A 112,316-nucleotide genomic window follows, 5' to 3' on the forward strand; every position below is an offset into this window, starting at 1 on the left:
AAGATGCACAAGAAATTCATCACTCTGATCATTGGGATTGCCATGGCTGTAACGGGGGTTTCCGCCTCACAAGCGCGCGCAGCGGACACGCGTGACATACTGGGCGGGCTGGCTGCGATCGCGATCATTGGCGCGGCGGTCAATCACTATAACAAGGAAAAACGCAAAGATCGTGAACGTGCTTCGCGGCAATATACCCATGTGGACCCAAAACCGCGCCATGTGAAACCACTGCCCAGACGGGTGGCGCGTTATGATCTGCCTCAACGCTGTCTGCGAACTTTCAATGCCTATGGGGACCGTCCGCTGTTGGGGACCGGTTGCCTCAACAAGCATTACAAACACGCCAATAGCCTGCCACAAGAGTGCAAGGTCGGTTTCTGGAATGGCAAAAAGGTCAAACGGGCCTACGAGCCCGCATGCCTGCGCCAACAAGGTTACCGCGTGGTTTATCAGTAATCAGTCACGAGCAGGAGCGGTGCCGCAGAAGCACCGCGCAAGAGAGGGGGCGGCGCAAGCGGCCCTCTCTTTTTTCTTGCGGTCGGTGATGAAACACGGTTTTCCAAAGGGATGATGGTTCCGAATTTTGAGCTAGAGCAGGCCCTGTTGGACGGCGGGCGTCTTCGCATCGCGGGTGTGGATGAGGTTGGGCGCGGCCCATTGGCTGGGCCGGTGGTTGCGGCCGCCGTGATCCTGAACCCGCTGGACATTCCCGAAGGGTTGAATGATTCCAAGAAGCTGACCGCGAAACGCCGCGCCGCTTTGGATGCGGCGTTGCGGGACCGGGCAGAGTTTGCAGTGGCCGAAGCATCCGTGGCCGAGATTGATGAGATCAACATCCTGCGCGCCTCGCATTTGGCAATGGAGCGGGCGGTGGCGGCCCTGGACCTGGCGCCTGATTATCTGCTGATCGATGGCAATATGATCCCGCGCGGCCTGAAGATCCCCGCCCAAGCCGTGGTCAAAGGAGACGCCCGATCAGTGTCGATTGCGGCGGCCTCGATCCTTGCCAAAAACTGGCGTGATCAACTGATGGTGGATTTGGCGCAACAGCATCCGGGATATGGATGGGAGACAAATGCCGGTTATCCGTCAAAACAGCACCGTGACGCGCTGCAAAATCTTGGTGTGACCCCACACCATAGACGTTCATTCAAACCGGTCCACAATATCTTGTATCAAGAGTAAATTGTAAGTCACTGATTCAAAAAAGAATTTGACGGCGAATCATCTTTGACTCATCCTTGTCTCAACCAAATGAGCGCAAAAGCGCCGTGGAACTGAGGCAGTGATATGACCACCATTAAGACAAAGGGCGCAGCCGCGCTCCCTTTAAACACGATTCTTTCCGGAGACTGCATCGACGTGATGAACAGTCTGCCCGAGGCGTCGGTTGACCTGATTTTCGCGGATCCACCGTATAATCTGCAACTGAAAGGTCAGTTGCATCGCCCCGATAACTCTCAGGTGGATGCGGTCGATGATCACTGGGATCAGTTTAGCAGTTTCGGTGCCTATGATCAGTTCACGCGGGAATGGTTAAAGGCGGCACATCGCCTGCTGAAACCCAATGGTGCGATCTGGGTGATCGGCTCGTACCACAATATCTTCCGTGTGGGTTCAGCCCTGCAGGATGCGGGCTATTGGATTCTGAATGACGTCGTGTGGCGCAAATCGAACCCGATGCCGAATTTCCGTGGCAAGCGTTTCACCAACGCGCATGAGACGATGATCTGGGCCTCGAAACAGGAAGGCGCGAAATACACGTTCAACTATGAGGCGCTGAAAGCCCTGAACGAAGGCGTGCAGATGCGCAGCGATTGGGTACTACCGATCTGTACCGGGCATGAGCGCCTCAAGGATGAAAACGGCGATAAGGCACATCCCACGCAGAAACCGGAATCGCTGCTGCATCGCGTTCTGATCGGGTCGACCAATCCGGGTGACGTGGTGTTGGACCCGTTCTTTGGTACTGGCACCACGGGTGCCGTCGCGAAAATGCTTGGTCGTGAGTTCATCGGCATTGAGCGCGAAGAAAGCTATCGCAAGGTCGCCGAAAAGCGCATCGCAAAAGTGCGCAAGTTTGACCGCGAGGCGCTGGAGGTCAGCGCCAGCAAACGCGCCGAGCCGCGCGTGCCCTTCGGCCAGTTGGTCGAACGCGGTATGCTGCGTCCGGGTGAGGAACTGTATTCCATGAACCAGCGTCACAAAGCCAAGGTTCGGGCAGATGGCACCCTCGTGGGCGACAATGTCAAAGGCTCGATCCATCAGGTTGGCGCGCATCTGGAAAACGCCCCCTCCTGCAATGGCTGGACATATTGGTGCTTCAAACGCGATGGCAAGACAGTGCCCATCGACGTGTTGCGTCAGCAGATCCGGTCTGAGATGCACAACTGATTTCAAGAATACCGCCGGTGCCTGTGGCCTGACACAAGGCACTTAGCCTTGCCCCGCCGATCCTACGGCGGGGTCTTTTGTTTTTGGCCAAGGAATGATTGCATAAGCCAAACTCGTCAGACCGTATAGGAGCGCTGACCTTTGACCGACATTGCACCCAGCCCGTCCCGCTTGAGCCGTTTCTTTATAACTCAGCCGGACGATTTTGATCTGGACCACAAATACGCCGAAGAGGCGCTGGAACGGCACAAGCGCGAAGGGCTGGAGCTGGCTGTCAGAGCCCGCTGGGTTGCGATGGGTTTGACCGGGATTTTGCTGATCTACCTGAACCCAAACTGGGAAGTTCTGTACTATCACTTCATCCTATTGCTGATTTGCGCAAACGGCTGGTTGATCCAGCGTGCGGGGCGCGTCGGGCAATCCAGGGTTGAGCTGCTTTTGATCTTTGCCGATCTGTTGATCATGACGCTTGGTATGATCGTCCCGAACCCGTTCAGCGATGATGTACGGCCCCTGGCGACACAATTTCGGTTCGACAATTTCCAGTACTTTTTCATTATTCTTGCTGCGGGAACGCTGGCCTATTCATGGCGCACTGTTGTTGCGATCGGATCCTGGACGGCTATGGTTTGGACCGTTGGCTGGGTCATCGCCTGGTGGGTTGCAACGCCATTCCCTGAATTGGGTGACAGGGTCTTTGTCGCGCTGCAAGGGTATCCCGATCTGCAGGGATTGCTTGATCCTAACAACTTCCTCGTGTCTCTGCGGGTTCAGGAAGTCATCGTATTTGTGATGGTTGCTGTGACCTTGGGCATTTCGATGCGACGGCTCAATCGCCTTCTGCTCAGCAATGCAGGACTGGAGAGGGAACGCGCAAACCTGTCACGGTATTTCTCGCCGAATGTGGTTGAATCATTGAGCCATAACGATGAGCCACTGAAACAGGTTCGCAAAGAGAACATAGCGGTTTTGTTTATCGACATTGTTGGGTTCACCCGGTTTGCAGCGGGTCGTGATCCTTATGAGGTGATCGAGGTTCTGCGCGGATTTCATGGGCGGATGGAGACCGAGGTATTTCGGCATAACGGTACGTTGGACAAGTATCTTGGCGATGGCCTGATGGCCACGTTTGGAACGCCGGTCACAACGCCGTTGGATGCGACCAACGCGCTTGGCTGCGCGCGGGCCATGGCCGAGGTTATCGAGAGATGGAACCTTGAACGCCGGCGCGCGGGTGAGGTCGAGATTCACGTCGGGATCGGGGTCCACTATGGCTCGGTCGTTTTGGGAGATATCGGTGCCAACCGGCTGGAGTTTGCGGTGATCGGCGATGCGGTGAACGTTGCGGCTAAGCTTGAGGCGATGACCCGTGAATTTAAAGCGGATATTGTAGTCAGCGATGCGCTGCGGGACCAAGTGTTGAAAGAAAGCCCGACGAGCCAGCCATTGCTGGAAGGGTTCGCCCCAAAAGCCAGCCAACCAGTGCGCGGCGTTGAAGACCCTATGGATATCTGGATCAACTAAGGGGCTCCCGCCCGGAGGGGCCGCATCAAAGATGCAACCCCACCCGTTGGGCCGGGCAGCGCGCTGGGCGCGCTGCGGTCAGGTATTTGGCTGCGGGTTCTGCGCTTTGTTGTAAGGGTGCCAATCCGTGATTTCGGGGTAGTATTGCCGCCGCCAGGCCCGGACCCGAGGGTTCATGACGCGCCGCCACAGGGGCGGGATCATCGCGGCAACGGTCATCACGGGGTAGCCATAGGGCAGTTGCGGCGCGTCCTCTTGTGCATGGTTTTGCAACAAGGGGAAGCGCCGGTTTGGTTTGTAATGGTGGTCGGAGTGACGCTGAAGGTTGATCAGCAGCCAGTTCGAGGCTTTTTGCGCGGCATTCCAAGAATGGCGGGGCAGGACATGTTCGTATTTGCCGCCGCCCATGTGTTTCCGCGTCAGCCCGTAATGTTCGACATAGTTGACCAATTCCAGTTGCCAGATAGCAACGCCCGCCTGCAACAAGAACAATCCCAGCCCGGCCCATCCTCCGATCAGCCCGGCCAGCAGAAGCATCCCGCCTTGTAGCGTCCAATAGCGCCAGAACGGGTTTGCACGGTCTGTCCAAGGGCGATCTTTGCGGGCAAGCTTGTCCTTCTCGGCCTGAAAGGCTGAGACCAGACATTGCAATAAAACGCGTGGATAGAAGCGATGGAACCCCTCATTATAGCGCGCGGTAACCGGGTCTCGTGGCGTTCCGACATAGCGGTGATGCACCAGCAGATGTTCGGATCGGAAATGTGAATAGAGGACCATTGCCAGCAGGATATCCCCCAGCCAGCGTTCCAGCCGAGACCGCTGGTGCATCAGTTCATGGCTGTAATTGATACCCACCGTGCCCGACAGGATGCCCATACCGAAGAACAGGCCAATCTTAGACCAGGTCGTCAGATGGTCGGTATGGGTTGCATACCAGATCAGGCCAAACAGGGTGACGAACTGAGCAGGGACCCAAAGCTTGGTCAGCAATATATACCAATGCAGGATATTGTCAGGCGTTTCCGGGTCTGCATTGTCAAGATTGAGCCCGGTGAGCCGATCCAGCGCAGCAAAGGCCCACCAGGTGGACAAGGGGATCAGCAGGACCCACCATCCGCCTGCTATTGCTGTGGCCCAGATCAAGGGGATCAACAGGAACGACACCCAAAAGGGTATCGCGGTCTGCCAGCGGGTCAGGGTTTGAGTTGCGATCATCTAGTGCTCCGAACCTTCGAACGCAGCCTAGCCCGAGCAATCGCGCTTGGACAGCGGGCTTATTGCCCCCTCCACAAATCGTGAGCCTTGCGCATCACAGTAGGCAGGTCGTTGGGTTTGAACTCATGCTTGGTCAGAAGTGTCAGCCCATCTGGTATGGTGTTGGCTGGCAGCACGGCTGTCCAGATTTTCAGCACCAGATGGAAATGTGTAAAAGTATGGCGCACTTCGCCCGGCAGGGTGCGCCAATCCGCTGGGAAAGGGGGCGCTTCGGCAGCAGTTTCAGACCAGTCAGACCCGGGCCAGCCGAGCATACCGCCCAATAGACCCTTGTCAGGACGGCGTTCCAACAGCAGCGCCCCGTCCACACGTTGGGCGATGTAGATATGACCGAAGCGGGTGGGTTTGGGCTTTTTCGGTGTTTTCTTTGGCAGCTCTGCCTGTGTTCCGGCGATCCGGGCCAGACAGGGATCGCGCAGCGGGCAGATGCCGCAGGCCGGGGATTTGGGTGTGCAGATGGTTGCGCCCAGATCCATGACAGCCTGCGCATAATCCCCGGGGCGCTGATTGGGCGTCAGCGCGGCGGCTTTGTCCTTCAGGACGGGTTTCGAACCGGGCAGTGGATCGTGAATGTCATAAAGCCGCGCCACGACCCGTTCGACATTGCCGTCCAGCACAGTCTCTGGATGGTCAAAGGCAATGGCCGAGATCGCAGCGGCGGTGTAGGGGCCAATTCCGGGCAATTGCAGAAGCGCACCGTAAGTGTCCGGAAACCGCCCATTGTGATCCTCCGCCACGACCCGCGCGCACTTCAACAGGTTGCGGGCGCGGGCATAGTAGCCAAGTCCGGCCCATTCACCCATGACCTGATCATCCGGTGCGGCGGCCAACGCTTGAACCGTGGGCCAGCGCGTGGTGAAGCGCATGAAGTAATCGCGCACGGCGGCCACGGTTGTTTGCTGCAACATCACCTCGGATAGCCAGGCGCGGTATGGGTCAGGCTGTACACCAGCCGCACGATCCGCCGGGCCCACGCGCCATGGCATTTCGCGGGCGTGGCGGTCGTACCAGTCCAAAAGCGCGGTGCTCACGCTGAATTCAGTGATGTCACGCAAGTTTTATCTAACTCCCCGTCAGGTTTCGCTGGCACCTGCCATCCTGCCCATTACAATAGCGGCGCAGGAGTTGGAAACCAGATGCAACGCAGACGTTCCTCGACCCGCGGGTTCAAACGCACCGCCAGTTTGCTGAATGATCAGATTCGGCGCGCCGGGGAAAGCCGGGGATTTGCCGTGTCGCGCCTGCTGACCCACTGGGCCGAGATTGTGGGGCAAGATACGGCCTCGATCGCGCGTCCGGTGAATGTGGGATATGGCAAAGGCGGGATTGGTGCCACATTGACGCTGCTGACCACCGGGCCACAGGCTCCGATGCTGGAAATGCAGAAGGAGCAGCTGCGCGGCAAGGTGAATGCCGTTTACGGTTACAACGCGATCAGCCGTATCCGGATCACTCAGACCGCTCCGACCGGATTTGCCGAGGGACAGGCCAGTTTCGATCACAAGCCGAAGCCGCCAAAACCCGAAATCGAACCTGAAATCGCAGCCGAGGCAGACAAAGTGTCGCGTGACGTTCACGATGGTGATTTGCGCGCTGCCCTTGAACGTCTGGGCCGCAACATTTTATCTAAGCACAAACGCTGAGAAAGGGCTGAGAATGAGCCGTATTGCAACAGGAATCTGTGCGGCTGTCGCCATTGCCGCTGGTGGGTATTGGCTGACAACCACAAGTTCGACCCGCGCCAACCCGCTGGTCGGAAGTGCCATCGCACAAGAGGCAGAGCTGGATACATCAACCATTGTTGAAATGGTTCAAGGGGCCGAAGATGCCCCGGTCGAGATCATCGAGTACGCATCCTACACCTGCCCCCATTGTGCCACCTTTCATAAAGGGGCCTACAAGCAGTTGAAGAAGGATTTCATCGACACTGGCAAGGTCAAGTTTACCTATCGTGAGGTCTATTTTGACCGCTATGGCCTGTGGGCGTCGATGATAGCGCGCTGCGCGGGTCCCGATAAGTTCTTTGGCATCACCGATCTGCTTTACGAGGGTCAGTCCGAATGGACCCGCGCCGGTGGCCCGACTGAGATCGTGGATGAGCTGCGCAAGATCGGTCGCCTCGCAGGGATCGACAACGATCAGCTTGAAGCTTGCTTGCAAGATGGAACCCGCGCCCAGACATTGGTTGCTTGGTATCAGGAAAACGCCGAGCGTGACGGGATTGAGGCGACACCGTCTTTCATCGTCAACGGCAAGAAAGTGTCCAACCAGTCCTACGCCGATTTCAAGCAGCTAATCGAATCTGAACTGGGCAGCTAAGCTGTTATCCGGTCGGCCCGAACAGGGCCGACGCTAGGGTGAGGGCGCGACCTTTGCCAACATCTCTTTGACGGCGTCTGCATCCGAGATGTGAAGACGAACCGGCAGGGTCACGACCTTTCGCCGGAAGGCTTCGGGCAGGCGGACAGCGTCTTTCTCGGTTGTCACCATTTGCGCGCCCAATAGGCGCGCTTCGTTCTCAAGGCGGGTCATCAGGGCTGTGGTCAGTGGCTGGTGGTCATCCAGCGCTTCGGCGCGCGCAAGCTCTGCCCCCTGTTGGCGGAGGGTTTGAAAGAACTTCTCAGGGTGGCCGATCCCGGCGAAGGCCAACACTTTGGAGCCTGTCCAGTCCATACCGGTCTGCAAGGGCTCGACCACTCCGGTTGCAAGCGGCACGGTGATCGCGTCAGCCCACTGCTCGGCAAATCTAGCCTGTGCGGAGGTATCCCCAAGCGAAAGAACCAGATCGGCGCGTTTCAGGCCAACATCGACCGGTTCGCGCAACGGACCTGCGGGCAGGCACAGTCCGTTCCCGAACCCGCGCTGGGCGTCCACCACGATGATCGAGAAATCCTTGGCGACCGAGGGGTTTTGAAACCCATCGTCTAAAACGATGACCGTTGCCCCATCCTCCGCCGCCGCGCGTGCCCCGGCGGCCCGGTCTTTTGCAACCCAGACATCGGCGAACATGGCCAGCAGCAACGGTTCATCCCCGACTTGCGCTGCCGAATGCTTGCCGGGGTCGACCCGCACCGGGCCTTCCAGCGTGCCGCCGTGCCCACGGGTGACGATATGTGGCGTGTGCCAGCTGTCGCGCAATTGCTCGACCATCCAGATTGCCGTGGGTGTCTTGCCCGTACCGCCTGCGTTCAGATTGCCGATGCAAATAACCGGCACGCCCGGTTTGACACCGGCCTCCTGTGCAACACGGCGGGCCGTTGCCGACGCATAGATACGACCCAGGGGGGCCAATATGCGCGCCCTTAGATCCAGTTGATCCGGGGGTGTGTTCCAAAATTCAGGTGCTCGCATTGTCCGAACTCCGTTGGTCCAGCGCGTCCTGCACCATCTCGATCAACCTGTCGGCCTGAGGCGCGCCTTCGGTGATCATTTGCCACCCGGCCAGTGCCATCCCCGCTGCCTGATCTGGCGCCAATAGTTCGGCCACTGCGTCACCCAACTCGGTTGCGGATTTGATCATGCGGGCTGCTTTGATCTGTTCCAACTGATCGTAAAGCCCCTGGTATCGATGCACAAACGGACCGTGCACAATGGCCGAGCCAAGGGCAATCGTTTCCAGCGGGTCGCACCCGCCTGCGCCGCGCTCAAGCGAGCTGCCCATGAAGGTCACTGGGCAGACCCGTTGCCACAGGCCCAGATCCTCGGGCTCTGAGGTCAGGATGACCTGTGTCGCGTCTTCGATCTGTTCACCCTCGTCCCAGTTGCTACAGCGTAGATCCATCGACGCCAGCCGCCGCTGCAGAGGCTGCGCTTCGCCCATGTCGGCAACATGCAAAACCAGCACCAGCCGGGGCATCAAGCGCAAGGCCTGACGGTGGGCGCTGAGGACCGAGATAAATTCTTTATCCTGAGTTCGTGCCGCCAGCCAGACGGGCCGGCTGGACAGGATATGGGTGACCTCGATCAGTTCGTCTTCGGGCCATGGCCTTGGGTTCGGACTGATCTGGAGGGGTGGGGATTCCTCGACTTTTGATGTTGGAATGCCCAGCCGCCGAATCTGGCGCGCGATCTCTTCTGATGGCGTCAGAATATGATCAAAGCAATTGAAGGTATACCGGCTGATATCCGGCAGCCAGCGCGCAAGTCTGGCGCTTGAAACCTCGGGTGTTGCTTCGATCAGAACCAGAGGGATTTTCTGCTCTGCGGCGCGGGTGATGATGCTTGGCATCAACCCACCACCGACCCACAGACCCATGTTCGGGCGCCAATGATCCAAAAAACTTCGGGCTGCGCCAGTATGCTCCAATGGGAGTGTGATCAGGGGAAAGCTGGTTTCTGCCCAACGCGAAAGATCAGCGTCCGGAGGGGCGGTTAGCAGCACGGACAATCCCGGCCGGACCTGTTTCAATCGCTCGCACAGATCGACGATCACGCGCAGGCGGTCCGGATCGGCGATATGCACCCACAAAACCTCGCCTGTTGGGCGCGGTAGATCGGTTCGGCCATCGTTTTTCGGCATACGCCACGACAGAATCCGATAGGCCATAAGGCTAAGCGATTGGGGTTGGCTCATGCCGGGATCCCCGGACCATCCTCATCGAGTTGCGCCGCCAGAATGGTGTGCAGTCCTTCACCGGCGGCGACCACCCCGTTCAATCGGGGATGTTCGTTGTTAAAGCGCAGCGGCTGGCCTTGGCGGTCCGTACATATTCCGCCCGCTTCGCGCACGATCAGATCGCCTGCTGCGATATCCCATTCCCAGCTGGGGCGCAGCGTCAACATTCCGTCGAACCGGCCCTCGGCGACCAGAGCCATGCGATAGGCCAGCGATGGGCGGTAGGCCCGTTTGAAGGGTGGTACCTGACCCGCGCGCCAATGATGCGCAGCCAAGTTCGGTTTGGCCGCCAGAAGCTCGGACTGGTCCAGAACCTGGGCTTGTGTTGCGTGGATCGGCGCGCCATTCAGCATGGCCCCCTGGCCCTTGCTGGCAGCATAAAGCAGATCGCGCATCGGCAGGTAGATCACGGCAGCAGTGACTTCGCCTTTGTCGGTAACGGCCAGCGAATGGGCCCATGTTCGGGACCCTTCGGCAAAGCTGCGGGTGCCATCGATCGGGTCGATGATAAAGGCGCGGTCTCGATCAAGGCGCGCGGCGGTGTCTTCGGTCTCTTCGCTGAGCCAGCCATAGCCCGGGCGGGCCGCTGGTAGGCGTTGTTCGAGCATCGCATTCACGGCCAGATCGGCTTCGGTCACGGGTCCGGCACCGTCGGGTTTATCCCAGCGCTGCGCCTGCGGTCCCGAATAGCGGGACGCGATCTTGCCAGCCTCAAGGGCCGCGTCGATCAGAAGTGGCAGATCAGTTGCCGGCAAGCGTCATTCCTTCGATCAGTACCGAGGGCACGACCCGCGACAAATAGGGCCGCGCGTCATTAGCCGGGATCATCCGCATAAGCATATCGCGCAGGTTGCCCGCGATGGTGCATTCGTTGACCGGATAGGTGATCTCGCCATTTTCGACCCAAAACCCTGATGCCCCGCGTGAGTAGTCACCAGTATTGGGGTTGATCGTTGAGCCAATCATCGAAGTAACCAACAACCCGGTTCCCATATCACGCAGCAAATCGGCGCGGCTTTGCGTGCCTTGGGTCAGACTCAGGTTCCAATTGCTGGGCGAGGGCGGACCTGAAACGCCACGGGCGGCATTTCCGGTCGACGCCATGCCCAGCTTGCGTGCGCTGGACAGATCCATCGTCCAGCCGGTCAGGATACCGTTTTTAACAATTGCGCGACGATGGGTTGGCAGGCCTTCGGCATCAAAAGGGCGAGAGCCCGAGATGCGCGGGCGATGCGGGTCTTCGATCAGGGACAGATGCGCGGGTAAAACCTGTTCCCCCAGACTGTCTTTCAGCCAGGATGCCCCGCGTGCAATTGCAGCGCCGTTGCTGGCTGCCAGCAAGTGTCCGATCAAAGAGGTCGATATGCGCTCGTCAAACAAAACCGGAAAGCTGCCGGTCTTCGGTTTGCGCCCGCCCACCAACGACACGGCCCGTTCGCCTGCCGAGCGGCCAATATCCTGCGGCGTGCGCAGGTCCGATTGGAAGGTGCGGGCGTCGCCGTCATAGTCACGCTCCATCCCCGTGCCTTCGCCCGAGATCGCCACGCAGGAGGTTGACCGATAGCTGCGCGCGTACTCCCCGGAAAACCCGTTGGTCGCCGCCAGACTAACCATATGGGTGCCGTAGCTGGCCGCTGCATCTGACACTTGCGATACGCCGGACACGGCCATTGCCGCCGCTTCGGCGACAATTGCATCCTGCATCAAGGCATCTGCTGCAGGTTCCGGCGCAGGATCGAACAGCTCCAACGCGTCGATATCCCAATCGGTGGCTAGTTGAGCGCTGTCAGCCATGCCCGTAAATGGGTCCTCCGGCGCCTCCTTGGCCATGGCCACGGCGCGTTCCGCCATTTTGGTCAGCGTATCGGGCCGCGCGTCAGAACTGGAGACAATCGCTTGCTGTTTGCCCACAAACACGCGCAGCCCAAATTCCGTTTCTTCCGAGCGTTCGGCATGCTCTAACGCTCCGTGCCGGACCTCGACAGAGACCGACGAGCCATCGATTACGATGGCATCCGCTGCCTCGGCCCCGGCTTTGCGCGCGGCATCCAACAGGTTCTGGGTCAACTCTTGTGGCGTGCGGGTCATGGCGTCTCCGGTTTCTTTGCACAGGACCTAGCCTTGCACAGCCCGTCTCGCAAGACCTGCAGCCGGATGCAATCGTGGTGTTTGCATCCAAGGTCATGAACAAGGGCGCATCGGGGCGCCCTTGTTCGATCACATTTACTTAATGCGTTGACCATTGGCCAGAATTTGGCCGTCTTCTTTGAACTCGATGGTCGATGTCAGCGTATCGGGTTCATCACCCGGCACGGCCATCATGCCCATCATCATACGCGCACCCAGCGCGTCATTCTCGGACATCAGCCCCATGCCAATCAGTTTGTCGATCAGTGCATTTGCGCCCACCAACTCAAGATTGGCGACACCCGATGGGGCGGGCATGCCGAATTCCTGGGTGTTTTCGTTGTCGAAGGCAAAGTCGCCGTCACCTGACAGGCGCGCGCCAACCAGCGAGACCAGCAGCTCGTTGATCGTTAACGAATGCAACTCGGCAGGCAATTCGTCGGAGCTTTCCAGAGCTGCCGCCTGTTCCGGGTCGAAGATGTTCATCAGCACCTTGGCCGTTCCGCTTGTATCCAGTGCAATTGTTGCCGGATCGCGGGGCAAGGTGCCTGCGGGGTCAAACATGCTCCACAAAACGTCAGACATGGTGAAATCGGTCAGGTTCATCGCAAACCCAAACGGTTTGACCTCATCCGAGGGCTGCACCGGGATATCAAGCTTCAGACCAGCCTTTTCCATCGCCAGTTCGAGCGGGAAAGGCAGGTCGGCTGTGGTCACTGCCATCTGGGTTTTGTTCTGTTCAAGATCATAAGCCAAGCTCTCGGCGTCCATACTGGCCGCGAAACGCCCACCTTCGGAGGAGCTTGCCATGGTGAACTCGCTACCTTCTGCGACCCCGCTGATATTTGTCTCGCCCGAGCCGTAAGTGAATTCACCATCAAATTCGAAACCGGAGGTATAAAACGCGCTGGGATCGCTCAGGTCTAGCCCGCTTGGCAGAACATTGTCGCCTTCGAATGTCAGATCATTCAACTGTCCGACGAACAGGCCCGAATCCCCAAGTTCAGGGTCTTCAAACGCGACGTTGTAAGACAGCTCCGCGGCCTCTAAGGTCTGAGCGATGGTGCGATCTTCACCGATGAGCATGCGCGAGCTGCCAGTCACATCGACCATATCGAACTGGACGTCAAATGCATCAGCGGGCAGCGCTTCATCGCCTGCCTCCAGCTCTTCAATCGCCACGCTCAGCTGGGATGCCGAATAATCATAGGTCATGTCCTCAGGTGTGCCTGAGACAACCATGTCCAGATCGGTCTGAGAATAGATCAGGTCGACAGAAAACACCTCATCCTCGGCGGTGCCGGACAGTGTCAATGGAAAGCTTTCTGGGAAGCCGATGCTGATCGTGCCATCGCCGTTTTCTGTCAGCGTAACTTCAGGCATCATCATGCTGAACTCGGCCTCATCCTCGGGCAGATCCATCAGCACAGTCATGTTCGTGATAGTCGTCACGTCCCCGGCACTGCTTTCATCACCGGTAATGGTATAGCCCATCGACTGAAAGTAAGACTGCCAGTCCGCCCAGATATCATTGGCGGTCAGGTCGGCCCAGGCGCCTTGGGTGGCAATTGTATAAGCCAGAGCTGCGCCGCAGCTGCGGCGGAGGAAAACAGACATAAGGTAACCCTTCTTGATCAATTTGATGCGCATGGTCGGGGTTGTGGCGGGCATCGTCAAGGGGGCAAGGGCTGGACCCTTTCCCCGTTTCCGCGCTACGCCTGTAGCCAAATTCCAACTCAGTACGTCAGGAGCGGCAAATGCAGGGAAAAACAGTACTTATAACCGGGGCCAGCCGGGGCATAGGCGCTGAAGCTGGGCGCGTTTTTGCCGCAGCCGGGGCCAATGTCGCGCTGGTTGCACGCAGTCGTGATCAGATTGATGCACTGGCGGCTGCGCTGGGGGATAACGCGATTGCGCTGGCCTGCGATGTCAGCGATTTCGTGCAGGTTGAGCAGGCGGTGGCCGATTGCGTCGCTCGCTTCGGCAGTTTGGACGTGCTGATCGGGAATGCCGGGGTGATCGAGCCGATCTTTCATCTGGCCAATGCAGATGTCGCGTCCTGGAGCCAGGCCATCGACATCAACCTCAAAGGTGTCTTCTACGGGATGCGCGCCGCCCTACCGATCATGCGCGCAGCGGGCGGAGGGACGATACTGACCGTTTCTTCGGGCGCGGCTTCGAACCCGGTTGAGGCGTGGAGCCACTATTGCTCCTCGAAAGCGGGGGCAAAGATGCTGACCGAATGCCTACATCTGGAAGAGGCGCATAATGGTATCCGCGCCATGGGTCTGTCGCCGGGTACGGTGGCCACAGATATGCAGCGCGTTATTAAGGCCAGCGGCATCAACCCGGTCAGCCAGTTGGACTGGGATGTTCACATCCCGGCGGACTGGCCCGCGCGGGCGCTGATGTGGATGTGCTCATCCGATGCGGATGAGTTTCTGGGATCCGAGATTTCCCTGCGCCAGGATGACATCCGCCAAAGGATCGGTTTGACGTGATTGAATTGACGCAGGACGACGGTCTTTGGATCGTCACGATCAATAACCCGGGTAAGGCAAATGCTTTGACACGGGCGATGCTGACCGAACTGGCCGAGATTGCAGAGGCGGCGACTGAGGCCAGCGCCCTAATCCTGACAGGCGCCGGCAAAGTGTTTAGTGCTGGCGCCGATCTGGACGAGGCGCGCGCCGGGCTCGCCACCTCGGACGTATGGGAGCGCCTGTCGGGCGCGATTGCCGCCTTGCCCTGCCTGACGGTGGCCGCATTGAATGGCACGCTGGCCGGTGGAGCGAACGGGATGGTGTTGGCCTGTGATCTGCGCATCGCGGTGCCGTCGGCCAAGTTCTTTTATCCGGTGATGAAGCTGGGTTTCCTGCCGCAACCGTCTGATCCCAAACGCATGGCGGCTTTGATTGGCCCTGCGCGGACCAAACTGATCCTGATGGCGGGGCAGAAGATCACAGCAGAAGAGGCCTATGCCTTCGGTCTTGTGGACCGCATCGTCGCGCCCGAAGACCTGATGCCCACTGCGCAAGAGCTGGTGGCGGACAGTGTGGCTGCAAAACCCGACATCGCCGCTGGCATCGCCGAGCTGTGCCGATGAGGTTGTCCGCGCTGCGATTGCGCGTCGCCGACCCGGATCGCCTAGCCGGTTTCTATCGGGAGGCGCTGGGTATGTCGGTGCAGGTCGAGGGGCAGAACCGCCGTGTTGGCTATAACGGGCAGGATGCGGATCTGTTGCTGATGCCGGGTGGCGGCGGGTACGCCCATGATCAGGGGCAACGATACTGGAAGATCGGGATTACCCTGCCCAATGTGGACGTGGCGGTTGAGGCGTTGGGCAAACAGGGCCATGCTGTCAGTGTCCCGCGTCAGTTTCTGGATATCGGCTACATGGCCCATCTCAGCGACCCCGAGGGCTTTGTGATCGAACTGCTTCAGCATGATTTCGAAGGCAACCGGCCCGAAACCGCAGCCGACCCGGCGCGACCCTTTGCGAAGGCACGGGTTGGCCAGATCACCCTGCGTACAGGTGATATAGCCGCCGAGGACGCATTCTGCCGCGCTCAGGGCATGAAACTGCTGTCAACGCAGGACGTCGCCCCATGCGGGTTCGATCTGCATTTCTATGCGTTCACGCATGACGTACCGCCTGATCCCGATCTTTGGGCGGTGTCGAACCGCGAATGGCTTTGGAAACGCCCTTACACAATGCTGGAATTCCAGCACGTTCAGGGCGCGCAATTCGCGCCTGTGCCGGACTACCAGGGGCTGGAGGTCGAAAGTTTGGCAGAGCCTATTCAGGATGCGTTTGGCGACCCAGTTCTGCCAGGCTGATCATCGCCCTCTGCGCTTGCCCGGCACTTTCGATTGAAAGCCGGGTGGGCGTCTGCGGACCCAGTTCAGGAATTTCTCAAGCCGTGGATGGGCGCGCAGGGCCTCGACCGTGCTGAAACTGCGCGCCAATTCGGCTTCGGACAGCGTGGCGTGGATTTCCTTGTGGCAAATCTTGTGCAGCAGCACGGTGGGTCCGCCCTTGCCTCCTTTGAGTTTTGGGATCAGATGATGCAGGCTGCCGCCGCCCTCGGGGATCGGGCGGTCGCAAAGCGGGCAGATTTGATCGCTGTTCGTCATGATATGGAATGATGCGCCTGTGGGCGATGAAGGCAAGAGGACTGCGATGGCGCAGGCAGTGGTGATCGGGGCAGGGCCCGCCGGATTGATGGCCGCAGAACAGCTGGCCCAAGCTGGTCACAGGGTTCTGGTGGTCGAGGCCAAGCCTTCAGTCGCGCGCAAGTTTCTGATGGCGGGAAAGTCGGGCTTGAACCTGACCAAGGATGAACCTTTCGAGACGCTGCTCCAATCGTATGACGAAGCCGCTGACTGGCTCCGCCCGATGCTAGCGGAATTCGACGCGCAGGATGTGAAAAACTGGGCCCGAGAGCTGGGGCAGGAACTATTCACCGGTTCTACCGGGCGTGTGTTCCCGTCGGTTATGAAAGCCTCGCCGTTGCTGCGCGCGTGGTTGGCGCGCCTGTCTGAAATTGGCGTTGAGATTAAAACCCGCTGGCGCTGGACCGGATGGCAGGACGACGCGCTCAGCTTTGACACGCCAGACGGGGCGCAGGCGGTGAAAGCCGATGTGACGATCCTTGCAATGGGTGGAGCCAGTTGGGCGCGTTTGGGCTCAGATGGGGCTTGGGCGAATGACCTTGTCCAAAGAGGTGTCGAGGTCGCCCCCTTTGCCCCCGCAAATGCGGGTCTGCTTGTCGATTGGTCCGATCACATGTCAAAGCACTTCGGCGCGCCGATCAAAGGCGTGGCACTTCAGGCCGGATCGCTGCGCACGCGAGGCGAAGCCGTGATCTCTGCTCGTGGTCTGGAAGGCGGCGGCATCTACACCATCTGCAAGGCCGTGCGGGATGGAGCGCCGCTGATCCTTGATCTGATGCCTGATCTGACGTTGGACCACGTGGCGCAACGCCTGAGCAGACCCCGCGGCAAGGCCAGCCTATCCAACCACATCCGCAAGTCGCTCAAGCTGGGTCCGACCCGAACCGCTTTGCTGACCGAGTTTGGTCGCCCCCTTCCCACCGAGCCCGAGGCGTTGGCCAAGGTGATCAAGGCGTTGCCCATCTGTCATTCTGGATTGCGCGCGATAGACGAAGCAATCTCGACCGCGGGGGGCGTTTCACGCGATGCGGTGAGTGACGGCCTGATGCTGACCAACCTTCCGGGTGTGTTCTGCGCGGGCGAGATGCTGGATTGGGAAGCCCCGACGGGCGGCTATCTGCTCACGGCGTGTTTCGCCACCGGGCGCTGGGCTGGTCGATCAGCCGCGGACTGGCTGCGAACTAGCTAAGCTCGGCCAGTTTCTTATAGGCAGGCCGGTTCCGCATTTCTTTGCCATAGGTTTTCAGTACATCTGAATTCAAAGGGAATCCGGCGCCTTTGGCCCAGCTCATGCAATGGACCAAAAGGATATCGGCAATCGTCATTTGATCACCCAGCAGGAATGGACCTTGAAACCGGCGTTCTAGCCGCTGGAAATTATTGTCGAATTCCCATTTGGCCGCCTCACTGATGCCGGGTGCGCGTTTGTCTTCGGGCAAAATGAAGCCATGTCGTGCGGCGACCCATAGAACGGCGTCCAACTCGTCAAGAATTGCATGAAAAAGCGAATCCTGAATGGCGCGGTCATAGCTGCCTGCCGGATAGGTAAAAGCGGCATGTTTATCAGCCAGATAGGTCATGATCGCGGAGCTGTCCGAGATCAACTGGCCACCATCCTCCAGTACAGGGATCTTACCAGTGTGGTTCAACGCAACGACCTGGGGATCGCGTGGTCCGACTTTTATCAGCTCATATGGCTGACCCAACTCCTCAAGCAGCCAGATGACACGCGCTGCGCGGCTTCGAACGCTCCCATAGACTTTGTACATGCTATCCTCCTGCCAAATGTCTGCCCGAATGTGACCCAGATCGCGCGTACGTCAAGACATACGCGGGGTCAGCGTGACCGCGCCAGCATCGCCAATCGGATCATTGCGCGTTCGACCAATGCCATCGCGGGGGCGGTTTGGCCGGCAGATCGCAGGGACAGGTCGGTATCTGTGAGTACCGTCAGTGCCGTTTGTAGTTTTGGCGCGCCCCATCCCTGCGCCTGACGCAGAATGCGGTCGCGCCGTTTGCCATAGACCGGAGGCCGCAGCTTGCCGATGCCTTGTGCTGCACCACCGGGATCTGAGGCGCAGGCATAAAGTGTGCGAAAATGCCGGGTCGCACCAATGCAAAGCGTTACCCCGTTGGTGCCTTGTGCCTGCAAGCGTCGGATGAGCGGCCCGATTTCTCCGGCGCGTCCTTCGGCAACAACGTTCAGGACATCGTCCAGCGCCGCCTCGGTCGAGCGGGGCGCGCAGGCTTCTATGTCATCCATGCTCAGCTCGGTATCATCGCCGCGTTTGTAAAGTGACAGCTTTTCAATTGTTTGGGCGAAGTCACCTGGGCTGAGGCTGACGGCCAGTTCGCTGAGTGCTGACATCTGATCGCGCGGGATGTTGCGTAGTCCGGCTTGGTTCAGAACCCGCTCGACCTCGGCTCGTGAAGGGGGATCATCGTAGATGCCAACCGCGTAGGCCTGCGGATGCGCCTCAAAGGTCTTGCGGATTTTCGAGCTGGGTTTCAGCTGACCCGCGGTGACGATGATCTGCGCATCACCGGGCGCCCAATCCTCGAGCGCCGCCAAAATCGACGGCGCGGCAGTATCGGTCGCCTCTTCCACAAAAACCGCGCGCGGACCCGGGAAAAAGCCAACCGCCTTGACCGCATCCAGCAATAGGGCCGGATCGCCGCGCAAGTCGCTGCCCGGTATCCGTGTCAGGCGCATTTCCTCTTCGGCGTTCTCTCCAAGCAGAGCGGCCAGAACCTGTTGACGTTTCAAAGCAACCCGCATGGCATCGGCACCGTAGATCAGCAGCCCAGTTTTATCCGCATCCGGCTTGGCGAAATAGCCATCCGCCTCACGCGGGCTCAGCTTCATGCGGTCAGGTCCGGCGTGGCATAAAGGCGATTGACGATCTGATCCGACAGAATCGACATCAGTCGCCGTTTCGCATCCCGCTCATCTGCCAGTGTGGAAACGGTCGAACCTGCAGCCGAATAGCCCACAAAATCGGTAACCGTACCCGACGCCATGATCTGACCTGTTTCGTTGGATCGAAGCGAAAACTCTGCCCGGCCGTTGATGGTATAGCGGTTGGTTTCGTTGGTTGTCGTGATCGCGGCGGCTTGAATGTTGGTCGCAACCTGAACGTTCAGCTTGTAATCCTTGCCGGATGTGGCGCTGCGGCCCAGTTTTTGTTCAAGGTTTTCAACCAGAAGAAAACTATCAACCGTGTTCGGAGCCGATAGCTCGACCCGGCCAAACAGTTCGGAACCAGACCCACCTGGGGCGTAAACAGGTTCAAATCCGCAGGCAGACCCGGCAAGGCAGGCTGCCAGTGGCATCAGTAGAACTCTTCTGCGATCAAACGACGACATTCACGATCCGACCCGGAACAACGATGACTTTCTTCGGTGCAGCACCATCCAGCGCCTTTTCGACAGCTTCGGTGCTAAGCGCGATTTTTTCAACCTCGTCCTTGGGTATATCCTTCGGAACGCTGATTTCTGCGCGGCGCTTGCCGTTGATTTGAATGGGCAGGGTGACGGTATCATCCACCAGCATCGCCTCATCCGCCTCTGGCCAGGGTGTTGTCGCGACCAACCCTTCGCCACCCAACAGTTGCCAGAGCTCCTCGGACAGGTGCGGCGTCATCGGCGACATCAACTGTGCCAATATCTTCGCTGCCTGGCGTTTGGCATCTGACCCTGCTTTGGATTTGGCAAGCGTATTGGTGAACGCATAAAGCTTAGCGATAGAAGCGTTGAAGCCAAAGGATTCGACCCCGCCAGATACATCATGGATCGCTTTGTGCATCTCGCGCAGAAGGGTCTCATCCTCGTCATTGGCCGGGATATCCAACTCGGCGATCTCAGACGCAATGCGGTGCACGCGGCTGAGGTGCTTAAAGGCGGCCTCGGCCCCGGATGCGGTCCATTCCACGTCCCGTTCAGGCGGAGAATCGGACAGAACAAACCAGCGCGCAGTGTCGGCGCCAAAGGCTGAAATAATGCTGACCGGGTCGACCACATTTTTCTTGGATTTCGACATTTTGGCCGAGGGGATGATCTCGACCTCGGTGCCGTCGGCCAGTTTACCGTCGGTCACGTCCTCGGGCAGGTGGTAGACCGGGCGGCCCTTGGCGTCGCGGGTCTGGTAAATTTCGTGCGTCACCATGCCTTGGGTGAACAGCGCATCGAACGGCTCGATAGCCTTTTTCGGCAGATGACCGGTGATCTGCATCGCCCGCGCAAAGAAACGGGAATAGAGCAGATGCAGAATCGCATGCTCAATCCCGCCAATATACTGGTCGACATTCATCCAGTACTCGGCCTCGGCCAAATCTGTGGGTGTTTCGGCATGCGGGGCTGTGAAACGGGCATAGTACCAGGACGAATCGACAAACGTGTCCATCGTGTCGGTTTCGCGCTTGGCTGGAGCGCCGCAGGCAGGGCAAGGGGTATCGCGCCAGTTGGGGTGGCGATCCAGCGGGTTGCCGGGGATAGAAAAGTCGATGGGTTTGCCGTTGCCATCATCATAAGGCAGTTCGATCGGCAGGTTCTCTTTCTTCTCGGGAACTGTGCCGCATTTCTCGCAATGAACCACGGGAATCGGGCAGCCCCAATAGCGTTGACGGCTGAGGCCCCAGTCGCGCAGACGGAATTTGACCTGCGCTTTGCCCAAATTCCGCTTTTCGAACCAGTCGATTGTTTTGTCGATCCCGTCCTGGCTGGTGGATTCGCCCAGACCGGCAAAGTGGTCGATATAAACGACTTTCTCGGATTTCTGGGGCACCAGCGCCTCGGTTTCGATCTCGGATTCATCACCTGGCATATGGAACGCAGGCACAACGGGAAGCTGGTACTTGCGGGCAAAATCCAAGTCACGCTGGTCGTGCGCTGGACAGGCGTAAACCGCGCCCGTGCCATAGTCCATCATGACAAAGTTGCCGATCCAAACCGGAAGTTCCTGATCCGGCCAGACGGGATGACGCACGGAGATACCGGTATCGATGCCCTTTTTCTCGGCCTTTTCCATGGCCGCTTCGGTGGTGTCCATCTTGCGACATTCGGCGATGAACTCAGCAGCTTCGGGGCTGTTTTCTGCCAGTTGGCGCGACAAAGGATGTTCCGGCGAGACTGCAATGAAACTTGCACCCCGCAGCGTATCCGGGCGGGTCGAGTAGCAGATGATGGGCTCACCGCCATCTGTGCGCTCAAACGGGATTTCGATGCCGCGCGACTTGCCGATCCAGTTTTCCTGCATAAGGCGGACCTTGGCGGGCCAGTTGTCGAGGGTATCCAGCGCCTCAAGCAATTCTTCGGAATAGTCACTGATCTTAAAGAACCACTGGGTCAGCTCTCGCCGTTCCACCAATGCGCCCGAACGCCAGCCGCGCCCGTTTTCCACCTGCTCATTGGCCAAAACGGTCATGTCGACCGGGTCCCAGTTCACCACTGCGTTCTTGCGATAGACCAGCCCGGCCTCAAGCATATCCAGGAACAAGGCCTGCTGCTGACCGTAGTATTCGGGGTCACAGGTGGCGAATTCTCGGGACCAGTCGATGGACAGGCCCAGAGGTTTCATCTGTCCGCGCATGTCGGCGATGTTGCTGTATGTCCAATCTTTCGGGTGACCGCCGATTGCCATTGCCGCGTTTTCTGCGGGCATTCCGAATGCGTCCCAACCCATTGGATGCAATACGTTATGGCCGGTTGCCAGCTTGTGCCGCGCGATCACGTCGCCCATCGTATAGTTACGCACATGACCCATGTGAATGCGCCCGGACGGATAAGGAAACATCTCAAGCACATAGTATTTCGGCTTGTCTGCCTTGCTGCTTGCCGTGAAGATCCCGGCCTTGTCCCAGGCCTCTTGCCATTTTGCTTCGATTTCGTTGGCCGAATAGCGCGACATCATGCGGTCCTTCGTGAATGAAAACGCCGGGTCAGAACCCGGCGTGGTATTAGAGTGTATTTCGTCGGGTTGCTAGAACTTACTGTCTGCAATGCGCAGCTGACGGGCGCGGGACAGGATCGCATCCTCAACCGCGCGCGCGGTCGCATCGCTAACAGGCGCGCCGCCGCTGCTTTGCAAGGCGACCGATAAAGACCGCGCAGCAAGGGCCGGGTCACTGATATGCACAGTCGCCCGATAGGAGCGTCCGCCGCCCGGAGGGGTGCCATACCCCGTTACGATCACGCCTGTGAAAGGATCGACCTCCTGAACTGGAAGAAAGCTAAGAACATCCAGCGAGGCGGACCAAAGATAACGATTCACATTGGTTGTCTGCTCGGCATTGCCGCGATCAAACACATCCCAGATTGACGTGCGTTCAGGGTCGTTCAATTCGCGCTCAGAAGACCGGCTGCTATCGGTGTTGCTATAAACGGGGTTTGGCGCGGCGCTTCGATTCGGGCCACAGGCCGAAACGGCGGCTATTGTTGCAATCAAACCCAAAATCGTAGGCACACGCATCGTAAGCAGGTCCTGTTTTCACTCGCTGTCATCGTCAGGGGATACTCCTAACTAAGGTCCCTGTGCGCAACAACCCTATTCTTTGGTATTTATTGAGTGTGCAGTTGGGCAGCAGGACGAGAAGATGACTGTGGCATCCTTGCACCAATATTTTGTCAATGACAGCGCGTTGTTTAGGCCAAGCTTGCGCAAAGGGGGCAAAAAGAGCGAAACGATGTCCGTGCTGAGACATGTGCTAGGCATGTGTCGAGTAGATAAATCTTTGAAACCGAGGGAAACAAGATGAAAAAAGTTCTCTTTGCAACGACGGCGCTGATCGCGACCGCAGGCGTTGCAGCAGCTGAAGTTAAGTTCGGCGGCTACGGTCGTTTCGGTATTGGATACCTGGAAGACCGTTCCACCGACGCCAACGTGAGTGACACCATCCTGGTCTCGCGCTTCCGTCTGAACATCGACGGCATCGTTGAAACCGACGGTGGCGTACGCTTCGAAGGTCGTGTTCGTGTGCAGGCTGACGAAGACTCCGACAACGGTGAAGCAAACGCAGCTGGCCTGAACGGCGCGCGCTTCTCGGTCATCTTCGGTGGTCTGCGTGTTGACGCGGGCAACGTTGCTGGCTCGTTCGACAACCTGGCAAACTACTACGGTAACGAGCCTGGTCTGGAAACATTCATCGGCCAGTACTCGGGCGTTGACTATGACTTCCTGGCCTACTCGTCGACTGGCGCGGGCGCAAACGCTGTGTTCTTCCAGTACGCAGTTGGTGACTTCGCGTTTGGCGCGTCGTACGACCAGAACGTTGGCAACGTTGGTGGCGACACCACCCTGAGCGGCATTGACCGTTGGGACCTGAGCGCGACCTACACCTTCAACAACATCACCGCAGCACTGGCCTACGGTCAGACCGATGCTCCGGCTGGTGGTGAGAAGAGCACCCTGACCGTTCTGACCCTGGGCGCAGAATTTGGTGACTTCTCGGGTACTCTGTTCGTCGCAGACGATGACGTTGCAAACGATGCTGAAAACGGCACTGCATGGGGCTTCTCGGCCGCATACAATGTTGGTGCGGCTCTGACCCTGACCGCCGCTTACGGTGACGGTTCGGCTGACGACGATACCCGCAACATCGGTATCGGCGCTATCTATGACCTGGGTGGCGGTGCATCGCTGCGCGGTGGTATCGGCGACATCAAAACTGGTGACGCGGACGGTCAGCTGCGTGCTGACTTCGGTGCCCAGTTCAACTTCTAAGTTGATCTGAACCACAAAGTTCTCAGGGCGGGTTTTCGGACCCGCCCTTTTCTTTTGCCGTCACATGGTGTTCTGTCGCCTCAGAAGGCAGATTCAAGGAACATCATGTCGCTGCAAGACATCACCACCCGCATCGCCAGTGCCGAAGCCAAAGCTGGGCGCGATCCGGGGTCGGTCAAGCTTATCGCTGTTTCCAAGGTGCAGCCGAATGAGCGGGTGCAGGCTGTACTGGAGCAGGGTCATCGTTGCTTCGGTGAGAACCGGGTGCAGGAGGCGGCGGGCAAGTGGCCGATGTTCAAGGAACACTTCGAAGGAATTGATCTGCACCTCGTCGGCCCGCTGCAAACCAACAAGGCGCGTCAGGCGATGGAATTATGCAACGCCATCCATTCGGTTGATCGCCCGAAACTGGCCAAGACCTTGGCTCGACTGGCGCAGGAGGTCGGAAGCTGCCCCGCGCTTTTCATTCAAGTCAATACAGGTGAAGAAGAGCAAAAGGCAGGGATTTTGCCGTTGGAGGCGGATGGTTTTATCGCCGAATGCCGTGCTCTTGATCTACCTATCCAAGGCCTGATGTGTATTCCGCCAGTCGAAGAAGAACCCGCATTGCATTTTGCTTTGCTGGCCAAAATCGCAAAGCGAAATGGTTTGACGGGCCTGTCGATGGGGATGAGCGGTGATTTTGAACAGGCCATCGCACTAGGTGCCACCCACATACGCGTTGGTTCGGCCATCTTCGGCGAGCGTGTCAAACCTCAGGGATGATCAAACGCGTGCCGGGTATGATATGGCGGGCAATCCAGTGCAGGTGATCACGCCGAAAGGCAATGCACCCTTCAGTCGGATACCCGGGCCTGCGCCATTGATGAATAAAAATGGCTGACCCGGAACCCGGCACCGCATTGGGCCAGTTCCAGTTGGTGATCAAAACCAGATCATACAGCGGATCCGCGCGGCGCAGTCTCTCATGACTACACTCATAAGGTGCTGTGACCAAAGAGTTATATTTATCATCCGACATATCATCTGACCACAGATCCCAAGGGCCAATGGGCTGGGCCCATCCGGCAGGCGGTGAGATGCGATCAGGGCGATAGAGCATTCCTACGATTCGATGGGTTCCGGTCGGCGTCGCGCCGTCGCCTTCGCGCTTTGCGTTGCTGAGCCCTCCTTTCCCTATGGAACAGGGAAACACGCGCCCCATGAACCGGGCCCCGCGCGGGGTTAGGACCAGATCACCAGGTGTCAAAGCAGATGCCCGGACTTCGCGGCCTTGGTGGCCAGATAGCCTCGGTTATGTGCAGTTTCACCGACCTTCAGCGGTACTCGCTCGGTTACAGCGATGCCGGTTTTTTCCATCATAGCGATCTTGGCAGGGTTGTTCGTCAACAGTCGAACCGAGCTGAAACCCAGCGATTTCAGGATGTCCGAGCCAAGACGGAAATCGCGCTCGTCATCCTCAAAGCCCAATCGATGATTGGCTTCAACCGTGTCAAACCCTTGATCCTGAAGGAAATACGCGCGCATCTTGTTGGCCAGTCCAATCCCGCGACCTTCCTGATTCAGGTAGAGCAATACGCCCGCGCCTTCATCCCCCATCTGCGCCAGAGCCCCACGCAGTTGAGGTCCGCAATCACATTTAAGGCTGCCCATCAGGTCACCGGTGAAACAGGCTGAATGCAGACGGGCGAGGACCGGCTTGCTGCGATCCGGGCGTCCAATTTCGACGGCGTAATGTTCTTCGCCCCCGTCTTCAGGACGGAAAACATGCAACCGCCCGGCTTCGGACACCTCCATAGGCAGGCGCGCGGCAACGATTTCGTGCAACGCACTGCGTTCCGCCAAATGCGGCGCGGCGCGCGCGTGATCGATGCAAGTCAGCCCGCGCTCAGCCGCGAAGGATCGGCCGTTTTCGACGGAAACAACCACCGCAGCGGGCAACAGGCGTGCCGATTTGGCCAGAGCGATGGCAATGCGATGCAGATTGGCGCTGCCCTGCCGCTCGGTCATCAGCGGGCCTTTCATCGGCGCGTTCAAATCGTCCGAGGGGTCAGCAACGGCTTGCACCCAGCTGATATCTGCGTCCGCAGGAACAAGGACCCGCGCCAGATCGCCGTCATAGGCCCGCGCCTTCAGCGTCTCGGCACGCCGCCCGGTGATCGCCACCACGGGCGTGCCGCCAAGCTTGCGCAGATCGGCCAGCCGTTGAGGGCTGAGCGTCTCGGTCGATGCGGCCAAAACGCAAAACCCGCTATCATCGGTCAGTGCCACCGGCACGCCCATGCGCAAATCGGCCCGTGCGCGGGCCAGCAATTCGGTCGTGTCAGGGCTGAGACTCATCGATGATACCTTACAACATCCGGCGAATTACTACCGGTTTCACCCGGAAAAGTGAAACATTTCCGCTGCGTCCGACACGAAGGCGTGAGACGATTGCAGCAAAGCTTGCTGATTGCATATTCCAAACGCAAGTGATGGAAAAGGCTTAGGAGGACCGCAGATGGCTCAGCTCAAGAAAATCCTGCTGGTGGATGACGACGAAGACCTGCGCGAAGCGCTTAGTGAGCAGTTGGTGATGACCGAGGACTTTGACGTCTTCGAAGCCTCCGACGGTGCATCAGCAATGGAGCGGGCCCGCGAAGCTATCTACGATCTGGTCATTCTGGATGTTGGTCTACCTGATACCGATGGGCGAGAACTGTGCCGCCTGATGCGCAAACAGGGCGTCAAAAGCCCGATCCTGATGCTGACCGGCCATGACAGTGACGCCGACACCATCCTGGGCCTGGATGCCGGTGCCAATGACTATGTCTCGAAACCATTCAAGTTCCCGGTTCTGCTGGCGCGTATACGCGCACAGCTGAGACAGCATGAGCAATCTGAGGACGCGGTGTTTGTGCTGGGGCCCTATACGTTCAAACCGGCCATGAAAATGTTGATCACCGAGGAAGACCGGAAAATCCGTCTGACCGAGAAAGAGACGAACATCCTCAAGTTCCTGTACCGTTCGACCGATGGGGTTGTTGCCCGCGATGTGCTGTTGCATGAGGTTTGGGGCTACAACGCGGGTGTCACGACTCACACGCTGGAAACGCACATCTACCGCCTGCGTCAGAAAATCGAGCCCGATCCGTCCAATGCGCGCCTTTTGGTCACAGAATCGGGCGGATATCGATTAGTGTCTTGATCGCCTATGGATTGACTTGGATCAAAGTGATACTCTGCACTCATAATTAGGTTACTCCCATCCCGCGCATGTCCGGGTTATGACATGTACCTCCCTGTTGGACTGCCGGGCCTGATGGCCCGGCTTTTTTTGTGGAAGCTGCAGCACGAAACGACGAGAATTAGGCGAAAACTTCGCCAACCTCTGCGGGAGCGGGTCTTTGACGCGTCAGCGCAAGAGCGATGCTCGTCAGCCCAAAAACAATAAACGGCAGCATCAGTAGATTTTCCAGCGTTGGATAACTTGCATCAATTGCTGATCTGGAATCAAACAGATGCGTGTGAAAAGCAAAGGCGCGCGTAGTGATTTTTATGAGAAGTACCGCTGTAAATGCGACACAGAACTGGAATGCGAGATTCCAAAGTCCGACAGGTTTCTCAAATTTCGCTACGCTCAGCCGCGATGAGCCAAGGATAGCAGCTACGCACCACAGGACAATCGTGCATCTATATGTCGTTGGCGTTGTTGGACTGTTGAAGATCAAGGTTGATGCCAAAATGACCCCGCTGAAAGCATATGCGACGGCGGCGGCGGATGCGCGGGACCAATAGTGAACGCTACGCACCGTACTCTCATCTTCGAACAAACGGTGTTCCACCGACGGCCAGACTGCACGAAGGCTGCCCACAAAGCCTAGACAAACATACAAAACTCCACATCCCAAAGCGAGAAATGGCGCGATGTAGACAGGAGACAGCCACAATGCCAAGGGTGCATGGAACGCAATCAGTCCGGCCCATATGATCACGACTGCGCCGAATAGGCATACACCGATCTGAATGAGTATGTGCCTCGCCTCATGGGGCGCGACGACCAAGCTATTCAGTCTGGGTACAATCAAAAACGCAAGGGTCACTACAAGGCCAGCAACAGGAAGATACGGTGCGAAGCCCAGATTGATTCTGGTTCTTCCATCAAGTTGTTGCACAAGGAACGACACTGACAATGCAATTGTGAGCGTCGTGATGACGATGACAGTTCTTATCAGTGAGTGATGAGCTTTTAAAATAAACCAATTCATAAGTGGGGCGTATTAGGCAAACTTGACAAAACTAAGACCGCCTCGCTTGAGAAATCATCATTAACGAGAATTGAGTTTCGCACATCCGATGCGGGCGATTTCCTCTTCCACGCTAACACTGAGAAACCCAACTCTAGCGGTAATCTTTTCTCATGGCACCTTGCGCTTGGCCGCGCTAACCTCCGCTCAACTGCGACAGAGGAATCCCAACCCATGCCCTTCACTCTTGCCACCTGGAACATCAACTCCGTCCGTTTACGTGAGCCTATCGTGCTGAAACTTCTGGAAGAAGAGGCTCCGGATGTGCTGTGTTTGCAGGAATGCAAGTCTCCGGTCGAAAAGATCCCGACCGAAGGCTTTGCGGAACTGGGGTATACCCACATGGTGGCGCGAGGGCAGAAGGGCTACAATGGCGTTGCCATCCTGTCGCGCATCCCGATGGAGGAAGTGGGCGACAAGGATTTTGCCGGTCTCGGCCATGCCCGCCACATCGCGGGGCGGTTGGAGAACGGAGTGACGATCCACAACTTCTATGTCCCGGCGGGCGGGGATGTGCCGGATCGTGAGGTGAATGAGAAGTTCGGGCAAAAGCTCGATTACCTCACCGACATGCGCGATTGGTTCCATGCGAAAAAGCCTGAAAAATCCATCTTGGTTGGCGATCTGAACATTGCCCCGCGCGAAGATGATGTCTGGTCGCACAAGCAACTGCTTAAGGTTGTCTCTCATACCCCGATCGAGGTCGAGCAACTGGCCGAGACGCAGGATGCAGGCGGTTGGATTGATATCACGCGGCAGGATATCCCCGAAGGGCAGCTTTACAGCTGGTGGTCTTACCGCGCGCGGGATTGGGATGCGGCAGATAAAGGGCGACGGCTGGATCACGTCTGGGCCACGCCGGATATTTCGAACGCTGGCCATTCCAGCCGCATTCTGCGCGACGCGCGCGGGTGGGAGAAACCCAGCGATCACGCCCCGGTCTTTGCCAGTTTCGATCTGTAATTGCGCAACTCGGCCCTTGGTTTCTGCGCCAAGCGGTTGCATATAGGGCGCAAGTTTGAACGAAAGAGTATTTGCCATGGACCTTCTGAACAGCTCAGACAGCACCGCCGCCACCGATCTGATCAAGGATGGATCTGAGGCTACGTTTATGGCCGATGTGGTCGAGGCGTCGCAGGAAACCCCTGTGATCGTGGACTTCTGGGCGCCGTGGTGTGGTCCGTGCAAGACGCTGGGACCGCTGCTGGAAGAGGCCGTGACCGCCGCCAAGGGCGCGGTGAAGATGGTCAAGATCAACGTGGATGAGGCGCAGATGATCGCGTCGCAAATGCGTATTCAGTCGATCCCAACCGTTTACGCGTTCTTTAAAGGTCAGCCTGTTGACGGGTTTCAAGGGGCTGTGCCGGGGTCCGAGATCAAGGCCTTTGTGGATAGGGTTATCGAAGCGGCAGGTGGCGAAAGCCCAGGTGGGCAATTAGAGGATGCCGCTCAGGCCGCCGAAGAGATGCTGGCCGAAGGCGCGGCTGTTGATGCGGCGCAGACTTTCGCGGCCATTCTGGGTGAAGACCCCAACCATGCTGCGGCCTATGGCGGCTTGGTGCGGGCGCATATCGCATCCGACGATCTGGAACAGGCCGAGGCGATCCTGAACGGTGCCCCTGCAGAAATCTCCAGCGCGCCCGAGTTGGAAGCGGCCTATGCGCAGCTGGAACTGGCGAAACAAGCCGCAGATGCGGGTCCCGTAGCCGAACTGACCGCAACGGTCGAGGCTGAGCCCGACAACCATCAGGCGCGTTTCGATCTGGCGCAGGCTCTGCATGCGAATGGGGATGTCGAAGACGCCGTCGCACAATTGCTGGAACTGTTCCGTCGAGACCGTGAGTGGAATGACGGTGCCGCCAAGACGCAACTGTTCACGATCTTCGATGCGCTCAAGCCCAATGATCCAATTGTTCTGAACGGGCGGCGTAAGCTCAGCTCGATGATATTTGCCTAATTCCGGATCAGAGCTACACTCGGATACATGATGCATCCCGCTGACCTTCCGGAAACGGTATCCGTTTTTCCATTGCCCGGGGCGCTGTTGCTGCCCCGATCTCGCTTGCCGCTGCATATCTTTGAGCCACGTTACCTGCAGATGCTGGACGATGCGCTGAAGACCAAGGAACGGCTGATCGCAATGGTTCAACCGAACCCGTCTCTGAATGACGAGAAAAAGCTGCATCGGATCGGATGTGCGGGGCGAGTTACTCAGTTTTCCGAAACAGAAGACGGGCGCTATCTGATCACCCTGACCGGGGTGTCCCGGTTCCGCATCAAATCAGAGCTTGATGGATTCACGCCCTATCGACGCTGTGAAGTGTCTTGGGAGGGGTTTGACCGCGATCTTGGGAAATCCGAGAAGGATGACAGGTTCGACCGAACCCGGTTCCTGAACTTGCTGGAACGGTTCTTTGACTCCCGTCAGTTGTCGACCGATTGGGATTCGCTCAAGGATGCGGATGATGAGCTTTTGGTGAATTCCCTATCGATGCTGATGGATTTTGAACCGGAAGATAAACAAGCCCTGCTTGAGGCCCCGTGCCTGCGGACCCGACGCGAAACATTGGTGACACTGATTGAATTCGCCATGCGCGGCGGATCAAATGAGGAAACTTTGCAATGAGCGATACCGCGAACGCCTTTGACCGCCATATGCTTGAAGCGCTTGTTTGCCCTCAGACACAGACCACCTTGCACTATGATGCCGAAAAACAGGAACTCGTATCCAAAGCTGCCGGGATGGCCTTTCCGATCCGAAATGGCATTCCTGTGATGTTAGTCGATGAGGCGCGTCAGCTGGACTAAATCGCGCGACCCTGCAGAAGCTTCGGCAGATCTCCGGTCAGCCCAGCGGCTTCGCGTACGAAGCCGCGGCGTAATCCGGGCAACGAGCCAACGATCCCCATCCCGATATCCCGTCCAAGCCGAAGCAGCGAATTGTCGTTCGAAAACAGCCTGTTGAACACATCCGTCGCCATGGCGAGTGAGGCTGTATCGAACCGCCGCCATTCCTGATAACGCTGCAGCACCAGGGGCGAGCCGATCTCCTCACCCCGCCGTCCGGCCAGTGTCAGCACTTCGGCCAATGCACCCACGTCACGTAGACCGGCGTTCAGACCCTGCCCGGCAATCGGGTGCATCCCATGTGCGGCGTCTCCAACCAAAGCCAGATGATCGGCGATGAAAGAATTGGCGATGGTCAGGTTCAGCGGATAGGTGAATCGGTCGCCCTGCAGGCGGATATCGCCGAGGAAGTCGCCGAACCTTGGACGCAGCGCTTGTAGATACTCAGCCTCAGGTAAGGCATTGATTTGATGCGCGGTCTCTGTCCGTTCGCTCCAGACAATCGAACTGCGGTTGCCGGTTAGCGGTAGAATGGCCAGGGGGCCAGGCGGCATGAAGAACTGATGCGCGATGCCGTGATGCGGCAGCTCATGTTCAATTGCGCAAACCAATGCGGTTTGGCCATAGTCCCATCCGGTGCGCTTGATCCCGGCCCGCGCCGCCGTACCGCTGCGGCGACCGTCACAGCCGACCAGCAACTGCCCTTCGATCGTGGCGCCATCATTCAGTGTTAGAACGGCCCCGCCCACACCCGTTTCCTGCGCTACAACAGTCTTGCCGTTGATCGGGGTGATGCGCTCGTCCTCGGCCATTGCGTCCAGAAACGCGCGGCGCAGGTGGCGATCCTCGACCATGTAGCCCATCGGGCCCTCTTCGATTTCGGCATGGTCGAAATGCATGAAAAAGGGCGACGGGCCTGCACCCGCATGCCCATCGGTGACCTTGATTTCAAGCATTGGCTGAGCGTGTTCGGCGATACGATCCCATATCCCGATTGCGTCCAGCAACCGCTGAGACGCCAGCGCCAATGCATAAGACCGCCCGTCAAAAGCCGCATTCTTACGTGTCTTTTCGGCCAGTGCATCAATCACCGTAATCGAATGACCGGTCTGAGCCAGTGCCAGGGCCAAGGCGGGGCCATTTAGCCCTCCGCCAACGATCAGAATGTTCGAGCCTCGTGTCATGCCCTGCACTATGCGCGCCCTTTCGGGATTGTCCATGTGCGGTCCTGTCGCTACCGTCCGGTTCAGCCAAAAAGAAGGAGCGCGGTGATGCAGGAATGGTTGACGATGACAGCCTGTGATCTGGGTCGAGGTATTGGCATGGGGCAGATCGACCCGGTCGAGCTGACCGAAACCTACATAGCCGCCATTGACGCCCATCCGCATCGTGATCGTATCTATGCGCGCGTCACCCATGATCGCGCACGGGCCGAGGCGAAGGCTGCAAAGGACCGCGCCGCTTTGGGTTTGCGCCGGTCGCTGCTGGATGGCGTTCCGATCAGTTGGAAGGACCTGTTCGATACCGCCGGTATCGGGACCGAGGCGGGATCCGCCCTGTTGCAAGGCCGTGTGCCCGAAGCAGACGCCGTGGTTGTGCGCAACGCCACCGCGATGGGTACGGTTTGTCTGGGCAAAACCCATATGAGTGAGCTTGCCTTTTCCGGGCTTGGTCTGAACCCGATCACTGGCACTCCGCCTTGCGTTGATGATGAAGAGGCTGTGCCGGGCGGCTCATCTTCGGGTGCAGCGGCCTCGGTGGCCTGGGGGTTGGCGGCCTGCGGGATCGGATCGGATACGGGCGGGTCTGTTCGCATTCCGTCGGCGTGGAACAATCTGGTGGGGCTGAAAACCACTGCGGGGCGGGTCAGTCTGGAAGGGACTGTGCCGCTCTGTTTGCGCTTCGATACTGTCGGTCCACTGGCGCGGTCGGTCGAGGATGCCGCGCACATGTTGGCCTTGCTTGAGGGCGGCACGCCCGCCGATCTGCGCGGTGCGTCACTGGTTGGACGCCGCTTTGCTGATCTTCAAAACGTGGCCAAAGATGACCTGCGGGATGAACCGCGTAAAGCTTATGAGGGGGCGTTACAACGACTGACGGATGCCGGGGCCGAGATTGTTCCGCTTGAGGTCCCCGAGTTGAACGAGGCGATGGGCCTGTCGGGTGTGCTCTATACCACCGAAGCCTACGGCCTGTGGAAAGACGTGATCGAAGCCAACCCCGATGCGATGTATCCCGAAATCCTCGAACGATTCCGCATGGGACAGGCCCATTCTGGGCCGGATTACGTTGCAGCATGGTCCAAGCTGAAAGCCTGTCGGGCTGCATGGGATGCGGCCACTGCCGAATTCGATGCGGTCTTAGCCCCCACAGCGCCCATCCTGCCGCCCAATCTGGACCGGTTGATGAGCGACCACGACTACTACGTAACCGAGAATCTGCTGGCCCTTCGTAACACCCGCATCGGCAACCTGATGGGTCTGGCCGCCCTGACCCTGCCCACCGGAACACCGGGTTGCGGGGTGATGATGCTGGGCTACCCGGGGTCCGAAGAGGCCCTGCTGCGGCTGGGATCAGCCGCCGAATCTGCATTGGCCTGAATGCCACAATCCCCTGATTCGACGTCTCTTTGTCTGGACGGGGTGGGGTGTGATCTGTAATCTGTCAAAAAACGGGGCGAAAACGATCCCGATCTTGAGGCAGTAGTTATGAATTTTCCCGAGCGGTTTTCGAACCTACCGGAATATGCATTCCCGCGTCTGCGCACCCTGTTGGATCATCACCAGCCGGGCGGAGATGTCATTCATATGACCATCGGCGCGCCCATGCATGATTTTCCCGCCTGGGTGACAAATGTCATTACTGAGAACGCGGCAGGATTTCAGGGTTATCCGCCCAATGAAGGCTCGCCCGAGCTGCGCGGCGCGATCACCGACTGGATCAAGCGCCGCTACGATGTCGCGATGAACCCCGACACCAATGTGATGGCCCTGAACGGCACGCGTGAGGGGTTGTATAATGCGGCCATGGCCCTGTGCCCCGAGCAGAAGAATGGGCAAAAGCCCGTGGTTCTGTGCCCGAACCCGTTTTATCAGGTCTACATGGTCGCCTCGATTTCGGTTGCGGCAGAGCCTGTCTTTGTTCCTGCGACTGCGGCTACAGGCCATCTGCCTGATTATGCCGCGCTGCCCGAGGACGTGCTGAACCGAACTGCGATAGCCTATATCTGTTCTCCGGCCAATCCGCAGGGGGCCGTCGCATCACGCGAATACTGGGCCGAGCTGATTGCGTTGGCCGAGAAATACGATTTCCGCATCTTTGCGGATGAATGCTATTCCGAGATTTACCGGGATGAGGCACCCACTGGCGTTCTGACCGTCGCGCAAGAGATGGGAGCTGATCCAGAACGGATCACCCTGTTCAATTCCCTGTCGAAACGATCCAATCTGGCTGGTCTGCGCTCTGGTTTGATCGCGGGTGGTCCGGCAACCATCAAACGGGTCAAGCAGCTGCGCAACTATGCCGGGTCACCTTTGCCTTTGCCCCTGCAAGCCGCTGCCGCGCGGGTTTGGGCGGATGAGGCGCATGTCGTCCAGAACCGCGCGCTCTATCAGGAAAAATACGCCCTTGCGGACGAGGTTTTTGCCAATGTGCAAGGCTATATGCCGCCCGAGGCCGGGTTTTTCCTGTGGTTGCCGGTCGAAAACGGCGAAGAGACCGCATTGAAACTGTGGCAAGAGACCGGAGTACGGGTTCTGCCGGGCGCATATCTTTCTCAGGGCGATCCGGGGCAAAACCCGGGCGAACACTTTATCCGGGCCGCCATGGTGGCTCCAAAAACAGAGTTGCAGCGCGGGCTGATCACGCTCCGCGACTGCATCTATTCGTGAGGTACGAGGGCAAAATGGCATCATTGAACGCGCGCAACCGCGATCCACTGCTGGACAGCACCACACAGGCCGCCATCGAGCGGCGCAGCAAGGAATTGATTGGGATCGCCTTGATCCTGCTGGGCTTTGCAGCTGCGGCAATGATCTGGTCCTACACACCCGAGGACCCAAACTGGATGGTTTCCACCGATGCGCCGGTGCAGAACTGGATGGGCCGGGTCGGTGCCTGGATCGCCGCGTTTTCCTTTATGGTTGTGGGCTGGGGCAGTTGGGGCTTTGCCCTGGCGTTGATCGTTTGGGGTGTGCGTTTTGCGGGTCATTTCGGCGAGGATCGCGCAATTGCCCGGCTGATCTTTGCACCTATCTGGATCGCAGTTCTGGCCGTCTATGCAGCAACGCTGGTGCCCGGTGAAACATGGCGCGCGACCCACAGCTATGGCCTGGGCGGCTTGGGTGGTGATACTGTGCTGGGCTTTATCCTGCTGATCCTCCCGATCTCGTCGGCTTTTGTTGTCAAACTGATGTCATTGGTGATGGCGCTTGGCATGCTTGCGCTGGGTGTCTTCGTCTTGGGCTTCACCAGAAGTGATGTACAACGCGGTTTTAGGGCCTTTCTACTGGGTCTGGTGGTGTCCTATGACATGCTGATGACCCTGCTGGGTCGTGGAGCTTCGGCCACGGCGCAAGCGGCGCGGGATCGCCGCGCGCAGTGGAATGAGCACCGGGCGGCCCGGGTTGAGCCTGTCCTGCAGGATGAGGTTGCCTTTGGCGATCCTGTCTTTGAAGAACTGGAAGAAGAGACACCCGAACCTCCTCAAAAAACCGGCCTGCTGGCGCGTATGCCAGCCTTGATCCGTCGCCCCGATCCGATGCCTGAACCGGAGTTTGTCGAAGCGATGCCGGTCGAAGGGTTTGATGAAATGCCGGGCGAAGATCGTATACGTTCGAAGATTTCGGCCGCGGTACGTAATCGCAAGGTGGCGACGGGTGAAGTAACACCCGAGCCTGATCCGAACTTGCCGCTTACCAAAGGCCGGGGTCGAGGACCTGATCCCCTGATCCTGAACACCGGTACAGCTGCGGAGTTGCCTCCCGAACCACCCATGAGCTGGACCGACCTTCCACCCGAACCGACGCTGAGCGCCGAGGCCATGGCGGAGTGGCAAGAGCCGCTGGATCAGGACTTTGCGGCTGAGCCAGAGTTGGAAGACGACGATACCGTGTTCGAAGATATGCACGCATCTGAACCGCAGGCGCGTCCTGCAATGAAAATCCCGGTGGCTGAACCGCGCAAGCCGGTGGTTGCCCAGCCCGTGCGTCGCACGCCGCAGCCATCACGCCGCGCGCAGGCTGAGGCGCAGCCGACTTTGTCCTTTGAAGAACGGCATTCGGATTTTGAACTGCCTCCGCTGGGCCTGCTGTCCAATCCATCCACCATTCAGCGCCACCACCTGAGCGACGAAGCGCTGGAGGAAAATGCGCGGATGCTGGAAAACGTGCTGGACGATTATGGCGTCAAAGGTGAGATCGTCAGCGTCCGCCCCGGTCCCGTGGTGACCATGTACGAACTAGAACCAGCGCCGGGCCTTAAAGCCAGCCGTGTTATCGGTCTGGCTGACGATATTGCGCGATCCATGTCCGCGCTCTCGGCGCGGGTTTCGACCTTGCCGGGCCGCTCGGTCATCGGGATCGAACTGCCGAATGAAAACCGAGAAATGGTGGTGCTGCGCGAGATCCTCGCCAGCCGTGATTTTGGTGACGGTAACCATGCACTGCCACTGGCGCTGGGCAAGGATATTGGTGGTGAGTCTGTCGTGGCGAACCTTGCGAAGATGCCCCACCTGCTGATCGCGGGGACCACGGGTTCGGGTAAATCGGTGGCGATCAACACAATGATCCTGTCGCTGTTGTACAAGCTGAGCCCGGACGAATGCCGTCTGATCATGATTGACCCCAAGATGCTGGAACTGTCGGTCTACGACGGCATCCCGCATCTGCTCTCACCCGTTGTGACCGACCCGAAAAAGGCGGTTGTCGCCTTGAAATGGGTCGTGGGCGAGATGGAGGATCGGTATCGCAAGATGTCCAAAATGGGCGTGCGTAACATCGCGGGCTATAATGGCCGGGTGAAAGACGCGCTGTCCAAGGGTGAGATGTTCTCGCGCACGGTCCAGACCGGGTTTGACGATGAAACCGGCGAGCCGATGTTCGAGACCGAAGAATTCGCGCCTGAGGCGATGCCTTACATCGTCGTCATCGTTGATGAGATGGCTGACCTGATGATGGTGGCGGGCAAGGAAATCGAAGCCTGCATTCAGCGTCTGGCGCAGATGGCGCGGGCCTCGGGCATTCACCTGATCATGGCCACGCAGCGCCCCTCGGTCGATGTGATCACTGGTACGATCAAGGCGAACTTCCCAACCCGGATTTCGTTCCAGGTAACTTCGAAGGTCGATAGCCGCACCATTCTGGGCGAGATGGGCGCCGAGCAACTGCTGGGGCAGGGTGACATGCTCTATATGGCGGGTGGCGCCAAGATCACCCGTTGCCACGGACCGTTTGTTTCGGACGAAGAGGTCGAGGAAATCGTAAACCATCTGAAGCAATTCGGCCCGCCGGACTATATGAGCGGCGTGGTCGATGGACCGGCCGAAGAAAAGGCCGATAACATAGACGCCGTTTTGGGGCTGAACACCGGTGGCAACACCAATGGCGAAGATGCGCTGTACGACCAAGCGGTGGCGATTGTGATCAAGGATCGCAAATGCTCGACCTCATACATCCAGCGGAAACTTGCCATCGGTTACAACAAAGCCGCGCGGCTGGTTGAGCAGATGGAGGACGAAGGCGTTGTTTCGGCGGCAAATCACGTCGGTAAGCGGGAAATCCTCGTCCCCGAGCAGTAGGATATTTAATAACAAGGGCAAAAGGCTTATCTGAACCTTATGAAACAGATTGCTTTTGCCCTTGCACTGACATTGGCCGCGCCCGCGGCTTGGGCGGCCGACAAATTGCCATTGTCAGAGATTTCGAACTATCTGAACCAGATGAAAACGGTTCAGACGAGCTTTACTCAGGTCAATGACGATGGCTCGCTGAGCACCGGCCAGCTTTGGATTCAAAGACCGGGCAAGATGCGGTTCGAATATGATCCTCCGGACAGCGCTGTTGTGCTGGCACGAACCGGCAGCGTTCTGATCTTCGATCCCAAATCGAACCAACCACCCGAGCAATATCCGCTGAAGCGCACACCCTTGTCCTTGGTTCTGGCGCGCAACGTCAACCTAGGGCAGGCCAATATGGTGGTTGGGCACGAGTTTGACGGCACTGCAACGGTCGTCACGGCGCAGGATCCCAAGAACCCAGACTCAGGCCGGATCGAGCTGATGTTTACCGACAATCCCGTCGAGCTGCGGAAATGGGTGATCCACGACAATGCAGGCACCCAGACCACGGTGCTGCTGGGCCCGCTGAGCGAAGGTGGCACCTTCGATCAAAACCTCTTTTCAGACAAATAGCGAATAAGGGTCAGCAAAACCGCTGACCCCATCACGCTTAGTATCGGCAGTTTGCCAGCTGTGACTGATACATATCGGCGCGCGCATCCACGTCGCTGGCAACGCCAAGCAACCAGGATTTGCGATTGTAACTGCCACGCGCATACCCTGTATGCCCTTCGTGATAGGCTAGGTACTGGTTACGCGTGTCGGAGGGGTGGATGCCATTCCGCTCGTAGCTTTTGTTCATGTACCAACCGATAAAGTCCGATGCATCGCCGATCCGATCCCGCTTGGCGCGGCGCTTGCCGGTTTCACGCTGGTATTGCTCCCACGTGCCATCCAGGGCTTGACCATAGCCATAGGCGCTGCTTTGACGGCCCATCGGGATCACGCCCAGAACATAGCGGTGTGGCGTACGCGCATCGTGACGATAGCGGCTTTCCTGATAGATGGTTGCCATCTGCACGTGAACGGGAACGCCCCATTTACGCTCGGTTTTTTGGAAGGCCCTGATATAGTCGGGCTTTTCGCGCGCAATACTGCACGCGTCATTCAATCTGCTGGGCGGTTGCTTGGAACCGCCCCCACAGGATGCCAAAAGCAGCACCCCAAGGAGTACGAAAAGTATTCTGCTCATGTGCCTCATGCCTTTTTTCTGGCATTCTAGCGCAGATTGAGCGTGGATGGAATCACAATCGCTAGAGCACAAGCGCCAAAACAAGTGGCAGTGTTGCAATGGACACCAACGTTGACACCATAACCATCCCGGCCACCGCATCTGCATCCGCTTCAAACCGTTCGGCCAACAGATAAGATGTGACCGCGACCGGAGTACACATCTGCAGGAGCAGCACACCAAAGGCGATCGCTTCAAGATCGAATGCAACAGCAACAAACCAACCCAGCGCAAAGCAGACAGCGACTTTCAGAAGGGACAGCCAGACTGCGCGACCCAGACTACGCGTGGTGAGCCGGGCAATAGCGACGCCCACTGTGACCAGCATCAATGGCACAGCCATTTGCCCCAGCAAATCCAATGTGTTGGTTAAAAACAGCGGGGTTTCCCACCCGCGCCACAAAAACAGCGCGCCGAGAATAGTGGCCCAGACCATAGGTTGTCGGATCACCTGCCCATACGCGCCCTTTCCGGCGACCAGATAGATGCCGTAGGTGAAGGAAAACAAAGCCGTCACCGCCAAGAAGATCACGGCATATCCCAGACCTGCCTGACCAAAGGCGAAGATGCACAAGGGCAGTCCCAGATTGCCGGTATTGCCGAAAATCAGCGGCGAAAGATAGGTGCGCTGGTCCAGTTTCAGCACCCGCACGAGGACCCAGAAGACAGCCGCCAGAACAAGGTTGGCGACGATCGTGGCGATGGTAAAGCGCGACAGGTCACCGCCGGGTATCTCGGTTTGCATAAGGGCGACAAAGATCAGGCTGGGGACCGCCAATGTCATGGCAAATCGGGTGACGAATTGCAGTCGATATTCGAACCCCAACTTGACCCAGGCAAACCCGATACCGGCCAGAATGAAGACCGGCGCGACGATTTCGAACACTGTCAGTAGAAGGTTCACAGACTGTTTCCCCGAATTTCAGATCAATGATTGGCTTTTCTGCCCGGAAAGAGGTAGTAACTTCTTTGGGGGCTGAAACAATGCTAAAGACACACGCCAAATACGGCCTGGGACAGGTTGTTCGACACAAAAAACATCCCTTCCGAGGGGTGATTTTTGACGTTGATCCAGAGTTTTCAAACACCGAGGAATGGTACGAAGCCATCCCCGAAGACAGTCGGCCGATCAAGGACCAGCCGTTCTATCATCTGCTGGCCGAGAACGATCAATCCTTCTATGTCGCTTATGTTTCAGAACAAAATCTGATCGAGGATCAATCGGGCGAGCCGGTCGAGCATCCGGATATCCCCAATATGTTTGGCCCTTTCGAAGATGGGTCCTACCCGCTGCACTTTCATCTGAACTGAACCTTTGGGCTTGTGGGGCCAAAGGTGACTGTGTCTAGTACCCGAGTGCACAGCCATCCTTACGTGGATCGCTGCCGCCTTCCAACACACCATCCTCACGGATACGAATGGCCTGAGCCCCGCCAAGCGGAGTTTCTGGAATCGTGACAGTATGGCCAATATCTGCCAATTGTTGAGCGACCTTATCTGGGAAGCCACGTTCCAGTTTCAGAACTCCGCCATCGGCAAAAGCACGGGGGGCATCGATGCTGGTTTGTATCCCAAGATTGAAATCTGTCAGGTTCGATACAAACCGGGCGTGGCCTGTTGGCTGATAAGCCCCGCCCATCACACCAAACGGCATCATGATGCGCCCGTTCTCGGTCAGCATGCCCGGTATGATTGTATGCATCGGACGTTTCCCGCCGCCCAATTCGTTGGGATGGTCGGGCTCTAGCGTGAAACCTGCCCCACGGTTTTGCAGCAGAATGCCGTATTTTTCCGAAGCAATCCCCGAGCCGAAACTGTGAAAGATTGAATAGATTAGCGATACGGCCATCCGGTCCCGATCAACAACTGTGATGTAAACCGTGTCTTTGTGAATGGCTTCGGTCAGCGGCGCGGGAGACCCGATTGCACGTTTGGGATCGATCAGGGCAGCGAGGCGTTCGGCCACGTCTGGGTCGAGGAATTGTTCCGTGCGCGCGGTGTGGTCCGGATCGGCGATGAAACGGTTGCGGGCATCATAAGCCAGTTTGGTGGCCTCTGCCTCGATATGAACCCGATCTGCGCCAAACGGATCCATGCTCGCCAAATCGAAGTGTTTCAGGATGTTCAGAAGCAAGATGGCGGTTGCGCCTTGTCCGTTGGGTGGATGTTCAACCAGATCAATGCCGCCGTAGCTGCCGTTCATCGGGTCTGTTGGCGTGCAGTCGGTGCGTTCAAAATCATCGGCAGTGTGGACACCACCGAGTTGAGACAGGGCAGCCAGCATATCCTGTGCAATTTCACCTTTATAAAAGGCCTCGCGCCCGTTTTTGGCGACGCGGCGCAACACCTCGGCCTGACCGTGGGATCGGAAAACCTGACCAATCTTGGGCACCTGTCCATCGATCAGATAGTGTTGTTTGGCGGCCCCTTGCAGGGTTGCCGCACCGCTTTGCCAGTCAAAGGCGACGCGCGGTGCAACCGGAACACCCAACTCGGCATAGTGAATTGCGGGTTGCAGAATTGCGTCCAGACCAAGCCGCCCTTCAGTTTCAGACAGATGGCAAAAGGCATCGACGGCGCCGGGAATTGTTACCGCATCGGGGCTGGTCAGGGGGATCGCGGTCAGCGACCGGGCGCGCAGCGCTTCGGCATTTGTATTGGCCGGGGCTCGGCCCGATCCGTTCAGTGCGCGAACCTTGTTCTCACCCGCCCGATTGAACAGGACAAAGCAATCGCCGCCCAGCCCGGTCATTTGTGGTTCGCAAATGCCCAGCAGCACCGCCCCGGCAATGGCAGCATCCATCGCGTTACCGCCTTGCGCCAGAATATCAAGCGCGGCCTTTGCCGCCAGAGGATGCGATGTCGCGCACATTCCCTCGGTTGCCAGAACCTCGGACCGTCCAGGCAGGTGCAAATCGCGCATGACTTCTCTCCTCTTCCTTACCGTGGCGAAGGTAAAGTGAGGGGAGGGATTGTCCAGTGATTTCAAGGGGAGGGAGGTTCCTCGGCGCCGTTCACTGGGTGGGGGCTGTGACACTTGGCGCCGAGGGAAGCTATCTGAGCTACGAGTCACTGTATGATGGTTGTTTGCGGCGCCACAATGGTTCGAAAAAGGCGTTATTGTGGCGTTATGTCTGTAGTTAAGGCTGGCGTTCAAAGTCGAACCTTAGGGACAGGCGATTGCATCCCTGGTGTCGCTCATAGCAAATATCACTGGTCAGTTGATTGATTAAAAACCAACCAAACCCGCCTTCGGGCAAATCCTGTAGGTCCGTTTCGACCGAGGCTGGGGTTCCATCAGGCAATTGATACCCGGGCATCGGGTTCCCGGTGTCCGAGATCAAAATATCCAATCGGTCGCGTTCCAGCCGACAGGTTACCTGCACCTTAGCGGGCGCGATCCCCTCGTAGGCATGTTCAACGACGTTATTGATTGCCTCGGCCAAGGCAATCTTAACATCATCTGCCATATGATCGGGCAACCCCTGCTGCGATAACCCGGCGCTGAGCTGTGCAATCCCGGCGCTGGCTTCCAACTCTGTGGCGGGAAAGCTGAGCTCCAGGCAGGTTTCGTTCCGTATCGGCGTCACGCAGTCCACTCCTGCCAGATCAGTCCAACGTCTCTGCCAAGGCATCGTCCAGAGTGGTGAACAGTTTGAACACTGTGTCCATGCGCGTCAGGCGAAAGACCTTTTCGACAACCGGTTGCAGGCCTGACAAATCCAGCCTGCGCCCGTCCCCAAGCTGTTTCATCGAGGCAACGATGGCACCCAGTCCGCTCGAGTCGATGAATTCGACCCCTGCCAGATCTAGTATGACGCGGTCGCATTCCGTTTCGGTTTCGCGCCGCATATCCTCCTTAAACTGGATGGCCATAGCAGCATCAATTCTGTCAGATTCAACTGTTATGACCTGAGTGGCCCCGGTCGTTTTGCTGGTCAGACCCATTGTGACCGCCCTCTTCGCTAAAACTAAGTCGTAGAAATACGCTAGACGGCAAATCTTACCATTCGGTATTCAAGGGGTGGAAATCGAACAAAGGAAAGCCGGGATGAAAGATGTTGTGATCGCAGGGGCCGCTCGTACCCCGATGGGTGGGTTTCAGGGCATGTTTGATGGCGTCTCGGCGGCGGAGCTTGGTGGAACGGCGATCCGGGCGGCTCTTACGCAGGCAGGTACCCAGACAGTGGATGAGGTTCTGATGGGTTGTGTTCTTCCCGCAGGCCAGGGGCAAGCCCCCGCACGTCAGGCCGGGTTTGCAGCTGGTCTAGGCGAAGACGTGCCCGCAACAACGCTGAACAAGATGTGCGGGTCGGGTATGAAAGCTGCCATGATGGCCTTTGATCAGATTGCGCTGGGTCATGCGGACCTGATGGTCGCGGGCGGAATGGAGAGCATGACAAATGCACCTTATCTGTTGCCTAAAATGCGGGGGGGCGCGCGCATCGGGCATGGGCAGGTTATCGATCACATGTTTCTTGATGGTCTCGAAGACGCCTATGACAAAGGCCGCCTGATGGGCACCTTTGCCGAAGACTGTGCCGAGGCCTATCAATTCACGCGCGAGGCGCAGGACGAATACGCCCTGCAATCTTTGTCTAACGCATTGGCTGCACAGGAAAACGGCGCCTTCGACGAAGAGATCACGCCCGTATCCGTGCGCACCCGCAAGGGTGAGGTAACCCAGTCCACGGATGAGCAGCCTAAATCCGCCCGGCCTGAGAAAATCCCGACCCTTAAACCTGCCTTCCGCAAAGATGGCACAGTCACTGCGGCCAACGCTTCCTCAATCTCGGATGGTGCGGCCGCGTTGGTACTGGCGTCTGCCGCCCAGGCCGAAGCGCAATCTCTGACTGTCCGAGCGCGGATCCTGGGCCACGCCAGTCATGCGCAAGCGCCGGGTCTATTCACGACGGCTCCGGTTCCCGCAGCGCGGAAACTGCTGGATCGGATCGGTTGGTCAACCGAGGATGTTGATCTATGGGAAGTGAATGAAGCCTTTGCCGTCGTCCCCATGGCTTTCATGCATGAAATGGGATTGCCACGTGAGAAGGTGAATGTGAATGGCGGCGCCTGCGCGCTAGGTCATCCCATTGGCGCATCGGGCGCGCGGATTATGGTTACGTTGCTGAACGCGCTGGAAAAACGGAACCTCAAACGCGGTATCGCAGCGATTTGTATCGGCGGCGGGGAAGGCACAGCTATCGCCATCGAACGCGTTTGACCCTTCATCTTTTTCCAAATACTTCGGGGGTACGGGAGCTGGTCCCCGTTTCCCTTACCTGAAAGCGCGTCATGACCGTCGACTACGATACCCTTGCCAAAACCATCGCGTCCCTGACCGAGGGGGAAACTGATCATGTTGCCCTTATGGCCACTATCGCCTGCGAGGTGCATCATTCCGATGATCGTTTCGACTGGACCGGGTTCTACCGCGTGACCCAGCCCGGCCTGTTGAAGATCGGTCCCTATCAAGGCGGCCATGGCTGTCTGGTCATCCCGTTCGAGCGCGGTGTTTGCGGGGCCGCCGCGCGCACGGGCCAAGTGCAACTGGTGCCGGATGTGGAGGCCTTCCCGGGGCATATCGCCTGTGCCTCCTCCACCCGGTCTGAGCTGGTTCTGCCGGTGCGTGATGCCACGGGTGAGGTGATCGCAGTGTTTGACATCGATAGCGACCAGCCAGATGCATTTGATCAATCGGATGCAGATCGCCTTGAATCGATCCTGACCCAGACATTTGGCGGGTAGCACACGCGTCTCACTTCAGTGAGTCAACACGGCGTAAACGCACGTGAAAAAATTCTTGGAAATTTCACAGAACTGCGCCATCGTGAAAAACGAGATGTAAATTTCACGAGATTCGGAGCGCCCTTTGAACAATCAGGCCCCGCAAAGTGCCACACTCGGAGCGGATCTGCGCGCCTTGCGCAAGGCGCGGGGGTTAACCTTGTCCGAGATTGCCGAGCGTCTTAACCGCTCCGTCGGGTGGCTCAGCCAGGTTGAGCGCGACATGTCCGACCCGTCGATCTCGGACCTGCGCCAGATTGCCGAATGTCTGGGCGTGCCGATGTCGATGTTGTTTGCGCATTCGTCGGTGCCCGCGGAAGAGCAAGGTTATGTGGTTCGCGCGGGCTCACGCCGACCTATGGGCTCGGGCGAGGAAGGGCTGATCGAAGAGTTGCTGTCGCCCGATCTGACAGACGATTTCGAAATGGTTCATTCCACCTTTGAACCCCGATCAAGAATGCAAAAGCCTGCCAATCGACCGACGCAGGAAGTTGGATATATGATCTCGGGCCGGCTGGATCTGACCATCGGTGCGCGCCAATACGCCGTCGGACCGGGTGACAGTTTTCGGATCAAGCATGAACTCTATCAATGGGCGAACCCCTATGATGAGCCTGCGGTGGCTATCTGGGTGATCGCCCCGCCGGTGTATTGATGAGCTTTGAAGCCTGGACCATATTCGCACTGTTCTGGGTGGTGTTTGTGACCACGCCGGGGCCGAACGCCGTCAATTGTATCTCGAACGGGATGAGCTTGCCACTTCACAAGGCTATGCTGGGGGTTCTTGCGATCCTGACGCAGGCAAGCGCATTTCTTATCTTTTCGGCGCTAGGGGTCACAGCGCTGATTGCTGCCTCTCCGACCGGGTTCTTCATTGCAAAATTGATCGGCGCCGGTTTCCTGATCTGGCTCGGGATACGCGGCTGGATGAGCGCAGCAAAGCCAGCACCCGCCAGTGAAAGACCCGCAAGCCATATCTATCTGCACGCGTTGGCCGTCGCGACAATCAATCCCAAAAGCGTGGCCGGATACCTTGCCGCCTTTTCACAATTTGTGCAGCCCGACGTACCTGTTTGGCAGCAGATGGGGGTGATCATGCCCACCGCACTGGTGATCACCGCGCTCAGCTATACAGGCTTCACATTGTTGGGCGCGATGATGGGCAAAGCAGCCTTGGGTGCTGTGTTCAATGTCTGGGTGCGCCGCGTTATGGCGACCTGTTTTATCATCTATGGCGTGTTGCTGGGGGCCAGCTCCACGCCCGCAGCAAGGGGGTAACACCATGTATTCCGGATCTTGTCTCTGCGGTTCTGTAACCTTTGAGATTGACGGAGAATTGTCGCCACCTTCGGCCTGCCATTGCGGCCAGTGCCGCAAGCAATCTGGGCATGTTTGGGCCTCGACCTGGACGCATGAGGACAATTTAAGTTTTACCGCCGATGACACGTTGAAGTGGTTCGAAGCCTCCGACATCGCACGCCGTGGGTTTTGTGGGGCGTGTGGTTCATTCCTCTTCTGGCAGCACAATGCCGAAGACACAATTTCGATTTCCATGGGGGCGTTTGACGCGCCTACCGGACTGCACCTCGCCCGCCACATCTTTGTGGCTGACAAGGGCGACTACTACGACATCACAGACGATCTGCCCCGAGAGGCACAGTAACAGGGATCAAAACCAATGAGCGATTTTCCGAAAAAGGCCCGCGTGGTTATCATCGGCGGCGGCGTGGTGGGGGCCTCGTCCCTGTACCACTTGGCCAAGAAAGGCTGGACCGACTGCGTTCTGCTGGAAAAGAACGAATTGACCGCAGGGTCCACTTGGCACGCGGCTGGCAACGTGCCGACTTTCTCGACCTCATGGGCAATCATGAACATGCAGCGCTACTCGACCGAGCTCTATGCGCGTCTGGGCGATGAAGTCGACTATCCGATGAACTATCACCAGTCGGGTTCGATCCGGCTGGCGCATAGCAAGGAGCGGATGCAGGAATTCGAACGCGCCTTGGCGATGGGCCGGTATCAGGGCATTCCGATGGAAATGTGGACCCCGGAAGAAGCTAAGAAGCGCTATCCCTTCCTGGAAACGCATGATCTTGAAGGCGTTCTGTATGACCCAACAGATGGCGATATCGATCCGGCCCAGCTGACACAGGCGCTGGCCAAAGGTGCCCGCGATATGGGTCAAAAGATCATCCGCTTTTGTCCGGCGACAGGTGTGACTCAACACGACGATGGCACCTGGACGGTGCACACAGATCAGGGCGATATTTCTTGTGAATACGTGGTTAATGCCGCCGGTTACTACGCACAGCGCGTAGGTGAATGGTTCAAGCCTTTTGGTGGTCGGACCGTTCCAGCAATGGTCATGAGCCATCAGTACCTGCTGACCGATGAGATCCCCGAGATCGAAGAATGGTCCAAGGAAAATGGCGGTAAGCTGCCTCTGCTACGGGATGTGGACGTATCCTACTACCTGCGGCAAGAGAAGCACGGCTTCAACCTCGGCCCGTATGAGCCCAACTGTAAGGGCCACTGGATGACCGAAGATGACCCGATGCCCGAGGATTTCTCGTTTCAACTCTGGAACGACGATCTGGACCGGATCGAAGACATTGTCACCGATGCGATGGAACGGGTGCCGCTAATGGCGACCTCGGGCGTGGGCCGTGTTATCAATGGCCCGATCCCCTACGCGCCGGACGGTCTGCCGTTGATCGGCCCAATGCCGGGTGTGAAAAATGCGTTTGAGGCGCATACCTTTACCTTCGGCATCGCGCAGGGCGGGGGTGCCGGCAAGGTGCTGGCGGAATGGATCGTTGATGGCGCCACCGAATGGGATATGTGGGCCGTCGATCCGCGTCGTTACACAGATTACTCCGATCAGGACTACTGTAACCAGAAGGGTCTGGAGGTCTACGGCAACGAATATGCGATGCACTTCCCCTATCACGAATGGCCCGCCGCGCGGGACAAGAAGCTGTCGCCGGTGCATGACAAGGTCATCGCGCACGGCGGTGTCATGGGCGCCTACAACGGCTGGGAGCGCGCCAACTGGTTTGCGCAGCCGGGTGACGATACCTCGCTTGAGGCCACACACACCTGGGGTCGCTCGGGCCCGTGGGAACAGCGGATCAAGGAAGAATGCGAGGCCGTACGCGACCATTGCGGCGTGCTGGACCTGCCCGGGTTCTCTCGGTTCATGGTCAAGGGTGACGGCGCGGCCGAAGCGCTACGTGGGTTGGTCGCGGGCGGCTTGCCCAAAGTCGGTCGTATCAACCTGGTCTACATCTCCGATCCGCGAGGTCGCATTCTGACCGAGATGTCCTGCCTGCGACTGGGCGAGGATGAGTTCGTCATGATCACCGCCGCAACAGCTCAGTGGCATGACCGTGATATCCTGAAAGCCGCGATGCCCGCTGGCGTCAGTGTCGAGGATGTCACCACAACACGCGACACGCTGATCGTGACCGGCCCGAAATCGCGCGAGGTTCTTTCGGGTCTGACCGATGCCGACCTGTCGCTGGGATGGCTGACCCATCAAAGCGCCACTGTGGCCGGGCAGCCTGCCCATCTGATCCGTGTGTCCTTCGCAGGAGAACTGGGCTGGGAAGTCCATGCCCTGAACGCCGATATGCCAGCCATCTACGACGCGATCCTCGACGCCGGGGCCAAGCCGTTCGGGATGTACGCCCTGAACTCCTTGCGCATCGAAAAGGGATACCGTGCATGGAAGGGCGATCTGAGCACCGACTATTCGCTGCTTGAAGGCGGGCTGGAACGCTTCGTCAAACTGGACAAGCCGCAGGACTTTCCCGGCAAAGCCGCTATCCTGAACGAAAAGCAGCAAGGTGTTAAGAAGTCCTTTGTTACGCTGACCGTTGAAGCCGGTGAGTGCGACGCGCCCTACATGTCTTGCATCTGGCAAGGGGATCAGATTGTGGGTGAAACGACCTCGGGCGCATGGGGCTACCGTGTCGGAAAGTCCATCGCGCTGGGCATGGTCAAAACCGATGCCGCGAACCCGGGAACCGAGCTTCAGGTGGAAATCTGCGGCCAGAAATATCGTGCTGTGGTAGAACAGGACCAACCGCTCTGGGATCCGGCGAACGAGCGGCTGCGCGCCTGATCGTCAAAAGGAGACCCAAAATGGGCAGACGCTATTCAGTTCTGGGGCCTGGTGAAGGCCCCAACTATGACTGGGAAAACGACCATACGTTTGTGAAAGTGTCCGGTCGGGATACGAATGGCGCTTATACCTTGATGGAGGACAATCTGAAGGCCAGCTTTGCGCTTGGCCTTCATCGTCATGAAACTCACGCTGAAACGTTCTATTTTCTGGATGGTGAGGTTGATTTTTACATCGATGGCGATTGGCATCGCTGCGGGGCAGGGGCAACGATGCACGTGCCCCCCGGTGTGCCGCACGCGTGCCGAACAGCGGGCAATGCACCCGCAAAGATGCTGATGATCTACCAACCTTCGGGTTTTGATGATTTTCTGTCTGAGATGGCGAATATGAGTGAGGCTGACTTTGCCGATGAAGCGAAGATGGCAGCACTCAATGCCCGCTACGACATTGTCCCGATGGGCCCCGTTCCTCCCCATCCAGACGACGCAGATTGAGCGACGATCCCTATGACCATCCCCACCAAAATGTCCGGCGTTTACCTGACCCACCATGGTGGGCCCAAGGCGCTGGAATGGCGCGAGGATATTCCAGTGCCAACACCCGGACCGGGGCAGGTTCTGGTGCGCGTTGCAGCTGCCGGGGTCAATAACACGGATATCAACACACGGGTCGGCTGGTACTCTTCGGATGTAACCGGCGCTACGGATGACGTCGATCAGGATGTCGAAGCCGGGGGCTGGGGCGGTGCGTTACAATTTCCTCGGATTCAGGGGGGTGATCTGTGCGGCATTGTCGAAGCTGTTGGTTCCGATGTGGGGTTCAAACCCGGGCAGCGTGTGACCTGCCCGATCAACCTGCCACGTCCGCGCCCCGGTCACCCACACGGGTTTATCGCGCTGGGGTCCGAGATTGATGGGGCCTTTGCGCAATATTGTCTGGTGGAGGCGGATGATCTTTATGACGTCTCCGCTTCGCCCCTGTCAGATATCGAGATCGCGGCCATACCTTGCGCCTTTGGGACCGCCGAGAATCTGCTGACCCGCGCGGGTGTCACCGCTGGTCACAAGGTCCTGATTACCGGCGCATCGGGTGGCGTAGGTCTGGCCGCTGTGCAACTGGCCCGTCTGCGGGGCGCGCAGGTCTGGGGCGTGACCGGGGAAGTCAAAGCCGAGGTTGTGAAATCTCAGGGTGCGGTCGGCACCTTTGACCGCGATGCGCCTCTGCCTGCCGATATGTTCGATGTTGTGATCGACGTGGTTGGTGGCCCGGCATGGGCAAATCTGATCCTTGCGCTGAAACCCGGCGGCCACTACGCCGTATCCGGCGCAATTGCAGGCCCGATCGTGCAGGCGGACCTGCGCGATATCTATCTGCGCGATATCACCATCCATGGCTGCACGCATCAATCGCCCGAGGTCTTTGGCCGCTTGGTCGAACTGATGAATGCCGGTCACATCAAACCGTTGATCTCCCAAACATATCCCTTAAAGGATATCGCCAAGGCGCAAGAGGCGTTTCAGTCCAAAGCGCTGCCGGGGAAACTGGTGCTGATCCCGTAAGGAAGGTTTGGTATGGCGAAGATTACTTTGTTGGATGGCTCAATCGGGCAAGAGCTAGTGAAGCGCAGCGGCAAGCGCCCGACGCCCTTGTGGTCAACGCGGGTGATGATCGATCATCCCGAACTGGTCCGAGAGGTACATGCCGAATACTTTGCCCGGGGCGCAACCGTTGCCACGACCAACACCTATGCTGTTCACCGCTCGCGCCTGGTGCGCGAAGGGATCGAGGATCAGCTGTCGTTGTTGATTCAAACCGCTGTGACCCAGGCTAAGGCCGCGCGGCCGGACGGGGTTGGGCGGGTCGCTGGATCGTTGGGGCCTCTGCTGGCGTCATACCGACCCGACCTGATGCCCAACCCGGATGACGCGGCTCAAAAGTTCGGCGAACTGGTCGCGTTGATGGCGGATGACGTGGATCTGTTCCTGCATGAAACCGTGTCCTCGGTTCTTGAGGCCGAAGGAGCCCTGCGCGGGACGGCCAACTGTGGCAAGCCTGTCTGGCTGGCCGTGTCGGTGATGGATAAGGACGGAACACGCTTGCGCTCAGACGAGCCGCTGCAGGATATCGTCCCACTGGTCGCCGAACATCACCCCGACGCCGTTCTGATCAACTGCACCCGGCCCGAGGCCGTTCCGGCGGCGTTGGATGTTTTGTCCGGCATGGATTTGCCATTCGGGGCCTATGCCAATGGTTTTACCCATATCGCAGATGGGTTCCTGAAAGACGCCCCGACTGTAGATGCGCTGGAACAGCGCCATGATCTGGGCCCCGAGGCCTATGCCGATCACGTGATGGCTTGGGTCAATCAAGGTGCAACGATAGTCGGCGGATGCTGTGAGATCGGCCCGGACCATATCGAAGCACTAGCACGGCGCCTTAAATCTGCCGGTCATCAGATCGTCTGAGACATGTGCGGGGCTGAATGACAGATACACCCGTTTCAGCCTCTGCCGATCAAGGCGGTGATCTTGTCCATTTCGACATACTGGTCGCGCCGGGTTATGTGCTGCTGGAACTGGCCTCCTTGGTTGATGTGCTGCGCATTGCCAACCGGGTCTGCCCGTCTCCCCGATTTTCGTTCAGCTACCGATCCCTGCGTGGAGGGCCGGTTGCCAGCAGCAGCGACGCAACCGTTGAGACCAAAGCCGTTTTGCCCAACCCGACAGCGGCGTATCTTTTTGTCATAGGCAATACCAACCCGGATCAGCCAGACCTGTCGCTGGGTCGTGTCGTCTCGGACTATACCTATCGCGGTGCACAGGTATTCCTGTTGGCCGAAGCCGCCAGCCGTTACATTGACGAACAGGGCATAGCCGATTTGGCAACGCATTGGGAAAACGCATCTTTTCTGCGTGAACGTGGTGCAGGGTTTGAGGCTAAACTGTCGATCGCAACCGAACGTGGCGCGGTGGTGACCTGCGCCGGTATGGGGGCGACGACCGATATCGCGCTGGCGGTGATCGGGCGCCACATCTCGGGCGCTGTGCAAATGACGGTTGCCGATATAATGCTGCACGAAAACATCCGCGATTTTTCGTCCTTGCAGCCGTTTTCTGGTGCCAAGACCACGGCGACCGGGGACCTCAAGCTGGATCAATGTATCAAGCTGATGCAGGCAAACATCGAAGAACCGCTGCCCATTCATGAGATCGTAGACCTGCTGGGCTTGTCGAACCGGTCGCTGGAACGGAAATTCAAAGCCTTCTTCGGCACCACGCCCAATGGGTTTTACCGCGAAATGCGGCTGGCCAAGGCCAACAACCTGTTGCTGAACACAACCATGAGCGTGCGCGAGATCGGCCTTGCCTGCGGCTTTCCAAACGGGTTCTCGTCGGTCTACCGAAGCTTTTTCGGGGTCACGCCTTTCGCGATGCGGCGCCAGAAGAGGCAAATCGCCCAGAGGTGATTTTTGCAGATACGCTGACGTTTTTGATGGGTTTTCTGTCGATCTTTCGTGTCATTTATAAAAAAACCTGACAAAGCGGAGTCTGCACAATGGTTGATCTGCCCAGCAAAGCCCAAGTGGTCATCATCGGTGGCGGTGTCATCGGATGCTCGGTTGCCTATCATCTGACCAAGAAGGGCTGGAAAGATGTTGTCTTGCTTGAGCGCAAACAGCTGACCAGCGGCACCACATGGCACGCGGCGGGTCTGATTGCGCAGCTGCGTGCGACGGCCAACATGACCAAGCTGGCGAAATACAGTCAGGAGCTTTACGGCGCGCTAGAGGAAGAAACCGGCGTTGCCACCGGGTTCAAGCGGGTCGGTTCCATCACCGTGGCCCTGACCGAAGAACGCAAGGAAGAGATTTACCGTCAGGCCGCCATGGCCCGCGCCTTTGGGGTTGAGGTCGAAGAAATCTCGAACGAGCGCGTGCATGAGATGTATCCGCACCTGAACCTTGATGGTATCAAAGGGGCTGTTTATCTGCCGCTCGATGGGCAGGGCGATCCGGCGAACATCGCGCTGGCTTTGGCCAAGGGTGCGCGACAGCGGGGCGGGATCGTCAAGGAGCGGGTGAAGGTCACCGATATCGTCCAACAGGGCCGCACCGTCACAGGCGTAGACTGGGTGGCAGATGATGGCAGCGCCTCGGGCCATATCGAATGTGATATGGTGGTGAACTGCGCGGGCATGTGGGGGCATGAGGTTGGCCGCATGGCGGGCGTGAATGTACCGCTGCATGCGTGTGAGCATTTCTACATCGTTTCGGAACCCATCGAAGGTCTAACTCCGTTGCCGGTTTTACGCGTACCGGATGAATGCGCCTATTACAAAGAAGACGCAGGCAAGATGATGTTGGGCGCGTTTGAGCCCGACGCCAAGCCCTGGGCCATGAACGGCATCCCAGAAAGTTTCGAGTTCGATCAACTGCCCGAAGATTTCGACCATTTCGAGCCGATTCTTGAAGCTGCCTGTGAACGCATGCCGATGCTGGCCGAGGCAGGTATACATACCTTCTTTAACGGCCCGGAATCGTTCACGCCGGACGACGCATATCATCTGGGTCTCGCGCCTGAGATGGATAACGTCTGGGTGGCCGCCGGGTTCAACTCGATTGGAATTCAATCCGCTGGTGGCGCAGGCATGGCGTTGGCCGAATGGATGGACAGTGGCGAAAAGCCGTTCGATCTGGGCGACGTGGACATCAGCCGGATGCAGCCGTTTCAGGGCAACAAGCAATACCTGTTCGAACGCTCGAAAGAGACATTGGGCCTGCTTTACGCTGACCACTATCCCTATCGCCAAAAGGCCACCGCGCGCGGTGTGCGCCGGACGCCGTTCCATCATCAACTGAAGGAACAAGGGGCCGTTTTCGGCGAATTGGCGGGTTGGGAACGCGCCAATTGGTTTGCCAATGACGGGCAGGAACGCGAATATCAATACAGCTGGAAACGTCAAAATTGGTTCGAAAACTCTGCCGCCGAACACCGGGCCGTGCGCGAAAATGTCGGCATGTATGACATGTCTTCCTTCGGCAAAATTCGCGTTGAAGGGCCGGACGCCGAAAAGTTCATGAACTATATCGGCGGCGGCGATTACGCGGTCGCCAATGGCAAGATCGTCTACACCCAGTTCCTGAACCGAGCGGGTGGGATCGAGGCCGACGTGACAGTTACCCGCCTCACCGAGACCGCCTATCTGGTGGTCACCCCGGCGGCGACCCGCCTGGCTGATCAGACTTGGATGATGCGCCAGGCGGGTAATTTCAACGTGGTCATCACGGATGTCACCGCGGGCGAAGGCGTGCTGGCCGTGATGGGCCCGAACGCGCGCGCGCTCCTGGAGAAAGTTTCGCCGGCGGATTTCACGAACGCGACCAACCCTTTTGGTACAGCGCAGAACATCGAAATCGGCATGGGCCTGGCCCGTGCCCATCGTGTGACCTATGTGGGTGAGCTTGGTTGGGAGATCTATGTCTCCTCAGACATGGCCGGCCATGTGTTCGAAACGCTACATGACGCCGGGCAAAACATGGGGCTGAAGCTGTGCGGGATGCACATGATGGACAGCTGCCGGATTGAAAAAGGTTTCCGCCATTTCGGGCATGATATCACTTGCGAAGATCATGTGGTCGATGCGGGGCTAGGTTTTGCCGTCAAGGTTGACAAGGGCTGCGATTTCATTGGCCGTGAGGCCGTGATCACACGCAAAGAAAATGGGCCTCAAAGCCGTCTGGTACAGTTCAAACTGACCGATCCCGAACCGCTCCTGTTCCATAACGAACCGATTGTGCGGGATGGCGAATATGTCGGCTATCTGAGTTCCGGCAACTACGGCCATACGTTGGGTGGCGCTATCGGCATGGGCTATATTCCTTGCGAAGGTGAGAAAGCCGCCGATGTTTTGGCCTCGACCTACGAGATCGATGTCTGTGGCGTGAAGGTCAAAGCCGAAGCTTCGTTGAAACCAATGTATGATTCCAAATCCGAGCGCGTCAAAGTCTGAGACGGATCAGGGGGCTCTGCCCCCGGCGCCCTTCGGGCACCTCCCCCGGGATATTTCGGGCCAGATGAAGCACGGGATCCTGAATTCATCTGGCTAAAGACATCTCGGAGCGCGAGGCAGAGCCTCGCAGAATTTGAACTGAATTGTGCATAGGGTCAGACATTGACCCATCACTATTCGTTATGTTGGGCTTCACCGATTTCGGAGTTTTCAACCCCTTGGGAATTGCCGTACACCGGTCCGGTATCAACCGGAGATTTGCTGTGTCACGCGCACCCTCTTCACCTCAGAATGTAGATACCCCAAAGGGGTTGGTGCTTGCGGTTACGGCTTATGTTCTTTGGGGTTTCCTGCCGCTTTATATGAAAGCGATGGATCATATTGGTCCGGTCGAAGTGGTTGCGCATCGTGTGATCTGGTCGGTGCCGGTTGCGGGCCTGGTGTTGATCCTGCTGGGACGTACGGGGGATCTGAAAGCAGCCCTTAGTAATCCTAAGATGCTGGGGATGGCGGCGGTCACGGCTGCGCTGATTTCAGTGAACTGGGCGATTTACGTTTGGGCGATTTCAACCGGGCATGCGCTGGATGCTGCGTTGGGTTATTATATCAATCCTTTGTTCAGCATCGCCTTGGGCGCGATATTGCTGCGCGAGCCGTTGAACCGAACGCAACTTGTTGCGGTTGGTCTGGCCGCGCTGGGTGTTCTGGTTTTGGTGTTCGAGGCCGGGCGGCTGCCTTGGGCCGCATTGGGTTTGATGGTCAGCTGGGGGTTTTATGCCTTTTTCAAACGCTCTCTGCCCATTGGTCCCAATCAGGGGTTTCTGCTAGAAGTGCTGATCCTGCTGATCCCAGCACTTGCCTATGTGACATTGCTGGGCGTGCAAGGCACTGGCCATTTCGGAGTTGTTGCGTCTGACACTCTGCTCTTGTCTTGCGCAGGTATTGTGACCGCTGTGCCTCTGTTGGTCTACGCCAACGGGGCCAAGCTGGTGCGATTGTCGACAATGGGTATTCTGCAATACATCGCGCCCACAATGATTTTCGTCACTGCGATCACATTGTTCGGAGAGCAGATTGATCGTGGCCGGATGATTGCCTTTCCGTTGATCTGGGCGGCACTGATTGTCTATTCGATTCCGATGATCCGACAGGCAAGACGTCAGGTTTGAAGCAAAAGTTTCGCCGCTCTTTCTGCCCAGATCGCATAGGTCTTGGGGCTGGGATGATAGCCGTCTGGCGCGACCAAGGCGTGATCGTCAGGTAGATCCAGTTTCAGATGACTGAGTTGGGGATGCGCTGCTACCACTCGTTGCAAACCCTGGTCCAGTCGCGCGGACTGCTGGCCCAGAACCCATGCCAGAGGCTGCGGCAGAGCAGGAAACCGGTTCATTTGGGGGACGGCTGTAACCACGACCCGACGTGCGCCAAACTTCTGCGTCAGCAGCGTCGCCAAATGGGTCTGGCGTTCGATGAAACGTTTTAGCGTGACACCACGGGTCACATCATTCACCCCCAGTGCAGTGACAACAGCGTCATATGTGCCGCCTAGCTGCGACAGCCTGTTCAGCGTGTCCTGAGTTGTATGCCCGGTGGTGGCCTCTAGCCGCCATTCGACCGCGTGATGCTTGGACAGATGATGCAGCAAATGGCCGGAAAGGGCCTGATCTTGCCTGCCTGCGCCGACCCCTGCGGCAGAACTGTCACCTGTGATCAACAGGCGCAGCCGGGGCCCACGACCGATTTGCCCCTGGCGCGGGCCAGCGGGTTCCGGCAGCATTTGAACTCTGCGGCGCACCGCCAGACCCTGTAGTGCAAGAACCGGGGCCAATGGCACGCGGACGATCTGATCGGAGGCAATCGGGACTGGCATGTCAGCTGAGTGCGGATTTGAAGTCCAGAAAGCGCGGATCGCGGGTGACGCGGGCCATCATCGCCTCGCGCAGGGCGCCGATGGTTTTGTAGGGGCGCATGACAACCTCGAATTCCTGTATCAGGCCGTCATCGTTCAGCGTGATCAGATCCACGCCAACCGCGTCCAGATCGCCGACCTTGCATTGAAATTCCAATGCCCAATCGCAGCCTCTGCCCATGATCCGTCGATATCGAAAGTCGGAAAATACCTGCCCCACGTGGCCCAGAACAGCCGCGACGGGCTCTCGTCCTGTCCATGTGCTGAAATAGGTCGGGGGCATAAAGCGGACGTCTTCGGCCAAAAGCGGGCGGATCTGCGCGTCATCACCTTTGGCGACAACCTGTTGCATGTGTTCGATTGTTGTATGCATGGCCTCTCTCCCTTGCTGGGTCCAAGGGTTCACGAACACCCTGTGGCACGCAAGGAAGACGTTGCGGTAGGGTGCGCCCTGCGTTAGGCAGGCGCGCATGACCGAGGCCTATGATCCCCCAAATACACCGCTGGATGTGCTGCATGAAGATGCGCAGTTGATCGTGGTCAACAAACCTTCGGGGCTGCTGTCGGTTCCGGGCAAGGGTGATCATCTGGCGGATTGTTTGTTGACCCGTGTGCAGGCTGCGTTTCCGCAAGCCTTGCTGGTGCATCGGCTGGATCGGGATACCTCGGGCGTTATGGTGTTCGCCCAGACCCCTCATGCGCAACGGCATCTGAGCATGCAGTTCGAGAAACGTCAGACGCGAAAAACCTATGTTGCGCGCGTTTGGGGGCTGGTCAAAGGTAAAACTGGAACCGTTGATCTTCCGCTGATCGTCGACTGGCCCAACCGCCCGCGTCAGATGGTATGTCATGAGACCGGCAAACCAGCCGTGACCGACTGGCGCGTTGTGAAACATGAAGGTGAGAGTACCCGTATGCGCCTGTTTCCCAAGACCGGGCGGTCACACCAGCTGCGAGTTCATATGTTAGCGATGGGCCACCCGATATTGGGTGACCCGTTTTATGCCGAAGGCCCTGCGCGCGATTTCCCGCGCCTGATGCTGCATTCCGAAGAGTTGCGTCTGAAACACCCCGAGGGTGGGGTTTCGATGAAATTCAGGGCACCGGCGGATTTCTGACTTCAGGCTGTATTGGTCCACAGCATTTTCAGATTACCCAATGAGAAGCGGCGCCTACGCTTTCTTGTTCTGGCTTGGCAAGGCTGTCTTGCCTGCGCAAGCTCGCGTTCAATCTCGAAGGCGCGCAGCGTATGGTCCTGCGACCAGCGGCCAAGTTTCAGGGTCATCATGACGTGATTGTCGAGATAGGGCATGCCATCACTCCTTTTTCGGGACTGTTCCAGCTTCGCCCATCACTCCTGACACCCCCTTGTCAGTGGGGCGTGCTAATGTGTCAGTAGCGTTGAGGGAGAAAAACATGCGCCGTTCGACCCGATTGTTCGAAATCATCCAGATATTGCGTGCGGCTGACGCGCCGGTGACGGCCGAGGCATTGGCGGCCAAGCTCGAAGTCTCGGCGCGCACAGTTTACCGTGATATCGCGGCACTGCAGGCGCAGCGCACCCCCATCGAAGGCGAGGCGGGGATCGGGTATCTTATGCGGCGCGGGTATGATCTGCCGCCGCTGAATTTCGATGCGGAAGAGGTTGAGGCCCTTTGGGTGGGGCTGTCGCTTTTGGCGCGCACCGGCGACAGTGAGCTGCAAGAAGCCGCCCGCCGCATCTGCCGCAAGATCGACGCGCTGCATGACACACCACGGCGCTGGCTGCAGGTCTCGACCTGGGGAACGCCGCCGGATGATCCGGCCAAAGGCTGCGTGCCGGTTGCCAACTATCGAGAGGCCATTCGCAGCGAACAGAAAATCCGCATCACTTATGTGAATGGGGCAGAGGAACACACCATTCGCGTCGTCCGCCCCGTTGCGTTGATCTACCATATTGAATGCACGATGCTGGCTGGCTGGTGCGAGCTGCGCAGCGGGTTTCGCCATTTTCGAACGGACCGTATCTGGGCGAGTGAAAGCATTGACGAGAGCTTTTGTGGCCAGGGTGACTCCCTGCGCACTCTCTGGCAGGAACAGACCCGTTGGGACAGCCATGTCGAAACCGCTTGATCGGTGCGGTTGGGCAGGTATTCGCCGACTTCACCGCATTGTTGCTTGAGCCTGTACGTAGTCCCCATGATATAATGGGCTGAACAGGGCAAACCCGAACAAACCGGGGGCCGGAGCAGAAGGTGATATCATGACGATTTCCAAGTTTTTTGTGGCAACTGGGCTGGGCTCGGCCCTGGCGCTGGCAGCATGTACCGATCCGGGTACGTTGAATGCGCCCGGTGATCCTAACCAGAATGCCAAACAAGGTGCGCTTATTGGCGGTCTGGTCGGGGCAGGGGTCGGGGCCATTGCCAATGACTCGGACCCGTTACTGGGCGCGTTGGCGGGCGGCGCAATTGGTGCGGCAGGCGGTGGTCTGATAGGCAATCAGCTTGACCGTCAGGCAGCCGAACTGCGCCAGCAGCTGGCCAACGATGGCATCACAATTGTGAATGCCGGGGATCGCCTGATCGTAACCGTGCCAAACGACATTACCTTTGACACTGACAGCGCCACTGTGCGCCCGGCCTTGCGCTCGGACCTGGTGAAGGTCGGTCAGAACCTTGTGAACTACCCGAACTCGAATGTGCAGATCATCGGCCATACCGATAGCGATGGCGATGCCGCGTACAATCAGGGCCTCTCGGTCCGTCGTGCGAATGCGGTCGCGGACATTCTGCAAGCCAACGGCGTCGGCTTCAACCGCATCACAACCATCGGGCAGGGTGAAAACAATCCTGTTGCGTCGAACCTGACACCGGCGGGCAAAGCGCAGAACCGCCGGGTTGAAATCGTGATCGTTCCCAGCGGAAACGCCTGATCGCGCAGGGCCTGTGCACGGAATGGGGTTTGGATCGCGCTTGTCCCGGTCTAACTATGGGGAAACAACGAAACGGAGTTTCCCCTGATGTCCAAACCGATCCTACTGGGCCTGTCTGGGTCCCTGCGCCAAAGCGCAACCAACCGCAAATTGCTGCGTGAGGCTGCTCGGCTTTTTGATCCCGCCGAGTTTGTCGAGGCCGACCTGAACCTGCCGCTTTATGATGGCGATCTTGAGGAAGGCGAGGGTATTCCTGCCGTTGTTCAAACACTGCGGGCTCAGATCGAGCAGGCAGATGCGGTGATCATCTCGACCCCGGAATACAACAAGGGTCCCTCCGGTGTTCTGAAAAATGCGCTGGACTGGGTCAGCCGGACCGAAGGCAACCCATGGGCCGACAAGCCTGTTGCGGTTATGTCGGCCGCTGCGGGTCGTGCAGGGGGTGAACGGGCCCAGATGATCCTGCGGGCCTATATGGTACCGTTCCAGCCGCTGATTTTGCAGGGTCCGGAAATCCACCTGGCCAACAGTTCGAACGAGTTTGATGACCAGGGCAGGTTGACCAGTGCGCGCTATGAGCAGACGCTGGGGACATTGATGCAGAAGCTGCGGAACCTGAGCGCATAGAGTCGGGTCAAAGCGAGGCTTCGGGCCGGAAATCATCCGGGATCGTATCCCGCCCATCCAGCATAAGATCGGCCATGACTTCGGCAATTCTCGGGGCCATGCCAAAACCGATCTTGAATCCGCCATTGGCGATGAACTGACCTGTGTGCAGGGGGTGTTCGCCCAGCATCGGCGCGCGGCTTTTGCTGCGCGGACGGACACCGGCCCACCGCTCGATCACTTCGGCCCCGTGCAGCAGCGGAACCGCCTGCATCGCACGCTCGATCACATCGTCCAGCGCGCTGTCGATGCTGGCGGGATCGTCATAGTCGCGTTCCGAGGTCGAGCCGATGGCCAGCGTCCCGTCGGCATGGGGAACGATATGGATCGCATCTGCAAACAGTTGCGGTACCGCGCCCGCATCAAACCGCAATAGCGCCGCCTGACCTTTCACGCCATTGCCGACAGTTTTGCCGTAGGCTTCGTTTAGCTCTTTCAGACCGGCCAGTCCGGTGGCGTGTACAACCCGACCTGCATCGGGTGCGTCAGTGACCAACTTTACCCCCATAACCGCCAAAGCCGCGACCAGCGCGGCGCAAGCGCGGCGCGGGTGCATGCGGGCGGTTAGCGTGTCATGAATGACATAGCCGGTCGGGCTGGGCGGGCACCATGATCCGGCCTCGGCCACCTCGATTACCCGCCATTCGGCACGGCCTTGCCACAGCTCTTGCGCGGTGTGTTCACGCGCGCGCGCCAGATCGAGGCTGCGCGGGTCGGCAATCGGCTGGATGCGACCTAAACGCCCGTACCCGGCAGAGACACCGCCGACGGCCTCGACCTGAGCCCAGAACGGTTCGGCCATGATCAGGCTGTCGAACTGAAAGGCCTTCTTGGCGTTCCAGTTTTCAGGCACATGCGGGGCCAAAGCGCCGACCAGACCGCCGCTGGAGCCAGCGCCCGGCCCAAAGGGGTCGATGATGCGCACCTTCGCGCCGCGCTGCGCGCAGGTCCAGGCGATCGACAAGCCGAAAATCCCGGCGCCTTTGACGGTCACATCGACCATTGCCAAACTCCTTTTCCTTGTTCAGTGTCGCGCCGCTTAGCTACAGGATTCCCCGATGGCAGACCAGCGCGCCGAGGTCACGTGGACCGAGGATCAGATACCCGTCTCGGATCGCTTCGACGACCCTTACTACTCGTTGCAAAACGGGGTTGAGGAGACGCGGCATGTTTTTCTTGAGGGCAACGACCTGACTGCGCGATTTGCCCCCGGTTTTCACATTGCAGAGCTGGGCTTCGGCACCGGGCTGAATATGCTCACCGCGTGGTCTGCATGGGAACAGGTTGGCCAAACGACCCCGCTGCAGTTCACCAGCTTCGAAGCCTTTCCAATGGATACGGCGGATATCCGGCGCGCTTTGGCTGCATTCCCTGAATTGGCGCCATGGGTGGATCGATTTCTGGAGAAGTGGACAGGGAAACAGTGCGTTCTCGATACGCTGGCGCTAACTGTCATCGAAGGCGACGCACGCCAGACATTACAGAATTGGCAGGGGCAGGCAGATGCTTGGTTCCTGGACGGGTTCTCACCCGCCAAGAACCCCCAGCTTTGGGGTGCAGACCTGATGCAGCAGGTCGCAGATCACACGGTTCAAGGGGGTACGGCGGCCACCTATACCGCCGCCGGTTTCGTGCGGCGCGGATTGGAAGAGGCGGGATTCCAAGTGACCAGAACCCCCGGCTATGGCCGCAAACGTCATATGACACGGGCGGTCAAAGCATGACACAGCAGAACAATACGCGCGCGGGCGTTGCGTTGATGATTGGCGCGACAATCGTCTTTGCCTTGCAGGACGGAATCTCTCGTCATCTGGCCGAGTCCTATAATACGTACATGGTCGTGATGATCCGCTACTGGTTCTTTGCGGCCTTCGTGATCGCCTTGGCTGCGCGCGCGCCCGGCGGGTTGAGGGCAACGACCCGGACCAACCAACTCGGATTGCAGATCTTTCGGGGCGTCTTGCTGGCGGCTGAAATCTGCGTTGCCGTATTCAGCTTTACGATTCTGGGTCTGATCGACAGCATGGCTGTCTTTATCTGCTATCCGCTGCTCGTTGCGGCACTGAGCGGCCCGGTGTTGGGTGAAAGGGTCGGATGGCGTAGGTGGACGGCGATTGGTGTGGGCTGTGTTGGTGTTTTGATCATCCTACAGCCGGGGGTCGGAGTCTTTAATCCTTGGGCCATCATTCCGTTGATCTCAGCCCTGATGTTCGCGCTTTACGGCTTGCTGACCCGCTATGCCGCGCGTCAGGACAGTACGGCCACCAGCTTTTTCTGGACCGGTGTATCCGGTGCGGTCGCCATGACGCTTGTTGGCATGTGGTTCTGGGAACCCATGGCGCAAGGCGATTGGGGTTGGATGGCGGTGTTGTGCGTCAGCGGGGCGCTTGGGCATTGGCTGCTGATCAAGTGCTATGAGATGGCCGAGGCCAGCGCCGTTCAACCCTTTGCCTATTTCCACCTGGTCTGGAGCGCGATCCTGGGCATTTCGGTCTTTGGTGAAGTGCTGCGCCCCGAGGTGGTTGTCGGGGCGGCGGTTGTTGTGGCCGCGGGCCTTTTCACCCTATGGCGCGAACGCAGCCAGGGTTGAGCCGGTCAACTCCTGCGAAAAGGGGATTGGCAGGGCTGGTTGGCCCAGACGCGCGCGGTAAACCGGAAGGCTTTCTGCCACGCGCATCACATAGTTGCGGGTTTCGCTAAAAGGGATGGTCTCGATCCAATCGACCACATCAACCTGCCCCCGGCGTGGGTCGCCATAGCGTTCCATCCAAGAAATTGGCCGCCGTGGCCCGGCATTGTACCCGGCCGCCATCATGACTACGTTGCCGTTGAAATCAGCTGCCAGCCCTGACAGGTAGTTGGCCCCGAGCTTGGCGTTATACTGCCAGTCTGAGGTCAAGCGTCCGGTCTGATGACCGCTGAGGATACCTAGCTCCTGCGCCACCAGTTTCGCCGTGGCTGGCATCACCTGCATCAGACCGCGCGCGCCTGCACCGCTGATCACAACCGGATCAAACTCGCTTTCGCGTCGTGCGATCGCCAGTGTCATTTCCTTCGCCATGGGCAGGCCCATATCGGCCACTGGGTGCACCGGATAGTAGGCCGCAGGCAGAACGGTTCCGGCGGTGGCTGCCCGTTTGGCAATCATGACCGCCAGATGCGGTTCGTTTAGCTCAATCGCGAGATCGCCCAGCTGAGCGGCCTGAACCGGATCAAGGCCTTCGACCAGATGTGTCAGAAACCGCTCGGACAGATTGTCCTCGCCTGCTTTCAACAGCAGCAGCCCGGCCTCCAGAACGCTGGAATTTGTGAAATCCGCCTGCCGCCAATGCGGCGCACGGCGGGGTGTCGCCAGTTCAGGATCAAACGGGCGACCGATCTGTTCAGCCGCCAACAACCCGTAGAACGAAGTCTGATTATCCGCCCCGATGGCATAAGCTTCATAGGCCTTTTCCGCCTCACCCTGCGCGGCATAAGCCCGGCCCAGCCAATACCCCCCGCGACCTTTCGAGATCGGGGATTGCACGGCGTCCGAGAAATTCTGGAAATGACGCACAGCCGTGGCCGGATCATTCAACCTGCGTAGGGCCAGAAAACCAGACAGCCATTCCAGATCAGCATAGGCATAGCCCATTTCCGGCGTCATGTGGTGGGTCGAGGCAACCTTGTAGGCCCGCGCCGGTCGGCCTTGCCGCATCTCCAACCTTGCGAGCCTGCGCCGTCCTTCGCCCCATTTGTCAGGCTCGCCCAACGCTTCGGGGCTGGTAGATCGGGCCAGCATCAGATCAACGGCACTTTCGTCCAGCTCTTTCTTGTCGCGCCAAACAAAACGGTCAAAGGCAAGACCCGGGGCATCCGCAACCGACTTTGGCACTGCGGCCACCTTTGTATCGACGCCAGGTTGACGCTTTTGCAACGCAATCCGCGCCTCGGCCAGTTTGCGATCATCTGCGCCCACCAGTGGTAACATCTGGGATGCACTCACCAGATGGCCATCCCACAACATCCGGTCCAACCGCGCTGCGTGATGGGGTTTCAGCAGCTTGCCAAAATTCTCGACGTAGTCTTTCTGTAACCCCGCGCCCATGGGCATGGTGCGCCACGCTGTGACGATATCCGCCTGTGCCTCACCCTGTTGTCCTTTTGCCATCAGAGCAACGGCGTAGTTCAACGCACCCTCCGCCGTTTGCGGCGGCGTATCCGCGTAGAATTTCAAGACGCGATCTGGGTCTGCGCCGGTAAAAGACGGCTCGCTTTTACGGCGCAGCCAGGCCAGTCCGGGCCAGTCCGGACGGCGATCCAGGAACACCAGCACATCACCCGAGCTGCCAAACCCCTGCCGCAACCATTCCCACACGATGATATCGCGCGACACCGATCCGCGCTGCCCCGACACGCGCAGCGCCTCGTTCCAGTCGCCCTTGCGCATCTCGCTTAACCCGGCACGCAAATCGGCAGCGGCATCCGCCCGCACGGCCTGTGGCGATAAAGCGGAATACAGAATCACGGCCATCATCAGGCCCAGAACGCGTGTCATGCCTTGCATTTCCCAACCAACCAAGGATAGAGCCTGTGAGGATAAACCTTGCGCCGCCGGGATCAACTCACAAAGCCTAAATCGTGATGGCCCGCGGTGCAAAAAAACACGGAAACTGCACCTTAAGGAGCGTGTCATGTTCAAAGGCTCTATGCCCGCCCTCGTCACCCCGTTCACAAACGGCGCGTTGGACTTGGATACGCTCAAACACCTGCTCGAATGGCAGATCGAATCCGGCTCTACCGGGCTGGTCCCCGTGGGCACCACCGGGGAAAGTCCAACCCTCAGCCATGATGAGCACGAGACGGTTGTGGAAGAAGTGGTCAAAGCTGCCGCTGGTCGCGTACCGGTGATTGCCGGTGCCGGTTCGAACAACACGGTTGAAGCAGTACGCTTCGTTCAGTTTGCCAAGAAAGTCGGCGCGGAAGCCGCACTTGTTGTGACGCCCTATTATAATAAACCGACTCAGCGCGGCCTGTTCGAACATTTTGCCGCGCTGCATGAATGTGCCGATATTCCGATCATCATCTACAACATCCCCGGTCGCTCGATCATCGACATGACGCCCGCCACGATGGGTGAGCTGGCCAAGCTGCCGCGTATTGTCGGGGTAAAAGACGCAACCGGCGATTTGGCGCGGGTCAGCCAACAGCGTGCAAGCTGCGGCGCTGACTTCTGCCAACTGTCAGGTGAAGATGCGACGGCTTTGGGCTTCAACGCCCATGGCGGTGTCGGGTGTATCTCGGTCACGGCCAATGTGGCCCCGAAACTCTGCGCTGAATTCCAGCAAGCGACATTGTCAGGCGACTATGCCAAGGCATTGGCCTATCAGGATCGGTTGATGCCCTTGCACGAGGCCCTTTTTATCGAGCCCGGCCTTGTAGGTGCTAAATACGCGCTTAGCAGATTGGGCCGCTGCAGCGCTGAGGTGCGCCTGCCGCTGACCACATTGGAAGACAGCACCAAAGCCGCAATTGACGCAGCCATGGCCCATGCCGGTCTGATCTGAGCCTGAACAAGTCCAAGTAAAAGGGCGGCCTCGATCCCCGAGCGCCGCCCTTTCCATTTCAGCCCGTATCCAGGCTTCATCTGGCCAGAAATATCCCGGGGGGTGAATTGAGCCGCAGGCTCAAGAGGGGGGCTGGCTCCCCTACCTATCGCTTGCCATAATACAATCCGACCACATGCTCGGCTTGGGCAAAGAACAACCAGCGCGACGTGGCAACGCCCGCCAGATGTGAGATCACGGCCAGCAGCGCAAATAGGTGCTTTAATGCCAAACCTCCGACCGGTAGAATCAGCAGAAGCAGAGGTAAGACAAAGGCCAGCGCAAACGCGATCATCCGCAGCTTTTGTGCATGTTTACGACCCACCACATGGACGAATTCCCGCAGCAGGTAGTTGGTGCCTGTATGCGGCGGCTCAAACGCACGCACGGTTCCGCGCGCACCCAATCCGGTTGCGGTGCCCAGATCGGTTCCGGAGTTTGCGAGCGCACTGTCACCTTGATGCCAGTATAGAATCTGGACCAACGCAGCGATCAACAACAATGGTATGGCGATAGACGTCTGGCCAGCCAGCAGTGCCCCCCCAGCCAAGCTAAAGCTCAGGAACATCGCCGGTGTCAGCTTCAAGTTCCAGCGTGGGATCGTCTTGAGCTGTGTGTAGATCATTGATGTCGTAAACACCGTCGCAAGCGAAAACAGCGCGCCCAGCAACCCGAGTGCACCCCAACGCTGCCCAAGAAACACAGCCCCGATGGCATAGAACCCCATAACGATCAGGGCGATAACCGCGCACCAGCCCTCCCGGCTGAGCCAGCTTGAGCGCCATTGCGTGAAGGCTTTCATCGCGCGTTCCGGGTGGCCAAGGTGAAAGGTCGACGCCATCAGGCCGCCGACGGCCAAAGCATAAGCGATCGCAAAGAACACAAACGCAACCCAGCCCGTGACTTCGGGCAGGCCGAGGCCCAGAAAGACAAGCAGACCAAAGCCCAGACCTGACAAGGTGGTAAAGATGATGACGGAAGGGGCCGGATGCATCAGAGCTTCTCCAGTGTTTTGTCGAGCCAGCCGAGGAACCCTTTGGGCTCTTCCGCGATGGGGGCCAGGAGCGGGGCGAGAATATCGACCTGCTCCTCGATCTGATCTTTGGGTCGGGGTGGCAGGTATTTGTTAACCGGTTTGGTGCCCATTTCTGGCATCAGGTCCATGCCGTCTCGCTCGGCCACCAGTTTGCTGACATCGCTGTCCGGATCGCCGAGGTCGCCGAAATGGCGGGCACCGGCCGGGCAGGTGCGCACACATGAAGGCACGCGGTCTACCTCGGGCAGGTTTTCGTTGTAGATGCGATCAACGCAGAGGGTGCATTTCTTCATCACCCCTTCGGCCATGTCCATCTCGCGCGCGCCATAAGGGCAGGACCAGGCGCACAAGCCGCAGCCGATGCAATCGCTTTCATTGACCAATACGATCCCGTCTTCGACTCGCTTATAGCTCGCTCCGGTGGGGCAGACGGTGACGCAGGGTGCGTCCTCGCAATGCAGGCAGGATTTTGGGAAATGGATCAGCTGAGCTGTACCTTGTTCCGGTTGCACCTCGTAAGAATGCACACGATTCAGGAAGGTGCCGGACGGGTCGGCCCCATAGGCGTCCTGATCCGACAGGGGCGCGCCGTAATTTTCGGTGTTCCAACCTTTGCAGGAAATCACGCAGGCGTGGCAGCCCACACAGGTATCCAGGTCGATGACCAGACCCATCTTGCGTTCGGTGGATTTGGGGAGCTGGGTCATGCCTGCCTTGCCTCCGCTTTGGTAGTGAGGGTGGGCTGGGGTTCTGCACCAGACCCCGGGATATTTTTAGCCAGATGAAGAATGGATCGGGTCATTTTCCAACCTTCCATGCGATATCCTTTGGACCGGTGCCAACCGGGGATTGAATCGAGGCGAATTCGGGTTGGCTTTCTGAGTCTGATGGTGGGTCGGCCTTTTCGATTTTGACCTTGAGGTCGAACCAGGCGGCCTGTCCTGTTACAGGGTCAGAGTTGGCCCATCGCATACCGTCTCCCTTTGGCGGCAGGAGTTCGTGGATCAGGTGGTTCAACAGAAAGCCTTTGGTGGCTTCGGGGGCGTCGTCCTGTAGGGCCCAGGCGCCCTTGCGTTTGCCGATGGCGTTCCAGGTCCAGATTGTGTTGTCGTTGAGCGCGGCCATCTCCATGACTGGCACCGTGATTTCCCCGTGTGGAGAGCTGACTTTGGCCCAGTCGCCATCCTGCAGCCCGTGTTCGCGCATCAGTTTGGTTGGGACGTAAAGCGGGTTGCGCCCGTGGAGCTGGCGCAGCCAGGCGTTTTGAGTGCCCCAGCTGTGATACATCGCCATTGGGCGTTGGGTCAGGGCGTTGATGGTGTAGCCTTCGTTACCCTGTTGATCAGTTTCATACCAGATCGGCAGCGGGTCCATCTTGTCTTTGATCCGCTCGCGTAGGTGATCCGGCGGCTGGCGGTCGCCGTGCCCTTCAGCGGCAAGTTGGAACTTGCGCATTGGTTCAGAATACAATTGGAACAAGTAAGGTTGTGGGCTGTCATAAAGGCCCATGCCCACGGCCCAGTCCTGATAGGCCGCGTTCCATGGTTTGTAGTAATCGGCCCCTTCGGGGATATGAGCCACGTAGAAACCACCGTTTTCGATATAGCGGTTCAGCTGGTCCGGATTGACTTCTCCACGTCCTTCCTTGTCGCCATCTTCGCCCCGGAATCCCGCCAATGGGCCGATGCCGGGCTTGCGCTGGTGATTTACGATATAGTCTGCGTAGTCTTTCCACTTGGGCGTGCCGTCTTCATTGGTAAAGCCCGGCAGGCTCATCCGGTTGGCCAGTTCGATCAGTACGGATTGGAAGCCGCGCACATCGCGGTCAGGCTCGATCACCGGCCAGCGGATCGCATCGGCAGCGGCGTCCGCTTCGCAGATTGGACGATCCAGCAGAGAGATACAATCGTGCCGTTCCAGATAGGTTGTGTCAGGCAGGATCAGGTCGGCATAGGCCACCATTTCCGAAGAATAGGCATCGGAATAGATGATGTTCGGGATGACATATTTGCCGTCTTCTGTCTTGGCCGTGAGCATCTCCATCACACCTTTGGTGTTCATGGAGGAGTTCCACGACATATTCGCCATGTACATGAACAGCGTGTCGATCTTGTAGGGATCACCCGCGGCGGCATTTGAGATTACCATATGCATCAGCCCGTGGGCCGACATCGGATTTTCCCAGGTAAAGGCCTTGTCGATACGCTGGGGAGTGCCGCACTCGTCAAGCAGTAGGTCTTCGGGACCACGCGGGAAGCCCAGATGCGGGCCTTCCAGCGGGCGGCCCGGGCGACGGTCGCCATGCGGGGTTGGATGCGCCTCAACCGGTTTGGGGTAGGGCGGTTTGAAACGAAAGCCGCCGGGGACCTCGACCGTGCCCAGCAGAATTTGCAGCACATGCAGGGCGCGACAAGTCTGGAACCCGTTTGCATGGGCGGAAATTCCGCGCATGGCGTGGAAGCTGACGGGCCGACCTGTCATCTTGGAATGCGTTTCACCCCGGAAGTCGGTCCATTCATGATCCAGCTCGATCGCCTCATCAAAGGCAACGCGGGCAATCTCGGCGGCAATGGCGCGGATGCGTTTGGCTGGGATGCCACAACGGTCGGCCACGGCCTCGGGGGCGTGATCGTCGCTGAGGTATTTTTCAGCCATCAGATGGAAGACCGGGCGGTGCGTGACGCCGTCTTTGTCGTAGGTCGCCGACAGGTCCGGGCGCACGCCGGGTTTGTCAAAGGCGGTTGGCTTGCCGGTCACGCGGTCGATTACCAGCGGTTTGCCATCGGCATTGCGTAGGAACAGGCCCTTCTCTGGACCCTCGGTGGCATTCACCAGAACTGGCGCGTTGGTGTACCGGCTCAGATAGTCCAGATCGATCTTACCAGCCTTCATCAGCACGTGTATCAGCGACAGGATGAACAGACCGTCTGTGCCGGGCGTGATCCCGACCCAGTCGTCAGCCACCGCGTTATAGCCGGACCGGATCGGGTTCACCCCGATCACCCGCGCGCCGCGGGCCTTGATCTTGCCGATGCCCATCTTGATCGGGTTGCTGTCATGATCCTCGGCCACGCCAAACAGCATGAACAGCTTGGTGTGGTTCCAATCGGGCTGGCCAAACTCCCAGAAGGCGCCACCCATTGTGTAGATTCCACCAGCGGCCATATTGACCGAGCAGAAGCCACCATGGGCCGCATAGTTGGGTGTGCCGAAATTCTGTGCCCAGAAGCTGGTGAAGCTCTGGCTCTGGTCGCGGCCGGTGAAGAAGGCCAGTTTCTGTGGGGCCGTTTCGTGCAGTTCGTTCAGCCAACCTACGGCAGTGCTGATCGCCTCGTCCCATTCGATCTCGCGGAACTCACCCGAGCCGCGCGGACCAACCCGGCGCAAAGGCTTGCGCAGGCGCGATGGGGCGTTGACTTGCATGATCCCGGCCGAGCCCTTGGCACAGAGCACGCCTTTGTTCACCGGATGATCGCGGTTGCCTTCAATGTAAGCAACCTTGCCGTCCTTCATATGCACGTTGATGCCGCATCGGCAAGCGCACATGTAACAGGTGGTCTTGCGGATCTCGTCCGATACTTTTGGTGATGTATCAAGGATCGGCTGCTGATGGGTCATTGGCGGGTCCTGTTGGTTGGCTCAGGAGGACTTTGTCACTTTCCTCATGCTTTGAGAATATTGTTCTGCGAACGATGTTTAGTCTGGGTCTATGTTCTGTTTGCCTGCAGCACGGTCACGGCGATCATCTGTGTTACATCTTCGGCGCTGCAGCCGCGGGACAGGTCATTGGCGGGTTTTGCTAACCCTTGCAAGACCGGGCCAATCGCGCTGTAGCCGCCCAGCCTTTGGGTGATCTTGTAGCTGATATTGCCTGCGTCGAGATTGGGGAAGATCATCACATTGGCCTGACCCGCCACAGATGATCCGGGGGATTTGCGATCCGCGACCGATGGCACAAAGGCTGCGTCGAATTGCAGCTCTCCATCAACGTCCAAGTCAGAAGCAGCACGGCGCAGTATGTCCGTACCCGCAACCACCTTATCGACATCCGAATGTCGGGCGCTGCCTTTGGTCGAAAAGCTGAGCATCGCAACCTTGGGGTCAACCTGCAGCAAGGTGCGTGCTGATGCAGCCGAGGCGATTGCGATTTTGCTCAGCTCGTCCGAGGTTGGATTAATGAGCAGCGCACAATCTGAATAAATCATTGCGCGCGCACCGGGTTGCGCGTTCTCAGGTGGGTACATCAAAAAGAAAGACGACACCATTCCGGCGTCAGGGGCCATGCCGATCACATGAATGGCAGCTCGGACGATGTCTCCGGTTGTGTGAACAGCACCGCCAACCGTACCGTTGGCCCGGCCACTGCGGACCAGCATCGCCGCATAGACAGAGGGGGTTTTGACAGCCGCCTGCGCCTTCGTAAGGTCGACACCTTTGTGCTGGCGCAGCTCAAAATAGGTTTGGGCAAATTCCTCCGACAGGTCCGAGGTTGCAGGGTCGTGAACCGCGATACCGGTTGACGGAGCAGCGCCGTGGTCTTGCAACGCGGCTTCAACGTCGGACCTAGGTCCAACCAGTATGATATCGGCCAGATCGGCCTGATGGGCGGCCAGCGCCCCCGCAACCACGCGGGGATCACTGCCTTCGCAGAGGGAAATCACAGGCCGGGTCGCCGGGACGTTCTGACGCAAAAGCTCGATGGGCGTTAGGGTCATACGTTCCGGCTCCGATCCGTGTCTGGCTTACTGTGCAGCCATGTCGCTGGCATCGATACCGGCAACTGCAACAGGCTTCTTCATCGCGTCGCGGCGGAAGGGCTCACCCAGTTCCTGGTTGATCATGGCTTCGATCAGGGTGGTGATCCCGTTTTTCTGATCCTCGATGGCCTGGTTCAGAGCAGCGGTCAGCTCATCCTGAGTGCGGGCGATCACACCTTTCAGACCACAGGCCTGTGCGATACCGGCGTAAGACACTTGCGTGTCCAGTTCGGTGCCGACGAAGTTGTCGTCAAACCACAGGGTTGAGTTCCGCTTTTCCGCACCCCACTGGTAGTTGCGGAAAACGATCTGGGTCACGGCGGGCCATTCCGAGCGGCCGATGGCCGTCAGTTCGTTCACCGCGATGCCAAAGGCACCGTCACCGGCGAAGCCAACAACGGGCACGTCCGGTTGACCGATCTTAGCGCCGACGATGGCGGGCAGACCGTAACCACAAGGGCCGAACAGACCCGGTGCCAAATACTTGCGACCCTCGTCGAAATCTGGATAGGCGTTGCCGATGGCGCAGTTGTTACCGATGTCGGAAGAGATGATTGCTTCGCGCGGAAGGGCCTGCTGGATCGCACGCCACGCCATGCGGGGGCTCATCCAATCCGGCTTTGCAGCACGGGCGCGCTCGTTCCAGGTGGTGCCGGGATCGTCTTGCTCGTGAGTCAGCGAGGTCAGCTCCTGCGCCCAAGCGGATTTCTTCTGCGCGATGTTGGCCTTGCGCGCGTCACGGCCAGTGTTGCCAGCGTCGTCAGATAGTTGACGCAGGATACCGTTTGCTACTTTGGCGGCGTCACCGACGATGCCAACAGTTACCTTCTTGGTCAGGCCGATACGGTCCGGGTTGATGTCGACCTGAATGATGGTGGCATCTTCTGGCCAGTAGCTCATGCCATAGCCGGGCAGGGTCGAGAACGGATTCAGGCGAGTGCCCAGAGCCAGAACAACGTCGGCTTCTTTGATCAACTCCATACCCGCTTTCGAGCCGTTATAGCCCAGCGGGCCAGCAAACAGCGGGTGATTGCCGGGGAAGGCGTCATTGTGCTGGTAGCCGACGCAAACCGGCGCATCCAGACGCTCGGCCAGTACCATCGACGCATCGATACCACCCTCGGACAGAACAACACCTGCGCCGTTCAGGATGACCGGGTTCTTGGCGTTCGACAGAATCTCAGCCGCTTTCGCCACCGAGTTTTCACCACCCGGGCTGCGTTCGAATTCGATAGGCTCGGGGATTTCGATATCCACGACCTGTGTCCAGAAGTCGCGCGGAATGTTCAACTGCGCCGGACCAGACAGACGCTTGGCCTGGCTGATGACTCGGGTCAGAACTTCGGCAACGCGGGACGGATCACGGACTTCTTCCTGATAGGCGACCATGTCTTCGAACAGTTTCATCTGCTCGACTTCCTGGAAACCACCCTGACCGATGGTCTTGTTTGCCGCCTGAGGGGTGACCAGCAGCAGCGGGGTATGGTTCCAATAGGCGGTTTTGACGGCGGTGACGAAGTTTGTGATGCCGGGGCCGTTCTGGGCGATCATCATCGACATCTTGCCAGTGGCGCGGGTGTAGCCATCCGCCATCATGCCAGCGCTTCCTTCATGGGCACAGTCCCAGAACATGATCCCGGCTTTGGGGAACAAATCCGAGATCGGCATCATGGCCGAGCCGATGATCCCAAACGCATGTTCGATCCCATGCATCTGCAGGACCTTAACAAAAGCTTCTTCTGTGGTCATTTTCATGTGACTGATCTCCGGGCAGGTGAGGAATGGCCGGGCACGCTACCCCGCCGTTGCTATTGGTTTTGACCCATAGGGCAGGGTGGCGTTAGGTCCAGAACGCGACGCGGACTAGGTCCAGTCTGCTATCAGCTGGCCCGGATCGCATCGGCGATCAGCTTTACCCCAGGCTCGATCCGATCTTGGGGAATGGAAGAATACCCGAGCCGGTAATAGTTCTGTGGCTGCTCTGGCCCCGAGAAGAAGGGCAGGCCGGGTTCGATATGTACGCTTTGTCCCTGAAGCTTGTGCGCAAGCCTGGTGGTGTCGACATCTTCGGGTGCTGACATCCACAGGGATGATCCGCCCATGATGCCCCGCCCGGCAACGGTCAACCCGTGGTGTTCGACGGCCTTGTCGAGCGTTTCACGCCGATCTGCCAGTGCTTTGGACATGCGCCTGATCTGAGCGTCGTAGTGGCCCAACGACAGGAAATAGGCGGCTGTCCGCTGGATATGGCCCGGCGGATGACGCAACACCATGGATCGCAGGGCGCGTGCTTCACGAATGAAGGGCTCGGACCCGACCATGTACCCCAATCGCAATCCGGGAAAGAGAGATTTCGAGAAGCTGCCCACATAGATTACGCGCCCATCCCGATCCATCGACTTCAGTGCCGGAGAGGGCGCGCCCAGAAAAGCCATCTCGAACTCGTAGTCATCTTCAACCACCATGGCGTCCAATTCGCGCGCGCGTTCCAGCAGTTTGTGCCGGCGCGCAATGGGCATGGTCGCGGTGGTCGGGCTTTGATGGCTGGGGGTTGTGAAGATGACATCGGTGTTTTCGGGCAACTGATCTGGGGGCAGGCCATCCCGGTCGACTGGAAGGGCCGTAATATCGCAATCCCAATGATCTAGCAGGTTGCGCAGCGAGTAATAGCATGGGTCTTCGATCACTGCGGTGCGATGGTGGGTAAGCAACACGCGTGAGGCCAGCCACAGCGCGTTTTGCGCGCCCATGGTGATCAGAATCTCTTCGGGCCGGGCAGCAATGCCACGGCGGGGCAGGGTATGGCGGGCAATGAATTCCACCAGCAGCGGATCATCCTGATCCACGTAATCGGCGGTTAACGAGGCGAAGTCCTTATGCCCAAGCGCGCGAACAGCACAGAGCCGCCAGTTGGCATGATCGAATAAGGTTCGGTCGGCCTGCCCGTAAATGAATGGATAGCGGTAGTCGCGCCAATCAGCCGGTTTGGACAACAAATCCCCGCCTGAAAACCGACGAGCCAAGGCGCTGTTCCAATCAATGGTTTCCTCGTTGCGTTGAACAGGCGTATATTTTGGCGGCACCGGCGCATTCTCGGACACGTAGTATCCGGATCGGCCTTTCGCAGTCAGGTAGTCATTAGCCAGCAGTTCAGTATAGGCCAGCGTCACGGTGATACGGCTGACGCCCAGATGTGCGGCCAGTTTCCGGGACGATGGCAGTTTCTCTCCGACATGGAACCGACCTGACAGAATGCCTTCGGCGATCATCTGTTGGATCTGTGCTTGCAGGGTGCCTTGCCCATTGAGCTCAAGGAAGAATGTGTCGATCGAGATGGCCATAGGCGCTTATAGGCTGGACCTAAGGATAGGGCAATCTGGACTTACTTTATTTGCTGAAATTTCTGGCAATGGATTGACGGGCAGCTCGAATCAAACTAAATAACTAGAAAATTAGTTTAATGGAGAAATAAGATGTGGGAAACCGCAGCGGCGGGATTCTCGGCCATGGGGTCCGAGGCCCGGCTACAGGTTCTAAAAACGCTCGTCCGCGCGGGTGAGACGGGTTTGACCGTCGGTGAAATCCAGTCGCGCACCGGGATCGCACCGTCAACTCTGGCCCATCACCTGCGGTTTCTGGCTGCCGGTGGCGTCGTCGAGCAGGAAAAGATCGGGCGTAGTACGATCAACCGCGCCTGCTTTGACGAGTTGCGAAATCTGGCGCAATTCATTCTCAGTGAATGCTGCGTCGATGAGGTAGGAAAGGCCGCGAACGATGGCTGAATTAACGCAAAATCCGAAACTGTCATCCAAGGCCGTGCTTGACCTGATCAAAACGCCCTGGGCGCTCATCGTTGCAATTCTGACGCTCGTGGCGATCCTGGACCCGGGTAACTGGGGCGAGGTCGTGACCTTTGCGGCCAAAGCGCTTGCGCATACCGGTCAATACATCCTGTTCGCCGTTTTGTTGCTCTCGTATCTCAAGGCTACAGGGGCCGAAGTTATGGTGGCGCGGGCCTTTGAAGGGCGCGAAACACGGATGATCTTTCTGGCGGCCCTGTTCGGTGGTCTAGCGCCGTTTTGTTCCTGTGAGGTTATTCCGTTTATCGCCGGTCTGTTGGCTTTGGGTGCACCGCTGTCAGCGGTGATGGCGTTCTGGCTCAGTTCACCGCTGATCGACCCGCCGACTCTGTTGATCACCGCAAGCGCGCTGGGCTGGCCCTTTGCTATTGGTAAGGCTATAGCCGCCGTTGCACTGGGCCTGTTCGGCGGTTTCGCCGTTCGCTTTCTGATGCGCAGCGGGGCGTTCGCCCAGCCGTTGCGGGAATACAAACCGGCGGGATGCTGCGGCTGCGGGCCTAAGATGGATGACAAGCCGGTCTGGAAATTCTGGCAGGAACCCGAACGACGTCAGCGATTCCGCTCTGAGTTTTTGCATAACGGCGTCTTCCTGCTGAAATGGCTGGCGCTTGCCTATGTGCTTGAGGCGCTGCTGGTCAGCTACGTACCTGCAGACCTGATTGCTCGCGTTGTTGGTGGCGAAGGTGTGCTGCCCATCGTAATCGCGGCACTGGTTGGAATGCCTGCCTACCTGAACTCCTACGTCGCGCCGCCGCTTTTGGCCGGTTTGATGGAACAAGGTATGACTGCGGGCGCTGCGATGTCGTTCATGGTCGCAGGTGCTGTGAGCTCGATCCCTGCGATGGCGGCGGTCTGGTCGCTGGTGAAACCGCGTGTTTTCGCCACCTATCTGAGCCTCGGCGTTGGCGGTGCGATCGTCGCCGGGATCGCGTTCCAGACGCTCTAAAGGGAACCGCCCGGCACAAAGGTCGGGCGGTTCCAATTCTATTCAAGTCAGCCTGCGTCGCAGAACTTTGGCAGTTTGAAGCGGTATCTGGGCTCTCCGCTTTCCACATAGATACGCTTTTCGATACAGGCGCTGGTGCCAACCGTCTGAGAGATTGGCGCTTCAGTAGAAGTGATCGAGGCTGCGGTACCATCCGGCAGCCGGACCGATGCGATTACGCCATTTCTGAGATCACCATTAATCGCAGTGGCGGACAGGACCGGGACGGTCATGAACGAATGATGCTCGTGCTCGCCATCTCCGCCCAGCAGGAACAGCGTGGATACGATTGCGATCATCCCAACGCCTGCAGCCAAACCCAGGCCCCATGTCCTGAGGAATGCGTAAATCGAAACGGCGTGGTGTGGGCCAAAAATGGCGGAAAGTACGCTAAGCATTCGGCTTCCGTTGGAAAGGCCCCGGCCTGTTTAGGTCGAGGCGGCAAACATATCAGGGGCGCTGATCGTCCTCTTCTTCTTCATCCCCGCTGCCTTTGGGCAGGTTGAAGAAGCTGTCAGCATCCACGATCGGATCGCTGTCTTCCTTCTCGTCTTCCGGTTCGTCTGACAGAGAGAAGGTCTCCAGCCCCTCAATCGCCGTCGGGATTTTCGGCGCAGCGTCCATCTCAAGCGACTGCTCGGTCGAAACCAGCTTGCGACGTTCATCATCGCTCATGACGCCACCTTCGGCGGCCTTCTTCGCGGCGGCCTTTTGCACCACGGCATCCAGTTCGGACTGTTTGCACAGGCCCAGAGCAACCGGGTCGATAGGCTGCATGTTGGAGATATTCCAATGCGTGCGCTCGCGGATCGACTGGATGGTCGGCTTGGTGGTGCCAACCAGCTTGGCAATCTGCCCATCAGTGAGTTCGGGGTGGAACTTGACCAGCCACAGGATCGAGTTCGGACGGTCCTGACGCTTGGACAGCGGGGTGTAGCGCGGGCCGCGGCGCTTTTCCTCGCCCGTGGCCGAGGGGTTGAACTTGAGCTTCAGCTTGTGCAGCGGGTTGTTCTGCGCCGTGTCGATCTCTTCTTGGGTCAACTGGTTGTTGGCAATCGGGTCAAAGCCTTTCACACCAGTGGCCACATCACCATCGGCGATGCCCTGTACTTCCAACTCGTGCATCCCTACGAAATCCGCGATCTGCTTGAAGCTGATCGTGGTGTTGTCCACCAGCCATACGGCGGTGGCCTTGGCCATAAGCGGTTTTGCCATCAGCCCGTCTCCTATACATACATCTGTCCCGTCGCCGGAATTCGGCGGCCCCGGGATTTTGGGGCAGGTTTCCGTTGTCGGGGAACTTGGCCCGTATATAGTCGCGCCAGTGCAAGAAGGGAAGAGGCGAATGCGCCAAGGGATTCTGGGCTTTGTTTTCGCGCTGCTGGGCGCTGCGGCGGCGCAGGCCGAGGGCGAGAAGGCGGGCGAATTTGACTATTATGTCCTGTCACTCAGCTGGTCACCCAACTGGTGCGCCCGCGAAGGGGACGCACGTAGGTCGGATCAATGTGATGCGCGGCATGATCATGGCTGGATCTTGCATGGGCTCTGGCCGCAGTTTCATCAAGGCTGGCCGTCTTATTGCCGCACGCCCGAGGCCCCGCCCTCGCGCAGCATGACCCGCGCGATGGAGGATATTCAGGGCAGTTCCGGATTGGCCTGGCATCAGTGGAAGAAACACGGCACCTGTTCGGGCCTGTCAGCACCCGCGTATTTCGCCCTGTCGCGCGAGGCTTATGGTGGTGTTCAGCGACCAGAGGTGTTCCGGAAACTGGATGCAACGGTCAAATTGCCTGCCTCGGTGGTCGAAGAGGCGTTCTTGAAGGCTAACCCGGGGTTAGAGCGTGACATGATCACAATCACTTGCAAGCAAGGTTATATCGAAGAAGTCCGCCTATGCCTGTCCCGGGACCTGGACCCGGTCCCGTGTGGACGGGATGTGATCCGCGATTGTGCGGCCAAAGACGCGCTGTTTGATCCGATTCGCTAAAGCTCTTTGTTCTGACACTCGCGCGCATATTCCAGCGCTTTGGCCGTTCCTGTCAGATCAATCGCCATGACGGGCTGACCCTCGGGGTTGAACACGGTCATCGTATTGTTCTGCGCAATCGCTGTCACGAAGTCGCGGTCCGTGAAGAACACCGTCGCGCCTGGAACCCGATCTTGCCTGAACCCGATGGCGGTGGCGTCAAAGCTTTTGCCGTCCAGCTCGAACCGGATCGGATAGCTCTGCCCCGGCTCAATCTCGCCCCAGGCCTTGTTAAACACGGTGAAGTACCCGCGATTGTCCAGCGCGTCATAGCCCAGACGCACGACCGAGAGGTCCTGATACACCGTCTGGATCAGGCACCCATTCCCAAGCGCTGGGTCCATCATGATGTTCCAGCCTTCGACAAAGCCCTTGTCGACGAGGTCTTGAGCAAGGGTGGCGGTGGCCGTGAAAGCGGCGAGGGTTAGGGCGAGAAGGCGGGTCATAGAATAAGCTCCAGATATGGCCGAAACACTTAACCGCTTAGGTAATCAGATAAATGACTTACCAACAAAGGTTTTTGCCAAAGCGCTGTTAAATGCTTGTGATGAAAGACTGTTTGCTGCAGGTTCCTGGGCAGGCATAAACACCCTGACCAAGCGAAAAGCGAGTCCAGCCTGTGAAACGTGAACATATACCGCTGTTGCGCGCGAACTGCACGTCTGTCCAGCTATTGCTTCCGAAAAACAGCCCGCTTTACGGCACGTTTGAAAAAGGAAATGAAATCTCGCTTCGGACCGATGGTTCCATCTTTCCGCATGTCGCACAGCGCATGGAATGGAATTTTGATGAGACACGCTTTATCAGACAGGTTTGCAACACCGGGTCTTATCACCTGATCGATGTCGGGGCGAATGTGGGGCTGTTTTCACGACAAGTTCTGATCAACTACCCAACCGTCAGGTCCGCCTCGTGTTTTGAGCCCAGCCCGGACAATGTCGAGCACTTGCGGCGAAATCTGAGGGCGTTGCCCTCGGCTTCGGTTTTCGACTACGGCCTTGGCAAGGAAGAGGGTGAGCTGACCTTTTTCATGGATGCCATCAATGGTGGAAACTTTTCGTTCAATGAAAATGCGGTGACGGGGCGTAAGCATCACGTAATCAAAGCACCTGTCAGAAGGATTTCTGAGGCCCTACTGGATGAATGCATGGGGCAAGAGGCGACGAAACACCGTCTGATCTGGAAATCCGACACTCAAGGGCTGGATGAAGTCTTGATGAGCGAACTGCCGCTAAACTTCTGGAAACGGGTCGATCTGGCGATCTTTGAAGGCTGGCGAATTCCCAAACCTGATTTCGATGCGGTTGCGTTTCGCAAGGTGCTTGAGGCTTTTGATTTTATCTATCTGATGCGAAATCGGAACAAATCATTGGATAGTATCAACGCGACCGACTGTATCGATTATCTGTCTGGAGAAGACAGGAAATGGGGCGATATTTTCATGACCAGACAGCAATTAAGCTAAACACCGTTTGACAGTGCCGAACTAGATTGCAGGTCAGAGTTCTTTCCGCGCCCTCAACGCTGCCGTAATCGTCCCGTCATCCAGATAATCCAGTTCCCCCCCAATCGGCACACCCTGCGCGAGTGAGGTCAGGCGGACCGACCCCTCCAACTGATCCGCAATGTAGTGAGCGGTGGTTTGGCCGTCGACGGTGGCGTTCAGGGCCAGAATGACCTCGGTAATGTTTTCGGCTACAACGCGGTCTTTCAACCTCGGAATGCGCAATTCGTCGGGGCCCACGCCATCCAGTGCCGACAATGTGCCGCCCAGAACGTGATAGCGACCTTTGAAGACCCCCGCGCGTTCCATTGCCCAGAGGTCCGAGACATCTTCGACCACGCAGATCTCTCCGGTCGCGCGAGCCTCGTCGTTGCAGATGTCACAGATATCGGTGGTGCCGACATTGCCGCAATTCAGGCATTCGCGGGCGGTGGCAGCGACCTGTTGCATCGTGTCCGCCAAGGGCGTCAGCAACAGGGCGCGTTTGCGGATCAGGTGCAGCACGGCGCGACGGGCCGAACGCGGGCCGAGGCCCGGCAGCTTGGCCATCAGGTCGATCAGATTGTCGATGTCGCTGTTTGAGCTCACGGCCTGTCCTGTCTGGCGCCGGAGGAAGCCTCCGATGAGTGTATTTGCGAAACGACCGAGATCAGAACGGCAGTTTGATGTCAGCGGGCAGGCCCATGCTTTCGGTCAGCTTGGCCATTTCCGCCTGAGAGCGTTCGGTAGCTTTGGTCTGGGCGTCCTTGATGGCGGCCAGGATAAGGTCTTCGACCACTTCCTTGTCGTCGCCGTTGAAGATCGACGGAGCGATATCCAACCCCTTGAGTTCGCCCTTGGCCGTGGCTGTTGCCTTGACAAGCCCGGCACCGGATTCACCAACCACCATGATGGTGTTCAGTTCTTCCTGCATATCAGTCATCTTGGTCTGCAGGTCCTGAGCCGATTTCATCATCTTGGCCATATCGCCCAGGCCGCCTAGTCCTTTGAGCATTCAGAGTCTCCTTAAGTGTGATCGCCTCAGGCGAATATAAGCAGTATAAAGTGCCATCCCAGCACATAGCGCAATTGCCAAGCCAATGAACAGGGTGGAATGGCCGACGCATCCTAGGTCCGCTGCCGTGCGACGCGGATCATATATCATATCGTCGACAAAAATATGAGTCGCCCAGATCATCCAGCCGATAGATGTCGCTAACGCGTTCCAGAGATTTCCACGCCAGATTGCCAGTACCGATAAGGCTAGCAAGACGAATGAAATCGGATTTGAGTCAAGCGGCTGCTTCGACCCATTCGCTAACCGTTTCGCCATTCCAAGATGGGTTATAGATTTCGCAAGCTTCTTGGTAGACCGCATCGATGTGTGCATAGTGCACCTATCAATCCTCCTCGAACGGGTCCCATTCGTCTTCCACCTCTGGCAGCGCTTCGGTTTCGACCTGAGCGGCGCGTTGTTCGGGGGTCTCGATCTTGGTGATCGTGGCTTTAGGGAACTGCGCAAGTACGGCCTGAACTAGAGGGTGTTCAGAGGCTTCTTCCTTAAGCGCAAGCTCGGCCTTGTCGCGAATTTCGGCTATAGTCGGCGCGTCGCCATCCGATACGATTGACACGGCCCAGCGGTTGCCCGTCCAGCGTTGCAAGGCCGAGCCAAGTCGCGGGGCCAGATCGGTCGGGGCCTGCGGGGCGGGTGTGAACTCAATCCGGCCGGGTTGGTATGAAACCAGGCGAACACCGTTTTCGACCTCGACCAGCAGTTTCACATCGCGGTTGGTCCGGATCAATTCGACCACATGATCAAAGGTTGGATACCGGGCAAGTGCCGCCTGCACATCCTGCGCCAGCGCCGCGACGGGCGCGCCGCCGGAACTGCGCGGTGTGGGCTGGTGGCCTGCGGTCATCGGACCGCGTGCTTCCACAGGGGCTGCGCCATTATTGTGGGTAGGTGCGCCCCCTCCTGGTCCACCCATGGGTGGAGGCGGTGCATCTTGAAGACGTTTGATCAACTCTTCCGGGCTGGGCAGATCGGCCACATGGGTCAAGCGGATCACAGCCATTTCGGCTGCCATCATCGCGTTTGGCGCAGCGGAGACCTCCTCAAGTGCTTTCAACAGCATCTGCCACATGCGGGTCAGCACGCGCATGGGTAGGGCTTCAGCCATTTGCTGGCCGCGCGCGCGTTCGTCAGGCGATACGGTTGGGTCCTCTGCTGCGTCCGGCGTGATTTTCACGACCGAGACCCAGTGGGTGATCTCAGCCAGATCGCGCAGCACGGCTAGCGGATCGGCGCCTTCGGCATATTGCGCGCTGAGTTCGGTCAGCGCGCCGGCGGCATCGCCCCGCAGGATCATGTCCATTAGGTCCAGAACCCGACCACGATCCGCCAAACCCAGCATCGCGCGCACTTGATCTGCCGTCGTCTCTCCGGCCCCGTGTGAGATCGCCTGATCCAGCAATGAGGTCGCGTCGCGGGCAGATCCCTCAGCAGCACGGGTGATCAGGGCCAACGCGTCCTCGGCAATCTCAGCACTCTCAGCCGAGGCGATCTTGCGAAGCAAGCCGATCATATCTTCGGGTTCGATCCGGCGCAGGTCGAAGCGCTGGCAGCGAGACAGAACCGTGACTGGAACTTTGCGAATCTCTGTGGTCGCAAAGATGAACTTCACATGGGCGGGTGGTTCCTCCAGCGTTTTGAGCAGCGCGTTGAAGGCGCTGGTCGAGAGCATGTGAACCTCGTCGATGATGTAGATCTTGTATCGGGCTGAGGCGGCGCGATAGCGGACACTGTCGATGATCTCGCGAATGTCATTGACACCCGTGCGGCTGGCGGCGTCCATCTCCATCACGTCGACATGACGACTTTCCATGATCGCAGCGCAGTGTTCGCAGACTCCGCAGGGTTCGGTGGTCGGGCCGCCATTGCCGTCCGCACCGATGCAGTTCATGCCTTTGGCGATGATCCGCGCCGTGGTGGTTTTACCCGTCCCACGAATGCCGGTCATGACAAAGGCTTGCGCGATCCGATCGGCCTCGAACGCGTTCTTCAGGGTTCGCACCATTGCATCCTGACCCACCAGATCAGCAAAGGTTTCCGGGCGATATTTGCGGGCGAGAACCTGATAGGCGGGGCTGTCTGTTTTGGTCATGTCTGCTCTGGCGGATTCGGGACGTCGCCACAGCGTAGTGGCCGCCGCTGCCCGCGTCCACAGCGGGGTTCAGGAAATTTGGTTTGGAGAGAATCGGGATATGCGTAAACTGGGGTTTCAAATTTAAACAAACATAACTTTTGAGCGGGCGAGGATTTGGGAGGAGGACTTTGATGTCTCAACTGGTGGTCTATGCCCTGCAGGTCGGGGGCGGCACGCTTGCGTTGACGTCGCTGCCGGGTCGTGGGGGTGACTATGCGGAGGATCTGGACACGATATCCGACTGGAAACCGGGGCTTGTGATCTCGATGACGACAGAAGTTGAGATGCTTCAGGACGGCGCACAGAGCTTTGGCGGTGACATTCAGGGGCGCGCCAGCCGGTGGGTACATCTGCCGGTCGAGGATTATGGAGTTCCGTCGTCCAATATCGATAATGAGTGGGTTGCGGTCAGCGCGGCAGCGCGACAGGCGCTGTCTGGGGGTGGCCGGGTGCTGGTTCATTGCCGTGGCGGGTGCGGGCGATCCGGGATGATTGTGCTGCGGTTGATGGTCGAATGCGGCGAACCAACTGATGAGGCATTGGCCCGCTTGCGGGTGCTGCGGCCTTGTGCCGTCGAAACCGACGGACAATTGGCGTGGGCGACGCGCGGAGCACCTGCCGAGCTGGAGCTGCGCTGAGGGTAACCAGGCAGGACATCTAGCATATTGAGCATGACGCAGGTGGCCCGGCGCTGATTTGCCTGAAACCATTGCATTGCAAATGTGGACGTTTGGTCAAGCAGTCTGCGGGTTGACTTGATCGCCGGTTGCTGCGCCTCTGTCAGAGGTAAACTGATTGGTTCAGGAAGCACCCGCAGGCGATGTTGGATATGCAAGAGGCAATGAAGGTTGAAGACTTCCGGTTCCCATCCGGATCGTCAACGCTGTCTGCGCGTTTGTACTGCCCTTTAGCTAAGCCCGAAACGGTCGTTGTACTGAACGGGGCAACAGGAGTGCCACGTGACTATTATCAACACTTCGCACACTGGTTGGCGGCAGAACGCGGCATCGCGTGTCTGACCTATGACTACAGCGGTTTTGGCCATTCACGCGCGGGGCGGTTGACAGATTCAAAGGTCACCATGGCCGACTGGGCGCTAATCGATATGCCAGCGGCGCGGGCCGAGATGCGGCGGCGTTATCCAGACGCCAGCCAATGGACAATCGGTCATTCGGTTGGCGGGATGTTGGGGCCGGTACAGCCGGATATCAACAAGATCGACCGCATGATCTGTGTCTGCTCGGGGCTGGTCACCTTGTCGGATCATCCCTGGCCTTACAAGGGTTTGGCGTGGACCTTCTGGCACGGTCATGTGCCGCTGCTGGTGAAGGCACTGGGGTATCTGCCGGGCAAGGCAATCGGGTTTGGGGCTGATCTGCCGGGTCCTGTTTACTGGCAGTGGCGCAGGTGGTGCACTGCGCCGCGCAGCTATCTGCCTGAGATGGGTCAAGACCTGCCACAGGCGCGTTGGACGGATGTGGGTGTTCCGGTAGACCTGTATACCAGCGATGATGACCAGACCGTTCCGCCCGAGGCGGTTTGGCGGTTAGCCGATCTTTATGGTTCCAAGGCGCGGCGTCATGTGCTGTCTGCACGCGACTACGGCGTTAAGGAAATCGGTCATATCGGCGCGTTTGCGCGTCGCAACGCAGCTGTTTGGCCCCGGCTGATCGAATAATAGGGGCGTCGATTGCGCGACGCCCCTGTTTTGCTCACTGACCTTTTAAGTGCTTTTTGCCTTTCACAACTGATCGAACCATCTTTCCGAAGGCTTTATCGCGTGCGCGGGATTGGGCGATGGTTTCTGAATTCCTCTGATCCTCGCGCCGGAGCTTACGCCATCGGTCCAGCCGCGAAGGATCAAGCGTGCCATCGGTAATCGCAGCCTGCACGGTACATCCCGGTTCCTGATCATGCCGACAATCCGAGAACCGGCACCCTTGCGCAAGATCCAGAATGTCCGAGAAAACCTCGTCCACACCCTCTTGCGCATCGAGCAAACGCAACGCGCGCATGCCTGGGGTATCGATCAGCCAGCCTTTGTTCCGCATCAGATGCAGGGCACGGGCGGTTGTGGTATGACGTCCATGGGCGTCATCCTCGCGAATGCTTGCCGTTGCCTCTGCCTGACCCGTCATCCCATTGGCCAGCGTGGTTTTTCCAACGCCGGACGAGCCTACCAGAGCAGCCGTTTGTCCGGTGGGGCACCAGCTGAGGATTTTTTCTATATCCTCAGGGTCAAGCGCGTTGACGGTCAGAATGGTCAGGAACGGCCCAAGTTTTTGTGCCTGACGCTGAACTGCGTCGGGATCAGCACACAGGTCCGCTTTGGTCAGCACGATGACCGGATAGCACCCGGCCTGATTGGCAAGGGCCAAGTAACGCTCCAGCCGGGGCAGGTTGAAATCCGCATTGCAAGAGCTGACGATGAACAGCACATCCACATTTGCGGCGATCAGTTGCGCTTCGGCCCCAGTGCCAGCGGCACGCCGTTGCAGCAGGCTGCGCCGGTCGAGCAGGTGCTGAATGCGCTGATCCTGATCAGCAAGCACCCAGTCGCCCACTGCAAAGTCGCCGGTCGGACGACCGAGTGACACAAGTGGCGTTTCCCCCGCCGATGAAAGCCCGATCAGACGATCGCGGTGCACCGCGGAGATGCGATAGGGGGTAAGATTAGGGTAATCCACGCTTTGCGCGGCAAAATGAGAGGACCATCCAAGGTCCGAAAGTGTATGAGACATTGATCTGCCTATGTTCAGAAACAGCATAGCAACCAGATGGCAGACGCGCATCCGGCGGCGATGTGTTCAGGCAGTTGCGTAGATTGCGATCAGAACCGCGCTGCCTGAAGGGTTTTTGCTACACTCATAAAAGCCCTCCTGCGGCTTGTTAGTTGCGATCAGTGAGAGGTTGGACATCGACCCAAGCGGGGCTCGTTGTGGCTGCTTCCTTCCGGACCTGACCAGGTTGGCGAGGCGCTCGCCCGCGCCAACCTCTCAGGACTTGATATAGGCAAACCCGGTGCAGATGGCAACCCGTCAGAGAGTTAACTGAATGCGTTCAAAACCTGTGGGATCAGGGGGCAGAACTTGTGGCTCAAATATGTTTAATTCCGCCAAATACTTCAGCGCGCCGGGCCCGGTGGTCAGGATCGCCTGCGCGCCGTCTTGGGGGGCAAGCGCAAAAGGATAGGGTGTCTGTGCCAGCGGATCGGCGGGCAGATCGCCGATCAAATAGTCGCGCAGGACCCGTTTGATATCCAATGGCGGTAAGTTGATGGCCTGCGCCTGATCGACGAATGGAAAATACCCACCTCCGCTGGCGCGATAGTTGTTGAGCGCAACGATGACCTCCTGCTCGGGCCGCAGATCAGACCCGTTAAAGCGCAGCTGGCGTATGCGCCGATTGTCTTGGCCCAGCAATTGCCCTTGGCGGTCAAACCGCGCAGGTTGTGACAGATCGATCTGGTAGCTCAGCCCAAACAGTACATCAAAATTATACCCTGCGCGGCTTGGATCAGTCAGCTCGGATGCGGCATCGAGTTGCAACTGATGAAAAACGCCAGCCGACATCTCAAGCCAGTCGAGAACCTGTGCACCGGTGACTCTGACGGCGCGCAGCTCATTGGGGAAAATATGCAGGTCGGCGATGTGGCGCAGGCAAACCTCACCTGCAGGAACGTCGGTATAGAAGCGAGGGCCAGATCGACCACCACACTTGTAAGGAGAGACGGCCGATAGCATTGGTAGATCTGCCAGTGCCGAGCCCGCTAGATATGGCCTGAGGCCTGCCGCCTGGGCCATTGCAACAAGTGCAAGCCCCTGATCCGGGGCGCAAAAGCTGAAATAGCTGTGCAAGGGCTGCGAGATTCGGGTCACCGGTTCTGCCATCTCAGCGCGGGTTTTGGAATGGATTGGTGCAAAAAGCGTGACCAGTTCGGGGTTTTCCGGCACCTCGGTATCATCTGATGCCGTGCTCACCGCATGCAGTTTTGCACTTTGCGCGATGATGGCCCAGCCCGCATCGTCTGAATGCGTCATATGCAGATCAATCTGCCCCAGATGTGAGCCTGCGGATCCGGCCATCACCACGGGTTTGCCATGGATCAATCCAGCGTCATGATCCACATAGGGCATGGTGCTATGGCTTGGACCAGGCAGCGTGAAATGCGTATGCCCTGCGATCAGGGCATCTATGCCCGCAAGACCTGCAAGCGCGATCACCGTATTCTCAGACCCGGGGGCTTCGTCTTCCTGCTCGATCCCTGAATGCGCCAATGCGATGATCAGATCGCATCCCGCCGATTTCAGGCTCTGTACCGCGCGTTTGGCGGCGTCGAGAATACCTTCGGCGGCGACCATTCCACTTAGGTGATGCGCTTCCCACTGGGTTGTCTGTGGTGGTAGAACAGAAAAAACACCAATACGCAGCGGGATATCTCGCCCGTTCCACGAAACGGTTCGGTCAAAGATCGCGTGGTCTTGCCAGCGTGTTTGGATGCCTTTGGTTGGGTGCAGATTGCTGCACAGAACCGGGCAGGGCGCATCGGCAAGAATGCGATCCAGCGCATCTAGTCCGAATCCGAAGTCGTGATTGCCCAGACCGATCGCATCGTACTGCAAAGCGGCAAAGCCCTGCATCATCGGGTGGGTGTCGTGGTCTTGCACCGCCTGGTCACCAAGCGGTGTGCCCTGAAGCGCATCCCCATTGTCGAACAGCAGGACAACTGCATCACCTGCGGATTCACGCGCAGATTCGATTAGGCTGGCGGTTCGCGTTAACCCGACCGAAGCATCGGGCTGATCGGAGTAATAATCGAAACCGGTCAGATTCATGTGCAGATCGGTGGTCGCGAGAATACGAATTTTCACGTCTGCGCTTTCAGTCTGACCTGTACAAACTGGTCTTGTTTTCACTCTGAACTACTACTTTTGGGCGATAATATTATTCAAAATCAACATTTAGTAGATTTAATGCACATATATTTAGGCGTATCAACCACTGCATTGTCGCAGGGACAGGGGGGTGCCGAGAAATGGCATTGCAACATTCTGGTTGCCGTGGCAGCCCTGTCAGCAAAGCCCAAGGGACAATGAATGAAAAACGCAGAACTGGTGACCTTTGGTGGCTCGGGTCTGGATCGAGCCGCCGAGCTGCGATCTGACGCAGAACGGCTGCAACACGCGCAAGATGAAACAAAGGCGCGCTGCGTCCTGCTGTGGCGCGGAAAACTGCTGGTGCAGGGTGAGGCCCTGGATCAGCTTATCAGGCTTCCGATGTCACACCCCGTGATTCAAAACGGACCGGGCGGGATTGTCGCTGTCCCGATCTTTTTGGGTTTGGAAGAAGGGCGCGCCCCGATCTTTGCCTTTGACATCTCGGGCTGGACAGCCGAGGGCCAAGATCTGACTGGCCTTGATACTTTTGTTGATCGGTCGGAACAGCAACACCCCGACTTGCCCATGGGCACTGCGTTTGCTGAGCTACGCCGGATCATGACCCGGCTTTCAACCCGCGATGCCGAGCTGGCAGCAACCGCCAAGGCCGTTATTGGCTGGCACAAGACGCACAAGTTCTGCGCCCAATGCGGTGCGCCATCCCAGATCGCGCAGGCTGGGTGGCAACGCAGCTGCCCGTCTTGCGGGGCCCAGCATTTCCCACGCACCGACCCGGTTGTCATCATGCTAATCACCCATGGCGATGCGGTTCTGATGGGCCGGTCGCCCGGCTGGCCCGAAGGAATGTATTCGCTACTCGCGGGGTTTGTGGAGCCGGGCGAAACTCTGGAAGCCGCAGTGCGCCGCGAGGTGATGGAAGAAGCAGGTGTACCGGTGGGCGCCGTCTCGTACCTGTCCAGCCAGCCGTGGCCATTTCCGTCATCGCTGATGTTTGGCTGCGCGGGTCAAGCACTATCGCGTGACATCAAGATTGACCCGGTTGAAATCGAAGACGCGCTTTGGGTCACCAAAACCGAAATGATGCAGGCCTTTGCCGGAGATCATCCCAAGCTGTTGCCCGCCCGGAAAGGTGCAATTGCGCATTTCCTTTTGAGAAACTGGCTTGCAGATACATTAGACTGACGGAAAACTATACAAAAAGCGTAGCAAAGGCCGAAATGCAGTTTTCAGCACGTGAAGATATTGAAGCCCCGATAAACTCGGTATTTGAGATGGTCGCCGATTTCGACCGGTTCGAGCGGATGGCGATGCGTCGCGGCGTAGACGTGCGGCGCGTGACGCAGGACGTCCCGCCTGCGGCGGGCACCACCTGGGACACCGAATTCAAACTGCGGGGCAAAGCACGCCAGATGACCGTTGTCATGACCGATTGTGAACGCCCGGCGCAGATGCGGTTTGAGGCCAACAGCAAGGGGATGGCAGGTGTCACGACGATTGATCTGCTTGCGCTGTCGCAGCGTCGGACTCGGTTGAGCGTGGATATGTCACTAAGCGCAAAATCCCTGCCCGCCCGGTTGCTGTTGCAATCAATGAAGCTGGGGCAAGCGCGGTTCCGCAAGCAATTTCAACTGCGGCTGGCTGAATTCGCGCGCGAACTGGAGCAACGTTACAAGCACGGCTCATGATGTTGGTTGCTGCGGGCAGTTAGGAGCAGGGATTTGAGCGAAATCTTGTACAGACCTGCGCGAGAAGGTGACGCAGAGGGTATCGCAAGCGTCTTGCAGGACATCTTTGAGGCGGGAAAGCGCAAGGCGCCAGTAACAGCCGAGTTTGTTCTGGGTCACTATATCACCCATCCAGACAGTATTCGCTGCACGGTTGCCGTTGAACACATCGGGCAGATCCTTGGGTTTCAGTCGCTGAGATATGCGGCCGAAGACAACCCATATGATGTCGCGGTGGGTTGGGGCATCATTGGCACCCACATCCGGCCATCAGCCGCGCGACGCGGCATCGGGCGCGGATTGTTTGCCCAGACGTTGAACGCTGCCCGCGATTTCGGGCTGACATCAATCGACGCAACGATTGGTGCGGATAATCAAGACGGCCTTGCCTATTATGACGCGATGGGGTTCCGAACCTATCGACAGCTCGATGCTGGGGTGTCAAAAGCCTATACTCTGTTAGTCTGACACGCATGTCCCATATCATTGTCCTTCATGGTGCATCGAGCAGTGGCAAGAGCACAATCGCGCGCGCGCTTCAGAAGAAGATAGAACTGCCGTTCTGGCATATCTCGATTGACCATCTTCGGGATGCCGGGGTGCTGCCTTTGGATCGGTATCGCGCAGCAGAGATTGATTGGCCCTCGGATCGGGCCGCATTCTTTGATGGGTTCCACAGGTCAGTGGCCGCTTATGCGGATGCGGGCAATCATCTGATCCTAGAGCACATTCTGGATACACCGGGTTGGGTCGAACAGCTGCAGTCCCTGTTCAGAGCTCATGATGTGCTGTTTGTCGCGGTCCACTGCTCATTGCCAGTACTGACCGAGCGTGAGAGCCGACGAGGGGACCGCCCATTAGGTAGCGCCGCGCGGGATCAAGCTACGATCCACACCGGCAGACGATATGATCTTGAGGTCACGTCGACCGATGGAACCGATCTATGCATTGATACCATACTCGCCACATGGCGCAGAGATGAACGCCGGTCCGAGTTCGCGGACACCAAAACCTAGCGAAGAGTTATCAACCTCTGGGCCGGGCGGCGGGATAGACCCCCAGAATCTCGACATTGGTCGTGAAGTGCTGCAGCTCATCCATCGCCAGTTGAACATTCCGGTCGTCCGGATGCCCCATGATATCGGCGTAGAACTGAGTCGCCGTGAACGAGCCATCAACCATATAGCTTTCCAGCTTGGTCATGTTGATCCCATTGGTCGCAAACCCGCCCATGGCCTTATATAGAGCAGCGGGAATGTTGCGGACCTGAAAGACGAAACTGGTGATCATCTCATGATCACCACGGCGCGAGGTATCAGCCTTAGGCGACATGACCAGAAACCGGGTTGTGTTGTCACCGTGGTCCTCGATATGGCGCGCCAGTACGTCCAGGCCATAGATTTCGGCCGCCAGTTCACTGGCCAATGCGGCCGAATGCGGATCGTTAGCCTCAGAGACTTCACGTGCGGCGCGGGCGTTGTCGGGGCTGACTCGGCCACGAATACCATGTTCGCGCAGGAAAGTGGCGCATTGAGGCAGCAAAACCAGATGGGAATGTGCCTCGGTCACATCTTCCAGTCTGGCGCCGGGGACACCAAGCAGATTGATGTGAACGCGTACATAAGCTTCGTCAATGATGTGCAGGCCGCTATGAGGCAAAAGCCGGTGAATGTCAGCCACGCGCCCATAGGTGGTGTTTTCGACCGGTAGCATAGCCAGATCGGCCTGACCCGAGCGTACCGATTCGATCACATCCTCAAACGTACGACAGGGCAGCGCCTCCATATCCGGCCGCGCATTGCGGCAGGCCTCGTGACTATAGGCACCGGGTTCCCCTTGAAAAGCAATGCGATTGGTCATTTGGTCGATTCCGTGCAACAAGTTCTTGAATTGGGCGTTTAGTCGCGGTGTCTATACCTTGCCTCTCGTCAGGGGAAGCCTTAGACACCTGCGCAGACAGCTGAAATGGACACGCGATCAATGTTCGACACGATGACAGTTACCAAGGCCTCAGCAGGCCTGTTCGGCACTTTCCTGGTGCTTCTCCTGGCCAAATGGGGCGCGGATATCCTGTATTCACCCGGTGGTCATGGCGAGGCGGAAGCCGCTTACATTATCGAAACCGAAAGCGCGGGCGAAAGCGCGAATGGCGAAGAAGTGGTCTTTGAGGACCTGCTGGCCGCTGCTGATCCTGAAAAAGGTGCACGCGTATTCCGGAAGTGTACTGCGTGTCACAAGCTGGAAGACGGGGCAAATGGCACGGGCCCGTATCTGTACGCAATTGTTGACCGTCCTGTTGCAACGGCCAAAGGGTTCACCGGCTATTCGGCGGCCATGCAGGCGCATGGCGGCAACTGGACGCCAGAAGCCCTGGATGCCTTCCTTGAGCGCCCAAGCGCCTATATCTCGGGCACATCCATGAGCTTTGCTGGTCTCAGAAAGCCAGAAGAACGCGCCGATCTGATTGCCTATCTGCAAACCATCGGCAATTGATCCTTAACAGATCAAAAACTCGTGAAAGCCGCTGCATTTTGCAGCGGCTTTAATTTTTGCGTGAGGATTACTTCACAATACGCTTATGCATTCTAAACTTGAAACTGAGTGTTCTAGACCTTTAGCTAGGCTTAGACGCATTAAGACGTTGACAGGTTTGAAGGAGAGGTGGGGATGACACGCAAAAGCACGACACCAACGCAGGCGCGTATGAACAGGCGTACAGCGCTACAGCTACTGGGCGGTACGGCTGTTGCTGCAACCGCCCCTGGGCTCGGTAGCGCATTGGCCGCTGGTACTGATGCGGAGACTATCATTCGGGCGCATGGCTATTCGTTCTTTGGTGACCTTAAATATCCACCCGACTTCAAACATTTTGACTATGTGAATCCGGATGCGCCTGTTGGCGGGCATATCTCGGTCTCAACGCGCGGCACGTTCGATGGGATGAACCGGTTCAATTGGCAAGGCAAAGCCGGGCGGTATTCGGGGCTGATTGCGGAGAGCATGTTTGGCGAAAGCCCGTTTGGATCAGCGACCCCTGCAGACTCCATCACAGAAGCTTACGGCTTGTTGGCAGAAGCCGTCGAATACCCAGACACTAAGGAATGGTGCATATTCTATATGCGTCCTGAAGCCAGGTTTGCAGATGGCACTCCACTGACCGCTCATGACGCAGCGTTTACGCATGACCTGTTTCTGGAACAAGGCATCCGCAGCTATGCCCGCGCGGTGAAGCAGCGGATCGAAGGTTATGAGATCATCGATGACCACACGATCAAATACAATTTTGTGGACGGAATTTCGCGCCGCTCCTTGATTTCTCAGGTTGGCGGGACGCCTGTGTTTTCAAAAGCTTGGTACGAAAAAACGGGCGAACGGTTAGACAAGCAGAGCTTGCAAACCCCGATGGGCAGCGGGCCCTACGTGGTCGATGATTTTGAGCTGAACCGCTATATCGTCTATCGACGCAACCCCGACTATTGGGGTTGGGATCTGCCGATCAATGTTGGCCGTCATAACTTTGAGACCGTTCGGGTCGAATACTTCGCGGATGACGCCGCCGAATTTGAGGCGTTTAAGGCGGGTGTTTACACGTTCCGGGCTGAAGGCAGCACCAAGAAATGGGCAACGGGATATGATTTTCCGGCTGTCCAAAACGGCTATGTGAAACGCGAAGAAATTCCGGTCATGTCGCCTCCATCGCCTTCGGGCTTTATCTTCAATATGACGCGGGCACCGTTTGATGACATTAAAGTGCGTGAGGCTTTGGGGCTTGCCTTCAACTTCGAATGGACGTCCGAATCCCTGCAATACGGTCTTACAGAACAGCGCCATTCCTTCGCAGAAAACTCGGAAGTCGCTGCTGAAGGAGTCCCGACGGGTCTTGAGAAAACCTTCCTCGAATCGCTTGGCGATTTGGTTCCCGAAGAGGTTCTGACGCAAGAAGCGGTGCGTGCGCACAGTTCAAACCCGGCCCGCACCGTGGACCGTCGGAACAAACGTACTGCCTTAAAGCTGCTCTCCGAAGCGGGCTGGACTGTAAATGGTGCGGGCAAGCTGCAGGATGCCGATGGCAATCCGATGTCCATCCAGATCATGCTGAATGCGTCTTCTTCGGACACGGCAGAGGCTATCGTGACCACCTATGCATCAAGCCTGGAAAGCTTTGGTGTTTCAGTCACGGTTGAAAAGATCGACAGTGCCCAGTGGATTCAGCGGTACTATGATAAAGACTTCGACATGATCTTTTTCCGCAACCAGCCGTTCTTGGAAGCAGGTACCGGTCTCAAACAGGCGTATGGATCAGAAACCGCCGTCGTATCGTCATACAATCCGCAATCTTTGCAAAGCCCGCTGGTTGACGCGATCATTGATGCGGCTCTGGATACCAAATCGCGCGAGGAAGAGATTGCATCGCTAAAAGCTTTGGATCGTGTCCTTAGATACCTGCGAATTCAGGTGCCTTCCGGATTTGTTTCAGATACCTGGGTCGCCTATTACGACATGTATGAGCATCCCGAGGTGCTGCCTCCGCTGGCTGTGGGTCAGTTTGATTTCTGGTGGTTCAATGACGAGAAATACCAGAAACTAAAAACTGCCGGCGCGGTGAGGTAACAGGCTTTGGGCGCATATATACTACGCCGGCTTTTGCTGGTCATTCCAACGTTGCTTGGCATCATGATCGTGAATTTCACACTGGTGCAATTTGTGCCAGGTGGCCCGATCGAGCAAATTCTGGCCCAGATGCAGGGCGAAGGCGATGTATTCGCCGGGTTTGCCGGGGGCGAGAACGTTCAGACCGAAGAAACGTTTGGTTCAGACAGCGAATACATTGGCGCCCGTGGACTGCCGAAGGAATTTATCGAAGAACTGGAAAAGGAGTTCGGTTTCGACAAACCGCCGCTAGAGCGGTTTTTGAACATGATGGGGAACTACCTGACGCTGGATTTTGGTGAGAGCTATTTCCGATCGATCAGCGTGATCGATCTGGTGCTCGAAAAGATGCCAGTGTCGATCTCTCTGGGCCTTTGGTCCACCCTGATCGCCTATCTGGTCTCCATTCCCTTAGGCATTCGCAAGGCCGTTAAGGATGGATCAACCTTCGATACTTGGACCAGCGGTACCATTATCGTCGCCTATGCCATCCCCGGTTTCCTGTTCGCCATCCTGCTTCTGGTTCTGTTTGCCGGTGGATCTTATTGGCAAATCTTCCCGCTGCGCGGGCTGACTTCGGACAATTGGGAGAGCTTGAGCCTGCTTGGCAAAATCGCTGACTACTTCTGGCACATCGCCTTGCCGATCATTGCGCTGACCATTTCCGCCTTTGCGACACTGACGCTGCTGACCAAGAACTCGTTTCTGGATGAGATCAAGAAGCAATATGTCATGACAGCCCGCGCGAAAGGGTTGAGCGAAAAACGGGTTCTCTATGGCCACGTGTTCCGCAATGCCATGCTGATCGTGATCGCTGGTTTTCCAGCTGTTTTCATTGGGATGTTCTTCGGTGGATCGATCATCATCGAAACGATCTTCTCGTTGGATGGGCTTGGGCGCCTAGGGTTCGAAGCTGCCGTGGCGCGGGACTACCCGGTGATATTCGGGACGCTGTTTATCTTCGGCCTGATGGGTCTGGTAGTTGGGATCATCAGCGATCTGATGTACGTCCTTGTCGATCCGCGCATCGACTTTGAAAAGCGGGAGGGATAAGTGGCTCTCTCCCCTCTGAACCAGCGCCGCTGGCGCAATTTCCGGCGCAATGGCCGGGCATTCTGGTCGCTGATCATCTTCTCAATCTTGTTCGGCCTGTCGCTGTTTGCCGAATTCATTGCCAATGACAAACCCATCCTGGTGCAATACCGCGGCGCGTTCTATACGCCAATCTTCAACTTTTACCCAGAAACCGAGTTTGGCGGCGACTTTCAAACCGAAGCGATTTATCGAGACCCCGAGGTTATGTGCCTGATCGACAGTGGTGGCATGGACGCCTGTTTCGACGATCCCGAAGGCATTATCGAACAGATCGACGCCGGAACCTATCAGGCCGATGGGTTCGAACGCGGCTGGGCCATCTGGCCTCTGATCCCGTATTCCTACAACACCAGCGTCGACCGCTCCGGTGCGGCCCCGTTGCCGCCCAACGGGCAGAACCTGCTGGGCACAGATGACACGAAACGCGATGTGCTGGCGCGGGTCATATATGGCTTCCGCCTGTCGATCCTGTTTACCCTGCTGGTGACAGGCGCGGCCAGCCTGATCGGCATATTTGCCGGGGCCATTCAGGGGTTCTTTGGCGGTTGGCTTGATCTGATTTTCCAGAGGATTATCGAGATATGGTCGGCGACGCCGTCGCTCTATGTCATCATCATCATGTTCGCCATCTTGGGGCGAAGTTTCTGGTTGCTGGTGGCATTGATGATCCTGTTCGGTTGGACAGGGCTTGTGGGTGTTGTTCGGGCCGAGTTCCTACGGGCGCGCAATCTGGAATATGTCCGTGCCGCGCGCGCGCTGGGCGTGGGAAACATGACCATCATGTTCCGCCACATGTTGCCCAATGCGATGGTCGCCACCCTGACTTTCATGCCGTTCATCGTGACCGGCACCATCGGCGGGCTGGCCTCGCTCGATTTCCTCGGCTTCGGCCTGCCATCTTCGGCCCCGTCTTTGGGTGAGCTGACTTTGCAGGCCAAGCAGAACCTTCAGGCCCCTTGGCTGGCCTTCACGGCGTTCTTCACCTTTGCCATCATGCTATCGCTGCTTGTCTTCATTTTCGAAGGCGTCCGTGATGCGTTTGATCCCAGAAAGACCTTCTCATGAGCCTTTTGGATGTGAACAACCTGAGGGTCTCGTTCCGGCAGGACGGGCAGGTCTCGGCAGCGGTCAAAGGTGTATCCTTCAGCGTGGACCGTGGCGAAACCGTTGCGCTGGTCGGGGAATCGGGATCGGGTAAATCCGTGACAGCCTTGTCGACAGTGTCCCTGCTGGGGGACAGCGCGATTGTGGAAGGGTCCGTGCGGTATGATGGGCAAGAAATGATTGGCGCGTCCGAGGACAAGCTGATGGAGGTTCGTGGAAACGACATCAGCTTCATCTTTCAGGAGCCGATGACGTCGCTGAATCCGTTGCACACCATCCAGAAACAGATGGCCGAATCCCTGGCGTTGCATCAGGGGCTAACAGGCGATGCAGCGCGCGCTCGGATTGTCGAGTTGCTGACCAAGGTTGGCATCCGCGATCCCGAGGAACGGCTGGACAGCTATCCGCACCAATTGTCAGGCGGGCAGCGTCAGCGTGTGATGATTGCGATGGCCTTGGCCAATAAGCCGGACATCCTGATCGCGGATGAGCCCACGACCGCGCTGGACGTGACCATTCAAGCACAGATACTGGAACTGTTGGCTGAGCTTCAGAAATCCGAGAATATGGGGATGCTGTTTATCACCCATGACCTTGGCATCGTGCGGCGGATCGCTGATCGCGTCTGCGTGATGAAAGACGGAGAGATCGTCGAAACCGGGATCACGGCTGAGATTTTCGACAACCCGCAACACCCCTATACGCGCAAGCTGTTGGAGGCTGAGCCTTCGGGCCAGCCTGATCCTGTGGCCGCCGGTGCCGAAGAGGTTGCACGGACGGATCATCTGAAAGTCTGGTTCCCGATCCAGCTTGGTTTCCTGAAACGAACTGTAGGTCACGTGAAGGCCGTCAATGACGCAACGCTGAGTGTCAGAGCTGGCGAGACATTGGGGATTGTCGGTGAAAGTGGTTCGGGCAAGACCACGCTTGCATTGGCTATCATGCGATTGATCGCATCTGAAGGCGGTATCACGTTCCGCGATCAGGACGTCCGCCGCTGGTCCACGCGCGAGCTGCGACGGTTGCGCAAGGACATGCAGATCGTGTTCCAGGACCCGTTTGGCAGTCTGAGCCCGCGTATGACCTGTATGCAGATCATCGCCGAGGGGTTGGCCATTCACAAGGTCGACCCGCATCGTGCCCCGCGCGAACTGGTGGCCGAGGTGATGACCGAAGTGGGTCTGGACCCGGCCTCGATGGATCGCTATCCGCATGAGTTTTCGGGCGGACAACGTCAGCGGATCGCGATTGCACGTGCCATGGTGTTGCGGCCGAAACTGCTGGTACTGGATGAACCGACCAGCGCGCTGGATATGACGGTGCAGGTGCAGATCGTCGACCTGCTGCGCGATTTGCAGCGAAAATACGGGCTGGCCTATCTGTTCATCAGTCATGATCTAAAGGTCGTTCGGGCGATGTCGCATAACGTGATCGTCATGCGCAACGGCGACGTGATCGAGATGGGCGCAGCGGAAGACCTGTTTGAGAACGCTCAAACAGACTATACGCGCGAGCTGATCGCAGCGGCGGGCTGACGCCCGCCTTGCGCAGTTGTCATGCGTTGACTTTTTCGCGTGAGGCCGTAGTTGGGACCGGTCCGCGCAACTCCTCATAGTGATCGAAGTTCAGGTTTACCCAGCCGGTGCCACGCGTGGCGCTGGCCAGGGTTCGATGCAGCTCATCCTGCGCGACGGCCGGAAGTTGGGCGTTGAAGATTTCCCAACCCGACGCATTCGGGTTGCCTTCAAACCCCAGAACCTGCCCCTGCAGCGAACTGATCGTGGGGACCAGATCACCTACAAAATCAGATGGCAGGTGAATCTCGGCATTCAGAATGGGCTGCAGCACAACTGGCTTGGCTTGCGGCAGGGCCTCACGTACGGCATTCTTGCCAGCCGTTCGGAAGGCATAGTCCGAGCTGTCTACGTTGTGGTGTTTCCCATCGCTTAGGGTGACTTTGACATCCACCACAGGGAAGCCTTCGGGCCCCTGAACCAATGCGTCCTGTGCCCCGTGTTCAACCGACGGGATGTAGTTCTTGGGAACGGCTCCTCCCTTGACGACCTCTTCAAACTTAAACCCCGAGCCGCGGGGTAATGGCGAAACCGAGATGACGACATCGGCGAACTGTCCTGCCCCGCCCGATTGCTTGCGGTGACGATGCCGGTGCTCAATGGGTGCCCGGATGGTCTCGCGATAAGCGGTTTCAACCGCGTCGGTCTCGATCTCAATCCCGAAGTCTTCGGCCAGCTTGGCGGTCACGCGCCGCATATGTTGCGGTCCTTGCGAACCCAGCACAGCATGCCCGCTGAGTTCATCCTGTTCCATCTGAAGCCCTGGATCGATCTCGACCAATCGGCTCAGCGCGTTTGACAGGCGCACATCGTCCCGCTCATGCGCAGGCGAGACCACCTGTCGGAGCGCCACCGGGTGCGATGCGGCCCAATCAGGCAGCGGTGTGGCGGCGCGGCTGTCATAGATGAAGCCGGGGTTGAGGTGATCGGACTTGACCGCGAGGCCGATCTGTCCGGCCTCAAGGGCACCAATCTGTGTTTTTGCATCCAACGTGGTCAGGTTGCCAACGGTTTCGCCACCTAAGGCTTCATGCGCTTTGACCCCATCACCCAGGCCGCGCAGCACTGTGATCTTACCGATATGCTTCTTCACATCAGCAAACCCAGCAATGGCCCGTGCATTGTCGGCTGCCTCATCCCGCCCAGCGGCGATATCAAACTCCGGGGCCTCGTGCCTTAGGGCTTTCATGAGCCGGGTCAGGCCGTTGCCATGGCTCGCGGCCCCCAGGCAGGCTGGGATTAGTTGGTGGTTCTGTAAGACTTGCGCGGCCAGTTCGTAAACCTCGGCACTTGGGGGCTGCTTGTCTTCGATCAATTGTTCTAGCAGGTGATCATCAAAATCCGACAAGGTTTCCAATAGCTCGGTGCGCGCCTCTTGTTCGCGATCCTCAACCGATTGCGGCAGCTCGATCAGGGCCGAGGGTTGGCCATCCTGATATTTCCACGCCCGCTCTGAAATCAGATCAACCGCGCCAATGATCGTGTCCCCATCCCGGATCGGCACCTGTCGCAATGCGATGTGATGAGAGCAATAGGTCTGCAGCGCGGCGATGATGTCGCGGATGCGGCCATTTGGGTTATCCATTCGATTGATGAACAGGAAGCAGGGGATACCGGCCTCTTCGACCAAGCGCAGATAGGGCGCGCATAAGACCGCAGCGTCCGGGTCGGGCGGCACAACTACAACTGCGGCGTCCGAGATGGCCATGGCCGGGCCGACATAGGCCAACGCATCGCCACCGCCATCGACGTCAACCGCGCACCAGGGCTCGTCCAAATAAGAAAAACCGTGCAAATGCACGGTTCCGCAGATGTCGAATGTTGTGGGGCGCCCGTCGAGGCGGCTTATGGCCTCGACCAGAGTGGATTTGCCCGATTGGCTGGGGCCTAGAACCGTGAAAACGCGCATAAGTGCTGTCCCTCTTTCAGGTTGCAGAGTGGCTGCACGAAAGGGGGTGCCTCACGCTGGGGTGTCGGCACGGGTTGTCTGCGAATGGGCCTGCCTCGGGCTGTGGGCACATATTGTGGCCCACGCCTTGAGTGTGCGGAATCCATATGCCGTGCGTCAAGTCCCCTGTTTCGGATCGCTTGCCCGGGGGTTGCCGCGCAACTGACGATGCTAGATCGCGGAGCTGTGCCCGGCTTTGCTTAGGTCATAAGCGTCGAAACTTCGCGCAATCATCCGGGTTAACGCGCGAGCCTCGGGCGGGATGAACAACCCATTTTCGGTAATGCGCAGCAAACCGTCGAAGGCCGCATTTGCGGAATCGTACATACCGCCCAGATCTTCGACCGATACTTCGAAGTTACGTAGGATTTCGGCTGTGTTGATCTGGAAATCGCACATCAGTGCTTCGATCAGCCGGGCGCGCAGCGCGTCCTGATCCTTGAACAAATGTCCGCGCGAAGTCGAAAACCTCCCATCGCGAATTGCTTTGGTATGCGCCGATGTCGCCGGGTTGTTCTGTGCGTAACCTTGAGGGAAACGCGAAATCGAGCTTGCGCCGACGCCAATCAGAACTTCGGCCTGGTCGTCAGTATAACCTTGAAAGTTCCGTTTCAGCCGCCCTGAATTCAACGCCTTGGTCAGGCCGTCTTCTTGCGTCGCAAAGTGGTCGATGCCGATCTCAGCGTAGTTGTCCCACATGAACAGGCGGCGCGCTGTGTCGAACAAATCCAACCGTTGTTCCGGCGTTGGCAGCGTCTCGGACGGAATAAGTTGCTGTCGTTTCGCCATCCAAGGGACATGGGCGTAGCCGTATAGCGCCACCCGGTCCGGATTAAGCGACAGAAGCTTTTGAACGCTTTCGGTCATGCGCGCCTTGGTCTGGTGGGGCAGGCCATACAGAATATCGGCGTTCAAACTGGTGATACCGCGTGCACGGATCATATCGACCGCATCACGGGTGGTGTCATAGCTTTGGATGCGGCCAATGGTCTTTTGAATCTCGTCGTCGAAATCCTGAACACCGATTGAGGCCCGATTCATGCCCGCCTCGGCCAGCGCATCCAGCCGTGCTTCGTCAACCTCGTTCGGGTCGATCTCTACTGAGAACTCGGCATCGGGGCCCAGTGGAACAATGCTAAAGATATGGCGGGACAGATCGCGCATTAGATCGGCGTTCAACAATGTCGGCGTGCCACCGCCCCAATGAAGGCGCGACAAAACCACACCCTCGGGCAGGCGCGCTGCCAGCAAATCAAGCTCGGCTTTCAGCACATCCACGTAAGCGATCACTGGGTTATCGGTTTGCGTCCCCTGCGTGCGGCAAGCGCAGAACCAGCAAAGCCTGCGACAGAAGGGGACATGGATGTACAGCGAGATCGCGCTTCCAGGCCTGATTGCCGAGACCCAGTCGCCAAAACGATCCGCCCCCACATCATTGCTGAAATGGGGGGCGGTGGGATAGCTGGTGTAGCGCGGCACCTTCGCGTCAAAAAGTCCAAGCCGAGCCAATTGTGATTTCTGTATCATAGCGATACCCTAGGCAGATAGACGACTTGGCTGCTTTGACCGAGATCAAGTGGGAACGCGCATGACAGCAAAACTACAGTTCGATCACGCCAACTGTGAAAGTTGCCCTATCCGCCATCGCGCTGTGTGTGCGCGCTGTGATGCGGATGAACTCGAAACACTCGATAGCATCAAGTACTACCGTAGCTTCGAAGCAGGTCAGACGATCATTTGGTCGGGTGATCAGATGAATTTTGTCGGCTCGATCGTGTCGGGTATCGCTTCGCTGACCCAAACAATGGAGGACGGCCGGACCCAGATGGTGGGCCTTTTGCTGCCCAGCGATTTTGTCGGTCGCCCCGGACGCGACGCAGCGGCCTATGATGTGCAGGCCACCACGGATGTGGTCATGTGTTGTTTTCGCAAGAAACCCTTCGAAGACATGATGAATGTAACGCCACATATTGCACATCGTCTGCTTCAAATGACCTTGGACGAGTTGGATGCGGCCCGCGAGTGGATGTTGGTTTTGGGGCGCAAGACCGCACGGGAAAAGATTGCCAGCCTGTTGTCGATCATTGCCCGACGCGATGCATCGGTCAGCCAAAAGGGGCTGTCTGGTCCGTTTGTTTTCGATCTCCCGCTTACACGCGAAGCCATGGCGGATTACCTTGGTTTGACGTTAGAGACCGTCAGTCGACAGATTTCGGCGCTTAAGAAGGACGGGGTTATCTTGCTGGAAGGCAAACGCCATGTGACCGTGCCGGACATGGATCGGCTGATGGAAGAGGCCGGAGATGACTCGGATGGCGGGTTTCTGGTCTGAGTGTCTGGCTGGGTAGCGGTCGCAAAAGCCGCGCGCCAGTATTAAGGAGAATGCCGTGGAATTCAGCAGTGTATTGGCCATGGTTGCAATCGGCGCAATCGCAGGTTGGTTGTCCGGCAAAATCATGGAAGGCCGTGGCTTTGGCCTGTTCGGGAACATTATCGTCGGAATAGTCGGCGCTTTTGTTGCCGGTCTGATATTCCCGGCGCTGGGCTTTTCCGTAGGTGGCGACGTGTTCTCGTCCATCTTTGCTGCCACACTTGGCGCGGTGATATTGTTGTTCCTGATCGGTTTGGTACGGCGCGGATGATCAACGAAGCTGCCCAGACAGGCAGCCTCCACAGTGCAAACCCTGTTTAGTGGGCCAGAAAAACCGGCACCACAGACTGCTCGAGCATATTGCGCGTTGCCCCGCCCAATATCGCCTCGCGAAAACGCGAATGGCCATAGGCCCCCATCACAATCATGTCCGATTCCGTGTCGGTCGCATGCCGATTCAGGATGTCGGAGACGCGGGTCATGGTTTTGCTGAGTACTTCGATTTCACATTTCACGCCGTGCCGTGCCAGCATCTGTGATAAGCCGCCACCTGGATCCGACCGGTCGGGCCCGTGTCGGGGCGGGTCGATTACTACGATGCGCGCCAATTCAGCTTGTATTAGGAACGGCAAGGCGCGTCGAACGGCGTGCATTGCTTCGACACTTTCGTTCCAGGCAATCATGATGTTCTGGGGTGCAGCAACTGGGTTGTCCTTGCCCGGGACAACCAGAACCGGGGCGTGACCTTCGAACATCGCAGCCTCGATGATGGGCTCTGCTTCGGCGCCACACTCCTCCCCATAGGGTTGAGACAGCACGACGAGATCTGAGAACCGGGCGCGGTGCGCGACGTGGCGGCCAATATCGGCAATCTGGGCAACGCCACTTTCGGCTGACCAGCGCGCAGATGTCTTTTTCAGATAATCCTTTGCAAACGCCAGAACTTCATCGGCATCCGCATTGGCCCGGCTGAGCGTTTCCTGAAGGATCAACGCGTTTGCCCCGGCGTAATAATAGCCGGTTTGGCTGCGATCGACACCCAGGCACAGGGCCTCGGCATGACCATCCTGTGCCTCGGCCAGAACGGCTGTCTGGGCAAGTGCAGGCTGGGCCAATTTTGTTTCAGTCATGATGGTGAGAATAGATTTATAAGCCATGTCGACCTCATCTTCCGGGCGCGGGTTCGGTATGGGTAGACGCCCATTCACCTATTATGCGTGTCACAGAAAACGGCGACTTGTCTTGACTCAGATCAAAGCAGTCGGGACCATCATTCGACATTACATCAAGCAGTCAAAAAGGTTCTGCGCGGCATGTAAATCGCGCAGAGCAGGGTAAAGGGACGCAATATGTCGAATTACATCAAGCTGATCGTGCTTGGCCTATTGGTGGTGTTTGCTGCCATAGGGTCAAACTACGCACGGGATTTGGCGTATCAGGTGCATGCGATTCTGGTGATGGTCATCGCCGCGGGATTGTTCATCTGGACGCTTCGAAACACGGATGAGCCAGATATTCTTGTAGATCGCTCGGGCGAATACATGGATGACGTGATCCGCTATGGCGTGATCGCAACCGCCTTCTGGGGTGTTGTTGGGTTCCTTGCAGGAACCTTTATTGCGTTCCAGCTGGCCTTTCCAACGCTCAACTTTGAATGGGCGCAGGGCTATCTGAACTTTGGTCGTCTGCGTCCGCTGCACACGTCGGCAGTGATTTTTGCATTTGGCGGCAACGCGTTGATCGCGACGTCGTTCTACGTGGTGCAACGCACCAGTGCTGCGCGACTGTGGGGCGGTAACCTCGCATGGTTCGTATTCTGGGGCTATCAACTGTTCATCGTGCTGGCCGCAACTGGCTATGTTCTGGGTGGTACGCAGTCCAAGGAATATGCCGAGCCTGAATGGTATGTGGACCTGTGGCTGACCATCGTCTGGGTCGCCTATCTTGCAGTGTATCTGGGTACGATCATCAAGCGGAAAGAGCCCCACATCTACGTGGCAAACTGGTTCTACCTGGCGTTTATCGTAACTGTCGCCATGCTGCACCTGGTCAACAACATGACCATTCCAGTCAGCATCTGGGGTTCGAAATCGGTTATCGTCTGGTCCGGCGTGCAGGATGCCATGATACAGTGGTGGTATGGCCACAACGCTGTGGGCTTCTTCCTGACTGCGGGCTTCCTGGGCATGATGTACTACTTCATCCCGAAACAGGCCGAACGTCCCGTATTCTCGTACAAGCTGTCGATTATCCACTTCTGGGCGCTGATCTTCCTGTATATCTGGGCCGGTCCGCACCACCTGCACTATACCGCGCTTCCCGACTGGGCCTCGACGCTGGGCATGGTGTTCTCGATCGTGCTGTGGATGCCGTCCTGGGGTGGTATGATCAACGGTCTGATGACCCTGTCGGGCGCATGGGACAAGCTGCGCACCGATCCGATCATCCGCATGATGGTTATCTCGGTCGGCTTCTACGGCATGTCCACGTTCGAGGGTCCGATGATGTCGATCCGTGCGGTGAACAGCCTTAGCCACTATACCGACTGGACCATTGGTCACGTGCATTCGGGCGCGCTGGGCTGGAACGGCATGATCACCTTTGGCGCGCTTTACTTTCTGGTTCCTGTCCTGTGGAAGCGTGAGCGTTTGTATTCGCTGCAGATGGTCAGCTGGCACTTCTGGCTCGCCACCATCGGCATCGTGCTCTACGCCGCGTCGATGTGGGTCACGGGTATCATGGAAGGCCTGATGTGGCGCGAAGTTGATGCCAACGGCTTCCTGGTGAACTCGTTCGCTGACACCGTGGCCGCCAAGTTCCCGATGTATGTGGTACGTGGCTTGGGTGGGGTCCTGTTCCTCGCTGGCTCGGTGATCATGTGCTACAACCTGTGGATGACTGTGCGTAAGGCACCGGCCAAAGAGGCCAGCCTGACCGTCGCAGTCCCGGCTGAATAAAGGAGGCCGGAGCAATGGCAATTCTTGACAAACACAAAGTGCTTGAGACCAACGCGACCCTTCTGCTGATCTTTAGCTTTCTGGTCGTGACCATCGGTGGCATCGTTCAGATCACCCCGCTGTTCTATCTTGAGAACACCATTGAGAAGGTGGAGGGCATGCGCCCTTACACCCCTCTCGAGATGGCGGGCCGTGAAATCTACATCCGCGAAGGCTGCTATGTCTGCCACAGCCAGATGATCCGTCCCATGCGGGACGAGGTCGAACGCTATGGCCATTACTCGCTGGCGGCCGAGTCGATGTATGACCACCCGTTCCAGTGGGGGTCGAAGCGCACCGGGCCTGATCTGGCCCGCGTGGGTGGCCGTTACTCGGATGACTGGCATGTGCGCCACCTGCGCGATGCACAGTCGGTGGTGCCGGAATCGGTGATGCCGAAATACGGTTTCCTTGAAAACCGCAAGATCGACGGTGAATACATTGGTGACATCATGGCGGTGAACGCTGTTGTTGGAACACCCTACACCGAAGAGATGTTGGAGAACGCAGTGGCGGACTTCCGCGCTCAGGCCGATCCGGACAGCGATTTTGACGGGTTGCTGGAGCGTTATGGCGACAAGGTCAACGTGCGCAACTTCGATGGTCAGCCCGAACTGACCGAGGCTGATGCGCTGATCGCTTATCTGCAGATGCTGGGCACGCTCGTCGATTTCTCGACCTTCACCCCCGCAGCAAACCGGTAACAGGAGGGTAGGATGGAAGAATACACACTCCTACGGCAATTCGCGGATAGCTGGATGCTATTGCTGCTCTTTGCTTTCTTCGTTGGCATCGTGGTCTGGGTTTTCCGGCCCGGCGCCAGCAAGGAATACAAGGACACCGCAAACATCCCCTTCCGGCACGCCGATACACCTGCACCGCAGCAAGACGAACCCGCCACATCCAAGGAGGCGCGGCAATGAACAAGACACCTGATAAACAGCCGGGTGATCCAAATACAACCGGCCATACCTGGGATGGAATCGAAGAGTTTGACAACCCGATGCCGCGCTGGTGGCTGTGGACCTTCTATGCCACGATCATCTGGGGTGTGATCTACACGATCATGTACCCAGCATGGCCACTGGTTCAATCCGCCACCGCAGGCGTCATGGGGTGGTCATCCCGCGAAGAAGTGCAGAAGGAACTGGTTGCATTTGAAGAGGCCAATGCGCCCTGGAACGTGAAGCTGGTGGAAACCCCGCTCGAGGATATCTCGAAAGATGCCGAGTTGCAGCAATATGCCGTCAACGCAGGCAGCGCGGTGTTCCGCACCTGGTGCGCACAGTGTCATGGTTCGGGTGCGCAGGGTGCAACCGGCTTCCCCAACCTGCTGGATGACGCATGGCTGTGGGGTGGAACTTTGGAAGACATCGAAACCACAGTCAGCTACGGCATCCGTAGTGAGGAAAGCGATGACACCCGCTGGTCCGAAATGCCGGCCTTTGGTGAGCTTCTTGAAAAAGAGGAAATCACCCAAGTGGTTCAATACGTCATGTCTCTGACCAACGCGCAGACCGACGACGCGGCGGCGCAAGCTGGCAAGGTTGTGTTCGAAGACAATTGCTCGGCCTGTCATGGTGAGAATGGTCAGGGGGATGTCTTCCAAGGTGCCCCGAACCTGACCGATGCGATCTGGCTTTATGGCGGAAGTGAGGAGGCCTTGACCGAAACGGTGACATATAGCCGCTTTGGCGTGATGCCGCCTTGGGATACCCGCCTGACCGAAGCTCAGATCCGTGCGGTCACAGCCTATGTCCACCAGCTGGGTGGCGGTCAGTAAGCATACAAGAATACCTGCAGGCAGTGCGCTGCCCGCAGGTTCAGGCACCGTCTGCTCGATCTGTTCGCGCGTTTCCTGAGCGGCCGGTGCCTGTATTTTATGAACATAGCTGCACTCGGCAGCGGTTCGTACACATTATCTTTACGCGTATCAAAGATTGCCCAGATCCACATCGCGCGGGTTCTTGATCCACCAGTGACCCTCCGGCAGCCAGCGACGTTTGCGGTCGCCTTTCTTTGGTACGTCTTGGATACGCGGCGTGTCTATTCGGGTCGCAGTCATAAAAGAACGGGCAAGAACATTCAGCATGGTGTCTCTCCTGTGCGGAAGCATTTCTGACAACAAAGATTGACCTTTGGCGCGCTGAATGCCACTCAATTACCATTCCAACATGTAAGTGTGGATTACATATGGATTGGCTTTCTCTACCTCCGATGGCCTCGCTCAGGGCTTTTGCAGCCTTTGCTGAAAGACGGAATGTGAGCGATGCCGGTGCCGCGTTGAACGTCAGTCATGCGGCCATCAGTCAACAGCTTCGCGTGCTTGAAAAACATCTTGGCGTTGCGCTGTTAGATCGCAGTGGGAAGGCGTTGACCCTGACTGCTGAAGGCGAGCATCTAGCCCGCGCCCTGCAGCTTGGGTTTGGGTCAATCAGTGCTGTTGTTGAAGATCTCATGCGGTCGGGCGAGGCGCGCCCGGTTCATGTGTCTTTGACACCTTCATTCGCCGCATCGTGGTTGATGCCACGCTTGCCCGCGTTTCAGGCCGACTACCCTGATATCAACTTGGCTATCGACCCTTCACCACATCTCGTCACCCTTGCGCCCGGCGGGGTTGATGTCGCAATCCGGTACGGCGCTGGAGGGTGGCCGGGTGTAGATGTTGAGATGTTGCTAAAAACACCTTTTGTCGTCGTGGCAGCGCCTGCTTTGTTAGGGGGCAAAGTCAAGTGGACGCCCGAAGAGCTGAGCCAGTTGCCCTGGTTGGAGGAACTTGGCACCACTGAGGCCAGCAATTGGCTGGCCAAACGGGGTGTAGATCATCCCCCGTTGGCGGGTCGTTTATCCTTGCCAGGCAATCTGCTGTTGGATGGTCTTCGCGCCGGGCAAGGAGTGACGGCCACGGTGCGACATTTCGTCGAACAGGATATCCGCGCCGGGCGCCTGGTCGAGCTCTATGCCGAGCCAGAAAGCAGTGGATACCATGTTTTAACGGCAAAAACACCGCTTAGACCGGCTGTTAAAACCTTTGTTCGTTGGTTGAAGCGACAAGCTGGCGCAGCCCAATAAAAGATGATTGTTCGATGCGCGTTTTGACCCATGTCAAAGTTTGCACCGACGTGATCTGAGAAAACACGCGAGCCAAAGTGCCAATTCTTGGAGCCAGCCAGTGAGCGATTCCGACCCCGCCCCCAGCTTATATGCCGCACGAGAACCTATCTTTCCGCGGCGCGTATCCGGACCATTCCGCAACCTGAAATGGATCATCCTGATCGTGACCTTGGGGATTTACTATTTAACCCCATGGATCCGGTGGGATCGTGGCCCCAGTTTGCCGGATCAAGCGGTGCTGCTGGATTTGGCCAACCGGCGCTTCTATTTCTTCTGGATCGAGATCTGGCCGCATGAGTTCTATTTTGTCGCGGGCCTGCTGATCATGGCTGGGCTTGGACTGTTCCTGTTCACCTCGGCCTTGGGTCGAGTCTGGTGCGGTTATGCCTGCCCGCAAACCGTGTGGACCGACCTGTTCATCCTGGTCGAACGCTGGATCGAGGGGGATCGGAACGCGCGTTTGCGCCTGCAACGACAAGAGAAGCTGGATTTCCGCAAAGCACGCCTGCGCCTGACCAAATGGGCGTCTTGGTTCCTGATCGGTCTACTGACGGGCGGCGCTTGGGTTTTCTATTTCGCCGATGCACCAACTCTGCTGCGCGATCTGGTGACCGGCAATGCGCACCCGGTGGCTTACACAACCGTGTTGATCCTGACCGGCACGACCTTCCTGTTCGGCGGCTTCGCGCGCGAACAGATTTGTATCTATGCCTGCCCCTGGCCTCGCATTCAGGCGGCAATGATGGACGAGGATACTCTGGTCGTTGGCTACCGAGAATGGCGCGGTGAGCCGCGCGGCAAAGGCAAACGCACCGCCGACTCCGAGTTGGGCGATTGCATCGATTGCATGGCCTGTGTGAATGTCTGCCCCGTTGGCATCGATATCCGCGACGGCCAGCAACTTGAGTGCATCACCTGCGCGCTTTGCATCGATGCCTGCGACGACATGATGGCTAAGATCGGCAAGCCGCGTGGTTTGATCGACTATATGGCACTGAGCGATGAACCCAGCGAACGCGAAGGCCATCCGCCCAAGAGCGTTTGGAAACATATCCTACGGCCGCGCACCATCATGTACACGTCACTTTGGTCTGCTGTCGGCTTCGCCTTGCTGTTCGCGCTGTTCATCCGGTCCGATATTGATCTGACCGTCGCTCCTGTCCGCAACCCGACCTTTGTGACATTGTCTGATGGCACCATTCGCAACACCTATGATGTGCGCTTGCGCAACAAACATGGCGAGGATCGGTTGTTCAGCCTGTCACTTGCTGGCGACCCAAGCATGCGGATGGAGATTGAGGGCACAAACCTGCATACTGTAAATGTGACGGCGGATACGGCACAGCTGGTTCGGGTTTATATCGTGGCTTCGGGTGACACCGGCCCCGCTGGTGCGGACACAACGCCCGTTCGGATTTGGGTCGAGGACATCACCAATGGCGAGCGTGCTTACAAAGACACCACGTTCAATGGACGAGGAAATTGATCATGACAGAACGCAAGTTTACGGGAAAACATGCACTGGCCATATTTGTGGGTGCCTTCACAGTCATCATCTCAGTCAACCTGCTGTTGGCCTATAGCGCGGTGAAAACCTTTCCGGGGTTGGAGGTAAAGAACTCCTACGTCGCCAGCCAGAACTTCAACGAACGTCTGCAGGAACAGCGAGCCTTGGGGTGGGACGTACGGGCCGAAACCAAGGGCGGGCTGTTAATTCTGCACATCACCGATGCGACCGGCGCGCCGGTTCAGGTGGCTGAATTGCAGGCGGTTGTAGGGCGCGCGACCCATGTGAAGGATGACTTCTCGCCTGAGTTTACCTTTGATGGCATCGCCTACGCGACACCAGCTGCTTTGGGTAAGGGGAACTGGAATATCCGGCTGGTGGCCCGTGATCATGCGGGGGCTGAGTTTGCACAGCGCGTGCCGCTTTATGTGAAAGGCTGATGGTGTGACGGCGCAAATGCCTTCTGGTACGGCAGGTTGTCCCGGGTGCATCGCAACCCCGGCACAACCTGCGCGCCCGATCCCCGAGGATGTACAGATTGCGCTGTCTTTGCCGAGTATTCACTGTTCGGCCTGTATCGCGAATGTCGAGCGTGCACTGAATGCACATCCCGGGGTCGAGGATGCGCGCGTGAACCTGACCCTCAAACGAGCGATGATCAAAGCTGCGCCCGAGACGCGGGCCGCGGACCTGATCCCGGTTCTGGAACGCGCCGGGTATGAAGCGCATGAGCTGGACTCCGGTGCCCTGTCTGCAACCAGCGCGGATAAGGCGGGTCGGGATCTGTTGATGCGGCTCGCGGTGGCTGGCTTTGCTTCGATGAATGTCATGCTGCTGTCCGTGTCGGTCTGGTCAGGTGCCGCCGATGCGACGCGCGACATGTTCCACTGGATTTCTGCTGCCATCGCCTTGCCAGCTATTGCCTTTTCGGCACAGCCCTTCTTTGCCAATGCTTGGAGCGCCTTGCGTGTTCGACGCCTGAACATGGATGTTCCGATCGTGCTGGCGATCCTGCTGGCCCTTGCGACATCGCTTTGGGAAACGGCGCTGAGCGGAAAACATGCTTATTTTGATGCTGCGCTGACGCTGACATTCTTCCTGCTGGCCGGACGGTATCTGGACTACCGAACCCGTGCGGCGGCGCGCTCGGCAGCTGAGGAGTTGACCGCGCTTGAGGTGCCCCGCGCCATTCGTGTCATTGATGGGGTTGAGGAAGAGGTTGCCGTTTCAGAACTGACCGTGGGTGATCTGATCCTGGTTCGCCCCGGTGGGCGGATGCCAGTGGATGGTCAGATCGTTTCGGGCCAGTCCGAATTAGACCGCTCTTTGCTGACGGGTGAAACCTTGCCTGTCTTTGCCGAAGCCGGCCAAACCGTCAGCGCGGGCGAGGTCAACCTGACCGGCCCCTTGACCATTCAAGCCTCTGCTGTGGGAGAAGACACTTCACTCCACCGTATGGCCGATCTGGTTGCGATCGCAGAATCCGGTCGGTCTCGGTACACGTCGCTGGCCGATAAGGCTGCCAAGCTTTACGCGCCGGGGGTTCACATCCTTTCGGCGCTCAGCTTTTTGGGGTGGTATATCTATTCCGGCGATCTGCGCACTGCATTGAACATTGCTGCGGCGGTGTTGATTATCACCTGTCCCTGCGCCCTGGGGCTGGCCGTGCCTGCGGTGACGACAGCGGCCTCGGGCCGGTTGTTCCGCCGAGGGATGCTGATCAAACACGCAACGGCGCTGGAACGTCTGGCCGAGGTTGACACGGTTGTCTTCGACAAGACCGGCACGCTCACCTCAGGCGCGCCCGAACTGACCAATCTGGGCGACCATTCCCGCGCCGATCTGGAAGTCGCGCTGGCACTGGCCGAGGCATCGGCCCATCCGCTATCGGTCGCATTGGCACAGGCAGCGCGGGCTGCGGGTGTCAAACCTGCCGGGGTGAAGGATATCGTT

At 58.1% G+C, this 112,316-nt stretch carries 113 protein-coding genes and 1 other RNA gene (1 of these 114 cut by a window edge); 67 read left to right on the plus strand and 47 right to left on the minus strand.

Annotated elements, in window-relative coordinates; translation table 11 throughout:
* Window positions 1-3 precede the first annotated feature (3 nt).
* The 4 genes from ACR0JE_RS11030 to ACR0JE_RS11045 all read left to right on the plus strand — a co-directional run bounded on the left by ACR0JE_RS11030 (window position 4) and on the right by ACR0JE_RS11045 (window position 3,921).
* Window positions 4-459, plus strand: a complete 456-nt coding sequence (locus ACR0JE_RS11030; RefSeq protein ID WP_480864194.1) for a hypothetical protein — start codon at window positions 4-6, stop codon at window positions 457-459.
* A gap of 111 nt (window positions 460-570) precedes the next feature.
* The gene (locus ACR0JE_RS11035; RefSeq protein WP_480543154.1) at window positions 571-1,188 is read left to right on the plus strand and encodes a ribonuclease HII; all 618 of its coding nucleotides are present in this window, start codon (window positions 571-573) and stop codon (window positions 1,186-1,188) included.
* 105 nt (window positions 1,189-1,293) lie between these two features.
* The gene (locus ACR0JE_RS11040) at window positions 1,294-2,397 is read left to right on the plus strand and encodes a DNA methyltransferase (RefSeq protein ID WP_480864195.1); all 1,104 of its coding nucleotides are present in this window, start codon (window positions 1,294-1,296) and stop codon (window positions 2,395-2,397) included.
* 141 nt (window positions 2,398-2,538) lie between these two features.
* Window positions 2,539-3,921, plus strand: a complete 1,383-nt coding sequence (locus tag ACR0JE_RS11045; protein ID WP_480864196.1) for an adenylate/guanylate cyclase domain-containing protein — start codon at window positions 2,539-2,541, stop codon at window positions 3,919-3,921.
* 78 nt (window positions 3,922-3,999) lie between these two features.
* On the opposite strand, the gene ACR0JE_RS11050 is transcribed toward ACR0JE_RS11045, so the two are convergent.
* Window positions 4,000-5,136 carry an alkane 1-monooxygenase gene (locus tag ACR0JE_RS11050; RefSeq protein ID WP_480864197.1) on the minus strand — a complete coding sequence of 379 codons (1,137 nt, stop codon included), beginning with the start codon at window positions 5,134-5,136 and terminating at the stop codon, window positions 4,000-4,002.
* 59 nt (window positions 5,137-5,195) lie between these two features.
* Complete coding sequence (gene mutY, locus ACR0JE_RS11055) at window positions 5,196-6,251, minus strand: A/G-specific adenine glycosylase (protein WP_480864198.1); 1,056 nt, start codon at window positions 6,249-6,251, stop codon at window positions 5,196-5,198.
* An 81-nt stretch (window positions 6,252-6,332) separates the two neighbouring features.
* Here mutY and ACR0JE_RS11060 point away from each other — a divergent pair, with 81 nt between their 5' ends.
* The gene (locus tag ACR0JE_RS11060) at window positions 6,333-6,839 is read left to right on the plus strand and encodes a DUF721 domain-containing protein (RefSeq protein WP_480826356.1); all 507 of its coding nucleotides are present in this window, start codon (window positions 6,333-6,335) and stop codon (window positions 6,837-6,839) included.
* 13 nt (window positions 6,840-6,852) lie between these two features.
* The gene (locus ACR0JE_RS11065; RefSeq protein ID WP_480864199.1) at window positions 6,853-7,515 is read left to right on the plus strand and encodes a DsbA family protein; all 663 of its coding nucleotides are present in this window, start codon (window positions 6,853-6,855) and stop codon (window positions 7,513-7,515) included.
* 33 nt (window positions 7,516-7,548) lie between these two features.
* Here the strand turns inward: ACR0JE_RS11065 and lpxK are convergent, their stop codons facing one another.
* From lpxK to ACR0JE_RS11090, 5 genes are all read right to left on the minus strand, one after another.
* Window positions 7,549-8,547 (minus strand): tetraacyldisaccharide 4'-kinase, encoded by a 999-nt coding sequence (gene lpxK / locus ACR0JE_RS11070; protein ID WP_480864200.1) that lies wholly within the window; start codon window positions 8,545-8,547, stop codon window positions 7,549-7,551.
* A complete protein-coding gene (locus ACR0JE_RS11075) occupies window positions 8,534-9,769 on the minus strand; it encodes a 3-deoxy-D-manno-octulosonic acid transferase (protein ID WP_480864201.1) in 1,236 nt (411 codons plus the stop codon). Before ACR0JE_RS11075 ends, lpxK begins: the two co-directional genes overlap by 14 nt.
* A complete protein-coding gene (locus ACR0JE_RS11080) occupies window positions 9,766-10,566 on the minus strand; it encodes an inositol monophosphatase family protein (RefSeq protein WP_480864203.1) in 801 nt (266 codons plus the stop codon). Before ACR0JE_RS11080 ends, ACR0JE_RS11075 begins: the two co-directional genes overlap by 4 nt.
* Entirely contained in the window at window positions 10,553-11,899 is a 1,347-nt protein-coding gene (locus tag ACR0JE_RS11085) for a TldD/PmbA family protein (RefSeq protein WP_480864204.1), read from the minus strand. The genes ACR0JE_RS11080 and ACR0JE_RS11085 overlap by 14 nt, the downstream gene beginning before the upstream one ends.
* A gap of 135 nt (window positions 11,900-12,034) precedes the next feature.
* Window positions 12,035-13,555 (minus strand): DUF2125 domain-containing protein, encoded by a 1,521-nt coding sequence (locus ACR0JE_RS11090; protein WP_480550679.1) that lies wholly within the window; start codon window positions 13,553-13,555, stop codon window positions 12,035-12,037.
* 140 nt (window positions 13,556-13,695) lie between these two features.
* Between ACR0JE_RS11090 and ACR0JE_RS11095 the strand changes: the two genes are divergently transcribed.
* Genes ACR0JE_RS11095 through ACR0JE_RS11105 form a run of 3 tightly spaced genes read left to right on the plus strand, consistent with a single transcriptional unit; the run spans window position 13,696 to window position 15,778 of the window.
* A complete protein-coding gene (locus ACR0JE_RS11095; RefSeq protein ID WP_480550681.1) occupies window positions 13,696-14,439 on the plus strand; it encodes an SDR family oxidoreductase in 744 nt (247 codons plus the stop codon).
* The gene (locus tag ACR0JE_RS11100) at window positions 14,436-15,044 is read left to right on the plus strand and encodes an enoyl-CoA hydratase/isomerase family protein (protein WP_480550683.1); all 609 of its coding nucleotides are present in this window, start codon (window positions 14,436-14,438) and stop codon (window positions 15,042-15,044) included. The genes ACR0JE_RS11095 and ACR0JE_RS11100 overlap by 4 nt, the downstream gene beginning before the upstream one ends.
* The gene (locus ACR0JE_RS11105) at window positions 15,041-15,778 is read left to right on the plus strand and encodes a VOC family protein (protein WP_480864205.1); all 738 of its coding nucleotides are present in this window, start codon (window positions 15,041-15,043) and stop codon (window positions 15,776-15,778) included. The genes ACR0JE_RS11100 and ACR0JE_RS11105 overlap by 4 nt, the downstream gene beginning before the upstream one ends.
* On the opposite strand, the gene ACR0JE_RS11110 is transcribed toward ACR0JE_RS11105, so the two are convergent.
* The gene (locus ACR0JE_RS11110) at window positions 15,779-16,075 is read right to left on the minus strand and encodes an HNH endonuclease (RefSeq protein WP_480550687.1); all 297 of its coding nucleotides are present in this window, start codon (window positions 16,073-16,075) and stop codon (window positions 15,779-15,781) included.
* 46 nt (window positions 16,076-16,121) lie between these two features.
* Between ACR0JE_RS11110 and ACR0JE_RS11115 the strand changes: the two genes are divergently transcribed.
* Window positions 16,122-17,303, plus strand: coding sequence for a TIGR03862 family flavoprotein (locus ACR0JE_RS11115; protein WP_480864206.1), 1,182 nt, complete (start codon window positions 16,122-16,124; stop codon window positions 17,301-17,303).
* Here the strand turns inward: ACR0JE_RS11115 and ACR0JE_RS11120 are convergent.
* The 5 genes from ACR0JE_RS11120 to ACR0JE_RS11140 form a co-directional block, all read right to left on the minus strand.
* Window positions 17,296-17,883: a glutathione S-transferase family protein gene (locus ACR0JE_RS11120; protein ID WP_480864207.1), complete on the minus strand. Its 588-nt coding sequence runs from the start codon at window positions 17,881-17,883 to the stop codon at window positions 17,296-17,298. The two genes, ACR0JE_RS11115 and ACR0JE_RS11120, sit on opposite strands and share 8 nt — an antisense overlap.
* A 68-nt stretch (window positions 17,884-17,951) precedes the next feature.
* Window positions 17,952-18,980 carry a DNA polymerase III subunit delta gene (holA, locus tag ACR0JE_RS11125; protein WP_480864208.1) on the minus strand — a complete coding sequence of 343 codons (1,029 nt, stop codon included), beginning with the start codon at window positions 18,978-18,980 and terminating at the stop codon, window positions 17,952-17,954.
* Complete coding sequence (lptE, locus tag ACR0JE_RS11130) at window positions 18,977-19,447, minus strand: LPS assembly lipoprotein LptE (RefSeq protein WP_480543120.1); 471 nt, start codon at window positions 19,445-19,447, stop codon at window positions 18,977-18,979. The genes holA and lptE overlap by 4 nt, the downstream gene beginning before the upstream one ends.
* A 19-nt stretch (window positions 19,448-19,466) precedes the next feature.
* Window positions 19,467-22,019, minus strand: a complete 2,553-nt coding sequence (gene leuS, locus ACR0JE_RS11135) for a leucine--tRNA ligase (RefSeq protein WP_480864209.1) — start codon at window positions 22,017-22,019, stop codon at window positions 19,467-19,469.
* A 72-nt stretch (window positions 22,020-22,091) separates the two neighbouring features.
* A complete protein-coding gene (locus tag ACR0JE_RS11140) occupies window positions 22,092-22,580 on the minus strand; it encodes a DUF3576 domain-containing protein (protein ID WP_170533418.1) in 489 nt (162 codons plus the stop codon).
* A gap of 282 nt (window positions 22,581-22,862) precedes the next feature.
* Between ACR0JE_RS11140 and ACR0JE_RS11145 the strand changes: the two genes are divergently transcribed.
* Window positions 22,863-23,831, plus strand: coding sequence for a porin (locus tag ACR0JE_RS11145; protein WP_480543116.1), 969 nt, complete (start codon window positions 22,863-22,865; stop codon window positions 23,829-23,831).
* A gap of 105 nt (window positions 23,832-23,936) precedes the next feature.
* On the plus strand, window positions 23,937-24,596 hold the full coding sequence (locus ACR0JE_RS11150; RefSeq protein WP_480864210.1) for a YggS family pyridoxal phosphate-dependent enzyme: 660 nt from the start codon (window positions 23,937-23,939) through the stop codon (window positions 24,594-24,596).
* Here ACR0JE_RS11150 and ACR0JE_RS11155 read toward each other — a convergent pair.
* Both ACR0JE_RS11155 and ribA read right to left on the minus strand, forming a co-directional pair.
* Window positions 24,580-25,080: a L,D-transpeptidase family protein gene (locus ACR0JE_RS11155; protein WP_353009029.1), complete on the minus strand. Its 501-nt coding sequence runs from the start codon at window positions 25,078-25,080 to the stop codon at window positions 24,580-24,582. The genes ACR0JE_RS11150 and ACR0JE_RS11155 overlap by 17 nt on opposite strands.
* On the minus strand, window positions 25,077-26,171 hold the full coding sequence (ribA, locus tag ACR0JE_RS11160; RefSeq protein WP_480864211.1) for a GTP cyclohydrolase II: 1,095 nt from the start codon (window positions 26,169-26,171) through the stop codon (window positions 25,077-25,079). Before ribA ends, ACR0JE_RS11155 begins: the two co-directional genes overlap by 4 nt.
* A 160-nt stretch (window positions 26,172-26,331) precedes the next feature.
* On the opposite strand from ribA, the gene ACR0JE_RS11165 reads away from it, so the two are divergent.
* Window positions 26,332-27,018, plus strand: a complete 687-nt coding sequence (locus tag ACR0JE_RS11165; protein WP_170533404.1) for a response regulator transcription factor — start codon at window positions 26,332-26,334, stop codon at window positions 27,016-27,018.
* 160 nt (window positions 27,019-27,178) lie between these two features.
* Here the strand turns inward: ACR0JE_RS11165 and ACR0JE_RS11170 are convergent, their stop codons facing one another.
* Window positions 27,179-28,078 carry a hypothetical protein gene (locus ACR0JE_RS11170; RefSeq protein ID WP_480864212.1) on the minus strand — a complete coding sequence of 300 codons (900 nt, stop codon included), beginning with the start codon at window positions 28,076-28,078 and terminating at the stop codon, window positions 27,179-27,181.
* A 213-nt stretch (window positions 28,079-28,291) separates the two neighbouring features.
* Here ACR0JE_RS11170 and ACR0JE_RS11175 point away from each other — a divergent pair, with 213 nt between their 5' ends.
* The 4 genes from ACR0JE_RS11175 (at window position 28,292) to ACR0JE_RS11190 (ending at window position 30,925) form a co-directional block, all read left to right on the plus strand.
* Window positions 28,292-29,080, plus strand: coding sequence for an exodeoxyribonuclease III (locus tag ACR0JE_RS11175; protein WP_480864213.1), 789 nt, complete (start codon window positions 28,292-28,294; stop codon window positions 29,078-29,080).
* Window positions 29,081-29,156: 76 nt separating this feature from the next.
* A complete protein-coding gene (trxA, locus tag ACR0JE_RS11180) occupies window positions 29,157-30,074 on the plus strand; it encodes a thioredoxin (RefSeq protein WP_480864214.1) in 918 nt (305 codons plus the stop codon).
* 27 nt (window positions 30,075-30,101) lie between these two features.
* Window positions 30,102-30,743 carry an LON peptidase substrate-binding domain-containing protein gene (locus tag ACR0JE_RS11185; RefSeq protein ID WP_480826369.1) on the plus strand — a complete coding sequence of 214 codons (642 nt, stop codon included), beginning with the start codon at window positions 30,102-30,104 and terminating at the stop codon, window positions 30,741-30,743.
* Window positions 30,740-30,925 (plus strand): Trm112 family protein, encoded by a 186-nt coding sequence (locus ACR0JE_RS11190; protein ID WP_170533390.1) that lies wholly within the window; start codon window positions 30,740-30,742, stop codon window positions 30,923-30,925. The genes ACR0JE_RS11185 and ACR0JE_RS11190 overlap by 4 nt, the downstream gene beginning before the upstream one ends.
* Here ACR0JE_RS11190 and ACR0JE_RS11195 read toward each other — a convergent pair.
* Window positions 30,922-32,184 carry an FAD-dependent monooxygenase gene (locus ACR0JE_RS11195; RefSeq protein ID WP_480864215.1) on the minus strand — a complete coding sequence of 421 codons (1,263 nt, stop codon included), beginning with the start codon at window positions 32,182-32,184 and terminating at the stop codon, window positions 30,922-30,924. The two genes, ACR0JE_RS11190 and ACR0JE_RS11195, sit on opposite strands and share 4 nt — an antisense overlap.
* A 51-nt stretch (window positions 32,185-32,235) precedes the next feature.
* Between ACR0JE_RS11195 and ACR0JE_RS11200 the strand changes: the two genes are divergently transcribed.
* From ACR0JE_RS11200 to ACR0JE_RS11215, 4 genes are all read left to right on the plus strand, one after another.
* On the plus strand, window positions 32,236-33,564 hold the full coding sequence (locus ACR0JE_RS11200) for an amidase (protein WP_480864216.1): 1,329 nt from the start codon (window positions 32,236-32,238) through the stop codon (window positions 33,562-33,564).
* 108 nt (window positions 33,565-33,672) lie between these two features.
* Window positions 33,673-34,854 carry an aminotransferase class I/II-fold pyridoxal phosphate-dependent enzyme gene (locus ACR0JE_RS11205; protein WP_480864217.1) on the plus strand — a complete coding sequence of 394 codons (1,182 nt, stop codon included), beginning with the start codon at window positions 33,673-33,675 and terminating at the stop codon, window positions 34,852-34,854.
* A 14-nt stretch (window positions 34,855-34,868) separates the two neighbouring features.
* Window positions 34,869-37,760 (plus strand): DNA translocase FtsK, encoded by a 2,892-nt coding sequence (locus ACR0JE_RS11210; RefSeq protein ID WP_480864218.1) that lies wholly within the window; start codon window positions 34,869-34,871, stop codon window positions 37,758-37,760.
* Between the two features lie 39 nt (window positions 37,761-37,799).
* The gene (locus tag ACR0JE_RS11215) at window positions 37,800-38,372 is read left to right on the plus strand and encodes a LolA family protein (protein WP_480550719.1); all 573 of its coding nucleotides are present in this window, start codon (window positions 37,800-37,802) and stop codon (window positions 38,370-38,372) included.
* Between the two features lie 37 nt (window positions 38,373-38,409).
* Here the strand turns inward: ACR0JE_RS11215 and ACR0JE_RS11220 are convergent, their stop codons facing one another.
* Together ACR0JE_RS11220 and ACR0JE_RS11225 are read right to left on the minus strand one after the other, a co-directional pair.
* Window positions 38,410-38,991 carry a transglycosylase SLT domain-containing protein gene (locus ACR0JE_RS11220; RefSeq protein ID WP_480550721.1) on the minus strand — a complete coding sequence of 194 codons (582 nt, stop codon included), beginning with the start codon at window positions 38,989-38,991 and terminating at the stop codon, window positions 38,410-38,412.
* Between the two features lie 61 nt (window positions 38,992-39,052).
* A complete protein-coding gene (locus tag ACR0JE_RS11225) occupies window positions 39,053-39,934 on the minus strand; it encodes an AEC family transporter (RefSeq protein WP_480864219.1) in 882 nt (293 codons plus the stop codon).
* A gap of 80 nt (window positions 39,935-40,014) precedes the next feature.
* Between ACR0JE_RS11225 and hspQ the strand changes: the two genes are divergently transcribed.
* The gene (gene hspQ / locus ACR0JE_RS11230) at window positions 40,015-40,341 is read left to right on the plus strand and encodes a heat shock protein HspQ (RefSeq protein WP_170533369.1); all 327 of its coding nucleotides are present in this window, start codon (window positions 40,015-40,017) and stop codon (window positions 40,339-40,341) included.
* A gap of 34 nt (window positions 40,342-40,375) precedes the next feature.
* Here hspQ and ACR0JE_RS11235 read toward each other — a convergent pair whose 3' ends face one another.
* From ACR0JE_RS11235 to ACR0JE_RS11245, 3 genes are all read right to left on the minus strand, one after another.
* Window positions 40,376-41,953 carry a gamma-glutamyltransferase family protein gene (locus ACR0JE_RS11235; protein WP_480864220.1) on the minus strand — a complete coding sequence of 526 codons (1,578 nt, stop codon included), beginning with the start codon at window positions 41,951-41,953 and terminating at the stop codon, window positions 40,376-40,378.
* A gap of 217 nt (window positions 41,954-42,170) precedes the next feature.
* On the minus strand, window positions 42,171-42,620 hold the full coding sequence (locus tag ACR0JE_RS11240; protein ID WP_480543084.1) for an ATP-binding protein: 450 nt from the start codon (window positions 42,618-42,620) through the stop codon (window positions 42,171-42,173).
* Between the two features lie 19 nt (window positions 42,621-42,639).
* The gene (locus tag ACR0JE_RS11245; protein ID WP_170533359.1) at window positions 42,640-42,978 is read right to left on the minus strand and encodes an STAS domain-containing protein; all 339 of its coding nucleotides are present in this window, start codon (window positions 42,976-42,978) and stop codon (window positions 42,640-42,642) included.
* 103 nt (window positions 42,979-43,081) lie between these two features.
* Here ACR0JE_RS11245 and ACR0JE_RS11250 point away from each other — a divergent pair, with 103 nt between their 5' ends.
* The 12 genes from ACR0JE_RS11250 (at window position 43,082) to rarD (ending at window position 56,124) form a co-directional block, all read left to right on the plus strand.
* On the plus strand, window positions 43,082-44,254 hold the full coding sequence (locus tag ACR0JE_RS11250; protein WP_480864221.1) for an acetyl-CoA C-acyltransferase: 1,173 nt from the start codon (window positions 43,082-43,084) through the stop codon (window positions 44,252-44,254).
* A gap of 71 nt (window positions 44,255-44,325) precedes the next feature.
* Window positions 44,326-44,778: a GAF domain-containing protein gene (locus ACR0JE_RS11255; RefSeq protein ID WP_480543080.1), complete on the plus strand. Its 453-nt coding sequence runs from the start codon at window positions 44,326-44,328 to the stop codon at window positions 44,776-44,778.
* Window positions 44,779-44,902: 124 nt separating this feature from the next.
* A complete protein-coding gene (locus ACR0JE_RS11260; protein ID WP_480864222.1) occupies window positions 44,903-45,472 on the plus strand; it encodes a helix-turn-helix domain-containing protein in 570 nt (189 codons plus the stop codon).
* Entirely contained in the window at window positions 45,472-46,095 is a 624-nt protein-coding gene (locus ACR0JE_RS11265; RefSeq protein ID WP_480864223.1) for a LysE family translocator, read from the plus strand. Before ACR0JE_RS11260 ends, ACR0JE_RS11265 begins: the two co-directional genes overlap by 1 nt.
* A 4-nt stretch (window positions 46,096-46,099) precedes the next feature.
* Window positions 46,100-46,480, plus strand: a complete 381-nt coding sequence (locus ACR0JE_RS11270) for a GFA family protein (protein WP_480864224.1) — start codon at window positions 46,100-46,102, stop codon at window positions 46,478-46,480.
* A 15-nt stretch (window positions 46,481-46,495) separates the two neighbouring features.
* Entirely contained in the window at window positions 46,496-48,943 is a 2,448-nt protein-coding gene (locus tag ACR0JE_RS11275; protein WP_480864225.1) for a GcvT family protein, read from the plus strand.
* 20 nt (window positions 48,944-48,963) lie between these two features.
* Window positions 48,964-49,440 carry a cupin domain-containing protein gene (locus ACR0JE_RS11280; protein ID WP_480864226.1) on the plus strand — a complete coding sequence of 159 codons (477 nt, stop codon included), beginning with the start codon at window positions 48,964-48,966 and terminating at the stop codon, window positions 49,438-49,440.
* Between the two features lie 12 nt (window positions 49,441-49,452).
* Window positions 49,453-50,505, plus strand: a complete 1,053-nt coding sequence (locus ACR0JE_RS11285; RefSeq protein WP_480864227.1) for an alcohol dehydrogenase family protein — start codon at window positions 49,453-49,455, stop codon at window positions 50,503-50,505.
* Window positions 50,506-50,517: 12 nt separating this feature from the next.
* Window positions 50,518-51,411, plus strand: coding sequence for a homocysteine S-methyltransferase family protein (locus tag ACR0JE_RS11290; RefSeq protein ID WP_480864228.1), 894 nt, complete (start codon window positions 50,518-50,520; stop codon window positions 51,409-51,411).
* A 17-nt stretch (window positions 51,412-51,428) separates the two neighbouring features.
* Complete coding sequence (locus tag ACR0JE_RS11295) at window positions 51,429-52,412, plus strand: GlxA family transcriptional regulator (RefSeq protein WP_480864229.1); 984 nt, start codon at window positions 51,429-51,431, stop codon at window positions 52,410-52,412.
* An 89-nt stretch (window positions 52,413-52,501) separates the two neighbouring features.
* A complete protein-coding gene (locus ACR0JE_RS11300) occupies window positions 52,502-54,955 on the plus strand; it encodes a GcvT family protein (RefSeq protein WP_480864230.1) in 2,454 nt (817 codons plus the stop codon).
* A gap of 263 nt (window positions 54,956-55,218) precedes the next feature.
* The gene (rarD, locus tag ACR0JE_RS11305) at window positions 55,219-56,124 is read left to right on the plus strand and encodes an EamA family transporter RarD (protein WP_480864231.1); all 906 of its coding nucleotides are present in this window, start codon (window positions 55,219-55,221) and stop codon (window positions 56,122-56,124) included.
* Here the strand turns inward: rarD and ACR0JE_RS11310 are convergent.
* Window positions 56,115-56,825 carry an SGNH/GDSL hydrolase family protein gene (locus ACR0JE_RS11310; protein WP_480864232.1) on the minus strand — a complete coding sequence of 237 codons (711 nt, stop codon included), beginning with the start codon at window positions 56,823-56,825 and terminating at the stop codon, window positions 56,115-56,117. The two genes, rarD and ACR0JE_RS11310, sit on opposite strands and share 10 nt — an antisense overlap.
* Before the next feature lies 1 nt (window position 56,826).
* Window positions 56,827-57,237 (minus strand): nuclear transport factor 2 family protein, encoded by a 411-nt coding sequence (locus ACR0JE_RS11315; protein WP_480864233.1) that lies wholly within the window; start codon window positions 57,235-57,237, stop codon window positions 56,827-56,829.
* Window positions 57,238-57,334: 97 nt separating this feature from the next.
* Between ACR0JE_RS11315 and ACR0JE_RS11320 the strand changes: the two genes are divergently transcribed.
* Window positions 57,335-57,982 (plus strand): RluA family pseudouridine synthase, encoded by a 648-nt coding sequence (locus ACR0JE_RS11320; protein WP_480864234.1) that lies wholly within the window; start codon window positions 57,335-57,337, stop codon window positions 57,980-57,982.
* Window positions 57,983-57,984: 2 nt separating this feature from the next.
* Here ACR0JE_RS11320 and ACR0JE_RS11325 read toward each other — a convergent pair whose 3' ends face one another.
* A complete protein-coding gene (locus ACR0JE_RS11325; RefSeq protein WP_480864235.1) occupies window positions 57,985-58,176 on the minus strand; it encodes a hypothetical protein in 192 nt (63 codons plus the stop codon).
* Window positions 58,177-58,280: 104 nt separating this feature from the next.
* Between ACR0JE_RS11325 and ACR0JE_RS11330 the strand changes: the two genes are divergently transcribed.
* The 3 genes from ACR0JE_RS11330 (at window position 58,281) to ACR0JE_RS11340 (ending at window position 60,405) form a co-directional block, all read left to right on the plus strand.
* Complete coding sequence (locus ACR0JE_RS11330) at window positions 58,281-58,976, plus strand: helix-turn-helix transcriptional regulator (RefSeq protein ID WP_480864236.1); 696 nt, start codon at window positions 58,281-58,283, stop codon at window positions 58,974-58,976.
* A gap of 130 nt (window positions 58,977-59,106) precedes the next feature.
* On the plus strand, window positions 59,107-59,778 hold the full coding sequence (locus tag ACR0JE_RS11335) for a YiaD family glycine zipper/OmpA-like lipoprotein (protein ID WP_480543048.1): 672 nt from the start codon (window positions 59,107-59,109) through the stop codon (window positions 59,776-59,778).
* 87 nt (window positions 59,779-59,865) lie between these two features.
* A complete protein-coding gene (locus ACR0JE_RS11340; protein ID WP_170533307.1) occupies window positions 59,866-60,405 on the plus strand; it encodes an NADPH-dependent FMN reductase in 540 nt (179 codons plus the stop codon).
* 7 nt (window positions 60,406-60,412) lie between these two features.
* Here ACR0JE_RS11340 and ACR0JE_RS11345 read toward each other — a convergent pair whose 3' ends face one another.
* Complete coding sequence (locus ACR0JE_RS11345) at window positions 60,413-61,447, minus strand: NAD(P)/FAD-dependent oxidoreductase (RefSeq protein ID WP_480550766.1); 1,035 nt, start codon at window positions 61,445-61,447, stop codon at window positions 60,413-60,415.
* A 55-nt stretch (window positions 61,448-61,502) separates the two neighbouring features.
* Here ACR0JE_RS11345 and mnmC2 point away from each other — a divergent pair, with 55 nt between their 5' ends.
* Window positions 61,503-62,168 (plus strand): tRNA (5-methylaminomethyl-2-thiouridine)(34)-methyltransferase MnmC2, encoded by a 666-nt coding sequence (gene mnmC2, locus ACR0JE_RS11350; protein WP_480550768.1) that lies wholly within the window; start codon window positions 61,503-61,505, stop codon window positions 62,166-62,168.
* The gene (locus ACR0JE_RS11355; protein WP_480550770.1) at window positions 62,165-63,034 is read left to right on the plus strand and encodes a DMT family transporter; all 870 of its coding nucleotides are present in this window, start codon (window positions 62,165-62,167) and stop codon (window positions 63,032-63,034) included. The genes mnmC2 and ACR0JE_RS11355 overlap by 4 nt, the downstream gene beginning before the upstream one ends.
* Here the strand turns inward: ACR0JE_RS11355 and ACR0JE_RS11360 are convergent.
* The gene (locus ACR0JE_RS11360) at window positions 63,008-64,981 is read right to left on the minus strand and encodes a lytic transglycosylase domain-containing protein (RefSeq protein WP_480864237.1); all 1,974 of its coding nucleotides are present in this window, start codon (window positions 64,979-64,981) and stop codon (window positions 63,008-63,010) included. The two genes, ACR0JE_RS11355 and ACR0JE_RS11360, sit on opposite strands and share 27 nt — an antisense overlap.
* 136 nt (window positions 64,982-65,117) lie before the next feature.
* On the opposite strand from ACR0JE_RS11360, the gene dapA reads away from it, so the two are divergent.
* Complete coding sequence (gene dapA, locus ACR0JE_RS11365) at window positions 65,118-65,990, plus strand: 4-hydroxy-tetrahydrodipicolinate synthase (protein WP_480864238.1); 873 nt, start codon at window positions 65,118-65,120, stop codon at window positions 65,988-65,990.
* 145 nt (window positions 65,991-66,135) lie between these two features.
* Here dapA and ACR0JE_RS11370 read toward each other — a convergent pair whose 3' ends face one another.
* The 6 genes from ACR0JE_RS11370 to pdxR form a co-directional block, all read right to left on the minus strand.
* Window positions 66,136-67,023: a dimethyl sulfoxide reductase anchor subunit family protein gene (locus ACR0JE_RS11370; protein WP_480864239.1), complete on the minus strand. Its 888-nt coding sequence runs from the start codon at window positions 67,021-67,023 to the stop codon at window positions 66,136-66,138.
* Complete coding sequence (locus ACR0JE_RS11375; protein WP_480864240.1) at window positions 67,023-67,772, minus strand: 4Fe-4S dicluster domain-containing protein; 750 nt, start codon at window positions 67,770-67,772, stop codon at window positions 67,023-67,025. The genes ACR0JE_RS11370 and ACR0JE_RS11375 overlap by 1 nt, the downstream gene beginning before the upstream one ends.
* 91 nt (window positions 67,773-67,863) lie before the next feature.
* The gene (locus ACR0JE_RS11380) at window positions 67,864-70,683 is read right to left on the minus strand and encodes a molybdopterin oxidoreductase family protein (protein ID WP_480864241.1); all 2,820 of its coding nucleotides are present in this window, start codon (window positions 70,681-70,683) and stop codon (window positions 67,864-67,866) included.
* Between the two features lie 89 nt (window positions 70,684-70,772).
* The gene (gene pta, locus ACR0JE_RS11385) at window positions 70,773-71,780 is read right to left on the minus strand and encodes a phosphate acetyltransferase (protein ID WP_480864242.1); all 1,008 of its coding nucleotides are present in this window, start codon (window positions 71,778-71,780) and stop codon (window positions 70,773-70,775) included.
* A 27-nt stretch (window positions 71,781-71,807) separates the two neighbouring features.
* The gene (xsc, locus tag ACR0JE_RS11390; RefSeq protein WP_480864243.1) at window positions 71,808-73,577 is read right to left on the minus strand and encodes a sulfoacetaldehyde acetyltransferase; all 1,770 of its coding nucleotides are present in this window, start codon (window positions 73,575-73,577) and stop codon (window positions 71,808-71,810) included.
* Window positions 73,578-73,702: 125 nt separating this feature from the next.
* On the minus strand, window positions 73,703-75,163 hold the full coding sequence (gene pdxR, locus ACR0JE_RS11395; protein ID WP_480864244.1) for a MocR-like pyridoxine biosynthesis transcription factor PdxR: 1,461 nt from the start codon (window positions 75,161-75,163) through the stop codon (window positions 73,703-73,705).
* Between the two features lie 132 nt (window positions 75,164-75,295).
* On the opposite strand from pdxR, the gene ACR0JE_RS11400 reads away from it, so the two are divergent.
* Together ACR0JE_RS11400 and ACR0JE_RS11405 are read left to right on the plus strand one after the other, a co-directional pair.
* A complete protein-coding gene (locus tag ACR0JE_RS11400) occupies window positions 75,296-75,604 on the plus strand; it encodes an ArsR/SmtB family transcription factor (protein ID WP_480864245.1) in 309 nt (102 codons plus the stop codon).
* On the plus strand, window positions 75,597-76,628 hold the full coding sequence (locus ACR0JE_RS11405; protein WP_480864246.1) for a permease: 1,032 nt from the start codon (window positions 75,597-75,599) through the stop codon (window positions 76,626-76,628). The genes ACR0JE_RS11400 and ACR0JE_RS11405 overlap by 8 nt, the downstream gene beginning before the upstream one ends.
* 47 nt (window positions 76,629-76,675) lie before the next feature.
* Here the strand turns inward: ACR0JE_RS11405 and ACR0JE_RS11410 are convergent, their stop codons facing one another.
* Entirely contained in the window at window positions 76,676-77,065 is a 390-nt protein-coding gene (locus tag ACR0JE_RS11410) for a hypothetical protein (protein ID WP_480864247.1), read from the minus strand.
* A 52-nt stretch (window positions 77,066-77,117) separates the two neighbouring features.
* Window positions 77,118-77,882 (minus strand): DUF1013 domain-containing protein, encoded by a 765-nt coding sequence (locus tag ACR0JE_RS11415; RefSeq protein WP_480550792.1) that lies wholly within the window; start codon window positions 77,880-77,882, stop codon window positions 77,118-77,120.
* A gap of 130 nt (window positions 77,883-78,012) precedes the next feature.
* On the opposite strand from ACR0JE_RS11415, the gene ACR0JE_RS11420 reads away from it, so the two are divergent.
* Entirely contained in the window at window positions 78,013-78,654 is a 642-nt protein-coding gene (locus ACR0JE_RS11420) for a ribonuclease T2 family protein (protein ID WP_480864248.1), read from the plus strand.
* Here the strand turns inward: ACR0JE_RS11420 and ACR0JE_RS11425 are convergent.
* Entirely contained in the window at window positions 78,651-79,139 is a 489-nt protein-coding gene (locus tag ACR0JE_RS11425) for a hypothetical protein (protein ID WP_480864249.1), read from the minus strand. The two genes, ACR0JE_RS11420 and ACR0JE_RS11425, sit on opposite strands and share 4 nt — an antisense overlap.
* Before the next feature lie 16 nt (window positions 79,140-79,155).
* On the opposite strand from ACR0JE_RS11425, the gene ACR0JE_RS11430 reads away from it, so the two are divergent.
* Complete coding sequence (locus ACR0JE_RS11430; RefSeq protein ID WP_480864250.1) at window positions 79,156-79,323, plus strand: hypothetical protein; 168 nt, start codon at window positions 79,156-79,158, stop codon at window positions 79,321-79,323.
* A complete protein-coding gene (locus ACR0JE_RS11435) occupies window positions 79,313-80,158 on the plus strand; it encodes an FkbM family methyltransferase (RefSeq protein ID WP_480864251.1) in 846 nt (281 codons plus the stop codon). The genes ACR0JE_RS11430 and ACR0JE_RS11435 overlap by 11 nt, the downstream gene beginning before the upstream one ends.
* Window positions 80,159-80,191: 33 nt before the next feature.
* Here the strand turns inward: ACR0JE_RS11435 and recR are convergent, their stop codons facing one another.
* The 3 genes from recR to ACR0JE_RS11450 form a co-directional block, all read right to left on the minus strand.
* Window positions 80,192-80,785, minus strand: coding sequence for a recombination mediator RecR (gene recR / locus ACR0JE_RS11440; RefSeq protein ID WP_480864252.1), 594 nt, complete (start codon window positions 80,783-80,785; stop codon window positions 80,192-80,194).
* Between the two features lie 61 nt (window positions 80,786-80,846).
* Complete coding sequence (locus ACR0JE_RS11445; RefSeq protein ID WP_480864253.1) at window positions 80,847-81,191, minus strand: YbaB/EbfC family nucleoid-associated protein; 345 nt, start codon at window positions 81,189-81,191, stop codon at window positions 80,847-80,849.
* Window positions 81,192-81,576: 385 nt separating this feature from the next.
* Complete coding sequence (locus ACR0JE_RS11450) at window positions 81,577-83,340, minus strand: DNA polymerase III subunit gamma/tau (RefSeq protein WP_480864254.1); 1,764 nt, start codon at window positions 83,338-83,340, stop codon at window positions 81,577-81,579.
* A 173-nt stretch (window positions 83,341-83,513) separates the two neighbouring features.
* Between ACR0JE_RS11450 and ACR0JE_RS11455 the strand changes: the two genes are divergently transcribed.
* Together ACR0JE_RS11455 and ACR0JE_RS11460 are read left to right on the plus strand one after the other, a co-directional pair.
* A complete protein-coding gene (locus ACR0JE_RS11455) occupies window positions 83,514-84,020 on the plus strand; it encodes a protein-tyrosine phosphatase family protein (RefSeq protein WP_480545482.1) in 507 nt (168 codons plus the stop codon).
* A 182-nt stretch (window positions 84,021-84,202) separates the two neighbouring features.
* Window positions 84,203-85,060 carry an alpha/beta hydrolase family protein gene (locus tag ACR0JE_RS11460; protein ID WP_480864255.1) on the plus strand — a complete coding sequence of 286 codons (858 nt, stop codon included), beginning with the start codon at window positions 84,203-84,205 and terminating at the stop codon, window positions 85,058-85,060.
* 34 nt (window positions 85,061-85,094) lie between these two features.
* Here the strand turns inward: ACR0JE_RS11460 and rsgA are convergent, their stop codons facing one another.
* The 3 genes from rsgA to ACR0JE_RS11475 form a co-directional block, all read right to left on the minus strand.
* Complete coding sequence (gene rsgA / locus ACR0JE_RS11465) at window positions 85,095-86,123, minus strand: ribosome small subunit-dependent GTPase A (protein WP_480864256.1); 1,029 nt, start codon at window positions 86,121-86,123, stop codon at window positions 85,095-85,097.
* Between the two features lie 159 nt (window positions 86,124-86,282).
* Window positions 86,283-86,381, minus strand: an RNA gene (gene ffs, locus ACR0JE_RS11470) — signal recognition particle sRNA small type.
* Between the two features lie 39 nt (window positions 86,382-86,420).
* Complete coding sequence (locus ACR0JE_RS11475; protein WP_480864257.1) at window positions 86,421-88,298, minus strand: bifunctional 2',3'-cyclic-nucleotide 2'-phosphodiesterase/3'-nucleotidase; 1,878 nt, start codon at window positions 88,296-88,298, stop codon at window positions 86,421-86,423.
* A 180-nt stretch (window positions 88,299-88,478) separates the two neighbouring features.
* On the opposite strand from ACR0JE_RS11475, the gene nudC reads away from it, so the two are divergent.
* Genes nudC through ACR0JE_RS11495 form a run of 4 tightly spaced genes read left to right on the plus strand, consistent with a single transcriptional unit; the run spans window position 88,479 to window position 91,020 of the window.
* The gene (gene nudC, locus ACR0JE_RS11480) at window positions 88,479-89,462 is read left to right on the plus strand and encodes an NAD(+) diphosphatase (RefSeq protein WP_480550814.1); all 984 of its coding nucleotides are present in this window, start codon (window positions 88,479-88,481) and stop codon (window positions 89,460-89,462) included.
* A 35-nt stretch (window positions 89,463-89,497) separates the two neighbouring features.
* A complete protein-coding gene (locus ACR0JE_RS11485) occupies window positions 89,498-89,965 on the plus strand; it encodes an SRPBCC family protein (protein WP_480545472.1) in 468 nt (155 codons plus the stop codon).
* Between the two features lie 33 nt (window positions 89,966-89,998).
* Window positions 89,999-90,472: an N-acetyltransferase family protein gene (locus ACR0JE_RS11490; protein WP_480545470.1), complete on the plus strand. Its 474-nt coding sequence runs from the start codon at window positions 89,999-90,001 to the stop codon at window positions 90,470-90,472.
* 5 nt (window positions 90,473-90,477) lie between these two features.
* The gene (locus tag ACR0JE_RS11495) at window positions 90,478-91,020 is read left to right on the plus strand and encodes a chloramphenicol phosphotransferase CPT family protein (RefSeq protein WP_480864258.1); all 543 of its coding nucleotides are present in this window, start codon (window positions 90,478-90,480) and stop codon (window positions 91,018-91,020) included.
* Window positions 91,021-91,030: 10 nt separating this feature from the next.
* Here ACR0JE_RS11495 and ACR0JE_RS11500 read toward each other — a convergent pair whose 3' ends face one another.
* On the minus strand, window positions 91,031-91,864 hold the full coding sequence (locus ACR0JE_RS11500) for a prephenate dehydratase (protein ID WP_480545466.1): 834 nt from the start codon (window positions 91,862-91,864) through the stop codon (window positions 91,031-91,033).
* A gap of 120 nt (window positions 91,865-91,984) precedes the next feature.
* Between ACR0JE_RS11500 and ACR0JE_RS11505 the strand changes: the two genes are divergently transcribed.
* The 5 genes from ACR0JE_RS11505 to ACR0JE_RS11525 all read left to right on the plus strand — a co-directional run bounded on the left by ACR0JE_RS11505 (window position 91,985) and on the right by ACR0JE_RS11525 (window position 98,388).
* Window positions 91,985-92,497 carry a c-type cytochrome gene (locus ACR0JE_RS11505; RefSeq protein WP_170534527.1) on the plus strand — a complete coding sequence of 171 codons (513 nt, stop codon included), beginning with the start codon at window positions 91,985-91,987 and terminating at the stop codon, window positions 92,495-92,497.
* A 174-nt stretch (window positions 92,498-92,671) separates the two neighbouring features.
* Complete coding sequence (locus tag ACR0JE_RS11510) at window positions 92,672-94,615, plus strand: extracellular solute-binding protein (RefSeq protein ID WP_480864259.1); 1,944 nt, start codon at window positions 92,672-92,674, stop codon at window positions 94,613-94,615.
* A 6-nt stretch (window positions 94,616-94,621) separates the two neighbouring features.
* Entirely contained in the window at window positions 94,622-95,707 is a 1,086-nt protein-coding gene (locus tag ACR0JE_RS11515; RefSeq protein WP_480864260.1) for a microcin C ABC transporter permease YejB, read from the plus strand.
* Window positions 95,708-96,814 (plus strand): ABC transporter permease, encoded by a 1,107-nt coding sequence (locus ACR0JE_RS11520; protein WP_480864261.1) that lies wholly within the window; start codon window positions 95,708-95,710, stop codon window positions 96,812-96,814. It abuts the gene before it with no gap.
* Entirely contained in the window at window positions 96,811-98,388 is a 1,578-nt protein-coding gene (locus ACR0JE_RS11525) for an ABC transporter ATP-binding protein (protein ID WP_480864262.1), read from the plus strand. The genes ACR0JE_RS11520 and ACR0JE_RS11525 overlap by 4 nt, the downstream gene beginning before the upstream one ends.
* A gap of 19 nt (window positions 98,389-98,407) precedes the next feature.
* Here the strand turns inward: ACR0JE_RS11525 and ACR0JE_RS11530 are convergent, their stop codons facing one another.
* Together ACR0JE_RS11530 and hemN are read right to left on the minus strand one after the other, a co-directional pair.
* Complete coding sequence (locus ACR0JE_RS11530; protein WP_480864263.1) at window positions 98,408-100,336, minus strand: elongation factor G; 1,929 nt, start codon at window positions 100,334-100,336, stop codon at window positions 98,408-98,410.
* 210 nt (window positions 100,337-100,546) lie between these two features.
* Window positions 100,547-101,902 (minus strand): oxygen-independent coproporphyrinogen III oxidase, encoded by a 1,356-nt coding sequence (gene hemN / locus ACR0JE_RS11535; protein WP_480864264.1) that lies wholly within the window; start codon window positions 101,900-101,902, stop codon window positions 100,547-100,549.
* A gap of 61 nt (window positions 101,903-101,963) precedes the next feature.
* Between hemN and fnrL the strand changes: the two genes are divergently transcribed.
* Window positions 101,964-102,707 carry a transcriptional regulator FnrL gene (gene fnrL / locus ACR0JE_RS11540; RefSeq protein WP_480545452.1) on the plus strand — a complete coding sequence of 248 codons (744 nt, stop codon included), beginning with the start codon at window positions 101,964-101,966 and terminating at the stop codon, window positions 102,705-102,707.
* A 55-nt stretch (window positions 102,708-102,762) separates the two neighbouring features.
* A complete protein-coding gene (locus ACR0JE_RS11545) occupies window positions 102,763-103,017 on the plus strand; it encodes a GlsB/YeaQ/YmgE family stress response membrane protein (protein ID WP_480545450.1) in 255 nt (84 codons plus the stop codon).
* Window positions 103,018-103,063: 46 nt separating this feature from the next.
* Here the strand turns inward: ACR0JE_RS11545 and ACR0JE_RS11550 are convergent, their stop codons facing one another.
* Window positions 103,064-103,903: a universal stress protein gene (locus tag ACR0JE_RS11550; RefSeq protein ID WP_480545448.1), complete on the minus strand. Its 840-nt coding sequence runs from the start codon at window positions 103,901-103,903 to the stop codon at window positions 103,064-103,066.
* A gap of 192 nt (window positions 103,904-104,095) precedes the next feature.
* Between ACR0JE_RS11550 and ccoN the strand changes: the two genes are divergently transcribed.
* From ccoN to ccoP, 4 genes are read left to right on the plus strand one after another with little or no spacing between them, the layout of a single operon-like run.
* Window positions 104,096-105,703, plus strand: a complete 1,608-nt coding sequence (ccoN, locus tag ACR0JE_RS11555) for a cytochrome-c oxidase, cbb3-type subunit I (protein WP_480864265.1) — start codon at window positions 104,096-104,098, stop codon at window positions 105,701-105,703.
* 14 nt (window positions 105,704-105,717) lie between these two features.
* Window positions 105,718-106,446, plus strand: coding sequence for a cytochrome-c oxidase, cbb3-type subunit II (ccoO, locus tag ACR0JE_RS11560; RefSeq protein WP_480864266.1), 729 nt, complete (start codon window positions 105,718-105,720; stop codon window positions 106,444-106,446).
* Window positions 106,447-106,458: 12 nt separating this feature from the next.
* Entirely contained in the window at window positions 106,459-106,665 is a 207-nt protein-coding gene (locus tag ACR0JE_RS11565) for a cbb3-type cytochrome c oxidase subunit 3 (RefSeq protein ID WP_480864267.1), read from the plus strand.
* Entirely contained in the window at window positions 106,662-107,525 is an 864-nt protein-coding gene (ccoP, locus tag ACR0JE_RS11570; protein ID WP_480545442.1) for a cytochrome-c oxidase, cbb3-type subunit III, read from the plus strand. The genes ACR0JE_RS11565 and ccoP overlap by 4 nt, the downstream gene beginning before the upstream one ends.
* Before the next feature lie 150 nt (window positions 107,526-107,675).
* Here the strand turns inward: ccoP and ACR0JE_RS11575 are convergent, their stop codons facing one another.
* The gene (locus ACR0JE_RS11575; RefSeq protein ID WP_480864268.1) at window positions 107,676-107,834 is read right to left on the minus strand and encodes a hypothetical protein; all 159 of its coding nucleotides are present in this window, start codon (window positions 107,832-107,834) and stop codon (window positions 107,676-107,678) included.
* A gap of 101 nt (window positions 107,835-107,935) precedes the next feature.
* On the opposite strand from ACR0JE_RS11575, the gene ACR0JE_RS11580 reads away from it, so the two are divergent.
* From ACR0JE_RS11580 to ACR0JE_RS11595, 4 genes are all read left to right on the plus strand, one after another.
* Window positions 107,936-108,814 (plus strand): LysR family transcriptional regulator, encoded by an 879-nt coding sequence (locus ACR0JE_RS11580; RefSeq protein ID WP_480864269.1) that lies wholly within the window; start codon window positions 107,936-107,938, stop codon window positions 108,812-108,814.
* A 100-nt stretch (window positions 108,815-108,914) separates the two neighbouring features.
* On the plus strand, window positions 108,915-110,342 hold the full coding sequence (ccoG, locus tag ACR0JE_RS11585; RefSeq protein WP_480864270.1) for a cytochrome c oxidase accessory protein CcoG: 1,428 nt from the start codon (window positions 108,915-108,917) through the stop codon (window positions 110,340-110,342).
* Window positions 110,343-110,344: 2 nt separating this feature from the next.
* Window positions 110,345-110,803 (plus strand): FixH family protein, encoded by a 459-nt coding sequence (locus tag ACR0JE_RS11590; RefSeq protein ID WP_480826422.1) that lies wholly within the window; start codon window positions 110,345-110,347, stop codon window positions 110,801-110,803.
* A 16-nt stretch (window positions 110,804-110,819) separates the two neighbouring features.
* On the plus strand, window positions 110,820-112,316 hold the 5' portion of the coding sequence (locus ACR0JE_RS11595) for a heavy metal translocating P-type ATPase (RefSeq protein WP_480826423.1). Its footprint extends 669 nt past the window's final position; the window shows 1,497 of its 2,166 coding nt (coding positions 1-1,497); it begins with the start codon at window positions 110,820-110,822; its stop codon lies off the right edge, out of view.

It is taken from the genome of Ruegeria sp. H3 (assembly GCF_056533095.1).

Bases quoted from the DNA above. Each gene is read 5' to 3' on its own strand.
- ACR0JE_RS11140 (WP_170533418.1), bottom strand. From the start codon at position 22,580: ATGCGTGTGCCTACGATTTTGGGTTTGATTGCAACAATAGCCGCCGTT.
- ccoP (WP_480545442.1), top strand. From the start codon at position 106,662: ATGAACAAGACACCTGATAAACAGCCGGGTGATCCAAATACAACCGGC.
- rsgA (WP_480864256.1), bottom strand. From the start codon at position 86,123: ATGTCTCATACACTTTCGGACCTTGGATGGTCCTCTCATTTTGCCGCG.
- ACR0JE_RS11430 (WP_480864250.1), top strand. From the start codon at position 79,156: ATGGCCGAAACACTTAACCGCTTAGGTAATCAGATAAATGACTTACCA.
- ACR0JE_RS11245 (WP_170533359.1), bottom strand. From the start codon at position 42,978: ATGGGTCTGACCAGCAAAACGACCGGGGCCACTCAGGTCATAACAGTT.
- ACR0JE_RS11085 (WP_480864204.1), bottom strand. From the start codon at position 11,899: ATGACCCGCACGCCACAAGAGTTGACCCAGAACCTGTTGGATGCCGCG.
- lpxK (WP_480864200.1), bottom strand. From the start codon at position 8,547: ATGCGAGCACCTGAATTTTGGAACACACCCCCGGATCAACTGGATCTA.
- ACR0JE_RS11215 (WP_480550719.1), top strand. From the start codon at position 37,800: ATGAAACAGATTGCTTTTGCCCTTGCACTGACATTGGCCGCGCCCGCG.
- ACR0JE_RS11330 (WP_480864236.1), top strand. From the start codon at position 58,281: ATGCGCCGTTCGACCCGATTGTTCGAAATCATCCAGATATTGCGTGCG.
- ACR0JE_RS11310 (WP_480864232.1), bottom strand. From the start codon at position 56,825: ATGCCAGTCCCGATTGCCTCCGATCAGATCGTCCGCGTGCCATTGGCC.
- ACR0JE_RS11485 (WP_480545472.1), top strand. From the start codon at position 89,498: ATGCAGTTTTCAGCACGTGAAGATATTGAAGCCCCGATAAACTCGGTA.
- ACR0JE_RS11300 (WP_480864230.1), top strand. From the start codon at position 52,502: ATGGTTGATCTGCCCAGCAAAGCCCAAGTGGTCATCATCGGTGGCGGT.
- ACR0JE_RS11525 (WP_480864262.1), top strand. From the start codon at position 96,811: ATGAGCCTTTTGGATGTGAACAACCTGAGGGTCTCGTTCCGGCAGGAC.
- pta (WP_480864242.1), bottom strand. From the start codon at position 71,780: ATGACCCTAACGCCCATCGAGCTTTTGCGTCAGAACGTCCCGGCGACC.
- ACR0JE_RS11590 (WP_480826422.1), top strand. From the start codon at position 110,345: ATGACAGAACGCAAGTTTACGGGAAAACATGCACTGGCCATATTTGTG.
- ACR0JE_RS11420 (WP_480864248.1), top strand. From the start codon at position 78,013: ATGCGCCAAGGGATTCTGGGCTTTGTTTTCGCGCTGCTGGGCGCTGCG.
- ACR0JE_RS11115 (WP_480864206.1), top strand. From the start codon at position 16,122: ATGGCGCAGGCAGTGGTGATCGGGGCAGGGCCCGCCGGATTGATGGCC.
- ACR0JE_RS11105 (WP_480864205.1), top strand. From the start codon at position 15,041: ATGAGGTTGTCCGCGCTGCGATTGCGCGTCGCCGACCCGGATCGCCTA.
- ACR0JE_RS11510 (WP_480864259.1), top strand. From the start codon at position 92,672: ATGACACGCAAAAGCACGACACCAACGCAGGCGCGTATGAACAGGCGT.
- ACR0JE_RS11450 (WP_480864254.1), bottom strand. From the start codon at position 83,340: ATGACCAAAACAGACAGCCCCGCCTATCAGGTTCTCGCCCGCAAATAT.
- ACR0JE_RS11445 (WP_480864253.1), bottom strand. From the start codon at position 81,191: ATGCTCAAAGGACTAGGCGGCCTGGGCGATATGGCCAAGATGATGAAA.
- ACR0JE_RS11410 (WP_480864247.1), bottom strand. From the start codon at position 77,065: ATGCTTAGCGTACTTTCCGCCATTTTTGGCCCACACCACGCCGTTTCG.
- trxA (WP_480864214.1), top strand. From the start codon at position 29,157: ATGGACCTTCTGAACAGCTCAGACAGCACCGCCGCCACCGATCTGATC.
- xsc (WP_480864243.1), bottom strand. From the start codon at position 73,577: ATGAAAATGACCACAGAAGAAGCTTTTGTTAAGGTCCTGCAGATGCAT.
- hemN (WP_480864264.1), bottom strand. From the start codon at position 101,902: ATGATACAGAAATCACAATTGGCTCGGCTTGGACTTTTTGACGCGAAG.
- ACR0JE_RS11285 (WP_480864227.1), top strand. From the start codon at position 49,453: ATGACCATCCCCACCAAAATGTCCGGCGTTTACCTGACCCACCATGGT.
- ACR0JE_RS11460 (WP_480864255.1), top strand. From the start codon at position 84,203: ATGTTGGATATGCAAGAGGCAATGAAGGTTGAAGACTTCCGGTTCCCA.
- ACR0JE_RS11200 (WP_480864216.1), top strand. From the start codon at position 32,236: ATGCAGGAATGGTTGACGATGACAGCCTGTGATCTGGGTCGAGGTATT.
- ACR0JE_RS11145 (WP_480543116.1), top strand. From the start codon at position 22,863: ATGAAAAAAGTTCTCTTTGCAACGACGGCGCTGATCGCGACCGCAGGC.
- ribA (WP_480864211.1), bottom strand. From the start codon at position 26,171: ATGAGTCTCAGCCCTGACACGACCGAATTGCTGGCCCGCGCACGGGCC.
- ACR0JE_RS11530 (WP_480864263.1), bottom strand. From the start codon at position 100,336: ATGCGCGTTTTCACGGTTCTAGGCCCCAGCCAATCGGGCAAATCCACT.
- ACR0JE_RS11340 (WP_170533307.1), top strand. From the start codon at position 59,866: ATGTCCAAACCGATCCTACTGGGCCTGTCTGGGTCCCTGCGCCAAAGC.
- mnmC2 (WP_480550768.1), top strand. From the start codon at position 61,503: ATGGCAGACCAGCGCGCCGAGGTCACGTGGACCGAGGATCAGATACCC.
- ACR0JE_RS11280 (WP_480864226.1), top strand. From the start codon at position 48,964: ATGGGCAGACGCTATTCAGTTCTGGGGCCTGGTGAAGGCCCCAACTAT.
- ACR0JE_RS11425 (WP_480864249.1), bottom strand. From the start codon at position 79,139: ATGACCCGCCTTCTCGCCCTAACCCTCGCCGCTTTCACGGCCACCGCC.
- ACR0JE_RS11495 (WP_480864258.1), top strand. From the start codon at position 90,478: ATGTCCCATATCATTGTCCTTCATGGTGCATCGAGCAGTGGCAAGAGC.
- ACR0JE_RS11355 (WP_480550770.1), top strand. From the start codon at position 62,165: ATGACACAGCAGAACAATACGCGCGCGGGCGTTGCGTTGATGATTGGC.
- ACR0JE_RS11405 (WP_480864246.1), top strand. From the start codon at position 75,597: ATGGCTGAATTAACGCAAAATCCGAAACTGTCATCCAAGGCCGTGCTT.
- ACR0JE_RS11320 (WP_480864234.1), top strand. From the start codon at position 57,335: ATGACCGAGGCCTATGATCCCCCAAATACACCGCTGGATGTGCTGCAT.
- ACR0JE_RS11190 (WP_170533390.1), top strand. From the start codon at position 30,740: ATGAGCGATACCGCGAACGCCTTTGACCGCCATATGCTTGAAGCGCTT.
- ACR0JE_RS11235 (WP_480864220.1), bottom strand. From the start codon at position 41,953: ATGCGCGATTTGCACCTGCCTGGACGGTCCGAGGTTCTGGCAACCGAG.
- ACR0JE_RS11075 (WP_480864201.1), bottom strand. From the start codon at position 9,769: ATGAGCCAACCCCAATCGCTTAGCCTTATGGCCTATCGGATTCTGTCG.
- ACR0JE_RS11195 (WP_480864215.1), bottom strand. From the start codon at position 32,184: ATGGACAATCCCGAAAGGGCGCGCATAGTGCAGGGCATGACACGAGGC.
- ACR0JE_RS11295 (WP_480864229.1), top strand. From the start codon at position 51,429: ATGACAGATACACCCGTTTCAGCCTCTGCCGATCAAGGCGGTGATCTT.
- ACR0JE_RS11050 (WP_480864197.1), bottom strand. From the start codon at position 5,136: ATGATCGCAACTCAAACCCTGACCCGCTGGCAGACCGCGATACCCTTT.
- nudC (WP_480550814.1), top strand. From the start codon at position 88,479: ATGAAAAACGCAGAACTGGTGACCTTTGGTGGCTCGGGTCTGGATCGA.
- ACR0JE_RS11150 (WP_480864210.1), top strand. From the start codon at position 23,937: ATGTCGCTGCAAGACATCACCACCCGCATCGCCAGTGCCGAAGCCAAA.
- ACR0JE_RS11250 (WP_480864221.1), top strand. From the start codon at position 43,082: ATGAAAGATGTTGTGATCGCAGGGGCCGCTCGTACCCCGATGGGTGGG.
- hspQ (WP_170533369.1), top strand. From the start codon at position 40,015: ATGCTAAAGACACACGCCAAATACGGCCTGGGACAGGTTGTTCGACAC.
- holA (WP_480864208.1), bottom strand. From the start codon at position 18,980: ATGAAGCTGAGCCCGCGTGAGGCGGATGGCTATTTCGCCAAGCCGGAT.
- ACR0JE_RS11210 (WP_480864218.1), top strand. From the start codon at position 34,869: ATGGCATCATTGAACGCGCGCAACCGCGATCCACTGCTGGACAGCACC.
- ACR0JE_RS11060 (WP_480826356.1), top strand. From the start codon at position 6,333: ATGCAACGCAGACGTTCCTCGACCCGCGGGTTCAAACGCACCGCCAGT.
- ACR0JE_RS11290 (WP_480864228.1), top strand. From the start codon at position 50,518: ATGGCGAAGATTACTTTGTTGGATGGCTCAATCGGGCAAGAGCTAGTG.
- ACR0JE_RS11035 (WP_480543154.1), top strand. From the start codon at position 571: ATGATGGTTCCGAATTTTGAGCTAGAGCAGGCCCTGTTGGACGGCGGG.
- ACR0JE_RS11360 (WP_480864237.1), bottom strand. From the start codon at position 64,981: ATGACACGCGTTCTGGGCCTGATGATGGCCGTGATTCTGTATTCCGCT.
- ACR0JE_RS11345 (WP_480550766.1), bottom strand. From the start codon at position 61,447: ATGGTCGATGTGACCGTCAAAGGCGCCGGGATTTTCGGCTTGTCGATC.
- ACR0JE_RS11040 (WP_480864195.1), top strand. From the start codon at position 1,294: ATGACCACCATTAAGACAAAGGGCGCAGCCGCGCTCCCTTTAAACACG.
- ccoO (WP_480864266.1), top strand. From the start codon at position 105,718: ATGGCAATTCTTGACAAACACAAAGTGCTTGAGACCAACGCGACCCTT.
- ACR0JE_RS11375 (WP_480864240.1), bottom strand. From the start codon at position 67,772: ATGACCCAGCTCCCCAAATCCACCGAACGCAAGATGGGTCTGGTCATC.
- ACR0JE_RS11095 (WP_480550681.1), top strand. From the start codon at position 13,696: ATGCAGGGAAAAACAGTACTTATAACCGGGGCCAGCCGGGGCATAGGC.
- ACR0JE_RS11370 (WP_480864239.1), bottom strand. From the start codon at position 67,023: ATGCATCCGGCCCCTTCCGTCATCATCTTTACCACCTTGTCAGGTCTG.
- ACR0JE_RS11335 (WP_480543048.1), top strand. From the start codon at position 59,107: ATGACGATTTCCAAGTTTTTTGTGGCAACTGGGCTGGGCTCGGCCCTG.
- ACR0JE_RS11120 (WP_480864207.1), bottom strand. From the start codon at position 17,883: ATGTACAAAGTCTATGGGAGCGTTCGAAGCCGCGCAGCGCGTGTCATC.
- ACR0JE_RS11380 (WP_480864241.1), bottom strand. From the start codon at position 70,683: ATGACCCATCAGCAGCCGATCCTTGATACATCACCAAAAGTATCGGAC.
- ACR0JE_RS11030 (WP_480864194.1), top strand. From the start codon at position 4: ATGCACAAGAAATTCATCACTCTGATCATTGGGATTGCCATGGCTGTA.
- ACR0JE_RS11415 (WP_480550792.1), bottom strand. From the start codon at position 77,882: ATGGCAAAACCGCTTATGGCCAAGGCCACCGCCGTATGGCTGGTGGAC.
- ACR0JE_RS11205 (WP_480864217.1), top strand. From the start codon at position 33,673: ATGAATTTTCCCGAGCGGTTTTCGAACCTACCGGAATATGCATTCCCG.
- ccoN (WP_480864265.1), top strand. From the start codon at position 104,096: ATGTCGAATTACATCAAGCTGATCGTGCTTGGCCTATTGGTGGTGTTT.
- ACR0JE_RS11550 (WP_480545448.1), bottom strand. From the start codon at position 103,903: ATGGCTTATAAATCTATTCTCACCATCATGACTGAAACAAAATTGGCC.
- ACR0JE_RS11220 (WP_480550721.1), bottom strand. From the start codon at position 38,991: ATGAGCAGAATACTTTTCGTACTCCTTGGGGTGCTGCTTTTGGCATCC.
- ACR0JE_RS11275 (WP_480864225.1), top strand. From the start codon at position 46,496: ATGAGCGATTTTCCGAAAAAGGCCCGCGTGGTTATCATCGGCGGCGGC.
- ACR0JE_RS11500 (WP_480545466.1), bottom strand. From the start codon at position 91,864: ATGACCAATCGCATTGCTTTTCAAGGGGAACCCGGTGCCTATAGTCAC.
- ACR0JE_RS11165 (WP_170533404.1), top strand. From the start codon at position 26,332: ATGGCTCAGCTCAAGAAAATCCTGCTGGTGGATGACGACGAAGACCTG.
- ACR0JE_RS11270 (WP_480864224.1), top strand. From the start codon at position 46,100: ATGTATTCCGGATCTTGTCTCTGCGGTTCTGTAACCTTTGAGATTGAC.
- ACR0JE_RS11455 (WP_480545482.1), top strand. From the start codon at position 83,514: ATGTCTCAACTGGTGGTCTATGCCCTGCAGGTCGGGGGCGGCACGCTT.
- ACR0JE_RS11580 (WP_480864269.1), top strand. From the start codon at position 107,936: ATGGATTGGCTTTCTCTACCTCCGATGGCCTCGCTCAGGGCTTTTGCA.
- ACR0JE_RS11565 (WP_480864267.1), top strand. From the start codon at position 106,459: ATGGAAGAATACACACTCCTACGGCAATTCGCGGATAGCTGGATGCTA.
- ACR0JE_RS11175 (WP_480864213.1), top strand. From the start codon at position 28,292: ATGCCCTTCACTCTTGCCACCTGGAACATCAACTCCGTCCGTTTACGT.
- ACR0JE_RS11110 (WP_480550687.1), bottom strand. From the start codon at position 16,075: ATGACGAACAGCGATCAAATCTGCCCGCTTTGCGACCGCCCGATCCCC.
- ACR0JE_RS11505 (WP_170534527.1), top strand. From the start codon at position 91,985: ATGTTCGACACGATGACAGTTACCAAGGCCTCAGCAGGCCTGTTCGGC.
- ACR0JE_RS11255 (WP_480543080.1), top strand. From the start codon at position 44,326: ATGACCGTCGACTACGATACCCTTGCCAAAACCATCGCGTCCCTGACC.
- ACR0JE_RS11315 (WP_480864233.1), bottom strand. From the start codon at position 57,237: ATGCATACAACAATCGAACACATGCAACAGGTTGTCGCCAAAGGTGAT.
- ACR0JE_RS11065 (WP_480864199.1), top strand. From the start codon at position 6,853: ATGAGCCGTATTGCAACAGGAATCTGTGCGGCTGTCGCCATTGCCGCT.
- ACR0JE_RS11575 (WP_480864268.1), bottom strand. From the start codon at position 107,834: ATGCTGAATGTTCTTGCCCGTTCTTTTATGACTGCGACCCGAATAGAC.
- pdxR (WP_480864244.1), bottom strand. From the start codon at position 75,163: ATGGCCATCTCGATCGACACATTCTTCCTTGAGCTCAATGGGCAAGGC.
- ACR0JE_RS11185 (WP_480826369.1), top strand. From the start codon at position 30,102: ATGATGCATCCCGCTGACCTTCCGGAAACGGTATCCGTTTTTCCATTG.
- fnrL (WP_480545452.1), top strand. From the start codon at position 101,964: ATGACAGCAAAACTACAGTTCGATCACGCCAACTGTGAAAGTTGCCCT.
- dapA (WP_480864238.1), top strand. From the start codon at position 65,118: ATGTTCAAAGGCTCTATGCCCGCCCTCGTCACCCCGTTCACAAACGGC.
- ACR0JE_RS11265 (WP_480864223.1), top strand. From the start codon at position 45,472: ATGAGCTTTGAAGCCTGGACCATATTCGCACTGTTCTGGGTGGTGTTT.
- lptE (WP_480543120.1), bottom strand. From the start codon at position 19,447: ATGCCACTGGCAGCCTGCCTTGCCGGGTCTGCCTGCGGATTTGAACCT.
- leuS (WP_480864209.1), bottom strand. From the start codon at position 22,019: ATGTCGCGCTATTCGGCCAACGAAATCGAAGCAAAATGGCAAGAGGCC.
- ACR0JE_RS11090 (WP_480550679.1), bottom strand. From the start codon at position 13,555: ATGTCTGTTTTCCTCCGCCGCAGCTGCGGCGCAGCTCTGGCTTATACA.
- ACR0JE_RS11325 (WP_480864235.1), bottom strand. From the start codon at position 58,176: ATGCCCTATCTCGACAATCACGTCATGATGACCCTGAAACTTGGCCGC.
- ACR0JE_RS11170 (WP_480864212.1), bottom strand. From the start codon at position 28,078: ATGAATTGGTTTATTTTAAAAGCTCATCACTCACTGATAAGAACTGTC.
- ACR0JE_RS11400 (WP_480864245.1), top strand. From the start codon at position 75,296: ATGTGGGAAACCGCAGCGGCGGGATTCTCGGCCATGGGGTCCGAGGCC.